Origin of the sequence: Flavihumibacter rivuli (assembly GCF_018595685.2) — a bacterium.
Lineage (GTDB): Bacteria > Bacteroidota > Bacteroidia > Chitinophagales > Chitinophagaceae > Flavihumibacter > Flavihumibacter rivuli.
This window is the reverse complement of record NZ_CP092334.1, coordinates 3550290-3665632: the sequence shown is the minus strand read 5'-3', so window position 1 is coordinate 3665632 and position 115343 is coordinate 3550290. Positions and strand designations below refer to the sequence as shown.

The window sequence follows — 115343 nt, the reverse complement described above, 5'->3', positions numbered from 1 at the left end:
TACCGGTAACTTTCAGGTCTGTAGATAGCGACCTGGCCTTATTAATAATGGCCCGATCGATGGCCGGATAGCCCATGCCCAGTGATCTCACCATCATACTGGAAGCGTCCTTCTCTGTAACTTCAAGTTGTTCAAGAATTGCGTAGGTAGCGGTTGCTGACATTAATACCAGGGGTAAGGCAACCCATAAAAATAATTTCTTCATCGGTTAAGGTTTTGGTAAACGAAAGTATTGTAGCAAGATCTGCGGGAAAAGGTTGGCTGGTATGACATGTTGATTTCACTGTATGAACTGCTCATTAGTAAAACCTGCACCAAAAGTAAGGAAGCCCCCGCCGGATGGCAGGGGTTCCTTTTAACCAACCAAACCTCCAATTGAAATCAATAAAAATATATTCCGGTAATTATTGTGCTAAGGTTGCCATTCACTTCAATGCGGTTTGAACGCTCCAACGGATAGCCGTTCTCATCGTACTTGTAAGCAAACCGATTGAGGGTCTTGTCTGCAGAGCCTACACTTTCCGTCCTGATGATAAGAGGGTTATTGTATTGCAATACCAATCCAGGCAGGAAATGCTCGAGGATACTGGCTTTAACGGGATTAGGCTTATCATCATAGGTCTCATAATACTTGACCATACCCGGCTTAAAGGTAGTCTCGCCGGTCTTCCTGTACTGGTACTCCATTTGCTTCAGGTTGCCATTTCCATAATAACTCAACAGGATCTTTACCCCGCTCGCCCCATCCGGGTCGGGTTGTGCAATATCTTCCAAAACCTCTACCAGCCTTCCGCCGGTATTGTATTTAAAATAATGGGTAGCAAATTTCCGGTCATTATTGGTATAGATGACCGCTGAGGCTACATTGTTGCCTTCATAAGTATATACGACCCTGGTAGCCTGTGTGGCAGCCCTAACCAATTTGCCATTTACAAATTCATTTGAAAGTTGAAAACGACTTATCTCCCCTGATGGAGCAGATTGCCATTGGGATACATATTGGCTCACTTCCCTGGCATTGTTGAATTCAAACACCTGGAAATCCTTGTCGGAAACCTCAATGCGCTTCACCCATTTTCCGGGAAGGCTTGGTTCAGCAGGTGGTTCATTGTCTTCCGAACAGGAGGTAAAGGCAAGGGCCAGAAAGGAGAACAGCATCAAGCTGCGGAACATCTTTTTCATAAATAAGGTTAATGGTTTGATTTGCGAAATTCTGCAACCCTGACAAGCTACACAACCGCATCCTTATGTGATATTGATGAGTGGTAAAAGAAAGCGTCCCTGCGGAAAGGGATGTGAAAATCATTCACAATTATGCCATCCTTAAAGGCTTTAGTCCTCACATGAAGATGCGATGACCCATTATACAGAAATAAACTAGCTTGCACCCATGAAAAAGATCTTATCCACCACCTGCCTACTTCTTATGGTGATAGCAGGATTTACCCAGGAGATCAGGATCGCCACCTACCGGTATTCCACTAATGACCGGGTTGCTAACCTGGAGCCGTTCGCAAAGCTTGTTGAACAGAAAACAGGGTTCAGGACCACTGTAAAAAGTTATCCCACTGTACTGGCCTTTATCGAAGGCATACGCAACAATGAAGTTGACCTTGCCATGATCAACACTTTTGGTTACCTGTTGCTACAGACTTCAGCAAAACCTTATCCAATGGATCCGGCTGTTGCCCTGACGGTCCCTCCCTCCTCAAAGGACAACTACAAGACAGCGATCCTGACCAGAAGCAATAGCATGATCAAGGATATGGCCACATTAAATAGATCTGCGAAGGACCAAAGACTGGCACTGGTGGCTGTGGGATCCACTTCGGGCAACCTCGTACCAAGACTCGGCTTAACCGGCATAGGTATCGATAAGGCGGAGTCAGCATTCGATACGGTGGTCTACGCAGGCACCCATAAGGCTGCCATTGAATGGCTCTTGCAAGACAAGGCCGATATAGCAGCAATGGGCCATGATGCCTACCTCAAAATGGCACAAGAAGAGCCTGCAATCGAAGGCCAACTCAGGACCATCTGGTTATCACCCGAGATCCCCCTGGGGCCGGTACTCTTCCATAAATCCATAGATCCCAAACTGAAAGAAACATTATTACAGTTATTGTTAGGGCTGCATACAAGCCAGCCGGAGGCACTGACTTCGATTAAAAACGGTTGGACAGAAGCCAAGCAGGCAACCCATTATATTACCATTCAGGCCAATCATTACTTTCCGTTCCTTCAACAATTTGGTAAACCGGAAGCAGTGGCAGCCATCCTTGAGCAATTCGCCAATTAAGGACAGACAAGCACTTTACAGCATAAAAAAAGGGAAGTTTGATCATAAACTTCCCTTTTCTATTCCGCTAACTTCTTGCTCATAACGCAACATCAACCTGCTTCTCCCGGACTCCGGACTCAAGTCCCTGGCCAAGGCCATTGGTACTGATCTGGTTATTTACTTTATAGATCCGGTTAAAGGAGAAGTGGACAAATTCCTTACTCGCCAACACGCCATCAACTGTTTTGATGATCTCCATCGGCTTCTCCAATGATGGATAGGCAAGGATCGAACGCATACTAATGGTGGTGTCCCAAACCAGCTTCAGCGACCTTGTACTCAGGTCACTCTTCAATAGCGCCAGTTTAACTTCAGCATTCACATCCTTGTAGAAAGGGGAAGAATAGTCCTTGCCCTGGAAGATCCGGAAACTAACGGTCCGGGACACCGGCTCTTCCGGCGTTGGGGCGACGACGTCGTCGTCTTTGCTGCAGGCGGATAGCAGGATGCATCCTACCGCCACAGGGATAAAATACTTTTTCATCAGGAAAGGTTTGTAAAGGTTTAATTGTCTAATCTGACAATACCACAAAGCTATTCGTTGCTTTCCCATAATAATATAACCTCTTGGATGAATTGCCATTTTTGGCGGTTGAATGGCTATTTATCCTCGTATCCCAGATTGCAAGGGGCATTTGCTAAGGGAATGCTAAAAGGCCTTCATTCACATATTTATGTGAATGAAAAATCCTTTTAGTCAATATAGCTTTGCGTCATTCTTAAACCTTAATTCTATTGAGTATGCTGAACCTTATCCAAATTTCCAGGCAACTAGTGCTGTTGGCATCAGTTGCTTTTTTATTTACATCCTGCGACAAGGATGATCCCGCAAAACCCGCTAATGCACTTGAAACAATTGTTGTAGACCTGCAAGGGAGTATGATCGATGCCGAATCTATTGACTCAGCCAAGCTTGTCCTCCAAAAAACAGGCAGCAATACACCAAGGTATCAAAACCTGAACCTGGCTGGCAATAAACTTGAAGCCACTATCAATGGCTTAACCAACGGGGAATGGAAGGCCACTGTATATATCTATACTGACGAGGGTTCACATGAACTCAAAACCCTGCAGTATGTTGGCGAAAAGACCATCAACACCCCCTTTGCTGAAAAGCAAGTGGTATTAAAAGCCCCAACTGCCATACCGGCAACTGGCTGGAAGCGCAGGATCCAGTTCAACTTTTCCCCATTTGGTATGACCATCACCGTTGGGGAAGATGGCCGCGACCCCTATTTCAGCATGGTTCAGACCAATCCCAACTGGAATAGTTACAGGATCACCAGGACCATCATGAATACTACCGGGGAAGAAGTGGCAAAAGAACGTTATGAATGCATTGAGAACAATTGCCTGCCTGCAAGTGGTGTAATGGAAAATGATACATTCTTCAGGAACTACTCAACAATCGCTACCAATAATAGCTGGACAAGGTCCCATGTTGAAGTAAGATTCGGAAATCGTGCCCAACAGTCCTATGTCATTAGCGAACATGAGTGGACAAAATAAGACAAAGGCAATAGGAAAGGAACCCACCAGCCGAATACCATTCAAGAAGCAATCCGGTTACTTTCAGATAAAAAAGAACGGGCCCGTTAAGGGACCCGTTCTTTTTTATTAAGCAGTCATTTAATAATGTGCTAGGCTTATTACTCTATTAAGGAATCATTCCACAATCCTGAGTTTTGCGTAATTCAGCATGATCTTCTTCTCTCCATTCAGGTCAAACTGTACAGTTGCTACAGGGTTATGAGAACTGCCTTCCATTTTGGTCACCACCCCGAAACCGAATTTCTGGTGTTCTACCTTTTGGCCTGCCTGGAGATTGGATGTATCACTGGGAACGAAATCAGCAGAAGGCTTATGCTCCACCACCTTTGGCGCTGGCTTGGGAGGCACGTAGGATGGTACGGTATCTTTCCGCTTGGCAGGCGGCGGACCGTACATACGCTCTGCGGCTTCACTGGCGCCAAAACCCCGCATCCTGTCAAACGCCGATGTCCCTCCAAACTGGGTACCGCTATTGCGTGCACCACCGCCGGCATAACTCCTGTCAAGGTAATTCTGGGGGATCTCATCAATGAACCGGCTGGGTTCATTCTGCACCAATTGTCCAAAACGATAGCGGGTATTGGCATAGGTTATCCAAAGCCTTTGCTTGGCCCTGGTGATCACCACATAGAAAAGGCGACGTTCTTCTTCCAGCTCTTCCCTTGTGTTGATAGACATCGCATTGGGAAACAACATTTCTTCTAATCCAGCTGCGAAAACCACCGGGAACTCCAGGCCTTTAGCGGCGTGAATGGTCATCAATTTCACTGTATCAGCATTGGGGTCTTTCTCATCCGCATCAGTCAACAGGGTGATCTGCTGCAGGTAGGCCGCAAGCCCTTTGTCACCCACTTCCCCATCATCATTGCTGGGAGTTTCGGTAAACTCCTTGATACTGTTCAATAACTCCTGAACGTTCTCATACCGTTGCACCCCTTCAGCACTCTTATCATTGAAAAGCTCCTTCACCAGGTTCGTCTGCTTACCCACATGGAAGGCCACATCATAGGCATTCTTTATTTGCAACATGCTCTGGAAGCTCTTGATCATGGTAACGAAGTTCTCGATCGACTCCAGGGTACCGGCTTTGAACCCGGCTTCAGCAGCACGTTCCAATACCTCCCACATGGAGATATTGCTGTTGTTCGCGATCAGCAACACCTTATCGATAGTGGTCTTTCCGATACCCCTTACCGGGTAGTTGATGATCCGCTTCAATGCTTCTTCGTCACGGGGATTCACGATCACCCGCAGGTAAGCTACCATGTCCTTGATCTCCTTGCGGGAATAGAAACTCACACCCCCATACATAGTATAGGGAATAGCCATCCGGCGAAGACTTTCTTCAAAAGCCCGGCTCTGCGCATTGGTCCGGTAAAGGATCGCGAAGTCCTTGTTGTTGTAGTGGTTCCTTAGCTTCTGCTCCTGGATCGTATCCGCCACGAATTTTCCTTCATCGTTATCGGTCATGGTACGCACCAGCCTGATCTTCTCCCCTTCGCCATTATCGGTCCAGAGCTGCTTGGGTATCTGTCCCTTGTTATTGTTGATCACTTCATTGGCCACATGCAGGATACTCTTGGTACTGCGGTAATTCTGCTCCAGCTTGATCACCTTCACATCATCATAATCCTTCTGGAACTGCAGGATATTCTGGATGGTCGCCCCGCGGAAAGAGTAGATACTCTGGGCATCGTCGCCCACCACACAAACATTCTCATGTGCGGCACCCAATAATTTGATGATCTCGTACTGGGCCGGGTTGGTATCCTGGTACTCATCAATGAGGATATACCTGAACTTATGCTGGTACTTCACCAGCGCTTCCGGGAAATGCTTCAGCAATTCGTACATCTTGATCAGCAGGTCATCGAAATCCATTGCGCCATTCTTGAAACAGCGCTTGGCATAGTTCGCGTAGATCTGGGCGATCGCCGGACGGTTGCTGCGGGCATCCTCCTGCTGGATATAATAATCCTGCGCGTATTCAGCCGGACCAACCAAAGCGTTCTTTGCCGATGATATACGGTTATAAACGATATTCGGCTTATACAGCTTGTCGTCCAGGTTCATTTCGTTGATCACGGTCTTCACCACGCCCTTGGCATCATCAGTGTCGTAAATGGTAAAGGAGTTGGGATAACCCAGTCGATGGGCTTCGCTGCGCAGGATACGGGCGAAGACACTATGGAAGGTGCCCACATAAAGATTACGGGCATCGGAATTACCAAGGATCTTCTCGATACGCTCCTTCATTTCTTTGGCCGCCTTATTGGTGAACGTAAGCGCCAATATATTAAAGGCATCCACCTTATAGTGGGCCATCAGGTGGGCAATACGGGTGGTCAATACTTTTGTCTTTCCGCTCCCGGCACCGGCCACGATCATAATCGGGCCATCCTTGTGCAACACCGCCTCACGCTGCCGGTCATTCAATCCTTTCAGGTAATCTTGCATATGATGTTTTTCCAAAATCCGTGAACGGCAAATATCCTGAATTTTGGATTGCGGATGGCGGATTTCACACGGAATCTAAGGGCATTTAATTCTCAGCGACTTAGCCAACCCAATAGGGTTAGCCTCAATGCCGACCAGATCAACCTGGCGCCTTCCCATTAGGGAAGAAATCCAACCATTCCTGCTACCTATTGGAAGTAACCAAGGACCTAAGCATCAATCAGCCCCCCAAGGACTCTTCGAAGTATTCAACGGTATTGCTAGCGGGGATCTGCCGGCACCTTTGCTCCGGCCGCCAGCTCAGGATGCTTCTGGTTGAACAGGATGATCCCATCAATGGCCTTCTCCGGCTTTGAATACGTTTCCATATACCCCCCGGACCTGATCCTGTTGGCAACAAAAGTAGAACTGGCAGGCGGTGCAGCGACATATTGCTCCTTCCAGGTTGCCAACCGATGGAAGGACCAACGCCTATATTGGCTGTAATATTCATGATACCAATTGAAATGGTAGGCGTAGTACTGGTGCCAATAATAGGGTTTTGCCAGCGGCGCCCCCGTTGCCGCGGGTAAATCGGTTAATTCCTGCCCGAACAAGGCCTTTACAACTGGCCACTGTGCCACCCCGTAAGTGGAGGTGTACTGTTCATTCATGGCCTCCCCATTGCGGAGCGTGGTATTGGCCTTGTACTGTTTTTGAAGCTTGACGGAATCAGCATGATCATCCCCCGTTTCATAATTCGGCTCAATAATATATTCCTTTCCGTATAGGAGGGGATCACCGGCAACCTGCACCTGCGCCCTGTCCTTAGCAATCAGGCTCACCGTGATCACTGCGATATCCTGGGATTCATTGGCATTAATGGCCGTTCTCAACACCAACATGCGGGACATGCTGCCAGACAAAGGAATTACCCGAATGATATCAACAACGCCATCGTTGTTAAGGTCGAGATTATTGACCAGGCTGGACGGCCTATTCAGGGCATCCTGGAAAGCAACCGGGGAGGGGGCATTCCTGAAAAGCTTAAGAAGCGCATATAAGTTAAGGTTATCACCAGGTAAACCAAGATATTCCGGAGTACTCGATTGCTGGGAATAGCCTAAGATGGAGAAGGCCAAACAGCCTATTGTCAAAATTTTTTTCATGGTATGGATCAGATTCGCTTTTCCTAAAAGTAATACAGGTCAACTATTCAACGTCATCTTCCCACTCCAGCTTATAATCGCCGATGTGTTTTTCATTATCCTTCAACTTTCTTTTCTGCTGGCGGTACTTGTAGATACCGGCCAGCAGGATCAGGGTGGCCAATATCCCAAATAGCAACACCACCCATCCGCCAAAACGGTCGCGCATGAATCCATGAATGGTCATACCGGCAATGGCAAAATATAAGGCGGTCCGGATGAATGACAAAAGCGTCCTGTCGATGGCCATATCTGTACGCTCTATGGCCAGCCTTTCGCGCAGGATAAGGTCCTTATTGATTCTTTTCTGGGTTTCGTCCATGGTTATGGTTTTTCGGCTTTGAATCGTATATGCCAGGCACCACGCAGGTCGCCTTCCTTGGAGCCAAAAGCGGATTCTGCCGGTTACAAGGATTGAATAACAGTACAGGTATCTTGCCGGATATCCTTGCCGGCTTCACCCCGGCAGTTAAGGCACATGGCTTGTATAAAGATGGGCTTGAAATAATGATGATTCCGGTCATCACTTCCTTTGCAGTTTGATCAGGGTCTTGCGGCCATCCTTCAAAGACATGATATCCCCGTTCAATTCATAGCCATCAATATCGTACAAGGTCTGGAGGAATACGGCTTCAAAGGGAACATCCGGGCAGGATTCCTTCGGTGCCGGACCAGGCCGGAACTTTATAGAACGCTTTGAAACATCATAGTTGCCGCTGATGGGATGGCATCCGCCAAACCCCTTGTAGGTACGGGATGACGGGTAAAACTCAAGATGTGCATTCTTATCCTGGTTGCCACTGATCTGGACCGGCACTTCTTTTAATTCAACCAATAACCATCTTCCTTCCGCCCAATCCTTGTCAGGTCCGAGTTTAGGTGAACAAGCTACAGCCAAAAGGCTTATAAGGAGGGCAAGCCGGGAAAATCGCATAGCAGAAATATTTAATGCCACTAAAATAGTCGATCGCCGCCACCCATCAAAAGAATAGCCGCCGGGTCAATCCCGGCGGCTGGCAATATACCTGGATCAGGGATTAACCAATCGACTCCAGTATTTTAAGCACCAGCTATTCCAATTTCATTCCCTTCTTACCGATCTGCTCACGGATCATCTTTTCAATGGCCGTTTCCAGTGTGGATTCGTGATTACTTTTTATGTTCTTTGCCTTTTCCGCAGCTAGGAATGTATCCCGCTTTATGCTAAGTGCTGCAATTTGTTTTTGGATACTCCACCTTTCTTCAGATTGGGTTTTCACAAATTGCCTGATCTCTTTCTCAGATTTGTTCTTCAGGGTAACAGGCAGTTGGCTCTTGTCAAGTTTCCTTACCACCATGCTATCGGCTGCCATGGCATCGACAAGGTCCCAGCTCGAGTTATCATAAACTTCCTTCTTGCTTTTCACGCCAACCCTTTTCAGCGCGGCACTTTTATTGCTTTCGAAATTCAATCCATCCACTTCACTCATTTTGGCCATACTCTCCTCACCCTTAGTGCCGTAACTAATGTAAGTAGCATTCAGCCTGGTGTTCAACTGGAATAACTCATCATCATATGGGGTAGGGATATCCTCGATCCGGGCATCTGAATTGATATTGGTAAAGCTGCCATTGCCACATTCCGCACCCAGGTTCCAATGCTCTGCGATCCCCTGCTTGCGTTCCCCGCAATAGATAGTGTTCACCACCACCCCCTTTGCTTTGGCCTCTCTACAGGCAGTAGTAAAGGGCAGCCGCCCTTGTAAAAAATCCTCGTTGCCTGCTATAAAGATCACCTTATAATTATCCATGCTGTCATCCCACTTCAACTCCTTTAATGAGGTGTACATTACCTGGCCGCAATATTCATCGCCGCCATTGGTGGTCAACCGGAAAAGGTTCTTCGAAACCTCGTCCAGGTCGCGGGTGAAAGGGTTAACCTGCTCTACATAACCTTTGCTGACATCATTGGAACTTCTTCCATACTCATAAAGTGCGATCTCCACTTGCGGAACTTTACCATCGCACCTTACCCGTCCCAGTACACTCACCATATTCCAAAGCTGTGCCTTGGCTTGCTCAATCAACCCATCCATGCTGTTGGATACATCGAGGAGAACCGCTACCTGGATCTTCCTTGGGCTGAGGGCTACCGGATCCGTCACCAAGGGAGAAGCCGGCGGAAAAGGCCTGTTTAAACCTTCCTGAAATGCCAATGGCTTTTGCGGCCGGGAAGGGTCGGGAGCATCGGGAGGAGCCTCAAGTCCAGTTGTGCAGGGTTGCAAGATTTCATTACTGTCAACAAAATTGCAATTATTCTTTCCTGTTAGTTTGAGGTGGCGAATACCAATAAACGATGCAAGGGTAAGAGACGCGATCAATATGATCGCCAGGCTGGTGGTTCTGGTTGGTAATGGCATAATGGTTGGTTTTCGAATAGGATGCAGGCAGAAAATTTTTCCATGCCCCCAAAACCAATTTATAAAGTCCTTAACAATAAGGACTTTACCGCATTAAATCACAAACCAAAAAACAGGGAGGTAAAACCAGGCCGTATACGGCGTAAACATAAGGAAGGAGGATGTCCCTCCTTACAACTTGAAGCATTGTCCAGCATCTATGCCCTTTTAACCATCCAATCACCCATGTTATTATTCCATCCTTCCCTTCTCATTGATTCTTCCTGCCATTCCAGGAAAACACCAGCATCAATTCTTGGAAACATGATCACCAGGAACCAGGTTGCCCAACCGAGGAAAACTGTACCCAGTACCAGCATACCCTTAATAACCCAGTGCGCTTGCAATGGCTGGTCAATGAAAACAATAAAAGCCATGAGGGGTGGTAAAGTGAGACAAAGAACTGCCACTAAGAATATCAGGAACCGCATCAACCATAGCCCCTTTGGAAATTCAAACAAACTTATCCTTTGCTTCAAGGCCAGGTTAGTGGCAAAAAAAATCATAGCAACCATTACAGCCAGGAAGGGTTTGGAAAACTGTGACATACCATCCCCTAATAATTTGTGCAGTAACAACATGATGGCCATCACTAAAAGATTGAGGACAATGGAAAGTTTAATAAAGGGCTGGCAAAATAAAAGGCTACGGAATTCAGTCATAGTAGTTGGGAATACTGCCGGCAAGATAATTGTTGCCCGTTGACAAGGGGTCAGTGTTTTCACCGAAAAATCACCCATTTTCCATGCATTTTTCTTTTTCCTGGCTGGTTTCCCTCCATTTGGGAATTGTAATTGGCTTTCCCAGCCAGCAGGAACATCCAGAAACAAAAAGGCCAGCCGAATCAACAGGATTGGCTGGCCAAAATGGTTTTTTATGCTTATGGAATCAGACCCCTAATATTTTAGCATCTACGCGGTATTTTGATTGGATCCTTACCTTGATGTCTTCATTGATCACCTTGTCAGTAGTGATCTTCACCCGGATAGTATACTTACCCTTCTTGATATATTCTTCTAATTCGAGGTCTTCTACGTTGAGCCTAAGGACATTGGTAACTGTATCAGGGATATCGAAGGCAAAAGCGACCCTCCTTTCAGGCAAGCCATCGGCAGCGATGAACATTTCCATATCCTTCAGGAAATCGAAGGTCCGGTTTTGCGGGGAAAGGATGTTCAGGCGCATCTCTTCCATTTTCAGGGATTCGATCATGTCCATATTGCCGTTGCGCATGGTCAGTTCAGTCTCAGCATTGGAGGTGATCGGGGGGGTGGTGATATCAAATGGTAGCAGGGTTGCCACACCGGCCTTTACCGTTATTTCTGAATCATCAGAAATGGTAAAGCGGGTCAGTTCGTCAACCTTGTCACAGGAAAAAAGGGCAAAACATGCCAGGGTAAGCAGGAGGGTACGCATAGTTATTGGTTTAACTGGATTAATAACGGTTTTTACTGGATATTAGTATAGACCGGAAAGATAGCAAAATCCGGGAAATGACCTTCGCCTGCGGATGGTCACTGCCGGCGCCAAACCACCTTCCCTTCAAACATGGTCCACAAGACCCTGGTATCGCGCATGGACTCCGCATCTACGGAAAATACATCCCGGTCTACCAGTACCATATCGGCCCATTTTCCGGGTTCAAGCGAACCAATTTCCTTCTCGAGTAATAAGACCTTGGCCGCTTCAATGGTATAGCCATAGAACATGGCCATCCTGGGCATGCATTGGCTACTGTCCAATACCCCTTTGGGTCCTTTGCGCGTTTCGGCATGGTAAATAGCCTCGAATGGATTGGCACTGCTAACGGGCCAGTCACTGGCTCCGGCTACCACAGCACCCGCATCCAGCAAGGATTTCGCCGGATACTGCCACTTATACAACTCCTGGGCTATATAGGGTTGCACAATATCAATAGTGGTGACATCCCCAAAGGCCCATAGTAATTGCTGGGAGGTCAGGACGTTCAATTGGCGGAACCTGGAGAAATCGGTGGGCACCACCAATTGCATATGGGTAATACTATGCGGGATCCGTGTATTACCGTTCTGCTTCCGGACCCGTTCAAAGCCATTCAGGGTCTCGGTAACCGCACGGTCACCAATGGCATGGACATGCACCAGCATACCTGCCTTGTCCGCTGCTGTTGCAAAACGGGCAAAATTCCCGGGCTCGAACATAAATACCCCCTTATGGTTGGTGCCAGTATAGTTGGAAGACAAAGCAGCGGTCTGGGTGGGGTACTCCAGTACTCCGTCAGCAAAAACTTTAAAGCCCGCGACTTTCAGGTTAGGCCGTTCATATTTTTTCCTGATCGCCAAAACCGTGTCGATCTGTTTTTCCGGTGAACTATCGGCTTTGGCCACAATGGTTGCAACAACATGGGCAGATAAGGCATTCGCCCTGATCAAGCCATGGTAAGCATCCAGGATCTCACTTTCTGTGGTGGCGGTGGTGGTAGCAGAAGCTTCCAGCCAGGCAGTGAGGCCATAACCATTGGCATAGTCCATGGTCTTTTTTGCAGCCAGCGCATAATCCACCACGTTAGGTACAGCGGCATGTAGTATTTTGATCCCATCCTCAGTCACAAAACCGCTGGGTTGGCCATCTGGCAGGGTGGCATAATAAGACCTCATATCCCCAGAGAGGGTTTGGAGATAGGCTTTATCCACCCCTGCTTTCCGGAGCATGGCCTGGTTAGCGAAAACCGTATGGCCATCGGAACCCCTCAGGATGACAGGATGCCTGGCCAGTTCGCCGCTATTAAAAGCTTTTGAAAGTTCATCCAGGTGCGACCAGGTGCTGATGTTAAGGCCATACATATCCAACACATCCCCCGTCATTCCCTCTTGCTTCCGGATGGCCTCTTGGGCATAGGCGGCAATGGAAGGTACATCGGTGGGCACGTCCTTCAGGTTGGCCTTGGTCAGGGTTTTGCCGCCCTTGATAGCGTGGATATGGCTATCAACCATACCGGGCAACAGGGTCTGGCCCTTGAGGTCTGTTCTCAGTGCTGCTTTGCCCAGCTTCTTTTCAACATCCTTCAAAGAGCCCACGGCCAGCACCTTCCCATTCCGGATGGCGATGGCTTCCGCAAAAGGCTGATCGTAATTGCCGGTAAAGATCCTGGCGTTATAGAATAACTGGTCCTGGGAGAAGGTAAAAAGGGGAGAAAGCAGTAAAAGCAGCAGGATGCGCATGGGTGGGTGGTTATTGGTTAGAAAAAAGTAACCCCCATGAATTTCGGAAAACCAGCGCTTGAAGTGGAAATCGAAGGCAAAAAATCTCCAAAAAAATTACCCCCAATAATTTGTTAAATTCAATTGGAATCTCTTACCTTCACAACCGCCTAAAAAAAGAAGGTCCACTGTAGAAACAGTCGACCTCTAACGATTGCTTGCCATATAAAAAAGTCTTCTAGTATAACCTGGTGCTTACCCCGTAAGCTTGTTCAGGAATTTTGACCTCTACGATTCTTTGCTACTTAACGATTGCTTGCCGTATTTTTTTATTTCCTAAACTCTGATGTAAAAGTAGCACCAGGTTTTTCTGTTTTCAAATCAAATTTGCCTGGTTTTTATTACTCCAAAATGGGTACTTTTGCACCTAAACCTTTATCTATCAAGGTTTTCCGGAAAAATTATTAATGATGCCCAACCGATCTACAGATACCTTATTTCAATTGATAAAATCCCTTCATAAGTCGGAAAAGCGGCATTTTAAACTATACATCAAGAGAAGTTCTGCCAAGGAAGACCTGAAAATTGTAGAACTCTTCGATGCGCTGGACAAGCTACCGGAATATGATGAAAAGATCCTGCTGAAGAAACTGCCTTCCATCCAGAAGCCCCAGCTGAACAATATCAAAACCCACCTGTACAAGCAGGTGCTTGCCAGCCTGCGCGACCTGAAAAGCACGGATACACTGGAGCTCCAGTTATCGGAGCAACTCGATAACGCCCGTATCCTCTACAATAAGGGATTGAAGCACCAGGCCATGAAGATCCTGGAAAGGGCGAGGGAACAAGCCAAGGCCAATGGCAAGTTCAATTACCTGGCACAGGTGATCTCCCTGGAGAAGAAGATCGAAACCCTCCATATTACCCGCAGCCTGGGTGAGAAGACCGACAAGCTTACGCAGGAAGCCCTGGAGATCGCTACGCATATCGATAGGGTGACCAAGCTATCCAATCTGGCCCTTCGCCTTTACAGCTGGTATGTCAAAAATGGCCATGCCCGTAATGAAAAAGATGAGGAAGGGATCCGGAGGTATTTTAAGGAACAATTGCCAGCAGATGCCTATGAGCTGACCGACTTCTATGAACGGCTTTACCTCTATCAAAGCTATACCTGGTATGCCTTTATCCGCCAGGACTTCCTAATGTATTATCGCTACACCCAGAAATGGGTGGACCTTTTCTCGGAAAATGAGGTAATGAAGAAGGTGGAGATCGGTCACTATATCAAGGGACTGCATAACCTGCTGAATGCGCATTTCGACCTTCGAAACTTCCAGCAATTCGAGATCGTGCTGAAGGAATTCGAGGAATTTTCACAAACACCGATCGCACAACAACACGACAATTTCCGTATCCATACAGATATATATATCAACAGTGCCAGGCTGAACTGGCACCTCATGACAGGTACCTTCAAGGAAGGCCTGAAACTGGTCCCGCAGATTGCGGATAACCTGAAAGACTATGCGCTTTTTGTTGATCCCCACCGCATCGTTGTATTCAATTACAAGTTTGCAACACTGTATTTTGGAAGCGGCGACTTCAACACCAGTATCGACTACCTGCAGAAGATCATTTATGATACCTCGGCAGACCTGCGCATTGACCTGCAGAGCTATGCCCGCCTGATGCACATGCTGGCGCATTACGAATTGGGCAATGATGAGATCATTGAGTCATTGATCAAATCCGTTTACCGGTTCATGGCCAAAATGAAGAACCTGACCGTAGTAGAGGAGGAAATGTTCCGCTTTATCAGGCATTCCTTTGATGTCAGTCCACGTAAAATGAAACCCGAACTGGAAAAATTCCTCAACAAGATCAAGCACCTGGAGAAGAGCCGCTTTGAAACCCGGGCTTTCGCCTACCTCGATATCATATCCTGGGTGGAAAGCAAAGTGTATGAAAAGCCCATGAGTACCATCATCCACGATAAATACCTCGCGAGCAGGAAACGCAGGTATTAATAATTGTGTAAGCTGGAAGGATTCAAAAGTTAACCAGTTTAACTCAGGGCAGGCCCATGACAATCCAAGGGAAAAAGAGTCAATCAACCTTGAATTTCTTGCTCCAGATCCTGATGAAATACCTGATCAGGAAGAAGAGGCTGACCACAAACCAGCCATAGAAGATGTAATTCCCAAGTTTGGGAAAATGCTCGAAGAAGAACCAACCGAACATCAGCCCGAAGGTCGAATTCACCAGTAGCCAAAGGCAGCCCAAGCTAACGGTAATCAACACACGCTTTAGAAGGTCGCGGGCATCCTGTTCCATTCCACTCATACTTGTTCCGGTTTGGATATAAAATTACAACGCACAGCCTGAATTGTTGATCAATCGATCAGCAGATCTTCAAAATCCGAGGAATCACCGTTAAACACATTGAAATCCACCTTTCCCCTTATCCCGTTTACATTACCGGTTTCACTGTATTGCCAGAAAGCCCAGTTACGGGTGATCCTTGGGCGGTCTTTCTGGAGGTAATGCGCCACCCATAGCGGATATTGGTCAAAATCCCCTTTCAGGTATTTATTGTAAAAGTCAACATTCGTGTAAATGATCGGCCTGATTCCATAATGCGTTTCCACAGTTTCGAGGAAAGCCTTTACCTCAGCACGGAGCTTCTCAGCACTTACCCCGTAGGTCTGCTCCACATCCAATACGGGCGGCAGGTCGCCAGGCATCAGTTCTACGGTGCGAATGAAATTCTCGGCCTGGAGGGCCCCGTTCTTGGGAGCCAGGAAGAAATGGTAGGCCCCGCGGGTGATACCGGCATCCCGGCTCTTCTCCCAATTCCTGGCAAAATGGGCATCAACCCTTCCCAATCCTTCAGTAGCCTTGATAAACGCGAAGCCGATCTTCACATCCTCCACTTCCATTTCCTTCACTGCCCCCCAATTGATCCGCTGTTGGTACTTGGATACATCTATGCCATGGATGGAGAAGTTGGAAGGGATCTCGATACCAAATGCATCATACCGCACAAAATCAGGTTCGGACAATTTGTACCACCAATATCCCATCCCGAAGACCAGGAGGATGATCAATACGGCTATCAGGGACTTTGCACCGGGCAGTTTTTGTTTCTTCTTCTTGGCCATGCGGAAGCAAATTTAGAACTACGGCAATCAGGAAGAAGGAAATTTTTAAGACCGGACTATTCTAGCTTCCTGATCCCAAGCCTGGCGTTCTTTCCATATGGTTCTTAACCCATCTGTTCCTGGTAGGCTGAAATAGTAACCGGTCAATAAACCAGGGTTTCATTATTTTCGCCGGGTGCCAATGAACTGGAACGATAACATAAACCTTTTCCGGAAGATGACCTTTCGCCGTGCCTGGAATGCCGGCAAAGTGTTATTGAGTTATTATGTCAGCAAATGGTCGGGAAAGCCCATCCAGTGGGGATTGCCCATATCCATTTCCTTCGAGCCTACCACTTCCTGCAACCTGCGTTGCCCGGAATGCCCAAGCGGACTGAGGGCCTTTACCCGTCCCACCGGCATGTTACAGAAAGACTTCTTCAGGGAAACCATTGACCAGATCCATCGCGATCTCTTTTACCTGGTATTCTATTTCCAGGGAGAACCTTACCTGAATCCCGATTTCCTGGAGATGGTCAGTTATGCGAACAAACGACGGATCTATACAGCCACTTCTACCAATGCGCACTATTTAACGGACACGAATGCCCGGAAGACTGTGGAAAGCGGCCTGGACAGGCTAATCATATCCATTGACGGAACAACCCAGGAAGTGTACCAGCAATACAGGGTTGGCGGTAAACTGGAGAAAGTTCTGGAGGGCGCAAGGAATATCGTAAAATGGAAGAAGGAACTCAATAGCAAAACCCCATTCGTGGTATTCCAGTTCCTGGTGGTAAAACCCAATGAACACCAGATCGAAGAAGTGAAGGAACTGGCCAAAACAATTGGCGTGGATGATGTATGGCTGAAGACTGCCCAGGTCTATGATTATGAAAAAGACCCGAACCAACTGATCCCATCTATCGACAGGTACAGCCGTTACCGGAAGAACGCCGATGGCGCCTTCGAATTCAAGAACGCCCTGCATAACCATTGCTGGCGACTTTGGCAGGCTACCGTTATCAGTTGGGACGGCCTGGTGGTGCCCTGCTGCTTCGACAAAGATGCCCAACACCGTATGGGCGACCTGAAAAACCTGAGTTTCAGGGAAATATGGCAAAGTAAAACTTACCGGGACTTCCGTGGCAAGATCCTTCAAGGACGCGCCAATATTGATATTTGCGCCAATTGCTCGGAAGGGACCAAAGTGTGGGGATGACATATTGATTGGTGTCGCCACACAGATTTCCCTAATTTTAAACCAGAATGACCTTCTATGAGCATAGATAAAGATATCCACCAGCGGAAGTTCCGGAATGATTACCAGAGGTTGATGATCAATATGATCTATACCTATAACTGGCTGATGGAAAATACCAGGAACTTCATGGATCAATATGATCTTACCCCCCAACAGTTCAATATCCTGCGCATCCTGAGGGGAGCTGGGGAACCACTCTCTACCCTGCAGATCCGCCAGCGGATGCTCGATAAAATGAGTGATACCAGCAGGATCGTGGACAGGCTGGTGAAAAAGGAACTGGTCAGGAAGGTCACCTGTCCAACCGACAGGCGCTTAGTAGATTGTACCATAACTGAAAAAGGCCAGGAACTGCTTGCCCGCATGGATGCACACGAAGACGAATTCGATGCTATCCTCAACCAGCTCAGTCCCGAAGAGGCCAAGCAATTAAGCGGCCTCCTTGACAAGATGAGGCAGTCAGTAGATTAGGTCACTATCCTCACCCCAATGAAATCAGCAGTATGAAAAAGATATTGATCGCCCTCGCGATCCTTAACGGCCTTGCTCCTGCTAAAGGCCAGGAGCAGCAGCCAGAATTCAGGGCAGCATGGATTGCCACCGTTGACAATATAGACTGGCCAACCAAAGGCAATTTTGACAGCGAGAAACAAAAGGATGAATATATCCGCATGCTGGATATGCACGAGAAGAACGGCATGAACGCCGTGATTGTGCAGGTAAGGCCGGCAACCGATGCTTTTTACCCTTCCCAATACGAACCCTGGAGTGAATGGCTAACGGGCAAGCAAGGCAGGCCGCCTGTACCTTATTATGACCCTTTGCAGTTCATGATCAATGAAGCCAGGAAAAGGGGAATGGAGTTTCATGCCTGGCTCAACCCTTACAGGGCAGTATTCAATGTTAACCGTTCCAGCATCAGCCCCACCCATATTACCAGGCTCCATCCCGAATGGTTCCTAACCTACGGGGACAAACGCTATTTCGATCCTGGCAACAAGGCTGCCCAACAATATGTGGTCAATGTAGTTCGTGACCTGGTACAACGTTATGATTTGGATGCCATCCACTTCGATGATTATTTCTACCCCTACAGGATAGCAGGGAAAGAATTTCCTGACGACAAGACCTTCCAGCAATTTGGCAATGGCATGAACCGGGACGACTGGAGGAGAAGCAATGTCGACTCCATCATTGTGAAACTTTCAAGGGCCATCAAGGAAGAGAAACCCTATGTAAAGTTCGGCATCTCGCCATTTGGGGTTTGGCGCAACAAGGACAAGGATCCTGAAGGCAGTGAAACCAAAGCCGGCCAGACAAATTACGATGACCTCTATGCAGATATACTGCTATGGTTGAAGCAGGGCTGGATCGATTATGTAGCGCCACAACTATACTGGGAGTTTGGCCACAAGGCAGCGCCCTTCGAGGTTTTGCTCGACTGGTGGAGCAAACACAGCTATGGCAAACATTGCTATATAGGCTTGGGTATCTACAAGGCAGGAACCAGTGCCCCATGGAAAGACAAGAGCCTCTTACCCAAAATGATCCAGGCCATACGCAACACGCCTAATGTTCAGGGGGCGATCTATTTCAGCAGCAAATCATTTGTCAGCAATCCCAATGGCTGGAGCGATAGCCTTCAAAACAATTACTATAAATCGCGTGTACCCCTTCCGGTTATGGAGTGGCTGCCGGGCAAACCAACTGTAGAAACCAACTGATAATTCTTTTCTATCAACCATCAATAAAATCAATCAACCCCTGGAATGCTTTTCCATAAAGGATTCCAGGGGTTGATTTTTAGTTGTCCCATCCTGAATTCCCAGATTTAACATGTCGTGATTTTGATGACAATTGATCACGCCAGAACTTTGCGCCCCCAAAAGCAATCAAAAAGGAAAATCAGTATGAAGAATTTAGTGTTGTCAGTGGGATCGCAATTCCCCGAGTTCAAGAAAAAGTCAGTTGTGTCCATTGAGAAAGGAAAAGAGTTCTATGAGTTGAGCTACGAAGAGATCAGGAATGCAGGTAAGTGGATGGTGATGTTCTGGTGGCCAAAGGATTTCACCTTTGTTTGCCCGACCGAGATCGCAGAATTCAACAAGCATTACCAGGATTTCGCCGACCGAGATACCGTCCTGGTTGGTGCCTCTACCGATAGTGAGTTTGTCCACCTGGCCTGGAGGAACAACCACGAAGACCTGAAAGGCCTCCAGTTCCCCATGCTGGCCGACACCTCCAAAACCCTGGCAGAAGAGCTGGGTATCCTCGAAACTGAAGAGAAGATCGCCTACCGCGCCACTTTCATCGTGGACCCACAGGGTATCGTACGTTGGGTTAGCCTCTACGACTTGAGTGTTGGCCGCAATGTGAAGGAAGTATTGCGTGTACTGGATGCCTTGCAAACAGATGAACTCTGTCCATGTAACTGGCAGAAAGGTGAAGCTACCCTCACTGCCTAATCATTTCAATTGAATTCAATTCCCTTCGGCGTCCGGTCCAATGATCGGACGCTTTTATAAAATACCGGAAGATTATGATGTTTGGAGCTGCTGCCACAACAGTTAATAACGCTGTGGCGATATTGAATGACCTGGGACTGACCGAAGAACAGCTCAGTCCAAGCCTCAAGGCTTTGGCCAATGCTGATACCAGGTACCTGCGTGACCTGAAGATCAACATCAGCAATGCGCTTGGCGCCGCAACCCTGCAAAAGAAGGAAGCATACCTGATCGCATTGGCCGTAATGGTAAATGAAAAGAACAGCCTGCTACAGGAAGCCTTTACCAAAATGGCCATAGGTGAAGGGGCAAATGAAAAAGAGATCGCTGAAGTGATCAGTTGTGCCAGCCTGATGGCAACCAATAATGTGTATTACAGGTTCCGCCATTTTATGCACGAAGACTTTTACAATAATGCCCAGGCAGGTATCCGCATGAGCATTATGATGAACCCGCTGATCGGCAAGGAGTTCTTTGAACTGATCAGCCTGGTGGTTAGCTCCATCAACGGCTGTGAAATGTGCGTAACCAGCCACGAGAAGAACCTGGTGCAGCACGGCACAGAAAAACAACGCATCCACGATGCTGTCCGGCTGGGTGCCGTCCTCCGCAGCCTTACCGTTCTCTTATGATACCAAAGCCCGGACTTCTTGCCGGGCTTTTCCATTCAAGGTCGGACTCGAATCCGACCCGACTCCGACCCGTCTCCGACCCTCCGAAAACGACTATATATGTACCGATCTGTTTATCAATGCCGTATGGAACTTTTTTGAAATAGGGCCATTTTTAAGGGGTCTGCTATACCTGTCAGACTCCCTATCTTTGCGGGAATTGATTAACTATAAACCGAAAATATGCCTGGTTTTGAACTCTGGGGCGCTGAAGAGCGCAAAGAAGTAAACGATGTGCTTGAAACCGGAATCCTGATGCGTTACGGCTTCGATGGTCCGCGCAAGGGTATCTGGAAAGCTAAAGAACTGGAAGAAGCAATTACCCAAACATTTGGTTGTAAATATGCCCAGCTTACCTCAAGTGGCACGGCAGCACTAACCACCGCCATGGCCGCTCTCAATATTGGAGCAGGTGATGAAGTGATCATGCCCAGCTTCACATTTGTTGCCAGTTTCGAGGCTGTGTTAAGCGTAGGTGCTGTCCCTGTACTGGTTGATGTAGACGACAGCCTGACCCTTGACCCTGAAGCTGTACGCAAGGCCATTACCCCAAAGACCAAATGCATCATGCCCGTACACATGTGCGGAAGCATGGCAGACCTTGATGCACTGGCAAGCATTTGTAAGGAGCACAACCTGATCCTCCTCGAAGATGCCTGCCAGAGTATTGGCGGATCCTACAAAGGCAAGTCGCTGGGAACAATAGGCCATGCAGGCACTTTCTCCTTCGACTTCGTGAAGACCATTACCTGCGGTGAAGGAGGGGTAGTCATGACCAATAATGAAGAAGTGCTTATCAAGAGTGACGGATATACCGACCACGGCCACGACCATAAAGGCGTTGACCGTGGGGCCGACCTTCATCCGTTCATTGGCTATAATTTCCGCATTAGTGAATTGCATGCTGCAGTCGGATTAGCCCAGATCAAGAAATTGGACCGCATCCTGGCCATCCAGCGAGCTAATAACAAACTGCTTCGCTCTTACCTGGAGCAGATCCCGGAGATCAGTTTCAGGACCATCCCCGATCCTGCAGGTGATAACGCGTCCTTCCTGAGCTGGTTCCTGCCTACAGAAGAACTGACCAGGGCTGCCGTAGCGGAAATGAAGGCCCAGGGTATCCTGCCAGGCAATTTCTACTGGTACGATAACAACTGGCACTATATCCGTAAATGGGACCACCTGAAGCAGGCCACCTCACTCTACAACCTGAATGATGCCCAAAAAACGGCACTATTGAAACTGCAAACCCAGGACTTCAGTGCCAGTGACGCCATCATGGGCAGGTGCATCTCTACTGCCATCAGCTTAAGCTGGACAGAAGAGCAGATCCGCGAAAAAGGCGAAAAAATGGCGGCTGCCATCAGGAAAGTCCTGCAAGAGCAGACCTCAAATGCCTGATCACCAGCAACAAAATGATAAAAAACGGTCCTCCTGTCGGGGACCGTTTTTCATATCAGATAATCCTATTTACGCTTACCCTCCAGGTAGTCGGTGTGTTCAAGTGACCCCATCCTGATTCGCAGGGGTATTCCGGTCGCCTTTTCAAACTTCCATTCCCCAATACAAAACAGCCCCCACTGCCTGGTCACCCAATCTGCTGATATACTGGCATTTGGGAATGCTAATCCCCTTGGGGAAGGAAGGCTTGCTGGTTTTTTTACAAGATTTTCAGAATTTTTTTGCGTCACGGAATACACTTTCACCGAATCCTCCAAACGGTAGCGCAGGGGCAATGAAACACTTGCCTGTTGCGCATTTGAAGAGATTGCACAAAAGACCGGAAAGGCGACAACAATTATTTTAAGAATTCGTTGCATCCCTGTTTCATGATTAATTTAGTAAATTACGGCCTGATTTTTGTGGATAGGCGGCCTTCCTCCGGAAACCAGTCGCCACAAACCCCTAACGAATGGCACTGAGTCAAAGTTTACAACAAAAACTATTACAAAAGCTTTCCCCTCAACAAATCCAGTTGATGAAGCTGCTCCAGGTGCCAACAGCCAACCTGGAAGAGCGGATAAAGGAAGAACTGGAAGAGAACCCGGCACTGGAACTGAGCGAAGAGAACCATGATGAAAACTTTGAGGAACCGAGGGACGAATTCGAGAATGCTGATGACGATTATGAGACCGAAGGCAGCGAAGATGAGTATGAAAATATTGACATCAGCGAATATGTACAGGAAGGTGATGACGAAATAGCCGATTATAAGCTCAGGGATGATAATTATCCCGAATTGGAGGACAAGCAGGTAATGCCTTTTAAGATAGAAAACTCCCTCCATGACTCACTAGTTGACCAGCTGGGCATGCTTGACCTGGACGACCGCACCCAAAAGATCGCAGAACAAATTGTTGGAAGCATTGATGATGATGGATACCTGAGGCGGGAAACCACCTCCATCATGGACGACCTTGCCTTTCGCCAGAATATTATCGCCACTGAAGAGGAAATTGAAGGCCTCATACGCAAGATCCAGCATTTCGACCCTCCCGGTATTTGCGCCCGAGACCTGCAGGAGTGCCTGCTACTCCAGTTAGAAAGAAAGCTAAAGGAAGGAACAGAAGTAAAGCTGGCCATCGAAGTACTCAGCCGCTATTTCGATGAGTTCACCAAGAAGCACTACGACAAGATACAGCGTGGACTGAATATCGATGATGACCAACTCAAGAGTGTCATCAACCAGATCATTAAGCTGAACCCCAAGCCTGGGGGCAATGTCGGCGAAGTAAACAAGGCCGAAAGCTATGTGGTGCCGGACTTCTTCATCTATAACAATGGCGGCAAACTTGAACTGACCCTGAATAGCAAGAACGCACCCGACCTGCGCATTAGTGAAGGTTACCGCGATATGCTGAAAGAATATGATAAGGGCAGCAAGAAGGATAAGCGACAGAAGGAGGCGGTGCTTTTCATCAAGCAGAAAATTGATGCGGCCAAGTGGTTCATCGATGCCATCAAACAAAGGCAACAGACCCTGATGATGACCATGCAAACCATCATGGATTACCAAAAGGAGTTCTTCCTGACTGGCGACGAAACTACCTTGCGGCCAATGATCCTGAAGGATATCGCCGAAAGGACCGGACTGGATATTTCCACTGTCAGTCGTGTGGCCAATAGCAAGTTTGTACAGACAGAATTCGGCACCTACCGACTGAAATTCTTCTTCAGCGAAAGCCTGAGCACGGAAAGCGGGGAAGAAGTATCTACCAGGGAGGTTAAAAAGATCCTGAGTGACATGGTGGAAGGGGAAAATAAACGCAAGCCCCTTAGTGATGAACGGCTGACTGAACTTTTACAGGAAAAAGGTTATAACATTGCACGCAGAACAGTGGCCAAATACCGGGAACAACTGAATATACCGGTAGCCCGTTTGAGAAAGGAATTGTAAAATGGTTATAACTGAAGAACAGGAACTGTCAAAAGCCCCCCTGCCCCTGAGGCTGCTGGCTCACTTTTTTTCCTACCTGTTTCACCCCATATTCATCCCGGGATACATTACAGCCTACCTGCTGTACCTGCATCCTTTTGCCTTTGCCGGTGAAGACGACCGGTATAAATTGTTCAAGCTGGCATCAGTGGTTTTCAGCACCACCTTTTTCCCGGCTTTCACCGTGCTGCTCCTGAAACAATTGGGATTTGCTTCCAGTATGCAATTAAGGACCCAAAAAGAAAGGATCATCCCCATTGTGGCATCCATGATCTTCTATTTCTGGGCATTCTATGTTAGCAAGAACCAACCGGACAATCCGCCTGAGCTGGTTCAAATGCTTTGCGCTGTTTTTGTATCCAGTATCATCGCCCTCACTGCCAATAATTTCATGAAGATCAGCCTGCATGCCATTGCCATGGGAATACTGGTAGGTTTCTTTATCATGATGGCCTGGAGCAGCGTTGTGCCAATGGGTGTATTTGTCGCGATCTCCTTATTGATCGCGGGCATTACCGGCACATCAAGGATGCTGGTTAGCGATCATACCAACAGGGAAATGGGATGGGGCTTCCTGACAGGCCTCATCTCCATGCTGATAGGCATGCTCGTGTCCGGATAGGCAAGATTGTCAAGCCATTCCCTGATGGTTAAGCATAAAAAAAGCCCAATCTTCGATTGAGCTTTAGGGTTGTCCAAACCATCTGTAGTTAAAATCCAAGCGACTGTTCTACGTTTTCATTAGGGATAGTATGCTTTACAGCCAGTTCATCACTGGTTGACACAATAAATTTTGAACCATTCTAGCTATTCAGGATCCTCGATTGGGTGAGATACTTCCTGGATGGATGATAAATGAAAAGACAGGTCCCGCGCTTGATTGTATTGATCACCTTCTCCGATTGGGCTTTGGGAACTGCCGGGCAACCAAAGCTGCGTCCATTGAACTTGTTGTACCGGATAAATCCAGCCCCAACATAATCAGAACCATGCACTACAATGTTCCTGGCGTTAGCCAGGTCATTGAATCCCTTATCTACCCCATCGATCTTCAAAGCGAGACCGTGTTCGCCATAATAGGTATTCCTGGTGATATAGAATCCCAAACTGCTCTGGTGGGATTCAGGACGATTGGAGAATTTCTTCGCATACTCGCCCCCTGAATTGCGGCCATGGGCCACATAGGTATTCAGCAACACTTTCTTTTCCTCCACATCAATGATATACATGCGCTTCCTGCGGGAAGATTGACTGAAATCACAGATAGATAACACATCCTCCCTATTGAGCAATCCTTTTTCCCTCAACCGTGTATATCCTTTAAAAGCATATTGAAAAGCCTGTTCAGAGAGTCCGAACTTCTTAAGGTTCAATTCCTGGTAAAGGGATCGGGATACTTCCACCAGCAGCTCATCCTTAAGCTTAATTGCTTCTTTATGCGCAGGCTTTAGGGCCTCCATGACGGTGGATGAAAGGGGGGCTCTTTTGCCAGAACCCGTCATCCCAACCGGGGATGCCAACGAAGCAAGCAGGAACAGACCTGCAGATAAGGATCTTGCAACGTATTGCATGCGAAAAGGGGTTTTCTACGGTTTTTCAAAGGTTTGGATAGGAAAAACGCATAGAAATAAAAAATAGTATGCCAATAACCCCTGAATCAGAAAAGAACACTTTGACGCAATAGATCAGCCAGGGGAACCGTTACCTTCGCTTCCCTCCTGTTGTGGCCCTTGTTGTATTGGGGCGACCGGGGTAACAGGAGACTCATCCTCGCCACCGAATTCCAACCTGTATATCCTGACCAACAGTATGAAAATGCTGATGAGCAAAGGGCCAAATACAAGTCCGAAAAACCCTAATAATTTTAGTCCCAATACTACCCCAAACGCTGTGATCAAGGGGTGCACATCCCCGATCTTCTTTTGCAACCAGAACCTGAAAACATTATCAACAGTCCCGATAATACCGAAGCCGAAACCCAGCATGGCGACTCCCTTCCAGGTAACACCTTCAACAAAAAACACGATCGCCAATGGAACATAGGCAAGGGCTGCGCCTACTAGAGGTATCATGGCGGTAATACAGGTGATGGTAAACCAGAGGAATGGATCCTTAACGCCCAATATCAGGTAGCCAATCAATCCAACGACGCCTTGTAATACAGCTATCAAGGGAATTCCAACTGCATTGGATATAACCATGGTGCCTATTTCGTTCCTGACCTGGTCAATATGATCATCCCCAACGGGAAGTAAATCAAAGAAGGCCTTCTCCATCTTGTGCCCTTCCACCAACATGAAATAAAGAATGAAATACATTACCACAATGGTTGTTAAGGTATTAAGGGTGGCATTAAGCACTACCGGTACCTCTTTCGCCACGATACTGCTGATCTGGCCAAGGTTCTTTTCATTTAAGATATCCAGGCCGAAGCGGGCTTCTGTCTTTTCAATAAATACCTGTACCGATTGTAATGCCGCATTGATCTGGTCACCCGAAATACTCAGCCTGGAGACCAATAACTTGATGGCCGCCACGATAGGGAGCACAATAACGATGAAAGAAATCAACATCAGTAGCAATGCAGCACTGGAACGCTTATACCCTTTCCTTACAAGGGGCCTCATCCACTTATCAAGGATCACATATAAGGTGAGCGCGCCAAGGAAGCCAGGCAGGAAGCCATTCAATTCATAGAACAACAATGCTCCAAGCAGAATGATGATCACAAGGAAAAAGATCTGTCTTACCTTATTGGGGTTCAGCTGCTCCATACTTTGTATTTACCCTAAAATACTTAATTCGCGCTAATAGACGCCTTTACCGGAGCCCGAAATATCATGGCCTGACTAGTCCAGTAGCAAAAAATAGTGAAGCTTGCCTTCAGCCCATGCAATCCTCCATTGCCTTAAGGTATTCATTGATATAGTCTTGCTTCCTTGACCTTCTGTATTGCATAATGAACCTGGGATGTGGCAATGGAATGATTTTACTGAACAATTGATTCTCATTATTCAGCTGTTGAAGGAACCGAAAGTTCTTTTCTCCACCAATGCAGATCACCGTTTCCCTTTTTACGCCGAATGCGAACTCTTTTTCCAGGCATTGTAGCGCAAAAAGGTAAACGGCCTCCATTAAGCGCTGGTCATCGTAATAATTCAGGTTCTTGCCATCACGAGTATACCCCAATTGACTCATCGCAGCTATAAAAAAATCCCGGTAAAAATCGACCGGTCCGCCATAGGCATCGATGACCGCATAGATAAATTCTGCAGAAAGCTCTGACTGGTCCGGGAAAGGATGGTCGATACCGCAATCATTCCTGAGCTGCCTGGGTGCTGTAAAGTTGATGCCTGTGATGCCGGCACCATGCCTTCCCGGATTGATGCCTATCATCAAATGCCTGCTGGTCTTGTCATTGTAATACTTCATAAAGAAGGCGCGAATGACCTTCCGGACTGCAGGATCATTGAAAGGGAACAATACACCTATATCCCCCGGGATCGCAGGAGGAGGCTGGAGGGAATGAAAAAATCGTATGGCCTTGTTGGCAAAGGTGGACATGTCTCTTCGTTCAAAACCAATGAATGGAAACCGCAAGCACCTGAACTCCCTGACAAATAAAAAATCCCGGGTAACTTACCCGGGAATACCTATCAATACAAACTTGGATTACTATTAATAAAGTTCACAAGGGCTGCAGCATTCTTCAGTTTCAGCTTCTTCAGAATGTTATGTCGATGCACCTCAACTGTTTTTAAGGAAATATCCAATTCCTGGGCGATCTCTTTGGAAGAATGCCCATTCTTGATGAAGTGGATGATCTGGATCTCCCTATCCGTCAGGGATTGGATATCAGGACCATCTGATTGGGGATCGGTAAGTTGTTCAGATATGATGTTCTTGATTTCCTCGCAGATATACTTATTACCCTTTTCCACTTCAAGGATTGCCTTCACCATTTCTTCCCTGCTGCTATTCTTGGTCACATACCCCCTTGCACCCACTTGCAGCATTTTCCTTGCATATGCCGGCTGGCTATGCATCGAAACCCCTATTATCTTGGATTCGGGCGATACCTTTTTGATCTTTTCAGTGGCATCGAATCCGCTCATCGGAGCCATATTCACATCCATCAATACAATATCCGGATGATGCTTCGAAGCCATTTCAATTGCTTCATCGGGATCGCCGCAATCCGCGATCACTTCAAATCTCGGGTCACTGGCCAGGATAAAACTCCATGTTTCGCGGATCAACTTGTGATCATCCACAATCAATATAGAAAGCTTACTCATACCATTAAGTTTTTAGGGCATTGGGTAATTCAATAATCAATTCACAGCCTTTTCCGGGCGCAGTATTCACCTTCACCCTGGCATTGAACAGCGCGGCCCTGCTCATAATATTGGACAGTCCCACCCCGTTTTTCTTTTTTGCAGCTTCAAGGTCAAATCCGATACCATTATCTGCTATGACCAGTTTAATACTGTCTTTCTTGTTCCTGATCTCGATCAGGAGACTGCTTGCCATTGCGTGGCGAAGGATATTGTTGATCTGTTCCTGGATGATCCTGAACAAGGTGAGTTTTTGCTTAGGATCAAGGATCTTATCCAGGTTGGCGTCATATCGGAAATCAACCACAATTGACCTGGCAATGGAAATATTCTGGATAATATCATTGATGGAAGAGATCAGGCCAATATCACTAACACTGGCAGGCATTAGCGAACGGCTGATCTTCCTGATCTCATTAATAGCATTCATGATCGTATCCGAGCTCCTCTTGATCAGCTGCTGCTGGCCAATCGGATCCTGATAGGCTACTTCAAGGAAAAGCTTGGCGGTGGTGAGCAATTGGTTTACGTTATCATGCAATTCCTTGCCGATCTCCTCCCTTTCCGACTCCTGCACTTCCACTACTGCCTGGGCGATCTGTTTTTGCTTCTGGATCTCCTGCTCCAGCAGTTGCTCTTCCAGTTTCTTCCTTTCCGTGATGTCTTCCATTGAACCGATCATCCTGATCACCTTACCTTGCTCATCATACATGCAATAACCTTTATCCAGCACAATGGCATAATTTCCGTCTGCCTTCCTGAAACGGTACTCATCCATGAACAATCCCCTCTTCTTGCCGGTATCGTATTCACGAATATGTTTCAATACTCGTTCCTTGTCTTCCGGATGGATATTCTCCTCCCAGGTATGGTATTCCAAATTCTGTAATCCGCTGCTATAGCCAAAAAGGTTGGCGAATCCTTCTCCCCAGAACAACTGGTTGGCGATTGCATCCCAGTCCCAGATCGCTTCATTGGTAGCCCTTGTGGCCAGTACATACCGTTCGTTACTGATCCTTACCTTCTCCGCTGATAATTTATTCTCAATAATGATCCGGAGGATATTCGCAGCCTGGCTCAGCACATTTTTCTCCTCCTGGTTAGGCATGTTCAGCTGTTCATAGTAAGCGGTAAAGGTCCCCAGCAATTCGCCGGAAGAACTGATAATAGGTAGGGACCAACAAGAGCGCAGGCCTAAAAGCGCAGCGAAATCCCTGGTACCCACAGCGAGGTCGCTTTTCGAAATATCAGGGATGGAAACTGAGGACCTGGTGGCCATGGACCTGCCACAAACAGAAACATCCGGCCCGAGGGGCGCCCGTTCAATCTCAACCTTCAGGGAATCGGGCATACTTGGTGCGGACAAGCAGTTCACATAACCCTGGTTATTCCTGACCATACAAACCACACAATGCAAACCCGGGTTTATTCCTTCCAGTCCTTTTAATAATCGTTCCGTAATCTCCGCGATGGAGGAAGCCATACCGGTATTCATCTCCAGGACATCCTTTTCGAGTTCCAGTAATTTCTCCTGTCGCTTACGATCGGTTATATCCTTGAAATAAATAAAGATACCATCCTGGTAAGGATAGGCGCTACCATCGAACCACCTGTTCAATACCTGGATATATTGTTCGAAACGAACGGTCTTATTCTCAACTAAAACTTTTTGCAGGGCCTTATAGGAATCAGAGGTTTCTGAGTTCTCAAAAAGGCTCCATAAGGAACCGCCAAGCGCCTGCATGGATGACCTGCCCAGTAATTGCTCAGCCACCTTGTTCCACATAATGATCTTGAACTCCTTATTCACCGCAATAAAACCATCCGTCACACTATTCAGCATGCCGGTAATGCGGTCTGAATACTGCTTCAATGTTTTCTGTGCCTGGATATGTTCTGTAATATCGCGAAGACTAAGGATCACGCCATTGATATCCGGGTTACTCAACTTGTTCTGGCCCTTCATCTCCATCCAGATCCAATGTCCTGCCTTGTGTTTTACCCGCATGGGCATCATCAGGGAATGGTCGGGTCCGGAAATCAACTGCTTGAAACCAGCTTCTATCATTACCTTCTCTTCAGGGTGAATGTGCTGGAAGATCTTTTGGTTCAGCACTTCCTGCTCCTGGTATCCCAATATCTGGGTAAGGCTTGGTGTAACATAGGTTAGTTTACCTTCTGCATCCACCACATAAACAATGTCCAAAGAGTTCTGGAACAGGGAGCGGAAGCGCTCTTCACTTCGGCGCAATAACTCATCCCTGCTGGTCCTCTCGATCATATTGGCGATCACGGAAGCGAAGGTGGTCATGGTGTCCATGACCGCTATATTCCAGATCCTGAAACGGGTGGATTGTGCCAATCCCAGAACGCCCCAGGTGCCATAACTGGAAACTATTGGTACGAGCAGAAGTGATTTAATCCCTGATTTCGCCAGCCATATCTTACCCGGATTATTATTACCAATCCACTCCGCATCAAAAAATATCGGCACTCCCGGCTTACAGGATTCCGCTGGAAGCACCAGGGCACTGGAATCCTTGAGCAACCTGATGATATCAGGATTATTCTGGAAATGGGGAAGCCCCCATACCTGGACGAGATGGGAACTATTCTGGTCGTACTGAACCAGGAAGACACCGTCAGCTTCGGTCGCATTCCCTATAACAGGAAAGGACACACGAAGTGCTTCATCCAACGAAGCGCTGGAAAGGAAGGTCCTCGATGCATTTGAAAGTGCAGAGGAAAGCCTGTCTTTTTCTATCAGTAATTGCTCTGTATGCTTTCGCTCAGTAATATCACGGGTATTGGTCTGGATAAACACCACCTCCCCATCTTCAATGATGGGGTGGGACACGGACTCCATCCAAATATATTCACCGTTCTTTCTCCTGTAACGGTATTGCACCGAGTTGGACACTTCCCCATTCAGGATCTTCTCATGAGTGAGTCGGACGGTATTATCGGCCTCATCCGGATGGAAGAATTCATAAGGTGATTTCCCGATCAGCTCCGATGGGTCATAACCCAATAGCTGGCGGGAAGAAGGGGAAACATAGATGTATTCACCATTTGGCTTGTGCAGGCAGACCAGGTCGCGGGAATACTCTGAAAGGAACCTGAACTTGGCTTCGCTCTTCGCCAATTCGATCTGCGACATTTTCTGGCGGCTAATATCCCTGGCGGTTACATGGATACCGGATGGTTTACCATCCGAATAGATCAGCCTGGAACTGATCTCTACCGGGATCCTCCGGCCACTTTTGGTAGTATATTCAGATTCATAGATAGTGGCCTCGCTTTCCCCCTCGATCTTGATGCGCCGTTGTTCCATTGCATGGTCCAGCTTATCGGGGGAGAAAAAATCCCTGGCGTACTTACCCAATACCTCTTCTTCCTTTACCTCCAGTTTCTCGAGCGCTATCCTGTTGATGGAAAGGATGCGCCCTGCCATATCCAGGATATAAATGATGTCATTGGCATTCTCAAAAAGATCGCGGTACTTGGCTTCAGCCTTCTGGACCTCGATTTCCATCGACTTCTTCTTCGTGATATCAGAGATCACCTGAAGCATCCCCACCACATCATCCTTCCCATCCATAACCGGGGTGAACCGGCAACTGAACCATTTCTCATTATTGGCGGGGATCTGGTATTCAACCTCGTCAACCATATGGTTTTTCCTCGCCTTCTCGTAGGAGGTAATAAACAGGTCAGCCAATTCACTGATATGCTCCGAGAAAATATCATAAATATTCCTTCCCAGGAACAATGAAGGCTTGAGGTATAAACGCTGCGGATCGCGAACCCAATAATTAATGTAATTGCCATCTTTGTCAAGATGCAGCACCACATCATTCAGGGAGCCCACAACCAGTTCAAGTTCGCGCATCCGGCCCTCAGTAAACGCGGAAGGGGCAGCCGGAAATCCATACCAGCTGTATTGGCCATTTTCAGGCACTACCGTCCAGAGAATCTGGATGGCACCGCCTTCTGACTTGGGAATGGATGCGTGAAAGCAGACCGGTGCATTTAATTCAGGTAACTGGCGAAGCATGGTCCTCGCCGAGGAATCAAGGTGCAGCCTTTCAGTAAAGGGCCGCTGCATGAAATCAGGCCATCTTTCCGAAAGTTCCTGTACACGCACACAATTATCCTTTACAAACATGTCCTTGTCGGTGGTCAACCTAAAAGGCACCTGCTTGTTTCCGACTGTATTTAATGGCGTGATTTCAATCATACAACTCCATCAGGTATTCCTGCCTAAGGGTAAATGTACAATTAATTATCAAGTGAAACACCGTCCTGTAGCGGCCGGACAAGGAATCTTATCATGTTTTACAAGGCCATGACTGTGACATTTATCACCAAAAAAATGACCGGCATTTGTAATGCCGGTCACTGCTCTGCTGATTTCAATGGAATTGAATTATTGGTTCTTCAATAATGCGTTGCGGATCATTGATTCCTGGTAATATTCTTCATCCAGATACCCAGCTGGTCACAAGTGGTAAATTGGGGATCAATTACCAGGTAGTAAGTTGGTATCTTGGAGGTGAACCATTTTTCAATCGCTTCAAACTTCTTTTCCTCGAGGGCTTTCTGGGCCAACCTGTCGTAATCATCTTTCAGGTTCTCCCTGTGCGGCTCTGTCCTGTTCTTGAAGTAGACGATCCTAACCCCTTTCTTGCCACGCTCATCCTCATAAGGGATAGGCTTGGAAATATCACCGGGTTTAAGGTCGCGCAAAGCCACTACCATCGCCTTGTCCAACTGGTCAATGGCGCAGAAGGTACCATTGCCGCACTGCCTGATTCCACCGGTGAATTTCGATCCTTCATCATCGCTGAACTTGTTCACCGCCTCACCAAAGCCGATCTTGTTTTCAAGGATCATATTACGGATGGAGTCGAGTTTGTTCTTTACCAGGTCGATCTCAGTTTCTGTGATCTGGGGGATCTTGAGGATATGCCTCACGGTAGCATCATCACCGGCACGGTTAACCATTTGAATGATATGATAACCGAAGCGGGATTTAAATACAGGGGATATCTGGCCTTCCTTAAGACGGAATGCGTTGTTCAGGAAAGCGGGGTCCCATTGCTTCTCAGTACGGTTGACATTATACATGCCGCCACTGTTCTTGCTTCCGGGGTCATCAGTATAAAGGCTCGCAAGGGTCTCGAATTTCTTCTTGCCCTCTTCCACCTGGCGCTTCATATCCGTTAACTCTTCAATGGCATACAACTCCAGTTCCCTGCTGGCCTTTGGGTAAATGATGATCTCACCCACTTCCACTTCACTTTCATAAAAGGGAAGGCTGTCTTTGGGGATCTTATCGTAATAGGCTTTTACTTCTGTTGGGGTGATCTTGATATTCTCCACAATCTTGTTCCGCATCATTTCAGCCAGCTTACGCTCCTTGAAGGACTGGCGGAAATCTTCCTTGATCTGGTAAACAGTCCGGCCGGCGATCTGTTCCAGTGCGTCCTTTGATCCATACATATTCACGAAGCCGCGGATCTGGTTTTCCAGGAGGGCTTCGATCTCGTCTTCACTAACCACGAGGGAGTCTTTCTCGGCCTGCAGTACCAGGGCCTTTTGGGCCAGGGCCTGTTCCATGATAAAACATTCCGGGTTGGGAGGCAGGGCACCGCCCTGTCTTTGGGCGTCCAGAATGGCATTGTTGATATCCGACTGCAGGATGATCTTGTCTCCCACTACACCAATGATCTTATCAGCCACAACTTTCTTGGTCTGGGCAAAGGCCAGGCCGGTTCCCAGCAGGGTCAATATCAGGACACTTAACTTCTTCATATTTGCCAATAGCAAAGGCCAAGATAGGGCAGCTTAACCGCTTTACCTTTCCTGGCCCGGGGATTTAACAATATAATAGGGGTCCGTCTGGCAGTTGGTACTGCCAAACGGACCATTCCTTTTACAGGGTTCTTTTTACTTCTTCTTCCTCGAAGGCCACGATGGTATCGCCTACCTGGATATCGTTGAAGTTCTTGAGGGTAAGACCGCACTCCATGTTATTGGGCACTTCCTTCACATCGTCCTTGTAGCGCTTCAATGATCCCAGTTCAGCAAACGCACCTTCGGTACGTGGGTAGATCAATACACCGTCACGGAAGAGGCGGATCTTGCCATCACGCTTGAGTTTACCTTCGGTAACCAAACAACCGGCGACGGTAGCCTTGTCGAACTTGTACACCTCACGGATCTCAACGGTAGCCACTTCCTTCTCCTGAACCTTGGGCTCCAACATACCTTCCATGGCGCTCTTGATCTCTTCAATTGCGTTGTAGATGATGGAGTAGGTCTTGATCTGAACGCCTTCGTTATCAGCAAGACGGGCAGCCTGGTTGGAGGCACGTACGTTAAAGCCAACAATGATCGCATCGGAGGCTGTTGCCAGCAATACGTCACTTTCGGTGATGGCACCTACAGCCTTATGTACCACGCTAACAGCGATCTCTTCGGTTGACAACTTGATCAATGAGTCACTCAGCGCTTCTACGGAACCATCCACATCACCCTTGATGATGAGGTTCAGCTGCTTGAAGTTACCCAGTGCCAGACGACGACCAATTTCATCCAGGGTAATGTGCTTCTTCGTGCGGATACCTTGCTCACGCAGGATCTGTGCACGACGGTTGGCGACTTCCTTGGCTTCACTTTCGTCTTCAAATACACGGAAGGTTTCACCGGCTTGTGGCGCACCATTCAGGCCCAGGATCAATACCGGGGTTGATGGAGGTGCGTTTTCCATCTTCTTGTTGCGTTCGTTGAACATCGCTTTAACGCGACCGAAATATTGGCCTGAAACTACCAGGTCGCCCTGGTGAAGGGTACCATTCTGAACCAGTACTGTTGCCACATAACCACGACCCTTGTCCAGCGAGGCTTCGATGATGGTACCATTGGCTTCACGCTCCGGATTGGCTTTCAGTTCAAGCAGTTCCGCTTCAAGCAGGATCTTCTCGAGCAGCAGGTCAACATTGAGGCCCTTCTTGGCACTCAGTTCCTGGCTTTGGAACTTACCACCCCATTCTTCAACGAGGATGTTCATACCGGCCAGTTGCTCATATATCTTTTGCGGATTCGCTCCGTCCTTATCGATCTTGTTGATGGCAAAGATCATGGGAACACCTGCAGCCTGTGCGTGGCTGATGGCTTCCTTGGTCTGTGGCATCACCGCATCATCTGCGGCAACCACGATAACAGCGATATCGGTAACCTTGGCACCACGGGCACGCATCGCGGTAAACGCTTCGTGACCAGGTGTATCCAGGAAGGTGATCTTCTTGCCATTACCCACATCCACCGTGTAGGCACCAATGTGCTGGGTGATACCACCCGCCTCACCGGCCACTACGTTGGCGCTACGGATATAGTCGAGCAAGGAGGTCTTACCATGGTCAACGTGACCCATGATGGTAACAATCGGAGAGCGATGCTTCAGGTCCTCCGGATCGTCTACTGTTTCCTCTTCATCCATGGCTTCCGCATCTTCCAATCCGATGAACTCTACGGTAAAACCAAATTCACTGGCCACCAGTTCGATCACTTCGGCATCCAGGCGCTGGTTGATGCTTACCATCATACCCAGACCCATACACTTGCCGATCACTTCAGCATAGCTTACATCCATCAGGCTGGCCAGTTCGGCTACACTGATGAACTCAGTAACCTGCAGCGTGTTATCCTGCATTTCATCGCCCATCTGTTCAGCCATTTCCTGGCGCTTTTCCCTGCGGAGCTTAGCTTTCAGGCTCCTGCCCTTACCGGTTCCACCGGCAAGTTTGGCCTGGGTTTGCCTGATCTTCTCCTGGATCTCTTTCTGGTCGATCTCCTTCACTTCCCTGCGGTTATCACCACGCTGGCCACCATGTTGTCCACCGCGACGGTTATCGCCACGTTGGCCGCCACCCTGGCCGGGTCGCTGGAATCGTCCACCACCACCTTGCTGTCCTTGTTGAGGACCTCTTCTGTCGCCTTGCTGCTGACCACCACCCTGTTGACGGGGGATATTATCACCCTTCTTGTCAATGGGGATGCGCTTGCGCTTGCGTTTCTCATCAGCGGAAGAAGCGCCGGGTTTAGGACGGGTATCACTGTCAACAGGCAGTTCGATCTTACCAAGGATCTTAGGTCCGGTTAGGCGTTCTGCCTGGATATTTTCAATAACTGGCGGAGCTTCCTCTTCAGCCGGGGCTTCAGGCTTCACGGCTGTTACAGGCTCCGGTGCAGTCACAGGCTGCTCTTTTACCGGTTCAGGCTGGGCAACTTGTTGCGGCTCAGCAGGGGCTTTTGGCTCTTCCTGTTTCTTCACTACTTTCTTGGGACGGGTAGAGGAATCAATAGCCGACAGGTCGATCTTATCGATGATCTTGGGACCACCGACTACGACTGGCTCCGCAGGCTTCACTTCTGGCTCCTTCTCCTCTGCAACAGGGGATTGCGGAGCTTTCACCTCAACTACCGGAGCAGGTTCTGGCTCAGGTGCGGGCTGGGGAGCAGGGACTGGCTCAGGCGCAACAGTACTAACTGGCTCCACAACCGGCTCAGGTGCAGGTTGGGAGATGGCAGGAGCTTCTTTTTCTGGTTCAGCTGCTTTCTTTACATCGCGTTTTACCGCGAGTTCTTCTTCCTTCTTCTTCTTCTGGTCCTGCATACCACCCTTGGGCAGGTCGATCTGGTCGCTCTTGATCTTAGCAACCTTATCGCCTTGAAACTCCCGCTGGAGGGCATGATACATATCATCCGTCAGCTTGGAAGTTGGTTTAAGATCATCACGGTTAAAGCCTTTGCTTACCAAAAAGTCCACCAGCGTGTCCTTGCCGATGTTGAACTCCTTGGCTGCCGCCATCAATCTTGGTGTTGTAGATTCTGCCATTCTTACTATTTGCGTCTGCCCCTTGCAGACCTTGTTTTGTTTTTATGGTCACCACCACCGCTCAATGGAGCAGTGATGAAACAGGTTAATTATTCCTTGTCGAACTCTTCCTGGAGGACGCGCTGGATATCCACAATGGTTTCACGCTCCAGGTCGGTCCTTCTCTCTAATTCGTCAATTGTGAGGTCCAAAACGCTGCGTGCGGTATCACAACCCACACGTTTTAGTTCATCAATGATCCAGGTTTCGATCTCATCGCTGAATTCATCCAGGTCGATATCGAACTCTTCAGGTTCACCTTCGGTATCGCGGAATACGTCGATGGTAAAACCGGTCAGCTCCTGTGCCAGTTTGATGTTCACACCCTTACGGCCGATGGCCAGGGAAACCTGGTCAGGCTTCAGGAAGACATTCACATGGTGCTTTTCGTTGTCTATGTCCATGCTGGTGATCTTGGCAGGCGTGAGTGAACGCTGCAACAAGAGTTGGATATTATTGGTCCAGTTGATCACGTCAATATTCTCGTTCTTCAGTTCGCGAACGATACCGTGGATACGGCTACCTTTCATACCTACGCAAGCACCAACCGGGTCGATACGGTCATCGTAGGATTCTACGGCCACCTTGGCGCGCTCGCCTGGTTCACGAACGATCTTCTTGATCACGATAAGTCCGTCAAAGATCTCGGGCACCTCAATTTCCAGCAATTTAGCGAGGAAGAGCGGACTGGTACGGGAAAGAATGATTACCGGTGAGTTATTTTTCAATTCCACCTTCTTCACCACGGCACGGATGCTCTCACCCTTTTTGAAATAATCCTGTGGGATTTGCTCGCTCTTGGGGAGGATCAGTTCGTTACCTTCTTCATCCAGCAGGAGGATCTCCTTTTTCCAAACCTGGTAAACTTCGGCACTGATGATCTCGCCGATACGGTCACCGTATTTCTTTACCAGGACATTTTTCTTCAGGTCACTGATACGGCTGGCAAGGGTCTGCTTGGCGGCCAGGATGGCGCGGCGACCGAAGTCCATGATGTCCACTTCTTCGTAGAGTTCTTCACCTACTTCGAAGTCCGGCTCGATCTTGCGGGCTTCACTGTAAGCGATCTCGGCCAGCGGATCCATCACTTCTCCATCTTCCACGATCATGCGGCGACGCACGATTTCCAGGTCACCTTTCTCAGCGTTTACGATAACGTCGAAGTTCTCGTCACTGCCATACTTTTTCCGAAGAAGGGTTTTGAATACATCCTCCACCACTTTCATCATGGTTGGACGGTCAATGTTTTCCGCTTCTTTGAAATCCTGGAATGCTTCAATCAAATTGATACTTGCCATAGTAGTGTGTTTTAAAAACTCCACCACAGCCCTAGGGCCATGAATCAGAATACTACCTGAATTTTTGTTTGTTTGATGTTATCGAATAAGAGGGAATGCGCGATCAGTTCCTTCTTTTTATTCTTTCCTTTTGTTTCTTCTACAATAATGCCATCATCGGTCACTTCCAGCAACTTACCTTCCTTTTTTGTGGCGTCGTTGAGGGTCACTTCCACCTGCCGGCCGATATTCTTGCGGTATTGGCGCAGCATTTTCAGCGGCTCATCCAGTCCGGGCGATGATACTTCCAGGGAGAAATCCCCTTCCGGGAACCAAGCAGCCTCTTCGATCTTCTTGTAAAGGCCACGGTTGAAGGTAGCGCAACGCGCGATCGAAACGCCGGAATCCGCATCCAGGAACACTTTGATGTTATGGGTGGGCTTGATGCGCACATCTACCAAAAAATAGTCCGGGTCACCTGCCAGCAACTCATTGGCTAACTGGCTCACTTGCTGTATTATGGTCTCGTTGGTCATGGGAATAAAAGAAGGGAACGCTTCCGTTCCCTTCAGTTGAATCATTTTACCGGGGCAAAGGTAAGGTAATAGTAGTATACATTCCAAATAAGCATCCTTTCAACATTAACAAAAAGATCAGGTGAAAGCCGCTTACCTTTGTGAAGCTATGTTGAAGACTATTCTTTTACTGCTGCTGATCTATATTGCTTACCGTTTCATCTTTGGGTTCGTGATCCCTGTAACCCGCGCCACCCGCAATGTGCGCCAACAGTTCAAAGCTGCCCAGGAACAGATGGAGGCCCAGATGCGCGCGCAGCAGGAGTACTACCAGCAACAACAACAGGCCCAAACCGCCCAGGCCAGGGCAGAGCGTCCGGGTAGCCGCGGCAACACCCCCACCGATACAGGCGATTACATCGATTTCGAAGAGGTCAAATAATCCATCTATTTTTTGCCAACCATTGACGGATGGAACAATCCATTCCGGTACCAACATCATTCTTCCCCGTGATTACAACAGGGGAACAGGCGTTTTTTCACCTGGAAATTCCCTCGGGCTCCGACCCGTCTCCGACCCGTTTCCGACCCGGCTCCGACCCGTTTCCGACCCGGCTCCGACCCGGCTCCGACCTGGCTCCGACCTGGCTCCGACCCGGCTCCGACCTGAACCGTGAAAACACCCTGCGGAAAAGGAGTTTTTAGGGTAGGGGAATATCCAGGACGGTCAGGCCATTGGTAAGGTGAAAGCCATGAAAACCAGCTTTTTGTGCTCCTTCGATATTGACGAGGGTGTCGTCAATGAAGAGGGTTTCGGCAGGCTGGATGCCTGCATCGGCAGCGAGGGCGTGGTAAGATTCCACATAGGGTTTTCGATGGCCAAGGATATGGGAGTAATAGGCCTTATTGAAGTATTCATCGAAAGGCTTGCCCGGGTAATGCAGGCTGAATTTTTCCTGGAAGGCATCGTAATGGATGGCGTTGGTGTTGCTATACAGGTAGACCTGGTATTTTTCACCCAGGGTTGATAACCAATCGATCCTTTCGGCAGGAAAATCCAACAGCATGGCATTCCAGGCCACAAAAACCTCTTCCCTGCTTGCTGTAAGGCCTGTCTGTGACCGGAAATGATCCAGGAATTGCTGTTGGCTGATCCTGCCGGTCTCCAAGTCCTCGAATAGGGGTGAGGCTTTGAATTGGGAGAAATGATCATGGAAATTGGTCAGTCCCAGTTCGGCAAAAGCCGCTTCAGTTTTGGGATAACTTAAATTGAGCAGCACCCCGCCCAGGTCCAGTAGTATGTTCTTGATGCCTTGCATGCCGGCAAAGTTAGGGACCCAATGAAAAATGCAGGCAGAGAACCGGGCAAAAGAAAACGCAGGATCCAAGGACCAGGACCCTGCGTTGAGATTCAGAACCTTAACACTAGTTATTTCTGCCAATTCACCTGACCTGATTTCAGGTCCCTCGCGTTGCCGCCAATAAAGATGGTGAAATCACCAGCTTCCCAATCGTATTTCAATTCATGATTGTAGAACTTCAGGTCTTCCGGGGTAATGGTAAAGCTTACCTGCCTGGATTCACCCGGCTGGAGGGAGATTTTCTGGAATCCCTTGAGTTCTTTCAAGGGGCGCGTATTGGTTCCCACCACATCCCTGATATAAAGCTGCACTACTTCCTCACCTGCATATTTTCCCGTATTGGTCACGGTTATACTGGCAGTAAGACGCTGGTTCCCTTTGAGCGATTGGCTGCTCAGCTTGAGGTCACCATAGGTGAAGGTGGTATAGCTCAGTCCATAGCCAAAGGGATAGAGTGGTTCATTGGGAACGTCCAGGTAGTTGGAACGGAATTTCTGGAACCATTGTCCGTTCAAAGGACGACCGGTATTCTTGTGGCTATAGTAAATCGGCACCTGACCAACATTCATCGGGAAGGTGGCAGTGAGTTTACCGGAAGGGTTGATATCCCCAAACAGTACGTCGGCAATGGCATGGCCCGCCTCTGAACCACCGAACCACACATTCAGGATAGCCGGGGCGATCTTATCAACATCAGGTATGGCAAGGGGACGACCGGTGAACAGAACCACCACAACCGGCTTGCCTGTCTTAACCAATGCCTGGAGCAGGTTCACCTGGCTTTGAGGGAGTGTAAGGTCAGACCTGCTGGAAGCTTCACCCGTCATTTCGGCCAGCTCACCCAGGGCCGCCACTACCACATCAGCCTGTTCAGCAGCAGCAAGCGCTTCCCGGATCATTACATCAGCGGGGCGGTTATCCCTTTCAAAAGGTTTACCAAATATGCTGGTCCTGACTTCCAGTAGGGAATCTTCCGTAACATTGGCGCCTTTCGCGTAAAGCACCTTGCCATTTGCTCCCAGCACCTCCTTTAAACCTGCAAGGAGGGAAATGGGCTTGGTCACATCAGCAGCAACGCTCCAGGTACCCACCATATTCTCTTTGGCATTGGCCAGGGGTCCTACCAACGCAATGGTCCCTTTCTTCTGGAGTGGCAGCACCTGTTGCTGGTTCTTCAACAACACAAAGGATTTGGCAGCGATCTCCCTTGCTTTCCTGCGATTGGCTTCGTTAAATATCTCCGTGCGGGCACGATTCTCATCGCAATAGCGATAAGGGTCTTCGAACAAACCCAATTTATATTTGGCTTCCAGCACCATCCTGCAGGCGCGGTCTATATCCGCCACTGTCACTTTACCCTCGTTCAGGGACTTCTTCAGGGTAGTGAGGAAACCCTCGCCTACCATATCCATATCAAGTCCTGCTTTCAGGGCCAGGGCAGAAACCTGCTGGAGGTCGCCCATCCCATGGTCGATCATTTCGTTTACGGAAGTATAGTCGCTCACCACCATTCCCTTGAAACCCCATTGCTTTCGAAGCACATCTGTCAACAACCACTTATTCGCAGTTGCCGGGATGCCATCAATTTCATTGAAGGAACTCATCACGCTTCCCACGCCCGCATCGATCGCTGCTTTATAGGGAGGCAGGTAATCATTGTACATCCGAACCCGGCTCATGTCGGTGGTATTGTAATCACGGCCAGCCTCTGCGGCACCATAGAGGGCAAAATGTTTCACACAGGCCATGATGGTATTGTTATCGGCCAGGCTTTTGCCCTGGTAGCCCCTGACCATGGCTTTGGCGATCACTGAACCCAGGTAGGGGTCCTCCCCTGAGCCTTCAGAGATCCTTCCCCAACGAGGGTCGCGGGAAACGTCTACCATAGGCGAGAAGGTCCAGTTCAGCCCATCGGCACTCGCCTCCTGGGCAGCTATCCGGGCACTCTGCTCAATCAGGTTCATATCCCAGGTACTGGCCAGTCCCAGCGGGATCGGGAAGATGGTCTTATAGCCATGGATCACATCCAGGCCGAAAATGATCGGGATCTTCAGCCTGCTCTGGTTGACCGCCAGCTCCTGTATCTTCCGGATCCGGCCAGGTGAGGTCACACTGAATATCCCGCCTACCTGTCCCTTCCTGATCTTGGTATCAACATCCGTACTCACCACCGAGCCGGTTGTGGCTTCGCCGCCAACCACCAGGTTGAGCTGCCCGATCTTTTCATCGATGGTCATTTTTTTCATCAACCCATCGATAAAGGTTTTCATTTTCTGTTGTTCGCCCGTTTGCGCCTGGAGCACACCGGTACTGAACATGAACAGGGCTGCTGCCCCTACAATTCGAAAAGTCCTCATATCTGCTGTTTGTTTACTTGATCAATTTAGGTTCTATTTCTCTCTTCCAGATGGCATATCCTTTTGGGTTCATGTGAAGCCTGTCGTTCACAAACAGGTCTTCCATCGGAGCCCCATCAGCATTTAGCATCTTACTAAATACATCCACAAAGGAAGTCCATTTCTTCTTTTTCAGGAAGGCCTTTACCCCGGCATTCACTTCCATCATTTTAGGGAAAAGGTGTTGACGGCTTGGACTGGGTTTGAGGGAGACGAAGGTCACCTCTGCTAAAGGCAAGCGGGAACGGATGATGGAATACAGGGTTTGAAATCTTTCGATCACCGTGGCAGCGGAAACGGTATCTGAGGCGGCCAGGTCATTCTCGCCACAATAGATAACGATCTGCCTGGGTGAATAGGGAAAGATGATCTCATTGGCATACCTGATCAGGTCGGGAAGGGATGAACCCCCGAATCCCCTGTTGATGATCCTGTGCTTCGGGAAATAGTCCTGCACATCTTTCCAATAGGTAAAGGAAGAACTGCCAATGAAAAGGATCTGGTTGGCAGGCGGAGGCGCAATACTGTCCTGCCGCTTAAAAGCCTGGATATCCCTGAAGAAAGGCGGTTCCTGGGCGAACCCTGAAACCACCAATAGGGAAAAAACCACAAACAGGTATAAGCGTTTAACAAACATGGTCATTTGGATTCAATTGTTTTAAAGCGATTGGAAATGCCATTTTCATTAATGGCCTCAATAGTAAAATAATAGGTCTTCTCCCTATCCATTCCCTTGAAATAGTAATCATTGGCATCATGGACCATGATACAATTATAAAGTTTATCAGGATGGGTGCCATAATAAATGTTATAGGCATAAGCGTCATCCACGGGCTTCCACTTGATCCAGGCACTTCGCTTATCCTTCTCCGTGCGGAGGATAAAAAACTGCTCCACTTCCTCAGGTGCCTTGCCATTTCCCTTCCCGAATACCCTCAACCCACTTATTGCAAACTTCCCGGTAGGCATATGGACATTCTCCATCCGTATATACCTGGCCTTAACAGGATCCTTCAACTCAATATAATCATGGGGAACATCCTTTTGGTTGGTGGTTTTATCTGCCAGCACAGACCATTTCCGGCCATCAACGGAATACAACAACTTATACTGATGGAAAATATCCGTTTGCTTGCCCAGGAACTCCGCGTCCTGGTCGGCATAATTCACCTGCACAGCCTGCACAGTGCACAACTCACCCAAGTCAGACTCCACCCACTCCCCTTTATTGCCGGTGGCGGCACTCCAATAGGTTTTTATACTCTCATCATTGATATGGTTGGCCCTATAACCGCCAAGTGTAGACGAAACCCTCACGGGCTTCTTATAGTTCAGTAACATCCAGCCTGTAAACCTTGACTTCAGGTGATCGGTCTCACCATCAGGAAGGTAATGGGGATAATCGCCAAATGCCGTATTCGTATACATCACACCATCCCTGTCAAAGCCTGCCGGCCAGATACCATTGCGACGCTCGAAATTATTCTTAACGCTGATGACCATGGTGGATACATGCCAGTAGTTATTCCATTTGTCCTGGTAGGTTGCACCATGGCCGGCACCCCGCGCGAAACCACCAGGCTTAGAACTAACGGGATCAGATTGCGGAGTGAAGGGCCCTAAAGGGGAATCACCCACCACTACACCATCGGCATAACCACTGAACTCGGTTCCCGGCGCCGCATACTGTAAATAATATTTGCCATTATGCTTGGTCATCCAGGCACCCTCCATAAAAGGATCCAGGAAGGTATTGTCCTGGTATTCCCCGAACCTATGCCAGCCATACCGCCAATCTTCCAGCAGGTACAATTCCTTACGGGCGCCTTTGGGCTTAAAGGTCTTCCTGTCCATTTCAACCCCATACAAAGGATAACGGTTGCTGCTCCCATTGTACATATATAGTTTCCCGTCATCATCCACAAAGAATGCAGGATCCCAGCCTCCGATTTCCAGGGAATCAATGGCTTCCTTCCATTCATTGGCCTTGGGATTGGTACTCATCCAGATCGGGAAATTGGAAGCATAGGTTGAACCGAAGACCAGCAGGGTATCACCCTGCACCCAAACTGCCGGGGCGCACAACTCATCATATACCTTATGGTAGGGCTTGAGGAATTTCCTGGAAATAAAATTCCAGTTCACCATGTCCGGGCTCCACCAATACCCCCATTGGTTGGTAGAGAAGAGATAATAATCATCCTTGTACCGTACTATGACCGGGTCCGCCGTAGCCCGATGCCTGCCCCATTCAGAAAAATTTGGGATTGGGCAATACCCATAATCAATATTGATCGGATTGCAATAGGTCCGTTGCTGTGCCTTCACCTGCAATGCGCCTACTATCAGAAGTAGCATGGTCAAATACCTGAACCTGATCATCATCTGTTTGCAAATAATTTTTGGTCAAGACTATATTTCCCTGGCCCATAGAAAAAGAACAATAAGCCAAGCATTACAAAAAGAAATGGATGTTGCTCCCCATAAAAGATATTTCCTTTCCCCATACCGAAACAGATCACCAGCATGGTTAGGATCATGGGGAATATCGCGATCCTGGTGAACAAGCCCAGGGTAATCCCTATCCCCGCAACCAATTCTGCCGCCTTGCCCAGGTAGGCCATTGTTTCCGGCGCAGGGAAATGAAGATCGGTCAGCCATTTGGCATAATCCTGCATTTGCTTCGCCTGGAAGATCTCCCATCCATGGTAGACCATGAACATTCCCGTGAGTATGCGAAGTACTGCTATCCCCGGCTCCAACCAGATCCGTTTACCGGGAGAAAAGAAATCATTAATGGCCATAGATCAAAGATTTAATTTTTTCATTTCAGCAACCGCGCGGTCTACAGCCCTTGCTGTAAAAGCCATGTAAAGGATGGAAGGACTCTGGTTTCCGGTACTGGTCATGCAGGCCCCATCCGTAACAAAAACATTCTTACAGGCATGCATCTGGTTCCATTCATTCAGCATTGAGGTTTTAGGGTCCCTACCCATCCGCACCCCTCCCATCTCATGGATATCCAATCCGGGCGCCTGCCTGGAATCATGGGCAATGATATCATGACAACCGGCAGCCTCCAGCATGGCCTTCCCTTGCTCAAGGAAATCCTTCACCATCTTCTCATCATTCTCATCATAGCCAACTGAAGTAACCAACAAGGGGATACCCCATTGATCCTTCTCCGATTCACTCAGCCGAACATGATTGGCTTCCTTTGGAATCGTCTCACCCTGCATATACATGTACACCCGCCATGAACCCGGCTCTATGACTGCCTCCTTGAGTGATGTGCCGATCTCCACAGACTCGGTATCTGTTCGTTCCCGGTAGGCACCGCTGAAGATGACATAACCACCAATGAAATCAGTGTCCCGCTTACCAAGGTTACGGAAATTGGGGATGACGCATTCCGCCGGCTTTCGCGCATAGTAGTATTTGTCACGAAAACCATCAATCGCCCCATTCATGTAGCCGCGGTAATTGTGGAAGCAGATGTACTTACCCAATACGCCACTATCATTTCCCAACCCATTGGGAAATCGGGAGGAGGTGGAGTTCAGCAATATGAGGTTAGTGTTCAACGCAGATGCATTCACAAAAATGATCCGGGCGTAGTACTCGGTCATTTCCTTGCTAACGGCATCAACTACCCGAACACCGGTTGCCTTTCCCTGCTTCCCGTCATAAATTATGGAATGTACTACGGAGTGGGGACGAACAGTAAGGTTGCCCGTCTTAGCTGCCCAAGGCAGTGTAGAGGTAACCGAACTGAAATACCCACCGAAAGGACAACCCCGCATGCATAGGTTGCGGTTCTGGCACTGCGCCCTTCCCTGTTGCTGGTGCAACGCTGTTGGCTGGGTAATATGCGCCCACCTGCCAGAAATATAATGCCTGTTAAATTTTTCTTTCAGCACTTTCCGCATATGTTCTTCCACACAATTCAGCTGATAGGCCGGCAGGAACTCGCCATCCGGCATGGCCGGGATATTCTCCCTGTCGCCGCAAACCCCTACAAACTGTTCAACATGGCTATACCAGGGCGCAATATCCTTGTACCTGATGGGCCAGTCAACTGCGAACCCGTATTGTTTTGGCGCATTGAATTCGAAATCACTCCAGCGCTGGCAACTCCTTCCCCAGGTAAGGGATTTGCCCCCAACCTGGTAGCCCCTGATCCAGTCGAATGGCTTCTCCTGGATATAAGGATGATCCTTGTCCCTGATGAAGAAATGGGCAGTATCTTCCGCAAACCCGGCGGCCTTGCTGATCAATGGGTTCTCCTTCAGGAATTGAAGGGGCATATATCCCCTGTGCTGCATTTCCCAAGGATGCAGGTTCATGGTGGGATAATCCTTGAGGTGCTCAATATTCCTGCCCCTTTCCAATACCAGGGTTTTCAGCCCTTTCTCGCAAAGTTCCTTGGCTGCCCAACCACCACTGATACCACTGCCAATCACTATGGCATCATAGTGTTGCGGAGTGGCATTTGGTTGGTTTGTGGCAGAATTGCCGGGCATAGCCTGTTGGTTTTGGTTATAGAATGGTCAATACAGGATCGAACTAGCCGGGAAAATAGGGACTGGTGAATCCCAGCTTTCTTAAGCCACCCTGAATTTCGGGAATACTCATGAATAATTTCCACAAAAGACCGCTGCGATAGTTCTCGATCATCACAATGATGGGACCCTGGTCGATCGCCAGGTGGGATTGCGCATACCAATTCCTGGATTCACTGAAGGCATCAACAAAACCATACTCACCCCATATTTTATCGCCCAGATCAAAGTAAAAATGCTTCAGGGCCTGCATGGAGTATTCAGGGGTGTAGGGGAAAGCGGATAATGCAGCGGTAGGACTGATCACACCAAGGTCTTCCGTCGGGGAATGGGCCGCATAACCTACATAGCTGTCGCTGGCCGTGAGCCCCCAGCATTGCTCGCCATACCCTTTATATCCTTTAGGATTACGAATGCAATGTTCGCGATTGATGAGGGTGTGGTTGCGGTTCAGTTCCCAATAATTGGCATACCTGTCCTTCAATCCCCTGGGGTCCAGGCCAAGGAATGAATAATGGGTGAAGAATAGCGGTCCCCCATAGTCGAAACCGAGTTTCAAGGGGATGCCATAATATTCCCTTTCATTCCTGAAATGGTTGCTATTGGCCCAACATTTATGGTATACCGAAGCCGGTATGCTATGATTGGGGGAAGATGCTGCCAGCACATAGGTGATCAGGGCCTCGTTCCAGCCACGCAGGTCAAAGTCCATAGCCCAACCGTTATTGGGGCTCCAATGCCAATACAGCAGGTTTAGGCCACCCCTGGTATGCCAGTTCCATTCCACATCATTCCAGAGCCAGGTAATGCGGTTACGCAATTCCTGCTCCTGTTGGTTTCCACCATTGAAATATTGCCGGGCTGTCAACAATCCCTGGAAGAGAAAAGAAGTCTCCACGAGGTCGCCGCCATCATCCTTGGAACTGAAAGGAATGGTCCTGCCGGTAGCCCCGTTCAACCAATGCGGGAATACGCCATGGTAGCGGTCCGACTTGGCCAGGAACCTTACCATCTTCAGCAAATGCTTAACGGCAGTATCGCGACCGATCCAATTCCTTTCGGTTGCCACCACAATGGACATGATCCCAAAACCAGTTCCGCCGGTTGTCACCACTTCAGCACCATAATCGAATGCAACATTACTCCGCTCCCTGGCGAGGCCACTCACGGGGTGGGCAAAATCCCAGAAATACCGGAAGGTCTGCCGCTGCACCAGGTCTAACAATGCAGAATCAGAAAGTCCGGCAGGCCTGGCCACAACAGGCCTTACCGGTTCTTTCTTTTTTTGTGCATACAAATAACACCCGACTAAAACCAAAACAACTATCGTAACTAACTTTTTCATTTCAATTTCATTTAGAGGTATGGCGCGGAAAAGCCAAGGGTCTTCATACCCTGCTTCACCTCAGGGCAGCTGGTAAAGAGTTTCCACAACAAGCCTGAGCGGTAATTTTCCAGCATTACCACGATTGGGCCCTGGTCGATGGCCAGGAAGGAATTGGCATACCAGAGATCTTTAAGGGAGAAAGCATCTACAAAGCCATACTCCTTGAACAGCTTATCGCCCATCGTGTAGTAGAAGAACTTCAGCGCATTCATCGATTGCTCCGGGGTAAAGGGCATGGATGAAATAGCAGCAGTAGGAGCGATCACGCCAACATCATTGGTTGGCGAGCTCGCTGTATAGCCACCCTGGATATCACTGGCCGTGAGGCCCCAGCAAGTATTACTGTACCCATAATATCCTTTGGGGTTAGCTGCGCAATAACTAAAGTTGACCAGGGAATGATGTTTTACCTGGGTAGCATAATTCGCATAGGCATCACTGAGACCATTGGGATCAATACCCATGAAGGAATAATGCGACAGGAACAATGGGCCTCCATAGGCAGGCCCGAGCGGCAGGTTGATATTGTAATAATTGGAACCATTGATGAAGCCAGCGCCCCCATTGTTCGCCCAGCCATTCTGGTATACGGAAGCAGGGATGCCATAGCTGGAAGAAGATGCTGCCAGCACATAAGTGACCAGGCATTCATTCCAGCCCCTGACCGGCAGGTTCATTTCCCACCCATAGCCTGGGCTCCAGTGCCAGTACAGAACGTTCTCATTGTTTCTCCTGAACCAATTCCATTCCACTGCATTGCAGATCGCATTGATATCACTGCGTAATACAGTTTCCGCCGGATCCACCCCGTCAAAATATTGGCGGGAAGTCAGCAGGCCCATTACCAGGAAGGAAGTCTCCACCAGGTCCGCGCCATTATCCTTTGTGCTAAAGGGGACTACGGCACCGGTGATGCCATTCATCCAGTGTGGATAAGCGCCATGGAAACGCTGGGCGGTGTTCTTGAGAAAGCCTACGAGCTTTTGCATCCTGCCAAGCCCGTCGGTCCTGCTGATAAATCCACGGTTGATGCCCGTGACAATGGCCATGATCCCAAATCCGGTCCCACCCGTCGTCACCACATCACCAGAACTGTTGCGCTCCCTTGCCATACCACTTACGGGATGCCCAAAGTCCCAGAAATATTTGAAGGTCTGCTTTTGCACCAGGGTCAATAGACTATCATCGGCTATCAACGGGAACTTGGCCGTCGAATCCATCCTGGTCACCAGTAACTTATTGACGGAAGAAATAAAATTGCCTCCACTGGCCGACTTCAATTCACCTGATATCGTGAAATTATACCGGGTGAGAAAGCCCAGGTTTGAAGCGGGTTTCACAACCAGCACGGAATCTTTCTGTTCAAGCGTTGTAGTCAGGGCAGGCAAACTTCCATCACTGCTGCTAAGCTTAACAGCATTTGCCACTGTAGCTGGATTTACAGGCTCCGTGAATTTCACCCTGATAACAGGACGGTTACCGAGATTATATTCCAGGCCATCCCAGGGCTTCCCTTCCAGAAATACAGACTGGGTTTTGACCTGCCGCGGATTGACTGGCGCGGGAGGGTCCGCCTCATCCTTGCCACAACTTGTTAACAAGCATATGGAGGCCGCTAATAAGAATTGCAATTTATTCTTCATGGTCAATGGCAGAGGCAATTGATTCATATTGGTGATTAATTAGGCCCTTCAATAAGCACAGTTTACCAGACATAAGTAGCTACAGATGCAGGAGCCTGGCTGATGGACGCATATTTACCCTTGTAGCCAATGGATAATTCAGCACTCCTGGAGGACTCATTCAATACGATCATCACCTTCCTTCCATCCGGGGTTAAAAAGGCAACATTGGGCAATGTTCCGTTCAGGTCGCTCGCAATGCGCTTAGAACCCGCCGGAACAAATTTTGACGCGTGTGCAATGATGTAATAGGAGACATTGCGCGCAACGCCTGCAGGGGTAACGGTCAGGGCACCGCGACATTCGGTACAACCACCGGGGGTATGGGGACCGAATGTTGGATCATTGGCCAGGTTCCATTCCAAGGCTATCCTGCTCCAGTTGCGAACGGTCCCAATGATCACATTCTTGGTATGCCATTGAAGGTCACCATCAAATGTTCCCCTGGAACCGGTCCATTGCTCAGTGAAATAGAGGTTGCGGTCGGGATGGGCATTCCTTACTGTACTCATGGCACTCACGTCACCTGCGTACAAATGGAAGGCCGACCCATCAATAAATGGTTTTGCCTTGGAATCATTCAGAACGGTAATGGGATAATCGGGCCTATCCAGGTTATGGTCATAGATAATGATCTTAGTTGTAATTCCTGCCGCCTTGAATGCAGGCCCCAGGTGGTTGCCTATGAAGTCGGCCTGTTGAGCCGGTGTCATTACCAGGCTCGGGTTGTTCCCTCCATGAAGCGGCTCATTCTGAGGGGTGATGGCATGGATGGTAATGCCTTGTGCCTTCATGGCCTGGATATACTTCACAAAGTAATTGGCATAAGTGCCATAATACTGTGGCAGTAACCCTCCCCCAACTGATTTGCCATTGTCCTTCATCCAAACCGGTGGACTCCACGGAGAGGCCATCAGGGTAATATCCGGATTTATGGCCAGTATCTTTTTGAGCAGCGGAATGAGATCAACAGTATCCTGTGCAAGACTGAAATGCTTCAGTTCCGGATCTACCTGGCCGGCAGGCAGGTCATTGTAACTAAAGACCTCAGCACTCAGGTCTGATGCGCCAATACTGAGCCTGAGATAGCTGACACCAATACTGTTCCCGGCCTTTCCAAACAATTCCTGTAAAAGGCTATTCTTTTCAGCTTCCGGCATGCGATTGATCAGGTAGGCGCTTCCTCCCGTCAAGGTATAACCGAAACCATCGATACCCTGGAAGATGGTCGCACTATCCACATTGATCAATTGGCCACTACCCTTCTTGTCCGAGAAGGCAATGACTGGCTGTTGTTGCAGTAAGGCCGATTGGTCCGCCCTGGTCAGCCAGGAAGAAACCTTTACCGCATTGGGAAGAGGATCAGGTTCACCGGGGCTCCCGTCCTTTGAACATCCCGCATAACAGCTAAAGAAAACAGTGGATGAAAACAACAAAGCAGCTAATCTGTGTTTCATAAATTAGTTAGTTTTTTGTTCCAGGAATACGATAGGTGTATTGTTACGGGCCAGGGCCAGTGAGTGATGCCCTGCTTTCCCTCTTATCCATTTCAGGTCACGGGTTTCACCAGCTATACCTGGCAAGGTGCCATTGACCCGCCATTGCCTTGCCTTGGGGTCGTAGCTGAAAAAAGTCGGTTGCAACGCATCGTAGCGGCCTTCATAGGGTGTTACGTTAAAGAAATTTCCTGCCGCAAGAAACCCTGTTCCCCCTACAGGTGCCAAATTGGCGAAGCACATCAAGGGAGCCAATTGCAAAGCATCGGGCAAGGCCAGTTGCTGAAATCCTCCCTTCCCATCGTTCAGGAAGCAAGTGGAAGTTAGGGTTTCTGCTTTCAATTCCTTGTAGTCCTTGAAAAGGTCATAGAAAATATAATCGACTGTCTTGCCGGCCACCTCACCATAGGTCAGGTAGGCTTTCTTCAGGACAGGAAGGGCACGCTCCAGCTCATCCTTGGCCAGGAAGGGATATTCCTTCCCATCAATGGTATAGGCCATCACCTGCTCAATGGAGCCATTCTTATCAAAATCCTTTACATAGAGCTTCAAAGGGCCATTCTTTCCAGCCCAGAGTTTGGAATTCTTCCCCCAGTTACCTGCTAGAATATCCATGTAACCGTCACCATTCACGTCGGCGGGATACAAAGACTGCCAAAGACCAGTGGACCCCGTCACAGCCTGTTTCATGAATTTCCCTTTCCTGTTCATGTAGAGGGTGAGCTCCATCCATTCGCCGGCCGCTATAAGGTCGGGCCAGCCATCCTTGTCGAAGTCGGCCGAAGCCACTGTGGTCACCATACCCAACTGACCAGCATCGATCATAGAAATTGGCGCCAGACTAAAATTGCCTCTCCCGTCATTCAGCAAAAGCCATGAGGAAGAAGCGATCCCGTATTGCCGGGAGTTGGCTAACCCGCCAACAAATAAATCTATATCACCATCCTTATCTACATCGGCAGCTGTCACAGATGATTTATTGGTCAACTGGGTAGGAATAGGCGAAGCAGATAATTCAAAATGCCCATTCCCCTTATTGAGATAAAGCCGGTCTGCCAGCCTTGGGTCGCCATCCTCGTATTGGTTTCCACCACTCACTACATAGAGGTCCGGCTGCCCATCATTGTTGGCATCAAAAAAGAGGGCATCCACATCTTCCGAGAAAGCTGTTGGGTTGAATACTGCAGTATCTGCATTAACAAAACTTCCGTCAGGCCGCTGGATCAGCAAGGCCCCAGCCTGTTCAAGGGCGCCGCAGGCATACATATCTTCCAGCCCATCACCATTCACATCAGCCACTGCGATCCTGGGTCCGCGCGTCGACTGCCCATGTGGGATCAGGTACTGTACATTATGGTCAAAGAAATTATTCTCATGGTGAACCCATGAAGTGGATTGGCCATTTGGCACCAATGGCAAGGCAGTAGCAGGGAACCACTTATTGTAATCAAACTTATCCTTTGCTGCTGAATGGTCGATGACGAGAAACTGTGCAGGCTTTACTTGTTTAAGCAGTTGGCATCGCTGGTCGGGCCATACTACCAGTAAACTATCGATGACAGCATCTGAAGCGAGACCGAAATGCAGGCGAAGGTCGGAAGCCGATTGAAATCCCCTGGTGGGCATGAGCTGCTGGTATTGCAAGCCCTTTGAGGTGTAGAGATAAACCCTGGCCCCGATACCGGATCTATTCATGCCTGTTCCCTTAAAGGAAAGGTTTAAAAAGTTTTTATTGGCTGTGTTGTTGCGAAGCACAGTTGCCTTTGCATTCAGGGAATTGATCAGCAGGTCGAGGTCGCCATCATTGTCCAGGTCGGCATAAGCGGCCCCATTGAAATAGCCTTTCATTGAAGCCGTCCCCCATTCTTTACTTACCTCCCTGAAAGCCATCTGGCCATCTCCCGTGAAAAAGAAAGGATGGGAACTGCCATCCGGCATCGCTTCGATGGCCTGGTCGTCATAAGCATCTGTCCGGTTCATTCCCTTGTTCCTTTCCAAATCAGAAACAAAGCGGATATAATCCAGGTCAACTGGTCTTTTCACAATGCCACTTGAAATAAACAGGTCCTTATTGCCATCATTGTCAAAATCAGCCAGTAAGGGAGACCAACTCCAATCTGTAGCCGAAATTCCCGCAGCAAGGCCGAGGTCACTGAAACTTTCACCATTACCATTATTACGCTGCAGGCAGTTACGGGAGAACTGGTGCTGGTAGCCATTCATCTCCAGCTTAACTTTATATACATCCGGGTTCTCATCGCTGCCATAGGTCTTCAGGGTCTTCTCATCAGGAGGCAACATGTCTACGGTCACAATATCCGGCTGGCCATCGTTATTGTAATCGGCGATATCATTACCCATGCTAAAGCGACTATAGTGCCTGAAGTGTTTCGATCCGCTTTCAGTAAAGGTCCCGTTGCCATTGTTGACATAATAATAGTCGTTCTCATGGAAGTCGTTGCCCACATACACATCTTCCCAACCATCATTGTTGAGGTCGGAAATGGCTAAGCCCAATCCATAACCGAGTTTGCTCTGGTAAATGCCCGCCTCCCTGGAAACATCAGTGAACTTCTTCTGACCTGTATTCAATTCATTGCGGTAGAGCCGGTCACCAGACAAAGGATCGATCCCCCTCCTGTTGGAAGTATCGATAATATTCGCGTGGGGTTGTTTGGATTGGTTAAGCAGGTAGCAGTCCAGGTCACCATCATGGTCATAATCAAAAAAAGCCGCCTGGGTAGAAAGCCCGGAGAAGTCCAGGCCATATTCCGGGGCTCGTTCAGTGAAACTACCATTGCCATTATTGATGAAGAGTTCATTGCGACCGTTGAGGCCAAATGAATTGCCAATGGCACATACGTAAATATCATTGAAGCCATCGCCATTCACATCGGCAATGGTCACACCGGTATACCAATCTGAGTTACCAGCGACACCTGCCTTCCCTGTAATGTCTTCAAACTCGAAACCGCCCTTATTAAGATAGAGCTTATTGTTCCCACTGCTGTTGGCGGTAAAGAACACATCAGGTAGTCCATCATTATTTATGTCCCCGGTAGCCACTCCGCCACCATTATAGTAGTAGAGATAATACAGGATATTGAAGCGTTCCTTCTTTTCCAGGTTATTTTCAAAACTGATGTGGGTGGTAGAAGAAGGCATGCTCGTGAATAATCCTTCCTCCTTTCCGGAGCAGGAACTGACCAACAGGATGCCGCATAGCCATCCTGCGCAAACAATCGATGGAGTTTTTCCATGAAAGAACATGGGCGTGAATTTTCAGGAGCGTAAAATAAAGGGCTGATACACATTCATGATCAGCCCTTTTTTCTACTGCTACGCTTTGCTACTTAGCTATTTTGAAGTTGTTTACTTCTTGCCGTTGAACAGGGCCTGTACATCTGCCGCTGACAGTGGGGAGGCATATAACCTGAATTGATCCAGTGCGCCTTTCCAGGAAGCCGCCAGCCAATCGTCAGAATCGTAATTGGTGGAAGGACCTGCACCAATGCGCACCTCGGTGATCTTGGAATCATCGAAATTCAAAGCGCCATGAGGCTGGTCTCCTACCATCCATTTCCTGGTCTCCGGATTGGCTGCTCCATCAACATAAAGGGTTGTTTCGCTGCTACCCGCGTTATACACTACTGCAATATGGTGCCATTTGTTATCCATAATTCCAGGAATGGTTTTTCCTCCTTCCCAGGTGAACCATGCGTCCTTCATGTTCTTATCTACGAACATCACTTTTACCGCACAACCATCATTGTTTCCTTCCAGGAAAACCAACATGCTTGCACCGGACCAGTGGCCATTGGAAGATTTGAGGCAGATGACATGCCCCGGACCATTGCCGCCCTTGTTGTTCTTGGTTTGTCCATCATGCTTGTACCAGAAAGCAATGGTAGCGCTTTCTGCCAGCCTTGCCCAGTCATTGGGCTTGGCATACTTGATGAACTTCTGGTTTACACCTTTTACGGCCTTACCACTAATACCATCAACGGTCTCAAATGGATTGTCGGAAGCAAAGTTGGCCCTGATGCTATCCACCGCATTCATCAGCGGATTGCTGGTGGTGCCATCAAATGCCGTATAGAATTTCAAGGGACCCCCAGGAGGGTTGCTGTCCTGGGTGTAATCGCCTAATTCAGGCTTATCCATCTTCTGGCAGGAGAAGAGGGTCATAACCATTCCGGCAACCGCAATTGCCTTACCGGGAATAATCGATGCTATATTAAGTTTCATTGTTTAGGTTTTTGATGATGACGGATTCAGGATCAATAGTCTGGGTTCTGGATCAGGACACCACCTGAGAAGTCGATCGCAGCCTGGGGAATTGGATAGTATTTGTTCTTCGGCTGGTAACCCAGGGGTCCGAGCACCTGCTCTGCCAATCCCCAGCGCACCAGGTCAAAGAAACGCTCACCTTCCATAGCCAATTCTGCCCTGCGTTCGTTCTGGATCACTTTTATGAACTGGTCCTTATCAACATAAGTCACATCTGGCAAGGCAGTAGAAACACTACCACTATTACGTGCCCTTCTCCTCACCATGTTCACCCAATTCACGGCATCAGCAATATTCTGTGCCCCACCTACCTGCGTGGCAGCTTCAGCCCCCATCAACAGCACATCTGCATAACGGATGATGCGTTGGTTGATCCATCCACCCTGGCGATTTGCCGTATAGGTTTGCATGGATGGTTCCGGGTAAACTTTCTTGTTCCAGTATTTACGCGGGATCGATGGGTATTGAGGCAAGGTTTTGCCAAAATCATCCTGCTCGCCTGAATAAAGGATGGTAGCTTTTCTGCGGGGATCGTTACTGTCAAAGCTATTGTAGAAGTCAACCAGCGATTGCGTTGGCGTATTCCAACCCCAACCCAGGTCCCATTCGCCTGAACCACGGACACCCTGGGCAACGGCATACCAGGAGGTGTAAGAATCTGTACCATTGGCACCAATAGTAGCCTGGATCTCAAATATGGACTCCTTGCTGTTCTCGCCGGCTTCCAGCCAGATATTCTTGAAAGGTTCTACCAGTCCGTAACGAGGGTTGGCGATCACTTCGCGGCAAAGGTTCAATGCGGTGCCATAATGTCCCGGATTGGTTCCTGCCCTGAACAAGTGGGTCTTCGCAGCCAGTGCCTTAGCAGCAGCCCTTGTCAGCCTGCCCCTGAATTTCTCAGGCCATTCTTCCGGCAGGTAGGCAATGGCTGAATCAAGGTCGGCATCGATCAATGCATAGATCTCGGATTCAGGAGACTTGGGAACCTTGGAGTCTGCAGGACTGTACACGCGGAAGTCGATCTTAGGAACCTGGCCGAAAGTGCGCACCAGGTCGAAATAGGCAAATGCCCTGAAGAAACGGGCTTCGCCGATGTTCTTTTTGGAGGCCTCATCAACCAGTCCTAATGAGTCCGCCAATTGCAAAGCCGTATTGGCCTGCCCGATCAGTACATAGTGCTGGTCCCAATAGATGGTAGGCGCCCAGTGGTCCTTGGCATACTGGAACTGGTCGAAGATCACTCCCCAGTCAGCACCATCAGCAGGACTGCTTCCTTTTTCTGAGTCATCAGCGCGGAAGCCATGCATGGCCAGCCAGGGAATACCGCCGAAGGCCTGGCCTGCAACGTCACCATTCCTTATCGCACCATACAATCCATATACCTGTCCTTCCAGGCCTCCCTGGTTCAGGTCATCCAGCGTAGCCGTCAAGGGCTTTCTGTCCAAAAAGTCTGAGCAACCTGAAAGGAGCATTAAGAGCGGCAATGCCATTAGCATAGCCCTGATACTATTCTTAATTCTACTCATAGTTGTAAATATTTTAGTCAATTAAAAAGTCAGGTTGATACCACCGGTCAGCACGCGGGGAAGCGGACCGTTACCATTGTCAATTCCGAATGAAGTAGCTGTACCGCCAAACTCTGGTGTATAACCGGAGTTGTTCTTCCAGGTCTTCAGGTTCTGGGCGTTGAAGTAAACGCGCAGTGATTTAACCCTCAGCTTCTGCAGGGTAGCGGTACTGAAGTTGTAACCGATCTGCAGGTTCCTCAGGCGGAAATAGCTTCCATCCTCGATTCCATAGGTAGAGGGCAGGCGGTTGATGGTGTGGTTATCACCAAGGATCGGATCCCAGTTCGAAGTACCTTCACCATGCCAACGGTTCATCTTGAATTGGGGATAGTTGAATTTGGTGAAAGGCAGTTCTGAACTACCCCAGTAGCGATAGATCTCATTGCCATAAACACCGTTGAAATCCACACCAAAATCGAATCCCTTATAGCTGGCGGAAAGATTCAGGCCATAGCTGAAGTCAGGGGTCGGGTTACCGATCATGGTCCTGTCGCTCGCATCGATCTTGCCATCATTGTTGATGTCCTTGTATTTGAAATCACCGGGACCATACTCATAACCAACAACCGTTGGGGATTTCAGCTTATCGGCATAACTCTGGTAAAGACCCTCCACTACATACCCGTAGAAATAACCGATGGGGTAACCTGCTTCTGTCATGTTAGGACGCTCTTCGGATGGGGGGATCTTGTCGTTGCCCAGGAATAGCACCTTGTTATTGAACGTGGTGAAGTTACCACCGATGTTCACGGTCAGGTCCTTGGTCACCTGCTGGGTCCAGCTGGCTGCCAGTTCGATACCATTGTTCTTCACCTCGCCTACGTTATCCAGACGCTGACGGCCGGCACCCACATTGATGATGGTCATTACATCCTTGGTGAGCTTATCGTAGTAGGCAGCTTCCACATGCAGCCTGTTCTGGAGGGCATAGAATTCAACACCCACTTCCTTCGCATTCACCGTTTCCCAGGTAAGGTTACGGTTAGGCTCATACGCTAATGAATACGCCGGTACGATATTGTTTCCGAAAATGGCAGTGTTGCCTGTTTGCAGCGCGGGATAGAAAGGATAATCATATCCATAGGTGTTCTGAACACCCAGGATACCCCATGAGGCCTTCAGCTTCAGGAAGTCGAAGAACTTCTGGTTCTGCATGAAACCTTCCTGTGTCAATTCCCAAGCGGCGCCTAGTGAATAGAAATTCTTCCAGCGGTTATTGGGGGAGATCTGCGAAGAACCATCCCTCCTGAAAGAAGCATTTAACATGTACTTACCCTTGTAGTTGTACAGGGCACGCACCAGGTAGGACATGGTAGCTTTTTCCCACTGGGCTGATGAAGAACGCCTGGTGGTAGGATCGCCGAAACCATTGTCTACGTACCAGAAGCGGGGATCATCAGGAATGGAATCACCCGGATCGCGCTGGCGTACGCTGCCAAACAACCCTTCATAGTTCTGGTAGTAGGTAGTGAAACCACCACTGGCAGTAAGGCCATGGTCACCGAAATTATTCTTGTAGGTAAGGATATAATCCTGCTGGTACTTGTTCCAGCGCTGGGTATTCTGGTCTACGGATGTCAACCTGTTATTGGGATCCTTGAACACCTGGCCAGTTTGCCCATTAGCCGGGTTGTACATATAGATGATCGGGTTGTACCTATTCGTGGACAAAACAGACTTATCAGCATACCAGGTAGAGCGGAAGCTGAATCGCTTGGCGAAATTGATCTCGGCAAAAACACTTCCTACAAACCTGTCTTCAATGCGCTTCTCCTTGTCCCACTTGTTTTCCAGGTTCATCAGGGGGTTACCCATCTGGCCAGCCTGGATAGCGAGCTGGTTGTACACCCCGAACTGGTCATTGAAGGGTTCAGTGATGGGAAGTACGCGACGGGCATCAAAGAGCAATCCGTCAGCCTGGCTGAAAGGCAGCTTCTGGCGGATACCATTAAAGGTGAATCCTACCTTGAAAACCTTATTGAACTTGTATTCATCATTGATGGCAATATTGAACTTCTCCAGCTTCTCATGCAATACCACACCTTCATCGGAGAGGTAGCCAACACCCATATAGAACTTGTTCTTTTCTGAGCTGGCGCTAACGCTAAGGTTGTTATTGGTAAAGAATGCGGTCCGGGTCATTACATCGATCCAGTCGGTATTGCCGGTCCAGTTGGTATAATCAAAGCGCTGTTCAGCGGGAACACCAATATTCGCCTGCTCTTCGTCGAAGAGCAACTTGAATTCTTCAGCATTCACCATGTCGATCTTGTCCACCAGCTGCTTGGTACCAAAACTGGTATTGAAGTTCACGAGGGTTTGACCAGCCTTGGCCTTCCTGGTAGTGATGGCGATCACACCGGAAGCACCACGGATACCGAAGATGGCGAGGGAGGAAGGATCCTTCAGCACTTCAATGGATTCGATATCGGCAGGGTTGAGGTAATCGATATTGTCGTTGAAGATACCATCCACCACATAGAGAGGTTTTACCGCACCGATACTAACAGTACCACGTATGCGAATATCTGGCTCCTTGCCCGGGGTACCGCTGTTCACCACACTAAGTCCTGCTACCTTGCCCTGGAGGGAGGAAACGGGGTTGGCGTTGGGCTTGTCGGCCACTTCCTTTCCGGCGATCTTGGTAATGGAACCGGTGAGGTCGCGCTTACTGGCTGCACCATAACCGATCACCACCACTTCATCACTGATCTTTACAGACTGCTGCAGGGTTACATTGATAATGGTCTTACCGGCAACAGGTACATCTACCGCATCATAGCCAACAAAGGAGATCACCAGTACAGCATCATCGGGAACAGTGATAGCGAAATTTCCGGAAGCATCGGCATAGGTGCCCACATTGGCACTTCCTTTTACCCGGACAGAAGCGCCCGCGAGCGGCTCACCGGCAGCGTTCACTACGCGACCGGTCACACGCGCCTGCTGGATCTCGAACCCTGCGGTCCTGATCACCACGAGGTTGTTCTCGAGGACCTCGTAACCCAGGCCGGTGTTGGTAAGGATCTTATCCAACAGCTTTACCACTTCTTCATCTTTAGCGTCGACATCGATCTTCGCGGATTCACTTAGCAAGGCCTGGTTGTATAAGAATCGGTAACTGGATTTCCTTTCGATCACCGAAAGGGCTTTTTTAAGGTTCACTCCTTCCAGTTTCAGGCTAACCTTGGTCTGGGAGAACACTCCGGCGGACACCTGCATCAGGCCAAGTAGCATCAAGAGTGCGGTTAATTTCATGATTCTGGCAAACTTTAACATCATGGGATGGCGCAGCAATACCTTCCCATTTGAGGGTTTTTTCATACCTTCAGCAATTAGGGTTAAACAAATAGGTTTATCAACTTTTGCACGGGTTGATCTAAAGCCTTTCCCGGCGGGTGATGTTGGCGCATCACTCGCTTTTTATTTGGGACATTATGTACTGTTTGTAATCATGGCAATCGTTTTAGGCGGTTTTGGTTATCGTTTTGGTTTATCTGGAAATGATCACAAGATCCTTCTCTATTCTATAGTTAAAGTTTGCTGTAATATGTAATGCCCTGAGGGCCTGTTGCAGGTTTTCTGTCACAAAGATCCCGGAGAAACGCAACTGCCTGATCTCCTCATCCTCGAAGCGGAAGGTCACACCGTACCACCTTTCCATCTTACTGGCCAGTTCCTCGAATGATTCATCGCGGAAGATCAGTTTGTTCTCCATCCAGGCGGTTTCCACCACTGCATTCTCCAGGGAGTCGAAATGGATCTGGTCCACCACAATCTTGGGCACAGGGTTTTTATTGATGTTGATGGCGCGGGTTGCCGGCTGGGCGGATGGCACATCTTCCGAAGCCACTACGAGCTTTTCATTAGGCTTGAGGATGATCTTCTCTTTCGGGCGGTTATGGATACTTACCTCAATGCTACCCCTGATCAGGCTGGTTTCGGTGGTTTTGTCACCGGGATAGGACTTCACATTGAAGGCGGTACCCAAAACCCGGATATCAATATTGCGGGCGTGGATCAGGAATGGTTTTTCCTTGTTCTTCACCACATCGAAATAGGCTTCCCCGGTAAGGGTAACCTCCCTTAGGGTGGCGCCGAAATCCTTGCCATAGGTGAGCTTGGAGCCGGCATTCAGCCAAACCTGGGTGCCATCGGGCAGCGTGATCTTGGATTTGGAACCATTCCTGGTGGATACCTCACTGGGCAGTTCGGCAAGGGGTTCGCCGATCTTGGCAGCCTGTTTAAATTGGAAATAACCCCAGGTACCCAGTAGTCCGATAAATAGCAACCCAACCCAGGCCATCACAGGCCTGCGGTACCATGGACGGCCAGACCCGGTCCCAAATGCATCTTCCGCATAGCTTTCGCTTGCAGCCGTTGGAAAATCGAACCCCAACTCCTGCATCCGGGCAATATGGCGGTCGTAGGCAGCAGAGGAGTCTTCACTATTTTGGTGGTGGTGGAACCAGAGGTCGGTGACGGTTTGCGTAGGATAATGCCATTCAGGGTTGCGGCGAAGGATCTCGCGCAACTCCTCCAATTCAGGCACGGTGGCTTCGCCGGAAAGCTTCTTAGCCAATAATTCCCAAAGCCTGTTTTCTGTCATGCAATCAAGTTGTACCCTTAATAGACACAAGAATGCATCGACACCCCTAAAGAAGGTTAACATTTTTTTATTTTTTCCGGGAGGGACCTACAGAGAGGGTCTTGCTGGGGTCGAAGCGCACGGCTTCGCCGATCTTCCGCAGTGCGATGGTCATCTGGGCTTCCACCGTTTTCACCGAGATCTTGAGGATCTCGGCCACTTCGCGGTACTTGAGGTCGTCCTCCTTTACCAGCTTGAAGATGAGCTTGCAGCGGGCAGGCAGTTGCTGGATGGCTTCGGCGATCATTTTCTTCATCTCTGCGGTGATCATCAGCCGCTCGGGATCAATATGGATGGCGCTGGGCTCCACGGGCAACTCGCTGAGGTCCGTTATAGACACTTTGTTCTGGCGGGTAATATAATTGAGGGCCGCATTGCGGATGGAAGTATAGAGGTAAAGCTTGAGATTGCTGATATCTTCCAGCCTGGTACGCTTCTCCCATAGACTGATGAACACATCGGAGACGATCTCCTCAGCAGATTGCCGGTTACGGGTAAAGCCCATGGCAAATTGGAAAAGTGGCGTGTAGTAGGACTGGAACAGCTCTTTATAAGCCATTTGATCGTCGTGGCGGGCGATCCTTTCTTTCAGGAACTGTATCCGGGCAGGTGCAATCATTGAGCTGTAATAATCAGAGCTAATGCCATCACAAGTTAGGCATAATCAGGGTTTGGTTGAATATTTTTCTTCCGGCTGTTCAGAATGCGACAGCTTTTTATATTTTTGCGCTCCCGCCAATCCAATTGGCACGGGCCCTTAGCTCAGTTGGTTAGAGCATCTGACTCATAATCAGAGGGTCGCTGGTTCGAGCCCGGCAGGGCCCACAAAAAGGTCGCTTTCAGCGACCTTTTTTAATGTGGAAACCCGCCTACGCTAAAGCTTCGGCGGGCAAGGTGTGGAGATGCGACTTTACGCCAACCGAGGGGAAATGTGAGCATGTGAATATGTGGAAATGTGGAGATGTGACTTTACGCCAACCATAGGAGAGGGATATACGCCAACCAATAGAAGGTGGATTTACTGGGATGAAGGGTAGGAGGCGCCATTCCATTCTCCATAATCGTGGTTATCAGACGAGCATCCTAAATAAAGGAATAATCCCTTCCTATTCCAAGCACCCAATGGATCATCAATAAAAAAGGGATTGCCGAATGATATCGACAATCCCTGAAAGCAAAAGCCATCCTTCACACTCAATAATAGAACAGTGTCTTTTCCCGGAACAGGAATTCACCGGTACGGACATTTCTATAATCCTTCACCACGGAAACGGGATAGCCCTGCGCATCATAGGTAAAGTCAACATAGTACACTTCCTGTTCAGGATAAGAGCCGTTATATACTTTCTCCATGGAGGTGCGGTTATGGCGGGAGTTGTTGGCCAGGAACAGGTCAGGCAGGTTCAGGTGCGCATAAGGGTTGATGTTAAAATCATAACCATAGTTACCTGTCTCGGTACTACTGCCGCGAAGGGCTTCATCGCGAACGGCGTTACCGCCCTGGAACAATACCTTGTAGGACATGGCGGGTGCATTGTTGGAATAGGTCATCTGCAGGCTGGCCTCGTAATTCCCGGAAGTACCAGGCAGATCGGCCCTGCCGGTATAGCCAACGTTAACAATGGTTTCCACACCGTTGCTTGACGCCTCCATCCGGCGAACAAAGCCTTCATTATTGTACTCTACGGCAAGCCTGGAAGTCAGCTGGTTGTTGCGGTCGAATTGCTTAACGAAACTGGCTTTGCTGCCACTACCATACTCCAGCACCTTTTTGGCATCGAGGTACGCTACATTATTGGCATCCTTGCGCAGGTAATTGATATTGGTCAGTCGACCTGCCTGGTCATAACTGTATTCATTCTTGGCGACAGCAATATATTGCCTTCCATCCCAGCGTTGAACCACTTCATTCTTCAGTTTCCTTGCCTCTACAGCACCGCCCAATACATACACTGTACCTTCCAATAGGTTCTTGGGATCCAGCACGATCTTATCAGTCACCCCAAACCTGGTCACAGACAATTCATACTTTACCATGGAAGTGGCTAGCGTCAACTGGTTGCGACCGGGCATCAATTCACCGGTCTGGCCATCGGTCTGGTTATTGGGGTACCAGCCAATAAGGGAATACTTCACCGGAATGCTGTCATATACAATATCACCTACCTTGATCTTAGCATGTACGCTGATCTCTACATAGGGAGGCAGGGGTTCATTATTGAAACTACCGGCAGGATAACCGAAATCAGAGGCACGGTCGGATTTCTCCACTTTAGCAACCTGCAAGGGGTGGGTGGTTTCAGACTTCTTAGCAACGCCAAATACGAAAGGCAGTGGCGTTGACACCAGGGCCGCCTTGGGTGAATTGGCGATCGGCACCACAAAAAGCACCTTTCCGGTTTCGTCCACCACCAGGAAGCGGGTTACACTATAGTTACCTTCCTCGAGTTTCAGGGTATCGGTACGGTAACCATTTTCGGCCACCAGCGGCATCCTGCGGGCGTTCACCACCTCCCTGCCCTGGCCATCGGTCAGGCTGATCACAGCAGCGAGGTTGGTCAGGGATTGGGTTACACCAGGCAAGGCTGCCAGGGAAAAACGAATAACGCCCTTGGTGTCCTGTCCACCGGGCGTACCAGGACGGGGATCAACATTTGGCTCCTTATTGCAAGACATGGCTGCAATGATCAATAGGAGGAGGGGCAAAAACTTTAAAGCGAATAACTGTTTCATAAAAAAATTGATTTAGGATTGGTTTACATCATCAATACCCCCGTTGGAGAAAAAAGGGTTGGGTAGGAAAATGCGTGTTAACAATACTTTAGGAAATGGTCAGAAAAAAGAAGAACAGGAAAAGCCCGATCAAGGAAAGTTCAATTAGGAGAAGGGCCTGTTGAAGCAAACCGGGAGGAATCCCAAATCATTATTGATATAGAAAAAGCAGTTGCAGTTTTACCCCAGTTGTTTAAATAAGTCCAGACCTGACCCAGGTTACGCAATGACCTATTGCCTGAAGAAGTCTGCCCATTCAACCCAACACCGGTAAACCAATCAACCACCTGGAACACCAGGTGGACCAAAGTAATCCAGTCAGCGCCATTCATGCCCTCAATAAACCGAATACACCCTTTGCGCAGCGATCAAGGACCACCGATAATCAATTACTAAAAAACATGCGCAACCTCATCTTCCTATCCCTATGCATGATCGCCTTTACAGCATGCAACAAATCATCCGAACGCATCGACAGCAATGTATGTCCACCCGAACTCGCCGGGAAATGGATAAGGGGCGAATTTGACATGACTGGTTTTGACACCTATACAGGTGACACTATTGTAAATGCTGCTTATACAACCGGTGCCATGGAATTCTTCGACGATGGTACATTCAACAGTTACAGCGCATTCTTTCCCACCGATCCAAAAGAGGGATGCAATGCCCAGGTCTTCTCCCAATACTCCGGTAGCGCAGATCATAGCCAGTCTGGCAGGGCTGTCCTTACCTACACCTCAGGTAAGGTGAGAAAATTCTACCAGCAATGCCCAGGTAAAACCAATACCCAGATGACCCTTACGGCAAATGATGTCACCGGACCATTAACCATTTATTGGAATATCGAAACACAATCCGGCAAAACATTGCTGGCCATTCGCTACGAACAACCTACCAATCCCAAATTGTATTTCGAAAAGGCGGACTGGTAAATAGAAAGCATTGCGGCAATAGCAAATAATGATGTGCCCTCATCTTCACCCATCAGGGCCTCCTGCAGGGGCTACATTGTAGCCACATCTTCACCTCATCAGGGTCTCTCACAGGGGCTACCTTGTAGCCACGTCTTCACCTCATCAGGGTCTCCCGCAGGGGACCCTGATGAATGTAGGATGGAGATCAATCGGGGACTCTCGAAGAGAAGTCCTATGTGGTGATAATATGTAATAGCCTCCGTCGCCCCCGTTCTGTCTTATGACCAACGGTTAGTTGGAAGATGAGATAAGATGTTGGATGCATAAATTATTTCGCCTTTTATACATCGGGGTCCCCTTCGGGAGACCCCGCTGGGGGTATAAAATATTCATCAGGGTCCCTTTCAGGAGTTACCGTGTACCCACATCTATACCCCAGCAGGGTCTCCCGCAGGGGACCCTGATGAGACTAAAAGGTATATTAGCAATTCTATCGTACATTAGAAAAGCCTTCTGCAGATTTTTGGCATAAACAGAAATGGCCAATAATCTCCCACCCATTTGAACGAATAGATTGTAACCCTACTTTTTTCACTGACGAAAAGAAACCAACACAACGTGAGAAAAACCCTCCTGGTCATTTTCCTCTTTTGCAGCATCATCCGGGTGTTCGCACAAAATACCCCATCACTCAATACACCCTATTTCTGGCTAAGGGATGCCCGCAACAAGGTAGTTGCCAGGGATACGAGCGGGGCACTGCAATCAATAGACAATGCCCTGAATGCGGGCCTTTTTGACCTACAGGCCTTTACCAATAGCCAAACGCTGACAGGCGCATTTTCGAGCGAACAGCATGACCATATCAGGAATAGGATCCTTGCCAACAGATCAGCTATTGAAAAGCCTTCTGCCATTAAGGTCTACACCGAGGACATTGACAGGTTCTGGAATCTATTCCCTTCCATTAACCATCCCGATGCTGAAAAAATTTTCCTGGAAGAATATATTCTCAAGGGTAGTAAAGGCTTGCAAACCTTTTACCAGATCAGGATGAACAGCAGCCTGAAACAATTCATCGAAAAGATCAGGTCGATCCCCTCCTACTACACCAGTATCAGGAATGCGTCCACCCAGTTCAAAACCATGCTTCCCCAGTTCATGGCAGGAGCAGGCAAACTGGAAGAACTCTATCCCGCTTCCATCTTCCCTCCCATTTATTTCCTGATCGGGAACCTGAACAATGTAGGGACGGCAGATGGGTTCGCAGGTTTGCTGATCGGCACAGAACACCTTTGCAGGCATTCCGGGGTAGACAGTTCAGAATTAACCCCAATTGATAAAATGGTCTTATTTGACAGCTCAATTGCCGTACCACTCATCCTGCATGAATATGTTCACTTCCAGCAGAAAAACAAACCCGAAAAAACCCTGCTCGATCTTTGCATTATGGAAGGAGTGGCAGACTTTATCACCTACCTGATCACCGGCAGGTATACCAACCCTGAAGTTTACCAATACGGCTTTGCGAACGAAGCGGCAATATGGAAGAATTTTACTACTGAAATGACAGGCGAAAACACTGATAACTGGCTGTTCAACACGTATAACGCCCAAACCGGTTACCCTGGCAATCTTGGATATTTTGTTGGATTCAGGATCTGCGAAAGTTATTACCAGCAATCCGCCGATAAAAAGCAGGCGATCAGGGAACTCATGGAAATTCAGGACTTTAATAGCATACTCAGACTAAGTAAATATCCGGGTGGTAGAATTGCCCATTGAGCAATACTCACTCTTATAATATCTGTGAATCATTATAAACCTTCTATCCGACAGATGCCAAGCAGGGAAACCATTATCAAGAACTACATCTCCGCCTATAACCAATCGGATGTCACCGGAATGCTGACGGACCTGGCTGATGATATTGTATTCGAAAACATCCAGAATGGGGAAACCACCCTGCTGCAGAATGGCATTGAAGCCTTCAGGGCACAAGCAGAACAGGCCTTAGCTTATTTCACTGAACGCCGACAGACCATCACGGCGATCAGGCATGAGGGGGATAGAACTGAAATTGATATCAGCTACCATGCGGTATTGGCCATGGATTTTCCCAATGGCCTGCGTAAAGGGCAGGCCATCGAACTGTCCGGAAAATCCATTTTTGCATTCAAGGGGGATAAGGTCATCAGGTTGACAGATATCAGCTAGTTCCCGTCAAAGGGGCTTTGTCTACAACTCCACCAATTTCACCCCGGCAACATAGGCATGGCCCCCGGCAAAGAGGCGCCTGATCTTGCCATCAGCCAGGTCCAGGTGGACGCGGATCAGGCTGGGTGAAGCAGGCTGCATGTAACGCCCTTGCTCTATGAGTATCTCCTCCTGTTCGGTTATTCCTAACCGGTACAACATCCCCGCCAATGGCCCTGCCGCCATGCCGGTGGCTGATTCTTCCTCAATACCATAATAGGGAGCAAACATCCGGGTTGTTGCCTGTAACGAACCATCAAAGGTTGGCGTATACACATAGTAGCCAATAAGGCCGGCTTTTGAAGACACCGAAGCGATCACGTCATAGTCGGGCCTGAGCCCGGCCAGGACTTTACTATCCTTTACCGGCACGATCAAAAAGGAATTGCCGGTATTCACGATCATGGGCAACTGACCGGGGATGAGGTCTGCTTCGGTGATACCTAATGATTGCAGGATAAGATCCATTGGTATTTCCAACGGAAGGAATTCAGGAGCTTTCTGCTCCATGTAGGCATTACCATCTTTGAAAAAGATGGACCTGTTGCCATCGATTGTTTCCTTCGAAGAAAGATCATTCAATATCCTGCCTGCTTGTTTTAAATAAGTGAAAGTGGCAATGGTGGCATGGCCACAATGCGCAATCTGCCGGGTCGGAGTGAAGAAGTCCAGTTTGACATCGGCCTGGCGGGATGCGGAAACAAAAGCGGTCTCCGACAGCCCAACCCTGGCTGCCACCTGCTGCTTCTGTTCTCTGGATAAATTGTCGGCATCTACTACCACACCTGCAGGGTTACCGCCTGAATGCCCTATACTAAAGGCTTTGATGATCTTTACTTCAACTTTCATGACTGACTGTTTAATTGTAATTTTATAAAAGTAGTAACCCCTTTTGTTACCATCCTTACCACCCGGCACTTAGGGGTTACTCATAATTTTAGGAGTATGGCAGAAAGAAAAATCAACTCCAGCAATTCCCTGAATGAGTCCTGGCTGGAGGAAAGATGTGTGCTCAACAAAGTGCTGAAACTTACAGGTAAACGCTGGGTGCCGGAAATCCTTTTGCTGGTGGAAAATGGACAAAACCGTTTCTCTTCCCTAAAGGACAACCTGCCAGGCATTTCCGATAATGTGCTATCGACCAGCCTGACCGAACTAACGAGCCAGGGGCTTATCCATAAAGAGATCTTTGCAGAAGTTCCGTTAAGGGTGGAGTACGAGTTGACAGATAGTGGGAAGGAATTGGCCCGGCACTTGCACGCACTTTGTCAATGGGGTAAATTACATATCGAATCCTGACAGGATGAGCAGGCTCCTTATAATCCGAACCTGTATTGCAATCCCGCCAATACTTGTGTCCGGGTTCCCAGGAAGCCCACTTCTGCACGGAACATCCAGCTTTTATTGATCTGGTATTGGGCACCGGTAATAAAATTCCAGGGATTCTTGGGGCGCTTATCCATGCTATATTGTACAGAAGAGCCTACCACGTTATTGATGGCATTATCGATTCCATAAAGCAGTTCCCCTGCCCTGCCCAATAAATCATTAGCCCGCTCGTATTTGGCCTGGTTGATGGGATTGGATTGTTCAGCCTGGCTGAGTCCAGACCACCAGGCATCCACCTGCTGCTGCGCATCTGCTACCCTTTGGAAGCCTTCGTCCACTTTCTGGCCCAATTCATCAACCGGCAATACATCTGACAGGTTTACAGAGCCATTGGTACCAGAACTCAGGGCCACCCGGAAGGCGCCTACCCACACGGCCACAGACTGGTCTGGCTTCTTCAGTTTAAAGTTCTTTCCAAAACGGGGTCCAAACACAAAGGTGAAAGCCGGTTTATCGAGTTGCGGAACATCAGTCCAGGCAAAATTCATGTCAAGGGCCAGGAACCCGCCACCAATTCCTATAGTTGGCGTAATACCTAAACCCACCGTCGTTGCATTAAAATCAACCTTTGACCCGGCCGATACTATTTGTTGGTCCGTATTGCTGGAATCTGGTATCCAAACCCCAAAACCTACTTCCGTGGAAGCCCTGGTCCGACCAAGGATACCATAGACATTCAGGAAGGGGAACAGCCAGATATCGGGACGGACCGTAATGGCACTGGCGGTCGCAACTGCTTTATCAAAACGCACCAATTCATCCATGTTGCGCATCGGCCCATTGTTGAAGCCGACCATCAGGTTATCGATGATCAGGTCTGACTGCTGCCAGAAGCCCATGGTGCTTACCCCTGCAGACAAGGGAAGGTTATAGCCGGCACTGGTAGCCTTCTGCCCCCAGATCGGCAAGGTATAAGGATAGTCAGCTTTCTTCAGGCTATCGATCAACTCAACATTCTTCTTTCCCACTTCCTTATTGGTAAAAACCTGCCCCTTTACCTTAGCGGCAATTAAAAAAATGGCCATCGATAAGCACAAAAATGATCGCATAAACAGGGATTAATGAATTGACCTGGTATGAAGGTAGAACGATTCAACCCGGGGAAGAAGATTTAACGGTTAATGCAATCCAGCCAAAACTGATTTCCGGAAAGTCAAAAGGCAACCATCAAAGGCTTCCTGACGGATCGTGAATTCAGGATGTTCACTTTTAACCAGGCCTTATCTTTACTTATCAACCCTTCTACCCCTAAGTACGATGAAAAAACTACTGATTGCCTTGCTTTTCCTACTGGCTATTGTTGCCGGTGCTTATGTATTCATCCGGTTCAAGACCGCACCCGACTATAGCGGCAGCAGGACGCTTCCCGGACTACAAGCCAATGTTGACGTGCATTACGACAATTATGGCGTTCCGCATATCTATGCTTCCAATGCGGAAGACGCGTATGCGGCCCTGGGTTACGTCCATGCGCAGGACCGCCTCTTCCAGATGGAAATGATGCGCCGTGTGGGCACCGGCACCCTGGCCGAATTCCTCGGGCCCGATCTGGTGAAGGCCGATAAATTCTTCCGCACCCTGGGAATACCCAAACATGCTGCCATGAGTGCGGAGACCTTCCTGAAGGCCGACAGCAGCGGGCAGGTACCTGAATGGAAGAAGGCAGTGCTGTCCTATATCCGTGGGGTCAACCAGTTCATCAGGGAAGACCACCTGCCTGTTGAATATATGCTGCTGGGTTCAAAGCCAAGGGAATTCTCCTTATACGATATGCATGCCATTCTGGGATATATGAGCTTTACCTTCGCCATGACCCTCAAGACCGATCCGCTCGTGACCAAGATCGCACGCGAATTGGGACCGGACTATTTGAAGGTGCTATCCGTAAATACCCTTCCTGAACACAAGAAGATACCCGTTCACTATCCGCAGCGTGATAACCAGGGCAATATCCTTAGTCCTGCAGCCAGCACCGACTCTACCGTTTCGGCCATGCTCAGCAAATTGCCAGTACCCCAGATCATGGGCAGCAATGCATGGGTGGTAGCCCCCAGCCGTACCGCATCGGGCAAGGTATTGTTCTGCAACGATACCCATATCGGTTTCGCCCAGCCATCGGTTTGGTTTGAAGCCCACCTCGAATATCCCGGCTACAGCTTCTATGGTAACCACCTGGCCGGTATCCCCTTCGGATTGCTGGGGCATACCCGGGACCATGCCTATGGACTGACCATGTTCCTGAACGACGATATGGACCTCTATGAAGAAAGCTTCGATCCCGCCAACCCCAACCAGACGATCAGCGGGGAAAAGCGCTTGCCTGTCACCGTTAGAATTGATACCATAAAGGTAAAAGGCGCTGAACCCATCTATTATACTATTAAGGAAACCCATCATGGCGGCATCATGAACGATGTGATGCCGGAATTGGCCAGTGTCACTAAAAAGCCAGTGGCCGTTTGGTGGGTCTACCTGAAAGAGCCTTCCAGGGCTTTGGAAGCCACCTATACACTCAGCCATGCCCGCTCCATGCAGGAAGCAGAGCAAGGCGCAAGGCTTATCCATGCACCCGGACTGAACGTGATGTATGGCGACAGCAAGGGCAATATCGCCTGGTGGGCATCGGCCAGGTTACCGATCCGTCCCGGGCATGTGAACCCCAAGCTCATCCTCGATGGCGCTTCCGGTAAGGATGAACCCCTTGGCTGGTATCCTTTTGAGGAGAACCCCATGAGCATCAATCCGCCTTCAGGATTTGTGGCCTCCGCCAATAACCAGCCGGATACCATGCACAAAAAGGTATTCTTCCCGGGATATTATTACCCGGGCGACCGCTACGACCGCATAGCGCTCACCCTGGCCGCCAGGAAGGACTGGAACCAGGAAAACATCAAAGCGCTGCAACTGGAATCGATCAATACCAACCATCCCAAAAATGCACAGGTATTATTGGCGGCCATCGATCCGGCAAAATTCAGGGAAGACCAGGCCATCCTTGATGCACTGAAGAACTGGAAAGGAACCCATCAACTCGATGATATTGCGCCAACCCTCTATTACAAGTGGAGCTACCATGTATTGAAGGGCATGATGGAGGACGAACTGGGAGAAGCCTATTTCAATACATTCCTGGAAACATTCATGAAGATCAGGAGCCTTTCCTTACTGTTACGCACAACCGATTCGAAATGGTGGGATAAGAAGGGAACCCCTGAAGTGGAAACCAACAAGCAGGTTGTGGAAGAAGCATTGGCCATCTCGCTGAAAGAACTAAAGGAACAATTGGGGAAAGACAGCAAGGATTGGCAATGGCGTAAGGCCGTGGTGTCGGTTCACCCCCATCCATTAGGCGCGAAGAAACCGCTGGATAAAATTTTCAACGTGCGTACCACACCCGTGGAAGCCAATGGGGAGGCAGTCAACAAGCTGGCCTTCAAATTGAACGGGGAAGGCAAATACACCGTGACCAGCGGGCCCGCATTGCGCTGCATCATCGATTTTGCGGATGTTGACGCTTCGGAAAGCATCCTTCCGACCGGCCAGAGCGGCAATCTGTTCAGCCCCCATTATGCCGACCAGGCAGAAATGTATGCGAAAGGGCAGTACCGTCCACAGCTGATGAATAAGGAAACCATCCTGAATTCAGCCGCATCAAGCATCAGTTTCAAACCAACCAAACCATAATTCAATTACATACTTCAGTCCATGCGAACATCCCTATCCATCATTTTAGCCAGCCTGCTACTGGTATCCTGCAATTCCGAAAACCCCAAAACACCCAATGGGAAAAGTAGCGAATCAGGGAAAGAAATCTCGCCGCTCATCGGCACCTGGAAGCTGCTCAAAGGCACGACCATCAAAGGCAAAGACACCACAGTAACCGACTATACCATTGGGCAGGAAATGATCAAGATCATTACGCCAACCCACTTCTCTTTTTTAAGGCATGACCTGAACAAGGGAAAAGATTCCTCAGCGGTGTATATGGCAGGAGGGGGAAGGGTGAAGATAGAGGGGAACAAATACACGGAATACCTGGATTTCTTTAGTGTCAGGGAATGGGAAGGCAATTCCTTCGAACAGGAATTCTCCATAAATGGCGACACGCTGGTCACGAAGGGAATAGAGAAAGTGGAAGCAGCAGGAGTTGACCATATCAATTTGGAAACACTAGTGCGGGTGAAGGCCAACTGATCAATGCTAAAGAGCCAATGCAAATATGGATAAGGTTTCCCTGGTGGAAGGTGGCGGAAATTGACGTAAATTAACCAGTACTATCCTCTACTAAACTTTATCACCATGGAAAAAGCCGACTTCACTATCACCATCCTACTGGATCCAAATGGCTATGAAGGAAATATTGCTGTCAATTCCAACAGTACGTCAGATATGTGTTACTATCCTTCCCCAACCCGGATCACTGTAAAGACGGGGGAGAACTACCTGAATACCGGGGCAAGTATTGGTTTCAAGGACGGTCCAGCAACCTCGTACATATATTTCACCATTGGGGAAGATGGCTTGATCCAAGACTTGTCTAATTCTGGTGCCGCTGCCGTAAACGGAAACAGGGACACCATCATCCTTAAGACCGATACCCTTTCCATTCAACCAGATGGTAAAGATGTATCCTACTATATCACCGCAATGAAAGGCCAGCTCCTGACAGGCAGGAAAGATATCAGGCTGGTTAAGTCACAAATTTATACGATCGATTCGGGCTCACACCTGGAATACCAGTGTTTTACCGGGAGGTCCTCCTTCCTGGTAACCATGCATGAGGATGGCGCCATCACTACCAATAACCGGATCGCCTCCGCTGGCGGACAGGGCAAACTGCTGTTAAAGTCGACAGCAGTTGAGATTGACCCTGACGAACTCAATGATGGCCAAGCCGTTCTGCTGCCTGATAATACCATCATCGCTAAAAAATCAAAGCATAGATTCATCAGGGGACTTTTAACCGTCCTCCTTTCAGCCACCAACCATGATAAACTATTGACTGAATTCATTCCTTTATAACATGGCAACCTGATTCATCATTGTTAACCTTTTTTCCTACAGTATCTATTCAGTGATGCAAGCAAACCCAACATTGGAAGTAAACGTGGAAGGCAAACTTTTCAGGATGAACCCTGTTCCATCAGGAAGTTTCGAAATGGGCGGCATCGAGTCTGAAGAACCCCATCGCAACAGAAAGCAGCGATATGACAGGCACCGTCATACCGTTCACCTTACCCAAGACTTCTACCTGGGGGAAACAGTAGTCACCCAGGAATTATGGGAAGCCGTCATGGGGTCCAATCCCTCCCATTTCAGGGGGCCCAAGCGGCCGGTGGAAATGGTCAGTTGGGATGACACTTCCCTTTTCATCCAGAAACTTAACCAACAAACCGGGCTGCCATTCCGGTTGCCAACAGAAGCGGAATGGGAATATGCCTGCAAGGCTGGGGATAATACACCCAACAGCAAACAGCCAGGTAGCATTGCCTGGTATGCCGACAACAGTGAAGGCAGGACACATGAAGTAATGACGAAAGAACCCAACATGTTTGGACTCTGGGACCTGTTGGGAAATGTTTACCAATGGTGCCAGGATTATTATGACAGCTATCCTTCCAGTGAACAGGTTGATCCCATCGGACCGGTTACAGGCCAGCAACGGGTGTACAGGGGCGCCTCATGGGCGACACAGGGTTTATGGGTCAATGCCAGTTTCAGGATGAAAAACAAGCCCGATTACCGGAGCAATACCATTGGCTTCAGGCTGGCACTTTCGCGGATATAATGCATCACTTTTTAGCCTTTTGGGATTTGGGTTTAACCATCACCTTCCTGCCGGCGTTGATCTGTTTGATCCGAATATCTGAATTAAAACTGGTATGCAGAAGCAAATGAACCCGCTTGGCATCAGTTTGGATATCACAGGAGTGCACCTTGAATTCACCAAGGTTCACATCGATGGCTTTCCCTGTCTTGCCTTTTGCCACTGCCCCTTCTATAAGGGCGGGCACTTTCATGATCAGGGAATCCATGTCCATGACCAATTGCTTCTGGACCCCCGCCTGGATTTCATCATGTAACAATGCATTCCCCATATTGAGTAATGTATTTGAAGAAACAACATCAAACTGGAAGTCCCTAAGGTGAAAATGCTGGTTGATCGAATCATACTCAGGCCTTACACTCGCCACTAGTTCTGATTCAAGATCACCCCGAACCACCGCATTTATTGCCAGGCCTGAATCGACTGAATATATCCTAATGTCAGCAATGGAAGCAGTCATACCCTTGGCTGAAAATGATTTCCCAACCAATTTATCCTTCAACACTGGATTTATTTTATTCAATTCTGCAAAACCATAGACATTGACATCTGAATGAACCGACCGGATCCTCTTTCTTTGGTACCCTGGCAAGGGGGTTGATCTGCCACGCAAATCCGTTTCTGATACTATTGCCACATAAGCTTTGATCTCGGTGAAACAAATGATGTCCTTTTTATTCAACTCAAGGTCCCCGGCAATAGCCTGGCAATTGAATTTAAGAAAAGCTCGAGGTTGCTTTTTATTAATGACCATCACTTTTTGCATATCCATCCAGATCTTTTCAACCGGTTTTCTCAGGGAAACAGCCTTGTTGATCTCCTTATTTAGCAGCTTACACAAATCCTCTTTCTTCGACTGAAGGGCATCATCGATCTTTTTCGTAAGATCAAAATTGATGCCTGCAATACGCAATACCGGAGGCTTTATCCATTCAACCTTATCAAGGGAAAACCTGGTCAACAACTGCCATTGTGCATCCAGGTCTACAGTAGTAGAAAGATTCAAGTTGACTTCAGCCTGAACCGGTTTGATGCCTTTGGTCGCAAAATTCAATCGGCTATGCACAACTGATGCCTCTACTGAAAGGGGGAAACGCAATACCAAGCGATCCCCGTTTGAGGCTATTTCAATCCTTCCAGTCTTAGACAACTCCACTTTCACCTTATCCTTGTCATTTTGCGTTGGCATAACAACAGTTTCCAAAAACTTCCCACGGAATTTTTTATTAATGAAATCCTCAAACTCGTTAATGGAATAAACAATTGGAATGTGGAAGGTTGAAATAGGGGCCGTTACCGGAATGGTATCACTAACCACTGCAGGAATATTCGCCTTTTGCTTATTCCTGCATCCACCCCCAGTCAGCGCCAAGGCTGCTATCAGTACTGTTAGGGAAATGAAAGTTCGCATTGAATGAAATTTGGTCCTTCTTCAGCCGAAAGCTAACCAAAGCACCCGAAAACCCATTAATCCACCAAAGATTAACGGTTACATCGGCCAATATGGGTAAATTGTATAAAAACCTCTATGGCAAGGCCAGCCAAAAGTAATGAAGCCCAGGTGAGCGACTATATACAGGGGCTAAACCATCCCCTCAAACCGCTTGTGTTGGCCATCAGGGATACCGTTTTAGAAACTGATCCCTCCATTGGTGAACAGGTTAAATGGAACTCCCTGAGCTATTACTACACTGGGGAAATGAAAGCATTTGACCCCAAGACATTCCAGCGCGATCTACTGGTCATCAATGTACATAAGGCCGATAAGGTCTTACTGGTATTCCCAACCGGGGCAAGGATACCCAATGGGGAAGGCCTGCTGGAGGGAAATTACACTGATGGCAGGAGAATGATCACCTATCATTCGCTCGAAGAGTTACAGGCCACCCGTTCAGACTTGCAATCCGTCATCCGGCAATGGTTGGACAGGTTGGAAAAATGATCATCTCTTAAACCCGACAATTGAATGCGGCGATTGTTCAATTCAATCACCAGGACCAACCAACTAACTACAATTACTATAATTTCAGGCCATCATCCATTCATCAACCTTATCTATGAAAGCAGTCATTTTAAAAGCATTGGGCGGAACAGAAAATTTTGAACTGGCAGCATACCCCCAACCCCAATGCAAGGAGAACGAGATCCTGGTCGCCATCAAGGCGACTGCCTTCAACCCGATCGATTACCAGATGCGAAGGGGGGATACGGAAAGCAAATTGTTGAAATCGCCTATCCTTGGCCGTGAGTTGGCAGGTGAAGTGGAGGAAGTCGGCAGTAAGGTCACCCGATTCCGCAAAGGCGACCGGATCAGCGCCTATGTAGGCAGCCTGGGTTCCAATGGCACTTATGCTGAATACATCAGTTTCCCATCCGAATTGGCTGCTATCATTCCTTCCGGCGTTGATTATGCACAGGCAGCTGCCTTGCCCCTGGTAGGCATGACCGCGCTCCAGGTAGCAGATCGCATCACACTTGATCCCTCATTACCACTATTCATTAGTGGTGGCGCCGGAGGTGTGGGCACCATCCTGATCCAATTATTAAAGGCAAAGGGATACGACCATATCATCACCACAGCCGGCAATGCCATCAGTATCGAACACCTGCATAGGCTGGGCCTGGCCCACGACCATATTCTACACTACAAAACCGGGAACCTTGCAGAGGAGATAACCCGGCTGCTGAATGGCCGGCCCCTGGAGTATGCCATTGACCTGGTAGGCGGCAGTATGGCGGAGCTTTGCGCCTCCCTGCTTTCCGTTCACGGCACCTATGTCAATGTCACCAACCTGGTGCCGGCAAACGCAATGGAAACCTTATTCGACAAAGCCACCACCATGTTCCATGTTGCCAACTACACCTACATGCTGGGACCGCATCCCGAAGGAACAGCCATCTATGGCAAATTGCTCGAAAGGTTATTCAGGATGATCGAAAGCCAGGTCATCAGTCCTGCGCCAGTGAATATCGTGGGGCCGCTATCCAGGGAAACCGTCCAGGAAGCGCATCGGTTGCTGGAAGGCAATCTCAGCCAGGGAAAGAAACTGGTGATGGTCAACGAATGACAATCGAGCCAGCAGCAGCGGATGTTGGAGAGAATAGCCCGCAAAAAGATGAAGCAATTTGCCCGGTTAGGCTTTCCTCCTTAAACAAAGTGCAACTACATGAGCTTTAAGTTAAATTAGCGCTACAACTACTACTTATGAGGCTCTCATTACCAGCAGCAGTATGCGCTACACTATTGTGCACGTCCCTGCATACAGGGCTAATGGCACAGGAGAAGAACCAGGCAGCCAAGACCATCACCTGCCCGGGAAGGCAACTTCCCTATCCCCGGATTGAACCGAACTATAATGGCAAGATCAAAAGGGACCTTAGTCCCTTTGAGCAGGAGCTGGCAAAATTTGCCACCCGGAAAGCGGATGTTGCCGCATTGGTTGAAGGACAAACCATTCCCGGGCTGCAAGCACTGATGAATGCAGGCAAACTCCATTCAACCGACCTGGTTTTGTATTACCTCGACCGCATCAGGCAAGTGGATATAGGCCAGTTGAATTCCGTATTGGAGGTCAATCCCGATGTCCTGGACATTGCCCGCAAGATGGACAAGGAGCGCAAGCGAAAGGCAGGGAACAAGGCCATGTACGGCATTCCTGTTTTGTTGAAGGATAATATTGCCACTGCAGATAAACTGCATACCGCTGCGGGTACGGCGGCCATGCTGGCCTGGAAACCTTCCAGGGATGCCTTCCTGGTAAAGCAACTGCGGGAAGCCGGCGCCATCATCCTGGGCAAGGCCAATATGTCGGAGTGGGCCAACTATATGGACCAATGCATGCCCAGCGGGTTCTCCGTGAATGGCGGCCAGACCCGCAATCCTTATGGACCATTCGATACCTGGGGTTCCAGCAGCGGCTCAGCCGTTGCGGTTGCAGCAGACCTTGTAACTGTAAGTGTAGGCAGTGAGACCCAGGGATCCATCATCATGCCAGCCAGGATCAACAGTGTGGTGGGATTGAAAACGAGTATGGGACTCGTGAGCCGGAGCAATATCATCCCGCTGCTGGAATACCAGGATGTGCCCGGCCCCATGGGTAAGACAGTAACCGACGTTGCCATCATGCTAAGCGCCATGACCGGCGTTGACCCCCTGGATACCGCTACCACCCGCGCAGGCAAACTGGCAGGGGTAGACTTCTCCGCTTACCTGAAACCAGGTGCCGCCAATGGTTTACGCATAGGCGTTCCTGTTACTGAGGAAGTAGATATCACCAAAGCCTTAGAGCGCATGGGCAATGCGAGTGATGAAGCCAAACAGAATACCCGGAATTTCCTGGAAAAGAGAAGGGCAACCGCTTTAGCCGCCGCAAAAGTATTCACCGATGCTGGCCTGAAAGTGGTGTTCATTCCCGATTCCCTGATGCCCAGGCGACAGAATGATATTGGCCAGGCCCTGACCTATGGCTTCAAGCAGGACCTCAACCATTTCCTGGCAGGATTGGGGAAAGAAGCACCATTCAAGTCTATGGAAGAGATCATTGCCTTCAACAAGCAGGATATGGCCAACCGTGCCCCCTATGGGCATGGACTGGTAGAAGGAGCACAGAACAACAAGATCAGTGAGGCTTCCTTCAATGAGATCAAGACCAGGAATATTGCCATCGCAAGAAGGGCCATAGACAGCGTATTGAACGCCTTCCAGGTTGACCTTCTGGTATCGGATGTCAACCAGGTCTATGCACCGGCAGGCTACCCAGCCATCAGCATCCCGAGTGGTTATGATGAGAAAGGCACCCCAGAGGCCTTGATCCTGGTGGGTACCTATCTGTCGGAGCCCCAGTTGATCGCAGCAGGATTTGTGTATGAGCAGGCCACCAAGGCCAGGAAAGTACCTCCGCTGGCAGAAACATTAGCCACCATCAAGGCATTGAAGTAAACAGGTAAACACAGACTTTTTAGAACCAGGGCTGTCCCTTTAAAAGGGGCAGCCCTTTTTATGTACCACCATCGTCCTGCGCCAATTAGTAGAATTTTATCCAATTCTTAATCATAATTGGCTATAAGGACAGTGCAGGATAAAGGAACATTAAAATCCTTTTAAATTGAAGCAATATCGTTCCAATAGACGATAAGCATTGATCATGCAAAGACGAACTGTCATCAAACATTTTTTCTGGATGGGTGCTGGCATGGCATTCCTGCCTTCCTGTGTTTTCCAACAGGACAAACTATCCATCCAGCTCAAGAACCTTTCCATTACCCCGAAGGATGAGGCTTTCCTGAAGACCTTTGCGGCGACCCTGATACCGGCCAATGAAGGTCCGGGTGCAGCGGAACTGGGCATCCACCTTTTCGCGCTGAAAATGGCGGATGATTGCCTGGGTAAGGAAGAACAGGCCGCCTTCACCAAGGGCCTGAAAGACCTGCAGGTCCTCGCGGATAAAGAACTGGGAGCAAGCTTTGATGCCGCAGACCCGGCGAAGCGACTGGCCTTCCTCCAGAAGACCGCGGAAGGAAAGGATGATCTTTCTTCTTTCGTCAACCAATTAAGGGGACAAATCATCAGGGGCTATACCCAATCGGAACATTACCTCACCAAGGTAAGGCCCTACAAGCTGGTTCCCGGCAAATACAAATCCTGCATACCTGTTAACCCTTCAGCCACTAAATCATAACCATGGGAAATCTCAATACTAAAGGCACCGCCGAAAACACTTTCGATGCTATCGTTATTGGCTCAGGCATCAGCGGAGGCTGGGCAGCCAAGGAATTTACCGGGAAGGGCCTGAAAACCCTGGTACTGGAGCGGGGAAAGGATGTGAAGCATATCAAGGATTATCCCACTACCAACATGAACCCCTGGGAATTTGAACACCGGGGACAGCTCACTGCCGAGATCAGGGATGCCAATCCCATCATCAGCAAGTGTTATGCCTTCCGCGAAGATGCCCTGCACTTCTTTGTAAAGGACAAGGAACATCCCTATGTGCAGGACAAGCCCTTCGACTGGATCAGGGGTTACCAGGTGGGCGGCAAGTCGCTGATGTGGGCACGTCAAACCCAGCGCTGGAGCGAGTTTGACTTCGAAGGACCGGCAAGGGATGGATTTGCCGTTGACTGGCCGATCCGTTACAAGGACATTGCCCCCTGGTACAGCCATGTAGAAAAGTTCGCCGGCATCTCCGGCAACAAGGATGGCATTCCCCAACTGCCAGATGGTGAGTTCCTGCCCCCAATGGAAATGAACTGTGTAGAGAAATATTTCTCTGAGAAAGTGGCTTCCAACTACCGCGACAGGCAGGTGATCATCGGCCGTGCAGCCCACCTTACGGCACCACAGCCCATCCACCTGGAGCAAGGCAGGGCACAGTGCCAGAACCGCGACCTTTGCCAGCGCGGATGCCCATTTGGCGGCTACTTCAGCAGCAATTCCTCCACCATACCCTGGGCGATGAAGACCGGTAACATGACCCTGAAGACCAACGCTGTGGTGCACTCCATCATCTATGATGAGCAGCAACAAAAAGCTACCGGGGTTCGGGTGATAGACGCCGTTACCAAACAGGCGACAGAATATTTCGCGCCGGTGATCTTTGTAAATGCCGCCGCGCTCAATACCAACCTGATCCTGTTGAACTCCACCTCCTCCCGCTTCCCGAATGGACTGGGCAATGATTCAGGGCTGCTGGGCAAATACGTTGCCTTCCATAACTACCGGGCAAGGGTAAGCGCCAGTTATGAAGGCTTTGCCGACTTCACCACAGAAGGCCGCCGTCCCAATAGTGGTTATATCCCCCGCTTCAGGAATGTGAGCAAACAGGAGACCGACTTCCTGCGCGGATATGCAGCAGGCTTCGGCGCCTATCGGGTGAATGAACCAGCTAACGGCTGGGGGGAAGAGCTGAAACGCAAGCTCGATAACCCGAAGCCGGGACTATGGCAGGTAGGCTCCCACATGATGGGGGAAACCATCCCGAAGGAAAGCAACAGGGTATTCCTGGACAAGGACCAGAAGGACGAATGGGGCATCCCGCTCTTGCATACGGATATCGCCTATGACGATAATGATGAGAAGATGGTGAAGGATTATATCGAGCAGCTGACCGAGATGTTCACAAAGGCAGGATTCTCGGATATCAAAGCGGCTGACTCCAGGCAAGCGCCGGGACTGGATATCCATGAAATGGGCGGGGTGAGAATGGGCAAGGATCCCAGGACCTCACTGCTCAATGAATGGAACCAGCTGCACCATTGCAAGAATGTTTTCGTTACCGATGGCGCCTGCATGACCTCCACCGCTACCCAGAACCCCTCATTGACCTATATGGCCCTCACTGCCAGGGCGGTGGACCATGCCGTAAACGAACTGAAAAAGAAGAATTTATAATAATTTCCTCCTGGCTGCGTTATTAAATCCTTACCCTTACCAGGTAAGGATTTTTTTATTCCCAGGCTATGAAACAGTATAACCGTAGGTCATTTGTACGCAATACGCTATTGACCGTCGCAGCCATGCCCGTCCTGAAAGGCTTTCCCGGGACGAACGAAGAACAGCCGGCAGGCGCCTATGCTTCCAGGCTTCCCATGAAATATGCCTTGTCCCAATGGGCATTGAACCGGATGCAGTTCGGCGCCAGCAGGAACGACATGAACAGTTTCATGAAACTCTTATCATCCGATCCCGACAAGCTCCTGCAGGGATCACTGAAGCCAATGGACTTCCCTGCATTCACCAGGAAAACATTCAACCTGGAAGCAGTGGAATACGTGAATACCTTTTTCTATGGTCATGGTGATGATACGGCTTTCATGAAGCAACTGAAGAAACGCAGTGAAGATGCCGGCATCCGCAACCTGCTGATCATGGTAGATGCAGAAGGTTACCTGGGCCATGCCGATAAAAAAGAAAGGGCCGATGCCATCGAGCGCCATAAGAAATGGTTGGAATCCGCCGCTATCCTGGGCTGCCATTCCATCAGGGTGAATGCCCATGGGACAGGCGGGAAGGAAGACCAGAAATTCCAGGCAGCAGATAGCCTGGCCAAACTCTGTGACCTGGCACAAAAATACCAGCTGAATATCCTGGTGGAAAACCATGGCGGCATGTCGAGCCACCCGATATGGTTGCTGGAAACCCTGAAGGAAGCGGGCAAGTCCAACCTCGGCACTTGTGTCGACTTCGACAATTTCGACTATTCCGAAACGAAGATCTATGACGGGGAGTTGAGGTATAACCGTTATGTCGGGGTTGACTTGTTGATGCCATTGGCCAAATCAGTAAGCGCCAAGGCGCATCGGTTTGATGACCAGGGATTCGAGACCAGCATCGATTTTGAACGCATGGTGAAGATCATCGGCGACCATAACTATACCGGGTATATCAGCCTGGAATACGAGGGTAATCACCAATCCGAAGTGGATGGCATCAAATCCCTCCGCGCCTTACTCGATCGATATCAACCGAAGATATAGGATGTAGTTTTTTTGCCACGAAGGCTCGAAGACACTAAGCATTCACGAAGGTCATTAAGCCTTTGTGTGTACTTCGTGTCTTTGAGCCTTCGTGGCAGTTTAAAGCATCTGCCTACCACCCTTCTACATAACCATCATTCAATTCCTGCTCCAGCACTTCCGCCACTTCGTAGGCCGGACCATCAGGGGTCTGGATACGGTTGTACAAGACATTATTGTACTCTTCATAAAACCTTCCATCATAACGCACCCTGCGGGATTCACCCGGCAGGTCATACACGATGACTCCATAAGGCGGCGCCACTACTTCATACCCCCTGCCCATTGGCAGCTGGGAATAGAACACTCCCTGGAAATAGAAATAGGTCCTCGGTCCCCAAACAATCCTGCTGCAATTGGCCGGCAGGAAATTGATATGGATACCGACCGGCGGCATCACAATGCGGAAACCGGTTCCCCAGGGACGATAATAATATCCATTACCATAATAGTAATGGTGCCTGCCGTAGGTGACCGGCCGGCATCCATAAGGCATGGAGGAATAATACCTGGGCTGGTAACGGTTCACTACCATCACGCGGTGGCGGGGAATGGGACGATAGTAATCGTGCCGCGGGTAACGGTCATAGGGCCTGCGGTGTCCATAGTCGGGATAATGCATGGGGTCATAATGCCTGGAAGGTGCAGGGTAGCGGCGGTCACGATCCCAATCACGATCCCGGTCACGGTTCCCATCACGGTCGCGACCCCTTTCATAACTGCGGCCACGGTCATCATCCCGATCCCGTTCATTCCTTCTTTCTTCCCGGTATTCGCCATCATTCCTTTCCGGCCGGCTATCGTGGTGGCGCGGCTGGGCAAAGGAACTACCAGTCACCAGCAAGAGGGAGAGCAATCCAACAACAGAAGTAATCTTGCTTTTCATAAACATGTTTATCCCCTTAGGACTAGTGGAGGGTTGATGGGTTTAGTCGTTAGGAAAACTTTAACTGGAGAGAAGATGTGGGAATGTGGAGATGTGGAGATGTGACACTTCTCTAACTATCCTTTGGGAATTCATGCCTATTTACCAATATCATCCCAGAGATGAAACCTCATTTAAACCTATCCACCGTGCTCAAAAGCTTTCTAGTAGAATTTGAGAGCACCCCACATCTCCATATCTTCACATCCTCTCATTTCCACATTCTGCCTCTTCCTTACATTTGCCCTTCAACCTACACCATGGACATCATCAAAACCGGCATTTGCTCCTATGGCATGAGTGGCAAGCTCTTCCATGCCCCTTTTATCCAGAGCCATCCAGGCTTTGAACTCACGGCCATCGTTGAGCGCCATAAGAACGATTCAAGGGAACGCTATCCCGACTCCAAACTCTACCGGTCTTTTGAGGAACTGATCGCGGACGAGAGCATTCGCCTGGTAGTGGTGAACACCCCCGTGCAGCTGCACCACGAGCAGGTCAGCAAGGCCCTGCTGGCGGGAAAGGATGTAGTGGCGGAGAAACCCTTTACGGTCAATGCCAGGGAAGCGATGGAGCTGGAAGATCTAGCAGCCAAAACCGGCCGCACCCTAACGGTGTACCAGAACCGAAGGTATGACGGCGACTACAAGGCCATCAGGGAAGTGGTGGAGGACAACTTACTCGGACGCCTATGCGAAGTAGAGTTCCGGTATGACCGCTACCGCATCACCAGCAGCGGCAAGGACCATAAGGAGGGTGACCAGCCGGGAGCGGGCATCCTGCATGACCTGGGGGCTCACCTGATAGACCAGAGCATCCAGTTGTTCGGTTTCCCCGAAGCTGTATTCGCGGATGCCATGACCCTTCGCGATGGGGTGGCAGCCAATGATTATTTCGAACTGCTGCTCTTCTACCCCAGGATGAGGGTCAGGCTCAAGGGAACGGTGGTGGCCCGGGAAACTACCACGCCCTTTATCCTTCATGGCATCAACGGCAGCTTCCTGCAGGAACGGTCGGATATGCAGGAGCAGGAATTGCTGAAGGGAGCCATCCCGACCATCAAGAGCTGGTGTCCCGGACCGGCGGCACCGGACGGGCTGCTGCATACCACGGTAAATGGGGTGGAGGTCAATAAGGCAACCACTTCCAGCCCGGGTAATTATATGGGGTTCTATGATGATGTGTACAAGGCGCTCACCGGACAGGCGGATAATCCGGTACCGGCATCGGACGCGGTGAAGACCATGCGGGTGATCGATGCGGCCATGGAGAGTATTGCGACGGGTGTGAAGGTGAGGCTTTAAGTTTTTGGGCCACAAAGACTCTAAGACACGAAGGGACACGAAGGCGTAGGCGAGCGACTGGGTTGGAATTGGGCCTGTGAATCTGGGTCAAAGCCCCTATTTTTGCGGTCGCCACGGCTAGTGGCAATTTTTCTTAACATTAACAAGTGGGGGGTGGCAGCATTAGGCACCTACCAATAGTTTTGTCCTTTATTCATATTTATGAGAAAATTAGTTGTTGCCCTGGCAGCATTGTTTGTAGTGGCTGGAGCACAGGCGCAAACCGAACCAACCGACAAAAAGAAGAAGAAAGACTGGAGCAAGGTTAACCTTGGCAACCGTGCCAACGACCATTTCATGTTCCAGTTTGGCTATGATGGCTGGGCCCAGAAGCCGGATTCTATCCGCACAACCGGCATCGGCCGCCACCTGAATATCTATTTCATGTTCGATTTCCCTGTAAAAGTGGATCCCCGTTTCAGCATAGGAATCGGTGCTGGTATCGGGAGCAGTAATATCTTCCTGGATAAGCAGGAAGCGGATATCACTGGCCGGACCAATGACCTGAGGTTCCCTGACGTATCTGATACCACCCATTTCAAGAAGTACAAGCTGGCCAATGCCTGGGCTGAATTGCCGATCGAATTGCGCTTCGTGGCCAACCCCATGAACAGCAATAAGAGCTGGAAGATCGCGATTGGAGTGAAAGTGGGAACCATGCTGGATGCCCATACCAAGGGAAAAACCCTCCAGAACAGCAAAGGAAGCACTATCAGCAACCACATCGAAAAGGAAAAGTCGAAGACCTATTTCAACAATACCCGGTTTTCCGGTACCGTCAGGTTTGGCTATGGCAATTTCACCCTGCATGGGGCATACCAGATCAACAGCCTGATCAAGGACAATCGTGGTCCGCAGGTAAGGCCCTTCAGCATCGGCCTGACCATCAGCGGTCTTTAATCCACCACTGCCAGAAGATTTTGAAGCGGGTCCCTTGCGGCCCGCTTTTTCGTTTATTTTTGCAGGTCTATACATTCATTTAAGATTCATACGTGCTAGAAAGAAAACAGATAACAGCAGAGGAGAAGGCAGTGCTGGTGGGCCTGGTGCAGAAAGACCAGACGGAGATGCAGGTGAAGGAATACCTGGAGGAGCTGGCCTTCCTGGCGGAAACGGCCGGTGCCCAAACGGTGAAACGCTTCATGCAGAAGCTCTCGCACCCCGATAGCCGCACTTTTGTGGGAAAGGGCAAGCTGGAAGAGATCAAGGACTATATTACCGGTAGGGACATCAACCTGGTGATCTTCGATGACGAGCTGACCGGCTCGCAGATCACCAATATTGAGAAGGAACTGGGGGTGAAGACCATCGACCGCTCCGACCTCATCCTCGATATTTTCGCGCGCCGCGCCAAGACCGCCCAGGCCAAGACCCAGGTGGAACTGGCGCAGTACCAATACCTGCTGCCCCGACTGAAAGGGATGTGGAAACACCTGGAACGCCAGGGGGGTGGTATCGGTACCAGGGGTCCGGGTGAAACCGAGATCGAAACCGACCGCCGTATCGTAAAAGACAAGATCGCCCTGCTGCGCAAACGCCTGGCGGAGATTGACAAGCAGTCCTTTACCCAGCGCAAGGACCGCGGGGAATTCATCCGCGTGGCGCTGGTGGGCTATACCAACGTAGGCAAGAGCACCATCATGAACCTGCTCAGCAAGAGCGAGGTCTTTGCCGAGAACAAGCTATTCGCCACCCTGGATACCACTACCAGGAAAGTGGTCTTCGATACGACCCCCTTCCTGCTGAGTGATACGGTAGGGTTCATCCGGAAACTGCCCCACCACCTGGTAGAAAGTTTCAAGAGCACCCTGGATGAAGTCCGTGAGGCCGACATCCTGTTGCATGTGGTAGACCTCTCCCACCCTAACTACGAGGACCAGTTCAATGTGGTGAACAAGACCCTGCAGGAGCTGAACGTGGTGGACAAGCCCATGATCACCATCTTCAACAAGCTGGACCAGTACGAGAAGAACACCTTCGACCCCTGGCTGGAAAAGGAGATCAAGGACCAGATCCTGGAGGAAGTGCGGGAGCGCTGGGAGAATGTGACCCAGGGCAACTGCGTGTTCATCTCCGCCATCGAAAAGCGGAACCTCGAAGGGCTGAGGGCTACCATCATGAACAAAGTGCGGGAACTGTACCGCATCCGCTATCCCTACAAAACCGATTTCTACTATTAATGAGCGGGAAAGTCTACAAATGGCATAAGATCGCGGAGGGTATGGAAGACCTGTCCTTCGCGCCCAATAATATTGCCCTGGCCGACCTGGATGGCAAGAAGATCTGTATTGGGAAGTTCCAGGATAAGTTGTTTGCTTTCGCGTATAAATGTCCCCATGCCGGCGGCATCATGGCCGATGGCTGGATTGATGCATTGGGCAATGTGGTTTGTCCCTTGCACCGCTACAAGTTCAGCATGCTGAACGGCAGGAATGTGAGTGGCGAAGGATACTATCTGAAGCACTGGCCGATAGAGGTCCGCGAAGACGGTATCTATGCCGGTGTGGATGATAAGGGGTTGTTTTCGTGGTTGTGATTGTTTAGGCCACTAAGACTCCCACAACAATACTGTTGGGGCAGGCAAGACACTAAGGCTTCACTAAGCTTTTAAGACCTTCGTGCCTGCTTTGAGCCTTCGTGCCTTAGTGGCCAATCACATTATTTTATTACTCATATAACCTCCCCTCAAACCCTTATCCCAAGCCATTTTTCAGAAAATAAATCCTGAAATTTTTTGTTCGTTTTCAAAAATTCCTATTTTTGCACTCCCCAAAAGGGAAACCGGTCCGGTTCAAAGGACAAGAAACTCCTCCTTAGCTCAGTTGGTTAGAGCATCTGACTGTTAATCAGAGGGTCGCTGGTTCAAGTCCAGCAGGGGGAGCAGAAAAAGCCTGGTAAATACCAGGCTTTTTTTATTGCATCCTAAGGTGACTATTATTAGTTTGGATCAACTGCTAACTTGAACAAAACAAGGCCTGAGTAATTATACTATTTAGCTTCAAAGGATATCATTCATAATTAAGGCAACCCAACTTTTTCAACCTGGATAGAATAGCTCCCTTGTTACGACCAAAATGTTCAGCGAGTTTTGCCAACTGCACTCCCTTGTAGTACATATCTTTTAACTCCGTATCCAATTCCGTGGTCCAGCGCTCATAAGCATTCTTATGCATGCGTCTTTTTTCAAGGACGGTATATGTCTTGTCCGGTGGTGGCATGGCCGGAATGATTTGATTTGACTTATTCCTAACAGGCACACGACCGACTGATCCCAGAGCTTCTCGCAAAGGATCCTGCTTTTTTGCCTTGATCACCTGGATATCCGCGGAATTGGGAAAATTAATAGGAAGCAGGCTTTCCGGTATCCGCAGCAGCCCCTTTGTTCGGGTAACCGCTACATAAAGCAGGTTAATCTCTTCGTTCAACTTAGCCATGTCCAGTAAAGCATCTTCCTCAACACCTTCCATTAAACGCTCCAACTTTGCTTCACTGATAAAATCCTCTGCCAGTTCCACATCGTCGTATTCCATACCTTTCGCACGATGAACAGTTGAAAATATCATTTCAGACTTTTCCTTCTCCTCATCACTCACATGCGCATTCTTTAAAGATTGAAGGAGTGACGGGATCGAATCACCGAATTCTCTAACAATCTCTACCATCATTCCCAACTGCACATCATCTGTCTTTTCAATATAATCATCCAGCTCTTCCAGGTTCGTCATGGACCTTATTAGTTTATCCCTAATCCGATCATGATTGTCATTGTGCAGGTTGAGGACATCATAAAGGGATGCGCCATCATCCGCATAGGTATAGGAATTCAAATTCCCTTCAAAGTAGAGGCGTTTTGCGTCTTTATGTTCTTTTATATACAGGATGGCCTTTAGCAGCAAGCCCAGGTTTGTCCTGGCAATTGTAGCCTTTGTCTTTACCCTGGCTGGTTTGCCTTTACCTGTAATAACAACCGGTTCCACTTCCCCCAAATGTCTTTTCCATGAAAGAATTTCGGCAGACAGGCGAGCTATGGACGGACTGAACCGGAAACTTGTGGTTAGGCTGTAGTTGGGGAAATCAACTTTACCCAGCGAGTTCACCGCATGACGCCAGGAATAGATCTGCTGATGGGTATCGCCTACCATAACCTTTGTTGCTTCCTGCTTCAAAAAGACATCCAGCATAGCTGGAGATGCATCCTGGCCCTCATCAAAGAGAATATAATCAAAGGGCAAGCGGGGTTTCGACAACTGGAACATCTTTAAATAAAAATCATGAGTGATCTCTATTTCCTTATTGTACATCTTGCCAAGTAGCAGACGAGTGCCCTGTTCTATCTGGGAGTAAAAGTTGGTAACAAATATTCTTGCCTTTTCTTCAGTAACCAAATCAAGATAATTCAGGTCCTGCACCCTTTCCGCACTGCTATTGCAGAAGTAAGCAATGAATTTGCTGATATGGTTAGCCAGGATGTACTCCCCATGCTTTTCACCATTTCCCTGCAACCCTAACATTTCTGCAATTTCATAGGTCTTGTAGTCTTTCTGGCAAACTGTATATCCTTTACCCTTTACAATATGCCTAAAGGCAAGGGAATGCGCAGTCTCTACCTGTACATTACTTAGTCCCAATTCACTAAAACGCTTTTGGGCTTCCAATCGCACCGATTTGTTGAAGGCCAGGTAAAGGATACGGGACCCTTTTGGCCGGCTGGCGGCATATTGAATAATAGTAGTTGTTTTGCCAGAACCGGCCACGGCATTGATCTTGATATTGCCTGTAGAGCTGATAATAGCTTTTTGTTCATCGGTAAGGTTGGTAGTCTCTTTCTGCACGCTGTAAGTACTTTCGTTAATTGATTTTCAATGGATGCTTCTGGCAACGATTGGACAAACAAAGATCATTACCCCAACCCCATCCTTCTCACTTTCTCTTCCATCAATCTCAAATACTGCTCCTTGAGTGGTTCAGATAGAAAGCTTCTTTGTACGAGGGGAGCTACCTTCGGGATGCGCTGCATCATTTGGTCAATGACCCTGGCCGATCGATTGGATGGGATGCCTAACTTACCTGCAAACTCCATAAAGCTTTCACGGGTATAGGTACCATAACGGAGATAGGCTGGATTATTGGTATCCCCTTCATAAAGACCATCCTGCAAACCGAAGTCGCTATCATCAATATGCAACCTGGTACACATCAGGTCATAGGCGGGAGCCAGGATATAATCCCCATCAGGGCTTTCGATAACAGCAAAATTCTTCAGGTGCGCATCACCGTTGGAAAAAAGATAGTTGAAGAGCACCAGCCGAAAGTATTTCTCCATGGCCAGCGCAGAGGCGGGAACATATCTTTTGATCATCCGGCCGATGTCTTCATAACTGGCGTTATACTTGTAATTCGTCCCTTCCCGCTCTTCTGTCTTACCAAGTAATGTGGCAAAATCCTCTACCTGGTATTTGGTTCCATCCGGCTTGTAATCGAATCGCCTGGTAAGGTAGGCCGGGGCGCCATCATTAAAAAAGATCATGGCATTGGCTGCCGTTTCCAGTCCAAATACCTGCCGCGCTATTTGCATGGTCAGGTGCTCGTTGGCAGGCATATATTCCCGATGCAGCAGATCGCCCGGAACAGGCTTCAACAGGTACTGGCCCTTCCGATCCACCAGTTCAAGTTGGTTCCCAACGAGGGCCAGTGAATATTTCTCCTGCACGCCCGAAATGGAAATACGCTGGCGGTTGCCCTGGAACAGTTTGCCAAACTCCGGATCCTTGTTGGGGGACGGAAAAGGAAGGATATGGCTTACCTTTTTCGTTCTTGAGCCAAACAGCTCCGCCTTGCAGCGGGGACTGTAAGTATCATAACCCGGTTCGAGGGTACCCGGACAACGATCAAGTATCGGCAGCATTATTCGGTAATGGGTTTTACGGTTATGGCCCCAATGGTTTCCTCTTGTGCTATCTGCAGCAGCAGGCTAAAATAGTCCTGCTCATCGATCTTCCATTTCAGGCATTGCAATCGCTTGTTAACGCCTTCGGACAGCAGGTTGGCAAAAAATGGGAACAGGTGGACACTTCTGTATTCCGCAGCCTGCAGCGGCAAGGTAATGCTCACCGGACGTGCCCCTGGCGTTGAAAGGTAGGCCGACAGGTACCGGAAAATATAGGTCCCATCCCGCTTCTCGAGCACAGCCGCCTCGACCCCGTTATAATATACAAGCCCCTTTGTGAGCATACCCTTATTTTACCTGCCTGATGGATAGCTGGACAACCAGGCCAAGCGCATCCGTCACCCTGATCAGGATGGGCAGGCTCTTCCCCTTGCCCCGTTCAATTTCCCTTATCGTGCGCAAGCCTACCCCTGATAATTCCGCCAGATGCTCCTGGGTTATTCCCAGTGTCGCCCGACGCTGCCGGATGATATTGCCAATATGACCTAATTCCTTTTCAGGCATATTTATGCCGGTTTTTATTAAAAATAAATCTTTTACCCGAATAGAACAAGAAAACAGGCATAAATACGCCCATTTTAACGTAAAACCATTCTCAAGCATGATCCAACAATGAAACCGGCAATTTCATGCCCACTTCTATATAAAGTATGCCACTGCCATTGTCTGGAACCGGATAAAAGTTAGCCGGGAAGATCTGAGGGTTTCCATTGACAGTATACCTACCTGAGCCTACAGCTACAGCACGCTTCCAGGCCGGCATTTCCCTGCGTGCAGGATAGACGGATTGACTGCCATTCCCCTCCCTTTATTCCCCTAAGGATAAAAAAACAGAGGGCTATTGACCCTTGAGAAAGCTAATATTCTACGGTATACCTTCCATTTATGCCGGCCATATTGCTTAAATACCAGCAATAAACTGCTAAAAGCAGCAGATATATATTATTTTCCTGCATAAACCAGAACAATTCTGCTATATGAAAAAACATCTACTCCTTTGGCTGGTGTTGGCAATCTGCTGCTCCAGCCTTTCGGCACAGTCTCCCAAAAGGGAATTGCGCGGTGCATGGATCGCCAGCTACCTGGGCATCGACTGGCCCAACCGTAACCAGACGCCAGAAGCCCAGCGGGCTGCCCTGGTCGCCATCCTCGACCACCACAAAGCCACCGGTCTCAATGCCATTTACCTGCAGGTGAGAAGCCAGTGCGATGCGCTCTATCCCAGCACTATCGACCCCTGGTCCAGCGACCTGACCGGCACACAGGGCAAGGCCCCCAACCCCTTGTGGGATCCCCTGCAATTCGCCATCGACGAGTGCCACAAACGCGGCATGGAACTCCATGCCTGGCTCAATCCCTACCGCGCCGTGGGCAATAGCAATAACCTGCCCGGCTTCGCCAGCAACCATATCGCTAAGCTCCATCCCGAATGGCTGATCAGCACGGGCAACCTGCGGACCCTTGATCCCGGTATCCCCGGCGTGAGGGATTATATCAACAGCGTTATTTCGGATATAGTTACCCGTTATGACGTGGATGGCATCCATTTCGATGATTACTTCTATCCTAATGCCAGCTTCAATGACGATGCAACCTATGCGGCTGACCCAAGGGACATCAGCGATCGCGGTGACTGGCGCAGGGATAATGTCAACCTGATGGTGAGCAGGGTAAGCGCCACCATCAAGCAGATCAAGCCCTGGGTGGAATTCGGTATCTCCCCCTCCGGCATCTACCGAAACAGCACCGATCCCGCCGTTGGCTCAGCCACTTCCGGCCTGCAGCACTATTCGCAACTCTATGCCGACAGCCGCAAATGGTTACAGGAAGGCTGGATCGATTACCTCGCCCCGCAGGTGTATTGGTATATCGATCAGCCCGGTGCCAACTACGGCATTGTAACCCCCTGGTGGAACAACAACTCCTATGGAAGGCTGCTCTATATCGGGCTGGCAGGGTATAAAGTGAACGATCCTGCACAGGGAAGCTTCTGGGCCAATCCTTCGCAGATCCCCAACCAGGTAAGGCTAAATCGCTCATTGCCCAATATCTCCGGCCAGGCCGTGTACAATACCAGCAGCCTGCGCAGCACCACCAGGCTGGGTTTCAGGGATTCCCTGCGCCTGGACCTTTACAAGAAACCGGCACTGCATCCAGCCATGCCCTGGATCGACAATACCGCACCTGCTGCTGCTGCCTCCCTGAAAGTGATCAGCTTCGGCACACAATACAATCTGCTGAAATGGAAACAACCAATAGAAGGCAGCGATGAAATGGACAAGGTTCGCCAGTATGCCATCTATCGTTCTACCTCACCTGAGATGGACATCAACAACAGCGAACTGCTCCTTGCCATCACGAACACCAACACTACGAGTTTTGAAGACCGCAGCATAGAACCCGGCACAACCTATTATTACCAGGTTACCGCACTCGACAGGCTCCACAATGAAAGTTCCCCGACCAATGCGGCGAGCTTCCAGCCACCAACCATTCAATGCCCCGACAACCAGGTGATCGAACTCAATGCCAGCTGCAGTGCGGTCGTGCCTGATTTTCTGGCCACCCTGGCGAAAGAAGAGGATGTCACCTATAGCCAGTCGCCCGCCGCAGGGTCAACCATCAATGGCCCGGGTGCTACCACCATCACCCTAACCGCAACAGACCTGGGTGGCAACAGCATCTCGTGCACCTTCCAGCTCACCACTGTTGATGTAACGGCACCGGTGATCAGCGGCCTGCGGCCGAACATTACCGAACTGGCTGTCCCCAACCACCAGCTGCGCACCATCAAGCTCTTCTATGAGGTAACCGATAATTGCGGACATGCTGCCGTGAAGGTTGAGGTCACCAGTAATGAAGAACAGAATGGCCTGGGCGATGGGGATACGGATATTGACTGGGAGATCATTAGCAATGATGAAGTGAAGCTTAGGGCGGAACGTTCAGGAACGGGGACCGGCCGCGTGTATACCATCAGCGTAACCACTACGGATGCATCAGGAAATTCCAGTACCGCCAGCACAACCGTTACGGTTCCATTGTCCGCGGGCATTGCGACAGCGGAAGCACATAAGACAGTTGCCGCACCATTGGCAAACAATAATGTGCCCAACTGGATCAAGGTATTGCCTAACCCATCTTCAACCGAATTCACCCTTCAACTGACCGGAAATGGTAACCAAAGAGTGGATATCCGCATGGTGGATAACCTTGGAAGGGTAATGGAAAAGAGAAATGGCCTCAGCGACAATACCCAGATCAGGTTTGGCGCCGCTTATCGCCCCGGCATCTATTACCTAGAACTGCAAAGAGGAAAGGAAAAGCAGGTGATCAAACTCATCAAACAATAAAAAATATAAGGGGCTGGTTTCAGCCCCTTATATTTTCCTTCACTGCTCGCAATACATTATTGCAATGGCTTTTGATGATCCAAATGCTGGCAGGTAGCTTATTCAGCTAACAGGCTTTGATACAAAGCATTTACCGCCTCCCTGATCACCGCATTATAGCCCTCCGCATATGTGGGATCACAGCCATTGCTGATCACCACGATCCCGGACTTCTTTTTGGGGTCAAAGAACATGGCACTGAAGAGTCCATAGGCCGAACCCGTATGGCCCACCAATTCCACGCCCGGTACCAGGTTATTGGCCTTATGCAAGGCGAGTCCATATTCTTCATCCGCAGAAAGCGGTGTTTGCATCAGGACCGAGCTCTTCTTCTTCATGATCCGCTTCCCATTGCCCTTGCCCCAGTTCATGTGCATCATCATGTAGCGGGCAAGATCCGGCGCAGAGATCTTCATTCCACCTGTAGGTGAAAAGACAGGGGTACTATAGCCCATCACATAGTTGGCGATCTCTTCCCGCCTGGGCGCATAGGCCCCGGGGGAGGGAATGAATCTTGCCGAATCGACCCTGTACTCATAGATCGTAGCAAATCGGGAAGCATCGAGGGAATCCACACAATAGCCGCCATATAACCCAAGTGGGTCAAGGATATGATGCTTAACATATTGGTCGAAACGTTCCCCTGAGAACTTTTCAATAATGGTCCCCACCATATTGAAGTTCAGGTTGCAGTACTGGTAACCATTGCCCGGTGCATAGTCATTGTAACACTTCGCCCAATTGGGGTTCTTCGCGGGGTTGATGGCATCGAGTGTAAAATACCCCTGGCTGTCGTTGATGGAAGAACGGTGCGACAAGGCATGGCGAAGGGTGATCACCACATCGGGATACTTCGGGTTACGCACCGTGAATCCCACCAGTTTGCTGAGGTCATCATCCAATGAAAGCCTGCCCTTCTCTACCAGCTGCATGATGGCTGTTGCGGAAAAGGATTTGGAGATGGAAGCGATCCGGAAAATACAATCATCTGTCAGGGGTGTTTGCGCCTCCAGGTTCTTGTAGCCAACAGAATTCGTATAGACCAGCTGGTTATGCCTGACCACCGCTACGGACAGACCGGCTACCTTGCGCTGCCGGAGGATGGCCTGCAAGGCCGAATCCGCCCGGTCTTTCTGGGCGATGGAAGAAATGGCGATGGGTAAGGAAAGAACTAGCAGTACCAATCCTTTGAATAAGCTTGCTTTCATGTTGGGGTCAAGTAATTTATTGACCAATCTACTTAATCTGTACGAACTGTGTTCAGTCCATTCATCCACTTCCTTGCGGGGAAAGTCCTGGATGGCTCACCTATCCTCTATCACCATGCCGCCTTCCCACCCTATCTGAACCCGACTACGCTTCGTTAGGCCAGGCGGACTTTTAAAGAGGAATTATTTTCCTTACTCTCCAAAAATCACTTTCTTCGACCCATGAAGAAGGGAATTGCCCATACTACCGAGGAAGCCATTCAACCCGTAGCAACGGAAGCCTACCTGCCGGGCTTGTCCGTGGACAATGTGATCTTTGGTTTTCATGCCGACCAGCTGAAGGTATTGCTGCTGGAGTGCAGGAACCGGAAGGACTGGATGCTGCCCGGAGGCTATATCCGCAAGGACGAATCGGTGGATGATGCCGCCAAGCGGGTATTGCAGGACCGCAGCGGTCTGAAGAATGTTTACCTGCAGCAGTTCAGCGTCTTTGGCGAAACCCGCCGCACGAAGGAATCGGTGATGCGCAGTGCCATGAAATCGCTGGACATCACCTTTAAGGACGGCGACTGGTTCAACCAGCGGTATGTAACGATCGGCTATTATGCACTGGTAGAATTTGAAAAGGTAAAACCCACACCTGATACTTTCTCTGTGTCCTGTGCCTGGTTCGACCTGAACGCCCTTCCGACCATGATCTTCGACCATAAGGAGATCGTGGAGCAGGCCCTTGTGGCATTGCGCCAGCACCTGCATTACAAGCCTATCGGCTACAGCCTCCTTCCTTCCACCTTTACGATGAAGAGCCTGCAGGCCATTTACGAGACCATCCTGCAGCGCAAGCTCGACCGCTCCAATTTCAACCGCAAAATGCTCTCGCTGGGCATCCTGGAAAAAAAGGAAAAGCTCTTTACCGGCGCGGCACACAAGGCCCCCTACCAATACAGTTTCAATAAGAAGGAATATTTCAGGTTGCTGAAGGAAGGCTTCGGTATGCCGTTCTGATCCTGCGACTGGATGGAAAGTTGCAGCTTGGTGTTCATTGGTGCGCTCTTCGACTATCATTTTAACCCCATCAGGGTCTCCTGAAAGGGCTACCGTGTACCCACATCTTTTCACTAACTTTATACCCCCAGCGGGGTCTCCCGAAGGGGACCCCGATGTATAAAAGGCGAAATATTAATGCATCCAACAGTTAAGCTAATCTTTCAACTACCCGTTGGTCATCAAACACAACGGGGGCGACGGGAGGTGTTAAATCTTTCAATCCCATACTGGTATTCTTAAAGCGTCACCGATGAATTTTCAACCTACTATTCATCAGGGTCCCCTGCGGGAGACCCTGATGAGGTTAGAGAATAACCCACAACTTCACATCTCCACACCTGCCCTTTTAACCCCAGCGGGGTCTCCCGAAGGGGACCCCGATGTATAAAAGACGAAATATTTCTAACAGCTAAGCTCATCTTCCAACAACCCGTTGGTCATCAAACACAACGGGGGCGACGGGAGGTGTTAAATCTTTCAACCCCATACTGGTATTCTTAAAGAGTCACCGATGAATTTTCAACCTACTATTCATCAGGGTCCCCTGCGGGAGACCCTGCTGAGGTTAGATGAATAGTAGGGTGGAAGAGCATCGGGGTCCCCTCCGGCCGCGCCCGCTGAGGTTAGAGAATAATCCACATTTCCACATCTCCACACCTGCCCTCGTAGCGAAGCGAAGGGGGTCTCCACATCTCCACACCTTCCCTCGTAGCGAAGCGAAGGGGGTCTCCACATCTCCACACCTTCCCTCGTAGCGAAGCGGAGAGGGTCTTCACACCTTCTTTCCTTATGGCTTCGGCTCCACTCCAACCTGTAAGGTAAAACTGGCCTTCTCCTTGCGCCGGGCCGCACTCCGCATCATATAGACCCTGATGGTGTATTCGCCGGATTCCGTAAGCTCCCCTGAATACTGCAACCCATTGATGGACGCATTATAGATCGCCACATCCTGCGAACCGGGCGGCAGGATATTGTAATACGTGCTGGTATGTTTGGTCACCATGGAAACCGTCAATTGCTGGCCCTTCTCCGCCTTGAGCGTATAATCGATATACTGGTATCCCTTGATGCTGCCGGAAAGGGTTATGGCCGACTTTCCCGGCTCAAACCGGATAACATTGACCTGTCGGTCAGTATCGGACTGCGCCAGGACAGTCCTTCCCAAACCCAGGAGCAAACAAATACAAAGCAGGAGGCGGGCAAAAGGTTTCATGGTGGTTGTTTTACCGTATTAAGCTACGAAACCGGGCAGGTTCTATAAAATATTTTTATCATATATGAAGGCTTCCAGCCTGACTCATTCCCAGGATGCAGGACAATTCCCTGTCCGGACAAGCATTAGCTGGTTACTTTTGCGGCATGGAATATTTCGCCCGGCTGCAACAGTTATTGAACAAGGAAAAGGAAGAAGACAAACGTTCCTATGAAGCCATTACCCTGAACATGCCCGTTACGGAAAGAAGGGAGAATGGCATGTGCTGGTACCCCATCGCCATCCGCGAATCGGAGATCGGCAAGGGCGATTACCTCACCATTGAAGTGGAACGCACTACCAACCAGGAGATCCTGCACCAATTTCGGTTTGGCATGACCGTGGCATTGTTCTCCCAGCATGATAGCCGCAACAACCGCTTGGAAGGAACCCTGACCCATACCAGCGGCAACCGGATGAAGATCGCACTCAGGGTGGATGACCTGCCCGACTGGAGCCGCGATGGCAAACTGGGAGTGGATGTGGTCTTCGATGAGAACAGCTATACCGAAATGGAGCTGGCCCTGAAGCACGCGCCCTCCCTTGCTGAAAAATCCGATACCGGCAAACTGATCCGCATCCTGACCGGTACAGCCCAACCTACCTTCCATGAGTTGCGGGAAGAAGAGCGGGGCTTGCTGAATGCCGCCAGGGACTTGAATCCATCACAACTGGATGCCATCCGGAAGATCCTTTCCGCGCAGGAACTGGCCATCGTGCATGGCCCTCCCGGCACAGGTAAGACGACCACGCTGGTGCAGGCCATCAAACTATTGGTCAGGCAGAAGGGCGGACCGGTACTGGTATGCGCTCCCAGCAATGCTGCCGTTGACCTGTTGAGTGAGCGGCTCGACAGGGAGGGATTGAATGTAGTCAGGGTAGGCAACCCGGCCAGGGTGAACGAGAAGCAGGAAGCCCTCACCCTCGACCACCGGATCACACAGCATCCTTCGAGCAAGGAGATCAAAAGACTGAAAAAGCAGTCGGCCGAATATGTTGACCTCGCGCACAGGTATAAACGAAGTTTCGGTGCGGCCGAAAGGGAACAGCGCAAAGCCTTGTTTGCAGAAGCACGGAAGCTGAGGCAGGAGATCGAACAGACAGAAAAATACATTACCGATGCCATCATCGGGAAGGCAGAAGTGATTACGGCCACACTGGTAGGGGCCGCGCATTATTCGATCCGTCACCTGAAATACCAAACCGTTGTTATAGATGAGGCTGCACAGGCCTTGGAGCCTGCCTGCTGGATTCCCATCCTGAAGGCCCAACGACTGGTGATGGCAGGTGACCATTGCCAACTACCGCCCACCATCCGTTCAGAAGAAGCGGCCAGGGGCGGTCTAGCCGAAACCCTGATGGAGAAAGCCGTGAAGCTTTACCCGGAAGCCGTAACAATGCTGGATACGCAATACCGCATGAACGAAAAGATCGCCGCCTTCCCTTCGCGCGAGTTCTACGCTGGGAAACTGCATGCAGATCCCTCCGTGGCCAACTGGCAATTGGCAGACGGGGATGCGCCCTTATTGTTCATTGATACCGCGGGTTGTGGCTTTGAAGAAAGCAGGGAAGGCAATGGCATAGCCAATCCGGAAGAAGCCCAGTTCACCAACAAACAGGTAGCGCGACTGCAGGAACAACTACATGATCAATTTGACCAGGAAGCCCTACCCACCATCGGCGTGATCTCTCCCTATCGCCACCAGGTGGAATTGTTGAAAGAGCTGATCAGTCCTGCCCCCAATATCACGGTGAATACCATCGATAGTTTCCAGGGCCAGGAAAGGGATATCATTTTTATCAGCCTTACCAGGAGCAATGCCGAAAGCACCATCGGCTTCCTCTCGGAAGTGCGGCGGATGAATGTGGCCATGACCAGGGCCCGCAAAAGGCTGGTGATGATCGGCGACAGTGCCACCTTATCGGGGTTCCCCTTCTATGCAGACCTGATCGCCTATGCGCAGGAAGAGGAAGGCTACAAGAGTGCCTGGGAATTCATGATCGATTAAGGCAGGAAGTCCTGCTTCCTGATCTCATACACGAAGTTGGTCCGCGAGGGTTCGTTGTAATAGGCCACTTCGATCCTATCGATTTGTCTGGCCCCGATCTTCTCGATGGATTTCTGCGACCGGAAATTATTGACCCCGATATGGAAGAGCACACGGTCAACATAACGGAAGGCATGTTCCAGCATCAAGTGTTTCAGCTGTTTGTTGTATTGCTTTCCCCACCAGTCGCGACCGATAAAGGTATACCCGATCAACACCGTACCATTGGTTTCATCGAGGTCATAAAAGCGGCTGCAGCCAATGACGGCATTTGTTTGGCGGTCCAGTACCAGCAAGGCCCCGCCCGATTCCATGGCGCCTTTGAAATAGCCCCTGAACACCGGTTCCTGCCAGCGATCGGGATTGGGGTGTTGCTCCCAGAGCAGGGGATCGGAGGCCACCGCATAGAGGGCCTCGAAATCAGTTTCCTTCAAGGGGACCAAACGCAGGAATTCATTCTCCAGAACGGGTTGCAAATCAAAAGGCATGTGGCAATGGTATTGAGCAGGCCAAATTAACCAATTCTGCCAGAATCGGGTAAAAGCTAAATGGCTACCAGTTGGTAGCAGGCTTCCACTCCGGAGCCATAAAAGTCCTTCCTGAACCACGATTACTTGAAGATATGAAGTAGATTCGTAATACATCATCGGACCATGCCCCGTCCTGCTTTAACCATCTCCCTTTGCCTGGCCATAAGCCTGGTGAGCCTGTGTACCCTTGCGCAGCCTGCTGTAACGGATACGGCTAGCCGATCCCACAGGTTGGGCAAGATCGAATACATGAGCCATTACATCATCCTGAAGCTATCCCAGAACACCGACCTCGAGACCTTTGCGGTCAAGTCGAACCAACAGGATATTAACCTGAGTCCGAATGCCAACAGCGTAACCCGACTGAGTGTCAACTATCGCTGGCTATCCTTCAGTTATGGGTTCATCGCCAAGTTCCTGCCGGGCAATGATGATGACGCCATCCGGGGGAAGACCAAGGGCAAAAGCTTTGGCCTGAACATGAATTTCAAGCGGTGGTTGCAGGAGTTCTCCTATTCCCGGACCCAGGGCTATTACCTGGAGAACACGAAGGACTTTGATCCCGGCTGGCAGGAAGGGGATCCCTATTTACAAGCCCCCGAGCTGGTGTATAAGAACTTCCAGGGCATCACGGCCTACAAGTTCAATCCGGACTTTTCCATCAATGCGTTGGCCACGCAAACCGAAAGGCAAACCCAGAGTGCCGGGAGCTTTATCCCCCAGCTGCTCTACCGGTACTATATAACCGATAACAAGGTAGAATTGGGTCCAGGTGGTTCCTCACAGAGGGCCCAAAACCTGGAATTGGTATTGGGGGCAGGGTATTACCACAGTTTTGTGCTAAAGGAAAAGTTTTACCTGGCGGCCGGCCTCACGCCGGGCATAGGTTATGTGCATACCTGGCTCACCACCCGATTCTATGATGAGGACTCCCAACAATCGGCCCAGGACAATTTCATCTTCCGGCTGGATGGTAGGGCCGGGATAGGCTACAATGGCAGGAGGTTATTTGCCGGCCTGTATGGCAGGTTATCGGCCGCTTCCTTTAAACAGCAGAACACCACGGTGATCACGGAGAATGCCAGGAGTTCAGTACAGCTCTTCCTCGGATACCGACTGCATTCCCCCAAATGGCTGAAGGAAGAAGTGGATAAGGCAGAAAAGCTCATGCCCATCAAATAGGTGGTGATCCGGTACCATATTTCATTACAATAGGACAGCGATCTTGGGTCTATTCAATCGGAAAGATGGACGATAAAAAAGGCATACCATACTCAGCACTTCCTTGCCCTCCACTATACCATTCCTGCTTCACACAACCACCTACCCAAAACCACTCCCGTGTTTTCACGGAAAATAGTGATGAGGGTAAAATAGAAGTATTCAATCCTTGCACCAAACCAAAGCCCTGATTAAATTAGAGTCACCTTAATGCTCCATCCCTTGGGACTGAGCAGGCGAAGCCATGCCAGCAATTATTATCCTGAGACATTTCGGGAGGCTGCGGCATATAACATGGGTATTTATGCCATGGCGGGCTTTCGATCAAGGGCTCAGCATTCAGAAATATAATTAACATTAGAATAAATCATCAACCAGAGTAACACGGGGACCGCCCCGGCACCAATCCCTTAACGTTAGTGCACATCATAAACAGTCACCTTGAAAGGAAAAAAAATCAGAGGACTCGCAAGAAGAAGGAAAGCTATTATTAAATGGTTCGAATCAAACGAGCTAATAAATTTTAATGTTTTAGAAAAGCACAATTACTATTATACAAAGGCCAAGATTGCTCCTTGGTCAGACTTATACAATCATCAACAATACCCTGCTGGTTATCGAATAATGCTGTTCTCAATGCTACTAAACCTCTTATCTACATGGAAAGCACAGTTGGACCAGAAAGATTATGAGTACAGGTTAGAAGTTTGGCTGTTTTGGCCAAATTTTATTGAATCGCAAGTCGTAGCATCAATAGGCGAAAGACAACTTCATTATAAGAATCTTTTTAAACCAACTGACAAACAAAAGCAGTTCCCTTTTAATTTATTTGCAAGTGAAGCAAAAAACATCAATTCAATTGAGTGGTTCCATAGTGAAAATTACGATTACTTCTGGGAAAGTGATTTTGAGGAATCAGAAAGAAATGGCAGGTTTTATAATAGATTAATTCAGAATAATCAATTCAACTTGGTTGCTAATTCAGAAGGAGAACCAGAAAAGCTGCTTTATATAAAAAGGGGAGATGTGTGGGTAGGACAACTCAAATGACGTGCGCTAACATAGGCTTCATGCAATACAGGCTGAAGTATTAAATTCAACAACAAATCACTATTTTATTGCAGAATATAGGCTAGGCAGCTGGATCCAAAATTACTGTACTGCATAAAGCCTTTTAACGTTAGTGCACATCATAAACAGTCACCTTGAAAGGAAAAAAAATCAGAGGACTCGCAAGAAGAAGGAAAGCTATTATTAAATGGTTCGAATCAAACGAGCTAATAAATTTTAATGTTTTAGAAAAGCACAATTACTATTATACAAAGGCCAAGATTGCTCCTTGGTCAAACTTATACAATCATCAACAATACCCTGCTGGTTATCGAATAATGCTGTTCTCAATGCTACTAAACCTCTTATCTTCATGGAAAGCACAGTTGGACCAGAAAGATTATGAGTACAGGTTAGAAGTTTGGCTGCTTTGGCCAAATTTTATTGAATCGCAAGTCGTAGCATCAATAGGCGAAAGACAACTTCATTATAAGAATCTTTTTAAACCAACTGACAAACAAAAGCAGTTCCCTCTTAATTTATTTGCAAGTGAAGCAAAAAACATCAATTCAATTGAGTGGTTCCATAGTGAAAATTACGATTACTTCTGGGAAAGTGATTTTGAGGAATCAGAAAGAAATGGCAGGTTTTATAATAGATTAATTCAGAATAATCAATTCAACTTGGTTGCTAATTCAGAAGGAGAACCAGAAAAGATGCTTTATATAAAAAGGGGAGATGTGTGGGTAGGACAACTCAAATGACGTGCGCTAACATAGGCTTCATGCAATACAGGCTGAAGTATTAAATTCAACAACAAATCACTATTTTATTGCAGAATATAGGCTAGGCAGCTGGATCCAGAATTCATGTACTGCATAAAACCTTTTAACGTGGTGGTAATTTTTTTCGGACACCGTATGTAATTTGACGAGCCGTATCATCTTGACAAAAAATCATGACTAAGTATATTTCAGTTTGTTTCTTTTTGTTGACACTTTGCTCATTCAGACTTTTCGCCAGTCCTCAAATGCCAGACTACATTATTTTCAAGGGCGACACTATTGCGACTTACAACTTGATTTTAGAGCAGTATTTACAAAGACATGAGACTACAAAAACTGAACAGTTATTTGATTTAAGCTTTAGAAATAGCCCAGACGGAAATTTTTCATTCAATTGCTGGAGAGGTTATCAGGCAATATATAAAATTGACAATGACAGCCTTTTTCTTGTGGAAATAATAAATTGTGGGGAGCGAAGAAACGGCAGTATAGATAAAGTGGCTTCAAAAAAAAAGATGAAGGAAGTTTTTGGTACCAACCTCATTAATGATAGAGTATACATCAACTGGTTTTCAGGCGACATAAATTTTCCATTGACCAATAAAGTATTAAGGTGGGACGGAGTTTTTTATAAAATTTACGAAAAAGAAACAGTTATAAATATTGCTTTCGGCAAGATTTTAAACACAGAAGATGTTGAGAATTACGTTGACAATCCAAGAGCTATTGACAGAAAAGATAAGGACAAAGTATCAGACATTTTGTTCAAGAAAATTTCAAAAGCAAAATGGATTAACATTGACAGCATTAATTGCTCTGAAAAATATTTAGTAACAATTGGCAGTGATGGAAAGGTTTCAAAAGTAACAATGCTTGGATACCAATCACAAGACACAATTGACAAATACTGGGAAAGGAATGAATATGACTATTGTCTTAGCCCCTTAGAAGCCTGGACAAAAATTGTAAATCAATTTAGTCACAGTAAATTTAAGGAACATGGCAAAAACAAAACGTCAATTTACACCTGAAGAGAAGTATAGCATTCTTCAAGAAGCTGAACGGGAAGGTGTAACAGAAACAGCCCGCAAATACAATCTTGCGCATTCGGTACTTAACTATTGGAAGAGGAAGTACCTGGTAAAAGGCAAAGACGGCTTAAAGCCGGGATACAAAAAGGTTGATCCACTGGTACGCTCCCTGGAGGAAGAGAATGCACGTTTAAAAAAGATCATTGCTAACCAGGCACTCGAACTGGAATTTAAAACCGAGCTTTTAAAAAAAAGCGATGCCCATTACCGGAAAGCAGGCAAATGATAGCACGTTACAAAAACAGGGTAAGTATTGAGCAGCTTTGTCAATGGGCCTGCGTAGCCAGGAGCAGCTTGTATTATCAGTCCCATCCCGGAGAAAGGGGCATGAAGCCCAGCAGCCATACCATCGTAGGAAATAATAGCCTGGTTGAAAACAGCCTGGTGGTAGAGCAGATCCGGGCAGTTGTTTCGATGGACTACTGCGTGTATGGGTACCGGAAAGTGACCGAGAGCCTGCGCGATATGGAATACCTGATCAATCATAAGAAGGTGTATCGCTTAATGAAAGAACATCATTTGCTATGTGGTGCTCGAATAAAAGTGCAGGGCAAAAGAAAATGGGTACAGCATAGACGTATTGAAGCCAGGTACCCAATGGAATATTTGTGCCTGGATATCAAATACGTTTGGGTACAGGGTGAAAACCGGTGGTATTACCAACTGGCTATTATGGATGTTTTCAGTCGCCGGATCCTGTGCTGGATTTTTCAACGAAGTGTTCGCCAGACGGATGTCATTGCCCTGATGCGCTGGCTGGACCTTCGATTCGGACTGAAGGGCGTCATCATACGAAATGATAACGGTTCCCAATTTGTTGCAAATAAGGTTCGAGCCGCACTAAAAGCACTGGAAGCACAGCAAGAGTTTACACATGTTGCCACTCCGGAGGAAAATGCTTACATCGAAGCGTTTCATTCCATTCAGCAAAGCGAGCTGATTGACCGGCATTCCTTTTCCAGTTTTTATGATGCAAAGCAGCACATAGAGAAGTACATGCACTGGTATAACGTTAAGCGCAAACACGGGGCTATCGGCTTCCTCACACCAATGCAAAAATGGGCACAAGGTATGTCCTTGTCAGCTGTTAGGCCACAACTTGCGCCGGGGACGGTGGGCTTGTCAAGGCCGGACAGCGAGGGTATGCGGACGGCGTCCGCTTTGTATAGCCTTGACCAGCACACCGAACCGGCCTATCTTTGCCTTACGGATGACCAGGACATCAACGAATCAGTAGCAAACCATTTTGAAAAATCTGTCCAGTTTATAGGGGGTTAAGACAATAGAATTCCTTCCGCCCGGAACAACTGCCTGGCTTTTTGATAAAGTTAAATATTAAGAACTAAAGCTGGGCTTTAGTCGTAAAGCCCCGAACCATCGCACAGCAGAATTACCGCTGAGGATTGCTCCAATGTCAAGCCCCAATATTGGCAATAACCATGTTGTATGCCGTATATCCTATCATGATGGCTTTGTTTTTACCTGTCCTTTGAAGCGTTTTGCAGTGATAATTACGATATAGCGTTTGGGATATGCATTGTCCATTAGAAACTTGCCGTCTTCTTTATCAATCATGTCTAATGACTTAAAGTTTTTGTCAGTTAATAGAAACAACGTCCCGGTCGCAGAACTGTCAGATAAAGCTTGTCCATTTAAAATATATTGTACTGTAGTATCAGCAATCGGTGTCGGAATTAGTTGTTTATACTTCTCTGATTTTGTGCTCAAGAAATTCCAGTAACTCTGTTTTGCTGATTTAATTGTAGTCACATAAATACCTCCGTCAACTCCTTTGTCACCAAGCAGCTTCTTTGCTTTTTTAGGTTTAACAATGCTAATATTTGAAATGTCAAACTGATTGAGAGCTTGAAATGCAGTCATATCAACTTCAGTGCTGTCAATAAATAGAACAGGGTTTTGTCCCATTTTTTTCATTGCATTTTTTGGAAGTTGTCCAAAAAAAGTCGCTGTCAATAAAAGGAGTATGATAATTGTGAAAGCTGTTCGCATTGATGGTTTGTTATGGCATACAACGTTAAGGGATTGGTGCCGGGGCGGTTCCCGTGTTACCCTGGCTGATGATTTATGCTGTTGTCAAATATAGTTCCGAATGCTGAGCTTTTGATAGAAAGCCCGCCATGGCACCAATACCCCTGTTATGTGCCGCTATTCTTTCGCTTTCGGTCAAACAATACTTTAGTGGAGTCCCAATTCACTTTGTCTGGATAATAGAACTTTTGCTTTCTTTTATAGTCAAGTACAACGTTCTCTTCAAAAGTCGTTTTTCTCACCAAATAAGCAATGTCGTTTAATGTGTCGGTCAAAATGTTCATTAGTGGTATAAGACTTTTTGACTTAATTGTATCTGTCAGGCCAATTACTGTTACACTTCTAAAAGCCGCATCTGCTTTTAGCACGTTTTGTTCAACAAAGCTTTTAACACCGTCCGCTGGTATACTTATTATTTTGTCAGGATTTAGATTAATAAAAATCGGAGCATTACTGTCAAAGTCAATAACTCTTATTGGCTTTTTATCTCTGTCGTAGAAATGCTGATAAAAATAAATTGCGCCAGTTGAATCAAAAATAAAATTGAAGCATCCGTAATAAGCATAAGGACTTAACGGCGGTGGCGGCGGCTCTTTTGGGTCTGTAGCCTTGCCTATCTCTGGTATAGCTAAACTTATTTCTTTATCGTTTGTCCTGCATGAACATCCCAAACAAATTATTAGGCATAAAAGCCATATTCTTTCCACTGTCATTTTTATATAGGATGCACAGTTAGTAGGTTTCCATATAGTGGCACATAACGAGCTGGGCTTTATGCAGGTTGGGAATTGTTATTCGTCCGCCCACAACCGCTGCTGATTGAAAATATAAAGTTGAATTTAATAATTAAAGTTGAATGTTGTTTGTCCTGCCCGAACCACAGCCTGGATTTGCAATTAGCTGATGTTTGCTGGTCACGCGCAACTTGCATAAAACCCAATGTTACCTGCATGGGCAATTATTCTGTCAGCCGTTTCAAATTTGTCAACTCTTTTTCGTTTGAGTCTTGTGTCAATCTACAAATGTCCGTATAGAACTTGTTTGCAATTGTAACTTCAGTCAGTTTACGTTTTACTTTTCTTTTTTTGTTTCGAAGTTTTATGATTTTCTCTTTCCATGCTTCAGCAAAAACAATATAATCTTTACCAACTTCAAATTCATAGCCACAGTCACCTCCGCCAAAACCTGTCACAATTTGAATTGTGTCGCTTGTGATTTTTGTTGCCTTGAATTTTGTGTCAACAACAAGAGTGAAAACTTTGTATTTGCGAATTAAATAACCTGATTGCTTTGGGTCAAACTTTAGTCCTGCTACAGAATAAGCTGTAGTGTCATAATAGTCAAAGTTTGTCACGGAAATAATTTTCCCTTTAACTGCAATGTCTGCAAAGTTTAACACGTTTTCTGTTGTCTGTTTGTCTTTGCCAATACAAGTACAAGCAAAAGTTGGTGTCGTTAAGTGTGTCAAAATAACAACTGAAAGTATTGCAAATGTATGTTTGAAGTTTAGTGTCATGCCTTGCAGGTAACGGCCAGGTATTGCTTTGCAGGTGGGGAAATAGGATTCCGTCTGCCCATAACTGCTGCCGATTGAAATTATTTAGCTGAAGTTATTAACTAAAGTTAATAGTTGCTGTGTCTGCCCGGAACCGAAGATGAATAGCGCACAACCGCCTATTAAGCGTTCGTCCGCCCCACTTGCAGCAATACGAATGTTGTACGCCGCTTTTAGTTAATTTGATTTAGAACTGCTAACATTTTATTTAACTTCAATTCCCGTTCAATTTTATATGTGTCACCCCAAAGCGAAAGTATTTCCGGCATGAGTTGACGCTTGATTGCAATGATAGCCGTTTCCTTAAAACTAGAATAAATAGTTCCTTCTAAATAAAATTGTCCAAAAGCGATTGAAATAATTGCTGCGTCAATGCCCGACATATAACGACTACTTAACTCACTTTCCTTTAAATATGGAGTCAATTTATTTATATCTGTTTCATAAATGTCAAATTTTGGATATCCCCATTTATTTATTTGATCAAATAAGAAATCTGCTGGGTCATCATTTATGTGATTTGTTCTCCAGTCTTTAAAGCCGGCATATGTATCTGCTCCATCGTCATTACCAAAAGGTCCGGTTTCGTCAATAGGGCTGAAATAAAAATCTTCTTTCAATAATACTTTGGCTTTTGGATGAGCTTTGTCAAAAGTGGGTGAATAGTCTGACATATTTTTTGTTTGCTTTTGGGTAGTGGTAATTTTAGGAATGCCAGTACCTTTTTGCGACTTGTCTTTTGTCTGTCCGCAAGCAGTTAAAGTAAAAAGTAAGTATGCTAAAATTTGAGGTCTCATAAAGTGGCGTACAACGTACATGCATTGGTGTAGGCGCGGCATTTATTCTATGCTGCTTGACCAAATGCTGATCGTCTATAAATAGCTGATTAATTAATTCAAATTTTCAGTAGGACCACTGTCGCCGCAACTACAGCTGATCAGTGAAATTATCGCCAAAGCGTATTACGTCCGCCGTGCTTACACTAATGCAATTGTTGTAGGCAGTATTTGAATTTAAATGAATAATTCAATTAAAAATGTCCAGATAAAATAGGTCATAATTAATAGGCCATTGGAAAACAACTTATCAATTGTCCGAGTATGACTAATCAATGACTTCTCATATATTTCTCGAGCAAGTACTTTATCATAGTATATAAATACTAAATAGTCTGGATTAATATAACCATCCCTGAAACTTTTAGAATATCTCCACAAAAATATTTTATCGAATAAATATGCCAATACTAACCAAATGAAAGAAGGAAGGAGAAGTACTAATTTGAGTTTATTTTCAATTTGATCAGTAAAATAATATAAAATTCCAGTTAGTGATAATAGAATAAACAACCACATAGAGTAATTACGTTTCTTCCAAATTTCTTGAGTTCGAAAAAAATATAAATAAATTGGAAACAATGAAAGAACTAATATCACTATCGTCTTCAAAGTCATTATTTGCTTATTTATAGTGTCTTGGTGCCGAACAGAGGGTATTAATATTGCCTACAACGCGTTTATTTATGTAATTAAGCGCTGGGTTTGGACTAAAATTATTGCTTGGAAATCAAATTGTTATGGTTATACAAAACACATTTACCTAGCATCAATACACAATGATCATTTAAAATTAATTAAGCAGAATGATCAGGGATAAATACCCTCTTTTCAATTAACGACCCAATGTACACGCCTTCTAATGAAGCAAAACACGGTTCATAAAACTAATGTTAACACCACCAAAAGACCTCAAATAACCTGGTTTAGGCCTGTAGCGGGGAAAAATTGGATACATACACAGTCCATAAAAAACATTCAAAAAAAACCTCCCCCTAACCACCATTACCCAAAGCTTCGCCCCCTCACCCCCAGAAGGATAAGTTTAACAGCCCACTTAAAATAACAAGCGGCCCTCAATATTGCAAGTGGAAAAATCCAAGTTCTGGCTCTTTTAACATTTGGCAGGATCCCATACTTACGGATTTGCTCAACCCGGGGAAACCTTAATGGAAAAGGGTAATGGGATGAAGTAGGCTTATGCCGGGGGATAGGTGCCGGGGGAATCCATGTGTTTCCCCGCATGATGAATTATCCTCTTGTCCAGTATAGTTCCCAATACTGGGACTTGACTCTAAATCCCGCCTTGGTACCAATAAAATAAGCCCCCCATAAATCAGACAGCATTTTGGCAGATTAAATGCCTATTTTTTGTCATTATTCCCCATTCTACCGGAGTAATATTATTCCAGGATACATGCGGTCTTCGATTATTATATTCGTCCACCTATTCACCTGTAAAGTCCCGGATCTGATCCAGGTCAAAGAAGATAAATGCATCCAGTATTGCTTCCCGGTAAAGTCGGTTGAAGCGTTCAATATAACGAAAAGGGCTTTATGCAGTCCAGGATTTCCGTGTTAATGTAGTCCGCCTCGTCCTGAAACACTTTATGAAACTTTGAGAATAGTTCTATTTTAGGCTTTTCTTCTTTCATGTCTTTTCAGCATTGCCACTAACGTGGAGGGCTTGCCGATGTACCGGACTTGCCATTCCTATAAATTCCGCTGATATTGACCCCCGTATTCCGGGGCAAACTGACCCCACCCTTGATAGTTAGCTGAGGTACTGTAAGACAAAGAGCGGTGGGTTGCTATTCAAATTTAAATAGGCTATAGTTTTTCCGGTTATTTTTTTCTCCTCAGTGATTCCCCTTTCAGGTCTATGCGATGTGCGCTGGCTGTCAATCTGTCCATTATGGCATCCGCTACGGTAGGTTCATTGATGTATTCATACCAGGCGCTTACAGGTAGCTGTGAGGTAACAATAGTGGATCTTCTCCCATGGCGTTCTTCCAGGATTTGTAAAAGGGCCAGCTTGATGTCCTGCTGCATGGGTTGTAAGCCAAAGTCATCGAGTATGATCAGCGACTGGCGTTCCAGGTGGTTCAATAGTTTCAAGTAAGTACCGTCCAGTTTGGACAGGGTTATTTTCTCTATAAAACGATTCATGCTCAGGTAAATGGTCTTGTGTCCCTGTAAACATGCCTGGTGGCCGAGAGCGCAGGCGAGGTAGGATTTTCCACAGCCTGTCGCCCCTGTTACCAGGATATTGTCCCCGTTTTTCAGGTACTGCCCTTCGAGCAGTGTAGTGAGCTGCTGCTTGGTCAGGTTCCTTGCTGCGGAGCAGTTGATCTGTTCCGGTATGGCCTGCAGCCTTAGCTTAGCCAGTTTAAGATAGTAGGCTGTCTTTTCCTGGCGGCGGTAGAGCTGTTCATGCTGGAGCAGGTGTGCCACCAGTTCATGTGATTCCAGTTGCTGATGCAAGGGCAGCTCCAGTTGTTGCTGGTAAGTTTGGGCCATACCCATTAAACGGAGCTCTTTCATCTGTTCCAATGTGGATGTTGTGTTCATTGCTAATGATAGGTTTTAATGTGCTTATTGATATTGTTGGGGACCTCGGATATTGGTATGGGATGGCAGTGGGGTGTCATTGGGTATGCGGACCTGTTTATCCTTACCGCAATGCAGGATGTTCTTGATCATCGTGTAATTAATGCGCATACCCGTCAGTGCCAGTTGGCAGGCTGCTTCCAGGCGTTGCGACCCGTACCGTTTTTCCAGCATCAGCATGCCATAACAGGACTTGTAGTTCTGCTCCATGTAAACACTGTTGCCTAGTATTTTCTCTGCCACACTGCCCACACAGGGGCCTATACGGTAAGCCTTACTTAGCAAGCCTTCCTGCGTCCAGCCCTTCCTGGCTGCCATGGCCTGGTGGTTGGGTGGCATGTGTTCCCCAAGGGTGGTGTATCCCCTGCCGTTGACACTGCGTGGATGCCAGGCAATGCGTTGGTGGTCATGGTAGATCTCTACGGAGCGGTGGTCATACCAGACCTTGACCTTCTGGCCTGCATATTGCCAGGGCACGCTGTAGTACAAGCCGTCTTCCCGCAGTTGTATATGGTAGTTGCGCTGTACGGTCAGTACGGTTCCTTTTTTAAGGCAAAGGGGGGCTGAAGGAAGGGTTTTTAGAAGGGGCTGCTCTTCTGCCAGGAAGAGATCCTGTCTGCTGAAAGAGGATCCCTTGTAAGGAAGTTTGTTCAGGCGCTCCAACTGCTGAAGAAAATGATGATTGAGCTCGGCAAGGGAGTGGAAGGTATGTTTGCGCAAGGGGGCATATACATTCTGGTATACAATACGCACCGCCTTCTCCACCATGGCCTTGTCCCGCGGCTCATAGGGTCGCGTAGCACTAAAAGTGGTGCCATAATGCTCGCTCAGTTGGTAACAGAGATCCGTAAAGACAGGCTCGTATTTATCGGAACGGGTAACAGCAGTGCTGAGGTTATCACAGAGAATGGTCTGGGGGCTGCCACCAAAATACCGCAGCATCTGGTTGCAGCACTCCAAAAAATCGGCCGTCTTCTGGCTGGGAACGGCATAACAGAAGATCAGTCCGCTGAAGGGCAGCGTAGCTACAAATACTTCACAGCTGATCCGCTCTTTAGATGTGCTATCAATGTAATACTGCTTCTTGCCGGCGAAGTCGATCATGATCTGTTCGGCCGCCCGGTATTCCAGGTGCATGGAGACATCCTTATTGCGCAAAAATGCCTTCAGGTAGTAGCAGTACTGGCTGTACTCATAACCATCCGGGTGTTGTTCGCGATACTCCCGCCACAGCAGCAGGCGGGTAACGCCCGGCCTCGCCAGTTCCTGCTCAATGCCTTCAAAATGCAACAGCAGGCACTGGTAGGCTTTGCTTTTATAGGTAGAACTATCCTGGTTATACAGGGCTGCGGCAAGTTCTTTATCGTTATCCAACAGGGGATTGCACTCATTGGCTTGCCCGCGGCGCAGGTATCCCCTGATGGTATTACGGGCAATCCCGGTAAGCCGGGCAATCGCCTTGATGGATTTGCCTTGCTGATGAAGGGATAATACTTGTTTTAACTGGTCCATTTTTATCGGATTGGCTGCCATCCCGTTCTATTTTAGGGGGGCAATGCTACAACAGCAACCAACAACCGATCTTGTAACAGTAGCTCAGCTATGCAAAAGGGGGGTCAACATGTGCCGGAATGACAGTGGAAAAATCATGTTGTAAACAGGGCGGGCAAACCGGAATTGACCCAAAAAGGGGGTCAATTTGCCCCGGAATCCCCATCAACTAAACACCAGGAAGGGGGTCAGCTTGGTCCGGAATCTACAATCTTGGAGTTTCCTACCCAAATGCCGCTGACTTGAATAATGCACGACAACTTGGCAAGAGTGCTGGCGGAGAGATTAAAATTCATGGTTTGCCCAACGGCAAGGCGTTTATAGGGCGCTTTCATAGATTTTATGACTGGACAAATGGCTGTATTGCGCTTACTAACGAAGAAGTCTGCCAACTGTATGATAGAGTCTTAATTGGTACACCTATTGAGATTTTTGAGTAATAAACTTGCAAATAACATGAAGCTTGGCATAAAGCGGGACCACTGGGTTTGGTTTAATTCAACGGCTGGCTTAAATTGGCTGAAAAGGAAAAATAGCCAATTTCGCCAGCCTGGTTCGTGCCGGGCCCGGACTGAGTCAAGCCCGGTACGTTGTAGGCAA

At 48.4% G+C, this 115343-nt stretch carries 95 protein-coding genes and 2 tRNA genes (1 of these 97 only partly in view); 42 read left to right on the top strand and 55 right to left on the bottom strand.

The annotated features are described in order from the left end of the window. Together KJS94_RS15550 and KJS94_RS15545 are read right to left on the bottom strand one after the other, a co-directional pair. Positions 1–205: the 5' portion of a hypothetical protein gene (locus KJS94_RS15550; RefSeq protein ID WP_214448517.1), read on the bottom strand. The gene continues 404 nt to the left of window position 1, outside the view; the window shows 205 of its 609 coding nt (coding positions 1–205); the start codon lies at positions 203–205; the stop codon falls past the left edge of the window. A gap of 176 nt (positions 206–381) precedes the next feature. Further along, complete coding sequence (locus KJS94_RS15545; protein WP_214448518.1) at positions 382–1182, bottom strand: hypothetical protein; 801 nt, start codon at positions 1180–1182, stop codon at positions 382–384. Between the two features lie 208 nt (positions 1183–1390). Between KJS94_RS15545 and KJS94_RS15540 the strand changes: the two genes are divergently transcribed. Next, positions 1391–2299 carry a phosphate/phosphite/phosphonate ABC transporter substrate-binding protein gene (locus KJS94_RS15540; protein ID WP_214448519.1) on the top strand — a complete coding sequence of 303 codons (909 nt, stop codon included), beginning with the start codon at positions 1391–1393 and terminating at the stop codon, positions 2297–2299. A gap of 79 nt (positions 2300–2378) precedes the next feature. On the opposite strand, the gene KJS94_RS15535 is transcribed toward KJS94_RS15540, so the two are convergent. Beyond that, a complete protein-coding gene (locus KJS94_RS15535) occupies positions 2379–2825 on the bottom strand; it encodes a hypothetical protein (protein ID WP_214448520.1) in 447 nt (148 codons plus the stop codon). 257 nt (positions 2826–3082) lie between these two features. On the opposite strand from KJS94_RS15535, the gene KJS94_RS15530 reads away from it, so the two are divergent. Then, complete coding sequence (locus KJS94_RS15530) at positions 3083–3850, top strand: hypothetical protein (protein ID WP_214448521.1); 768 nt, start codon at positions 3083–3085, stop codon at positions 3848–3850. A gap of 156 nt (positions 3851–4006) precedes the next feature. Here KJS94_RS15530 and KJS94_RS15525 read toward each other — a convergent pair whose 3' ends face one another. From KJS94_RS15525 to KJS94_RS15490, 8 genes are all read right to left on the bottom strand, one after another. Then, positions 4007–6349, bottom strand: a complete 2343-nt coding sequence (locus KJS94_RS15525) for an ATP-dependent helicase (protein WP_214448522.1) — start codon at positions 6347–6349, stop codon at positions 4007–4009. A 260-nt stretch (positions 6350–6609) separates the two neighbouring features. Next, positions 6610–7497 carry a hypothetical protein gene (locus KJS94_RS15520; RefSeq protein ID WP_214448523.1) on the bottom strand — a complete coding sequence of 296 codons (888 nt, stop codon included), beginning with the start codon at positions 7495–7497 and terminating at the stop codon, positions 6610–6612. 43 nt (positions 7498–7540) lie between these two features. Then, complete coding sequence (locus tag KJS94_RS15515) at positions 7541–7858, bottom strand: DUF202 domain-containing protein (protein ID WP_214448524.1); 318 nt, start codon at positions 7856–7858, stop codon at positions 7541–7543. Between the two features lie 201 nt (positions 7859–8059). Next, the gene (locus KJS94_RS15510) at positions 8060–8470 is read right to left on the bottom strand and encodes an META domain-containing protein (protein ID WP_214448525.1); all 411 of its coding nucleotides are present in this window, start codon (positions 8468–8470) and stop codon (positions 8060–8062) included. A gap of 136 nt (positions 8471–8606) precedes the next feature. Further along, the gene (locus KJS94_RS15505) at positions 8607–9935 is read right to left on the bottom strand and encodes a vWA domain-containing protein (protein WP_214448526.1); all 1329 of its coding nucleotides are present in this window, start codon (positions 9933–9935) and stop codon (positions 8607–8609) included. A 197-nt stretch (positions 9936–10132) separates the two neighbouring features. Continuing rightward, positions 10133–10351 (bottom strand): hypothetical protein, encoded by a 219-nt coding sequence (locus tag KJS94_RS15500; protein ID WP_214448527.1) that lies wholly within the window; start codon positions 10349–10351, stop codon positions 10133–10135. Between the two features lie 511 nt (positions 10352–10862). Continuing rightward, entirely contained in the window at positions 10863–11390 is a 528-nt protein-coding gene (locus KJS94_RS15495) for a hypothetical protein (RefSeq protein ID WP_214448528.1), read from the bottom strand. Positions 11391–11488: 98 nt separating this feature from the next. Continuing rightward, complete coding sequence (locus tag KJS94_RS15490; RefSeq protein WP_214448529.1) at positions 11489–13174, bottom strand: amidohydrolase; 1686 nt, start codon at positions 13172–13174, stop codon at positions 11489–11491. 446 nt (positions 13175–13620) lie between these two features. Between KJS94_RS15490 and KJS94_RS15485 the strand changes: the two genes are divergently transcribed. Next, positions 13621–15180: a hypothetical protein gene (locus KJS94_RS15485; protein WP_239804190.1), complete on the top strand. Its 1560-nt coding sequence runs from the start codon at positions 13621–13623 to the stop codon at positions 15178–15180. A 79-nt stretch (positions 15181–15259) separates the two neighbouring features. Here the strand turns inward: KJS94_RS15485 and KJS94_RS15480 are convergent, their stop codons facing one another. Continuing rightward, positions 15260–15496, bottom strand: a complete 237-nt coding sequence (locus tag KJS94_RS15480; protein ID WP_214448530.1) for a hypothetical protein — start codon at positions 15494–15496, stop codon at positions 15260–15262. Between the two features lie 50 nt (positions 15497–15546). Beyond that, positions 15547–16314: a glycoside hydrolase family 25 protein gene (locus KJS94_RS15475; RefSeq protein ID WP_214448531.1), complete on the bottom strand. Its 768-nt coding sequence runs from the start codon at positions 16312–16314 to the stop codon at positions 15547–15549. A gap of 217 nt (positions 16315–16531) precedes the next feature. Between KJS94_RS15475 and KJS94_RS15470 the strand changes: the two genes are divergently transcribed. The 8 genes from KJS94_RS15470 to KJS94_RS15435 all read left to right on the top strand — a co-directional run bounded on the left by KJS94_RS15470 (position 16532) and on the right by KJS94_RS15435 (position 24790). Then, on the top strand, positions 16532–17515 hold the full coding sequence (locus KJS94_RS15470) for a radical SAM/SPASM domain-containing protein (RefSeq protein ID WP_239804189.1): 984 nt from the start codon (positions 16532–16534) through the stop codon (positions 17513–17515). A gap of 57 nt (positions 17516–17572) precedes the next feature. Then, positions 17573–18028, top strand: coding sequence for a MarR family winged helix-turn-helix transcriptional regulator (locus tag KJS94_RS15465; protein ID WP_214448533.1), 456 nt, complete (start codon positions 17573–17575; stop codon positions 18026–18028). 32 nt (positions 18029–18060) lie between these two features. Next, on the top strand, positions 18061–19281 hold the full coding sequence (locus tag KJS94_RS15460; protein WP_214448534.1) for a glycoside hydrolase family 10-like protein: 1221 nt from the start codon (positions 18061–18063) through the stop codon (positions 19279–19281). Positions 19282–19467: 186 nt separating this feature from the next. After that, a complete protein-coding gene (locus tag KJS94_RS15455) occupies positions 19468–20022 on the top strand; it encodes a peroxiredoxin (protein WP_214448535.1) in 555 nt (184 codons plus the stop codon). A 74-nt stretch (positions 20023–20096) separates the two neighbouring features. Further along, positions 20097–20693, top strand: a complete 597-nt coding sequence (locus tag KJS94_RS15450) for a carboxymuconolactone decarboxylase family protein (RefSeq protein ID WP_239804188.1) — start codon at positions 20097–20099, stop codon at positions 20691–20693. 222 nt (positions 20694–20915) lie between these two features. After that, positions 20916–22133, top strand: coding sequence for a DegT/DnrJ/EryC1/StrS family aminotransferase (locus tag KJS94_RS15445; protein WP_214448536.1), 1218 nt, complete (start codon positions 20916–20918; stop codon positions 22131–22133). 511 nt (positions 22134–22644) lie between these two features. After that, the gene (gene rpoN / locus KJS94_RS15440; RefSeq protein WP_214448537.1) at positions 22645–24129 is read left to right on the top strand and encodes an RNA polymerase factor sigma-54; all 1485 of its coding nucleotides are present in this window, start codon (positions 22645–22647) and stop codon (positions 24127–24129) included. 1 nt (position 24130) lies between these two features. Continuing rightward, a complete protein-coding gene (locus KJS94_RS15435; RefSeq protein WP_214448538.1) occupies positions 24131–24790 on the top strand; it encodes a hypothetical protein in 660 nt (219 codons plus the stop codon). A gap of 181 nt (positions 24791–24971) precedes the next feature. On the opposite strand, the gene KJS94_RS15430 is transcribed toward KJS94_RS15435, so the two are convergent. From KJS94_RS15430 to KJS94_RS15390, 9 genes are all read right to left on the bottom strand, one after another. After that, on the bottom strand, positions 24972–25739 hold the full coding sequence (locus KJS94_RS15430; RefSeq protein ID WP_239804187.1) for a murein L,D-transpeptidase catalytic domain family protein: 768 nt from the start codon (positions 25737–25739) through the stop codon (positions 24972–24974). A 114-nt stretch (positions 25740–25853) separates the two neighbouring features. After that, positions 25854–26942, bottom strand: a complete 1089-nt coding sequence (locus tag KJS94_RS15425) for an AI-2E family transporter (protein ID WP_214448539.1) — start codon at positions 26940–26942, stop codon at positions 25854–25856. Between the two features lie 109 nt (positions 26943–27051). After that, complete coding sequence (locus tag KJS94_RS15420; RefSeq protein WP_214448540.1) at positions 27052–27732, bottom strand: uracil-DNA glycosylase family protein; 681 nt, start codon at positions 27730–27732, stop codon at positions 27052–27054. A gap of 92 nt (positions 27733–27824) precedes the next feature. Then, positions 27825–28466, bottom strand: coding sequence for a response regulator (locus tag KJS94_RS15415; RefSeq protein WP_214448541.1), 642 nt, complete (start codon positions 28464–28466; stop codon positions 27825–27827). Between the two features lie 4 nt (positions 28467–28470). Next, entirely contained in the window at positions 28471–32745 is a 4275-nt protein-coding gene (locus KJS94_RS15410; protein ID WP_214448542.1) for a PAS domain S-box protein, read from the bottom strand. 218 nt (positions 32746–32963) lie between these two features. Beyond that, entirely contained in the window at positions 32964–34322 is a 1359-nt protein-coding gene (locus KJS94_RS15405) for a peptidylprolyl isomerase (protein ID WP_214448543.1), read from the bottom strand. Between the two features lie 121 nt (positions 34323–34443). Beyond that, on the bottom strand, positions 34444–37407 hold the full coding sequence (infB, locus tag KJS94_RS15400) for a translation initiation factor IF-2 (RefSeq protein WP_214448544.1): 2964 nt from the start codon (positions 37405–37407) through the stop codon (positions 34444–34446). 89 nt (positions 37408–37496) lie between these two features. After that, positions 37497–38744: a transcription termination factor NusA gene (gene nusA, locus KJS94_RS15395; RefSeq protein ID WP_214448545.1), complete on the bottom strand. Its 1248-nt coding sequence runs from the start codon at positions 38742–38744 to the stop codon at positions 37497–37499. Between the two features lie 44 nt (positions 38745–38788). Then, positions 38789–39304: an LSm family protein gene (locus tag KJS94_RS15390; RefSeq protein WP_239804186.1), complete on the bottom strand. Its 516-nt coding sequence runs from the start codon at positions 39302–39304 to the stop codon at positions 38789–38791. 103 nt (positions 39305–39407) lie between these two features. Between KJS94_RS15390 and KJS94_RS15385 the strand changes: the two genes are divergently transcribed. Beyond that, positions 39408–39680 carry a DUF4834 family protein gene (locus tag KJS94_RS15385; protein WP_214448546.1) on the top strand — a complete coding sequence of 91 codons (273 nt, stop codon included), beginning with the start codon at positions 39408–39410 and terminating at the stop codon, positions 39678–39680. Positions 39681–39939: 259 nt separating this feature from the next. Here the strand turns inward: KJS94_RS15385 and KJS94_RS15380 are convergent, their stop codons facing one another. The 15 genes from KJS94_RS15380 to KJS94_RS15310 form a co-directional block, all read right to left on the bottom strand. Then, the gene (locus KJS94_RS15380) at positions 39940–40557 is read right to left on the bottom strand and encodes an HAD family hydrolase (RefSeq protein ID WP_214448547.1); all 618 of its coding nucleotides are present in this window, start codon (positions 40555–40557) and stop codon (positions 39940–39942) included. A gap of 110 nt (positions 40558–40667) precedes the next feature. Beyond that, positions 40668–42956, bottom strand: a complete 2289-nt coding sequence (bglX, locus tag KJS94_RS15375; protein WP_214448548.1) for a beta-glucosidase BglX — start codon at positions 42954–42956, stop codon at positions 40668–40670. A 13-nt stretch (positions 42957–42969) separates the two neighbouring features. After that, a complete protein-coding gene (locus KJS94_RS15370; RefSeq protein WP_239804185.1) occupies positions 42970–43638 on the bottom strand; it encodes a GDSL-type esterase/lipase family protein in 669 nt (222 codons plus the stop codon). Then, positions 43635–45353, bottom strand: a complete 1719-nt coding sequence (locus KJS94_RS15365; protein ID WP_239804184.1) for a family 43 glycosylhydrolase — start codon at positions 45351–45353, stop codon at positions 43635–43637. Before KJS94_RS15365 ends, KJS94_RS15370 begins: the two co-directional genes overlap by 4 nt. Before the next feature lie 23 nt (positions 45354–45376). After that, entirely contained in the window at positions 45377–45799 is a 423-nt protein-coding gene (locus tag KJS94_RS15360; protein ID WP_214448550.1) for a DoxX family protein, read from the bottom strand. A gap of 3 nt (positions 45800–45802) precedes the next feature. After that, positions 45803–47518 (bottom strand): GMC oxidoreductase, encoded by a 1716-nt coding sequence (locus KJS94_RS15355; protein WP_214448551.1) that lies wholly within the window; start codon positions 47516–47518, stop codon positions 45803–45805. Between the two features lie 43 nt (positions 47519–47561). After that, positions 47562–48902: a glucoamylase family protein gene (locus KJS94_RS15350; RefSeq protein WP_214448552.1), complete on the bottom strand. Its 1341-nt coding sequence runs from the start codon at positions 48900–48902 to the stop codon at positions 47562–47564. 11 nt (positions 48903–48913) lie between these two features. Then, positions 48914–50614, bottom strand: a complete 1701-nt coding sequence (locus KJS94_RS15345) for a glucoamylase family protein (RefSeq protein ID WP_239804183.1) — start codon at positions 50612–50614, stop codon at positions 48914–48916. Between the two features lie 35 nt (positions 50615–50649). Next, positions 50650–52083, bottom strand: a complete 1434-nt coding sequence (locus KJS94_RS15340; protein WP_214448553.1) for a glycoside hydrolase family 30 protein — start codon at positions 52081–52083, stop codon at positions 50650–50652. 3 nt (positions 52084–52086) lie between these two features. Further along, a complete protein-coding gene (locus tag KJS94_RS15335) occupies positions 52087–55392 on the bottom strand; it encodes a VCBS repeat-containing protein (protein ID WP_214448554.1) in 3306 nt (1101 codons plus the stop codon). A 102-nt stretch (positions 55393–55494) separates the two neighbouring features. Further along, positions 55495–56370, bottom strand: a complete 876-nt coding sequence (locus tag KJS94_RS15330; RefSeq protein WP_214448555.1) for a LamG domain-containing protein — start codon at positions 56368–56370, stop codon at positions 55495–55497. 32 nt (positions 56371–56402) lie between these two features. Then, the gene (locus KJS94_RS15325) at positions 56403–57938 is read right to left on the bottom strand and encodes a RagB/SusD family nutrient uptake outer membrane protein (RefSeq protein WP_214448556.1); all 1536 of its coding nucleotides are present in this window, start codon (positions 57936–57938) and stop codon (positions 56403–56405) included. 21 nt (positions 57939–57959) lie between these two features. Continuing rightward, positions 57960–61304: a TonB-dependent receptor gene (locus tag KJS94_RS15320; RefSeq protein ID WP_214448557.1), complete on the bottom strand. Its 3345-nt coding sequence runs from the start codon at positions 61302–61304 to the stop codon at positions 57960–57962. 169 nt (positions 61305–61473) lie between these two features. Next, positions 61474–62589 carry a FecR family protein gene (locus KJS94_RS15315; RefSeq protein ID WP_214448558.1) on the bottom strand — a complete coding sequence of 372 codons (1116 nt, stop codon included), beginning with the start codon at positions 62587–62589 and terminating at the stop codon, positions 61474–61476. Positions 62590–62656: 67 nt separating this feature from the next. Continuing rightward, positions 62657–63247 carry an RNA polymerase sigma-70 factor gene (locus tag KJS94_RS15310; protein WP_214448559.1) on the bottom strand — a complete coding sequence of 197 codons (591 nt, stop codon included), beginning with the start codon at positions 63245–63247 and terminating at the stop codon, positions 62657–62659. A 132-nt stretch (positions 63248–63379) separates the two neighbouring features. On the opposite strand from KJS94_RS15310, the gene KJS94_RS15305 reads away from it, so the two are divergent. Continuing rightward, a tRNA-Ile gene (locus KJS94_RS15305) sits at positions 63380–63453 on the top strand. Positions 63454–63822: 369 nt separating this feature from the next. Here the strand turns inward: KJS94_RS15305 and KJS94_RS15300 are convergent. Beyond that, on the bottom strand, positions 63823–65361 hold the full coding sequence (locus KJS94_RS15300) for a hypothetical protein (protein WP_214448560.1): 1539 nt from the start codon (positions 65359–65361) through the stop codon (positions 63823–63825). A gap of 440 nt (positions 65362–65801) precedes the next feature. Between KJS94_RS15300 and KJS94_RS15295 the strand changes: the two genes are divergently transcribed. From KJS94_RS15295 to KJS94_RS15285, 3 genes are all read left to right on the top strand, one after another. Next, positions 65802–66335: a hypothetical protein gene (locus KJS94_RS15295; RefSeq protein ID WP_214448561.1), complete on the top strand. Its 534-nt coding sequence runs from the start codon at positions 65802–65804 to the stop codon at positions 66333–66335. A gap of 600 nt (positions 66336–66935) precedes the next feature. Then, positions 66936–68102, top strand: coding sequence for a gliding motility protein GldB-related protein (locus KJS94_RS15290; protein WP_214448562.1), 1167 nt, complete (start codon positions 66936–66938; stop codon positions 68100–68102). A 54-nt stretch (positions 68103–68156) separates the two neighbouring features. Continuing rightward, positions 68157–68534 carry a nuclear transport factor 2 family protein gene (locus KJS94_RS15285; protein ID WP_214448563.1) on the top strand — a complete coding sequence of 126 codons (378 nt, stop codon included), beginning with the start codon at positions 68157–68159 and terminating at the stop codon, positions 68532–68534. A 21-nt stretch (positions 68535–68555) separates the two neighbouring features. Here the strand turns inward: KJS94_RS15285 and KJS94_RS15280 are convergent, their stop codons facing one another. Beyond that, positions 68556–69422 (bottom strand): PhzF family phenazine biosynthesis protein, encoded by an 867-nt coding sequence (locus KJS94_RS15280; RefSeq protein ID WP_214448564.1) that lies wholly within the window; start codon positions 69420–69422, stop codon positions 68556–68558. Between the two features lie 96 nt (positions 69423–69518). Between KJS94_RS15280 and KJS94_RS15275 the strand changes: the two genes are divergently transcribed. Next, complete coding sequence (locus KJS94_RS15275) at positions 69519–69872, top strand: winged helix-turn-helix transcriptional regulator (protein ID WP_214448565.1); 354 nt, start codon at positions 69519–69521, stop codon at positions 69870–69872. 17 nt (positions 69873–69889) lie between these two features. Here the strand turns inward: KJS94_RS15275 and KJS94_RS15270 are convergent, their stop codons facing one another. Next, a complete protein-coding gene (locus tag KJS94_RS15270) occupies positions 69890–71011 on the bottom strand; it encodes a hypothetical protein (protein WP_214448566.1) in 1122 nt (373 codons plus the stop codon). A 208-nt stretch (positions 71012–71219) separates the two neighbouring features. Here KJS94_RS15270 and KJS94_RS15265 point away from each other — a divergent pair, with 208 nt between their 5' ends. The 4 genes from KJS94_RS15265 (at position 71220) to KJS94_RS15250 (ending at position 75750) form a co-directional block, all read left to right on the top strand. Beyond that, a complete protein-coding gene (locus KJS94_RS15265; protein WP_214448567.1) occupies positions 71220–73646 on the top strand; it encodes a penicillin acylase family protein in 2427 nt (808 codons plus the stop codon). A gap of 21 nt (positions 73647–73667) precedes the next feature. Continuing rightward, positions 73668–74156, top strand: coding sequence for a hypothetical protein (locus tag KJS94_RS15260; RefSeq protein WP_214448568.1), 489 nt, complete (start codon positions 73668–73670; stop codon positions 74154–74156). A 105-nt stretch (positions 74157–74261) separates the two neighbouring features. Then, a complete protein-coding gene (locus KJS94_RS15255) occupies positions 74262–74984 on the top strand; it encodes a hypothetical protein (RefSeq protein WP_214448569.1) in 723 nt (240 codons plus the stop codon). A 55-nt stretch (positions 74985–75039) separates the two neighbouring features. After that, positions 75040–75750, top strand: a complete 711-nt coding sequence (locus KJS94_RS15250; RefSeq protein WP_214448570.1) for a formylglycine-generating enzyme family protein — start codon at positions 75040–75042, stop codon at positions 75748–75750. Between the two features lie 4 nt (positions 75751–75754). Here KJS94_RS15250 and KJS94_RS15245 read toward each other — a convergent pair whose 3' ends face one another. Beyond that, a complete protein-coding gene (locus KJS94_RS15245; RefSeq protein WP_214448571.1) occupies positions 75755–77200 on the bottom strand; it encodes a DUF4403 family protein in 1446 nt (481 codons plus the stop codon). A 117-nt stretch (positions 77201–77317) separates the two neighbouring features. Between KJS94_RS15245 and KJS94_RS15240 the strand changes: the two genes are divergently transcribed. The 6 genes from KJS94_RS15240 to KJS94_RS15215 all read left to right on the top strand — a co-directional run bounded on the left by KJS94_RS15240 (position 77318) and on the right by KJS94_RS15215 (position 84264). Then, complete coding sequence (locus KJS94_RS15240) at positions 77318–77731, top strand: DUF1801 domain-containing protein (protein WP_214448572.1); 414 nt, start codon at positions 77318–77320, stop codon at positions 77729–77731. Between the two features lie 115 nt (positions 77732–77846). Further along, positions 77847–78857, top strand: a complete 1011-nt coding sequence (locus KJS94_RS15235; protein WP_214448573.1) for a quinone oxidoreductase family protein — start codon at positions 77847–77849, stop codon at positions 78855–78857. A 137-nt stretch (positions 78858–78994) separates the two neighbouring features. Beyond that, positions 78995–80728, top strand: coding sequence for an amidase family protein (locus KJS94_RS15230; protein ID WP_214448574.1), 1734 nt, complete (start codon positions 78995–78997; stop codon positions 80726–80728). Between the two features lie 205 nt (positions 80729–80933). Further along, complete coding sequence (locus tag KJS94_RS15225) at positions 80934–81467, top strand: gluconate 2-dehydrogenase subunit 3 family protein (RefSeq protein ID WP_214448575.1); 534 nt, start codon at positions 80934–80936, stop codon at positions 81465–81467. A 2-nt stretch (positions 81468–81469) separates the two neighbouring features. Continuing rightward, positions 81470–83179, top strand: a complete 1710-nt coding sequence (locus tag KJS94_RS15220) for a GMC oxidoreductase (RefSeq protein ID WP_214448576.1) — start codon at positions 81470–81472, stop codon at positions 83177–83179. 68 nt (positions 83180–83247) lie between these two features. Then, on the top strand, positions 83248–84264 hold the full coding sequence (locus KJS94_RS15215) for a sugar phosphate isomerase/epimerase family protein (RefSeq protein ID WP_214448577.1): 1017 nt from the start codon (positions 83248–83250) through the stop codon (positions 84262–84264). A gap of 112 nt (positions 84265–84376) precedes the next feature. Here KJS94_RS15215 and KJS94_RS15210 read toward each other — a convergent pair whose 3' ends face one another. Beyond that, positions 84377–85189, bottom strand: coding sequence for a DUF6515 family protein (locus KJS94_RS15210; protein ID WP_214448578.1), 813 nt, complete (start codon positions 85187–85189; stop codon positions 84377–84379). Positions 85190–85488: 299 nt separating this feature from the next. On the opposite strand from KJS94_RS15210, the gene KJS94_RS15205 reads away from it, so the two are divergent. The 5 genes from KJS94_RS15205 (at position 85489) to KJS94_RS15185 (ending at position 89452) form a co-directional block, all read left to right on the top strand. Beyond that, complete coding sequence (locus KJS94_RS15205; protein ID WP_214448579.1) at positions 85489–86532, top strand: Gfo/Idh/MocA family oxidoreductase; 1044 nt, start codon at positions 85489–85491, stop codon at positions 86530–86532. A 201-nt stretch (positions 86533–86733) separates the two neighbouring features. After that, positions 86734–87471, top strand: coding sequence for an outer membrane beta-barrel protein (locus tag KJS94_RS15200; protein WP_214448580.1), 738 nt, complete (start codon positions 86734–86736; stop codon positions 87469–87471). A gap of 92 nt (positions 87472–87563) precedes the next feature. Then, positions 87564–88751, top strand: a complete 1188-nt coding sequence (gene hflX / locus KJS94_RS15195) for a GTPase HflX (protein WP_214448581.1) — start codon at positions 87564–87566, stop codon at positions 88749–88751. Continuing rightward, positions 88751–89107 (top strand): Rieske (2Fe-2S) protein, encoded by a 357-nt coding sequence (locus KJS94_RS15190; protein WP_214448582.1) that lies wholly within the window; start codon positions 88751–88753, stop codon positions 89105–89107. Before hflX ends, KJS94_RS15190 begins: the two co-directional genes overlap by 1 nt. 271 nt (positions 89108–89378) lie before the next feature. Next, a tRNA-Asn gene (locus KJS94_RS15185) sits at positions 89379–89452 on the top strand. A gap of 127 nt (positions 89453–89579) precedes the next feature. On the opposite strand, the gene KJS94_RS15180 is transcribed toward KJS94_RS15185, so the two are convergent. From KJS94_RS15180 to KJS94_RS15165, 4 genes are all read right to left on the bottom strand, one after another. Further along, positions 89580–91403 (bottom strand): UvrD-helicase domain-containing protein, encoded by a 1824-nt coding sequence (locus tag KJS94_RS15180; protein WP_214448583.1) that lies wholly within the window; start codon positions 91401–91403, stop codon positions 89580–89582. A gap of 68 nt (positions 91404–91471) precedes the next feature. Beyond that, positions 91472–92476, bottom strand: a complete 1005-nt coding sequence (locus KJS94_RS15175) for a type II toxin-antitoxin system HipA family toxin (protein ID WP_214448584.1) — start codon at positions 92474–92476, stop codon at positions 91472–91474. Next, positions 92476–92802, bottom strand: coding sequence for a HipA N-terminal domain-containing protein (locus KJS94_RS15170; protein ID WP_214448585.1), 327 nt, complete (start codon positions 92800–92802; stop codon positions 92476–92478). Before KJS94_RS15170 ends, KJS94_RS15175 begins: the two co-directional genes overlap by 1 nt. 4 nt (positions 92803–92806) lie before the next feature. Next, a complete protein-coding gene (locus tag KJS94_RS15165; RefSeq protein ID WP_214448586.1) occupies positions 92807–93022 on the bottom strand; it encodes a helix-turn-helix domain-containing protein in 216 nt (71 codons plus the stop codon). Positions 93023–93495: 473 nt separating this feature from the next. On the opposite strand from KJS94_RS15165, the gene KJS94_RS15160 reads away from it, so the two are divergent. After that, positions 93496–95871 carry a family 10 glycosylhydrolase gene (locus KJS94_RS15160; protein ID WP_214448587.1) on the top strand — a complete coding sequence of 792 codons (2376 nt, stop codon included), beginning with the start codon at positions 93496–93498 and terminating at the stop codon, positions 95869–95871. 98 nt (positions 95872–95969) lie between these two features. On the opposite strand, the gene KJS94_RS15155 is transcribed toward KJS94_RS15160, so the two are convergent. Then, the gene (locus KJS94_RS15155) at positions 95970–97118 is read right to left on the bottom strand and encodes a serine hydrolase domain-containing protein (protein ID WP_214448588.1); all 1149 of its coding nucleotides are present in this window, start codon (positions 97116–97118) and stop codon (positions 95970–95972) included. Between the two features lie 222 nt (positions 97119–97340). Here KJS94_RS15155 and KJS94_RS15150 point away from each other — a divergent pair, with 222 nt between their 5' ends. Further along, positions 97341–98123: an NUDIX hydrolase gene (locus tag KJS94_RS15150; protein WP_214448589.1), complete on the top strand. Its 783-nt coding sequence runs from the start codon at positions 97341–97343 to the stop codon at positions 98121–98123. Positions 98124–98952: 829 nt separating this feature from the next. Here KJS94_RS15150 and KJS94_RS15145 read toward each other — a convergent pair. Next, the gene (locus KJS94_RS15145) at positions 98953–99378 is read right to left on the bottom strand and encodes a hypothetical protein (RefSeq protein ID WP_214448590.1); all 426 of its coding nucleotides are present in this window, start codon (positions 99376–99378) and stop codon (positions 98953–98955) included. Between the two features lie 146 nt (positions 99379–99524). Between KJS94_RS15145 and KJS94_RS15140 the strand changes: the two genes are divergently transcribed. After that, entirely contained in the window at positions 99525–101426 is a 1902-nt protein-coding gene (locus tag KJS94_RS15140) for an AAA domain-containing protein (protein ID WP_214448591.1), read from the top strand. Here KJS94_RS15140 and KJS94_RS15135 read toward each other — a convergent pair. Further along, on the bottom strand, positions 101423–101953 hold the full coding sequence (locus KJS94_RS15135; protein ID WP_214448592.1) for a GNAT family N-acetyltransferase: 531 nt from the start codon (positions 101951–101953) through the stop codon (positions 101423–101425). The genes KJS94_RS15140 and KJS94_RS15135 overlap by 4 nt on opposite strands. A gap of 165 nt (positions 101954–102118) precedes the next feature. On the opposite strand from KJS94_RS15135, the gene KJS94_RS15130 reads away from it, so the two are divergent. The 6 genes from KJS94_RS15130 (at position 102119) to KJS94_RS15105 (ending at position 107420) form a co-directional block, all read left to right on the top strand. Then, positions 102119–103177, top strand: a complete 1059-nt coding sequence (locus tag KJS94_RS15130; RefSeq protein ID WP_214448593.1) for a DUF4421 family protein — start codon at positions 102119–102121, stop codon at positions 103175–103177. A 480-nt stretch (positions 103178–103657) separates the two neighbouring features. Beyond that, positions 103658–104266, top strand: coding sequence for a hypothetical protein (locus KJS94_RS15125; protein WP_214448594.1), 609 nt, complete (start codon positions 103658–103660; stop codon positions 104264–104266). A gap of 155 nt (positions 104267–104421) precedes the next feature. Beyond that, positions 104422–105030 (top strand): hypothetical protein, encoded by a 609-nt coding sequence (locus KJS94_RS15120; RefSeq protein WP_214448595.1) that lies wholly within the window; start codon positions 104422–104424, stop codon positions 105028–105030. Between the two features lie 266 nt (positions 105031–105296). Then, entirely contained in the window at positions 105297–106082 is a 786-nt protein-coding gene (locus KJS94_RS15115) for a hypothetical protein (RefSeq protein ID WP_214448596.1), read from the top strand. After that, on the top strand, positions 106051–106368 hold the full coding sequence (locus KJS94_RS15110) for a transposase (RefSeq protein WP_214449558.1): 318 nt from the start codon (positions 106051–106053) through the stop codon (positions 106366–106368). Before KJS94_RS15115 ends, KJS94_RS15110 begins: the two co-directional genes overlap by 32 nt. After that, positions 106365–107420, top strand: a complete 1056-nt coding sequence (locus tag KJS94_RS15105; protein WP_214449559.1) for an IS3 family transposase — start codon at positions 106365–106367, stop codon at positions 107418–107420. The genes KJS94_RS15110 and KJS94_RS15105 overlap by 4 nt, the downstream gene beginning before the upstream one ends. A 183-nt stretch (positions 107421–107603) precedes the next feature. Here KJS94_RS15105 and KJS94_RS15100 read toward each other — a convergent pair whose 3' ends face one another. The 6 genes from KJS94_RS15100 to istA form a co-directional block, all read right to left on the bottom strand. Next, a complete protein-coding gene (locus tag KJS94_RS15100) occupies positions 107604–108152 on the bottom strand; it encodes a hypothetical protein (RefSeq protein WP_214449554.1) in 549 nt (182 codons plus the stop codon). Between the two features lie 146 nt (positions 108153–108298). Further along, positions 108299–108904 carry a hypothetical protein gene (locus KJS94_RS15095; RefSeq protein WP_214449555.1) on the bottom strand — a complete coding sequence of 202 codons (606 nt, stop codon included), beginning with the start codon at positions 108902–108904 and terminating at the stop codon, positions 108299–108301. 245 nt (positions 108905–109149) lie between these two features. Continuing rightward, the gene (locus KJS94_RS15090) at positions 109150–109707 is read right to left on the bottom strand and encodes a hypothetical protein (protein ID WP_214449556.1); all 558 of its coding nucleotides are present in this window, start codon (positions 109705–109707) and stop codon (positions 109150–109152) included. 212 nt (positions 109708–109919) lie between these two features. Continuing rightward, entirely contained in the window at positions 109920–110564 is a 645-nt protein-coding gene (locus KJS94_RS15085; RefSeq protein WP_239804182.1) for a hypothetical protein, read from the bottom strand. Positions 110565–112427: 1863 nt separating this feature from the next. Then, positions 112428–113153 (bottom strand): IS21-like element helper ATPase IstB, encoded by a 726-nt coding sequence (gene istB / locus KJS94_RS15075; protein WP_214449553.1) that lies wholly within the window; start codon positions 113151–113153, stop codon positions 112428–112430. Between the two features lie 24 nt (positions 113154–113177). Beyond that, on the bottom strand, positions 113178–114725 hold the full coding sequence (gene istA, locus KJS94_RS15070; protein ID WP_214449552.1) for an IS21 family transposase: 1548 nt from the start codon (positions 114723–114725) through the stop codon (positions 113178–113180). Positions 114726–114946: 221 nt separating this feature from the next. Between istA and KJS94_RS18255 the strand changes: the two genes are divergently transcribed. Further along, the gene (locus KJS94_RS18255; protein WP_440136705.1) at positions 114947–115183 is read left to right on the top strand and encodes a L,D-transpeptidase family protein; all 237 of its coding nucleotides are present in this window, start codon (positions 114947–114949) and stop codon (positions 115181–115183) included. The last annotated feature ends 160 nt before the right edge of the window (positions 115184–115343 follow it).

Coding starts and splice junctions, on each gene's coding strand:
- KJS94_RS15545 (WP_214448518.1), bottom strand. CDS start 1,182: ATGAAAAAGATGTTCCGCAGCTTGATGCTGTTCTCCTTTCTGGCCCTT.
- KJS94_RS15540 (WP_214448519.1), top strand. CDS start 1,391: ATGAAAAAGATCTTATCCACCACCTGCCTACTTCTTATGGTGATAGCA.
- KJS94_RS15535 (WP_214448520.1), bottom strand. CDS start 2,825: ATGAAAAAGTATTTTATCCCTGTGGCGGTAGGATGCATCCTGCTATCC.
- KJS94_RS15530 (WP_214448521.1), top strand. CDS start 3,083: ATGCTGAACCTTATCCAAATTTCCAGGCAACTAGTGCTGTTGGCATCA.
- KJS94_RS15525 (WP_214448522.1), bottom strand. CDS start 6,349: ATGCAAGATTACCTGAAAGGATTGAATGACCGGCAGCGTGAGGCGGTG.
- KJS94_RS15520 (WP_214448523.1), bottom strand. CDS start 7,497: ATGAAAAAAATTTTGACAATAGGCTGTTTGGCCTTCTCCATCTTAGGC.
- KJS94_RS15515 (WP_214448524.1), bottom strand. CDS start 7,858: ATGGACGAAACCCAGAAAAGAATCAATAAGGACCTTATCCTGCGCGAA.
- KJS94_RS15510 (WP_214448525.1), bottom strand. CDS start 8,470: ATGCGATTTTCCCGGCTTGCCCTCCTTATAAGCCTTTTGGCTGTAGCT.
- KJS94_RS15505 (WP_214448526.1), bottom strand. CDS start 9,935: ATGCCATTACCAACCAGAACCACCAGCCTGGCGATCATATTGATCGCG.
- KJS94_RS15500 (WP_214448527.1), bottom strand. CDS start 10,351: ATGGCTTTTATTGTTTTCATTGACCAGCCATTGCAAGCGCACTGGGTT.
- KJS94_RS15495 (WP_214448528.1), bottom strand. CDS start 11,390: ATGCGTACCCTCCTGCTTACCCTGGCATGTTTTGCCCTTTTTTCCTGT.
- KJS94_RS15490 (WP_214448529.1), bottom strand. CDS start 13,174: ATGCGCATCCTGCTGCTTTTACTGCTTTCTCCCCTTTTTACCTTCTCC.
- KJS94_RS15485 (WP_239804190.1), top strand. CDS start 13,621: ATGATGCCCAACCGATCTACAGATACCTTATTTCAATTGATAAAATCC.
- KJS94_RS15480 (WP_214448530.1), bottom strand. CDS start 15,496: ATGAGTGGAATGGAACAGGATGCCCGCGACCTTCTAAAGCGTGTGTTG.
- KJS94_RS15475 (WP_214448531.1), bottom strand. CDS start 16,314: ATGGCCAAGAAGAAGAAACAAAAACTGCCCGGTGCAAAGTCCCTGATA.
- KJS94_RS15470 (WP_239804189.1), top strand. CDS start 16,532: ATGACCTTTCGCCGTGCCTGGAATGCCGGCAAAGTGTTATTGAGTTAT.
- KJS94_RS15465 (WP_214448533.1), top strand. CDS start 17,573: ATGAGCATAGATAAAGATATCCACCAGCGGAAGTTCCGGAATGATTAC.
- KJS94_RS15460 (WP_214448534.1), top strand. CDS start 18,061: ATGAAAAAGATATTGATCGCCCTCGCGATCCTTAACGGCCTTGCTCCT.
- KJS94_RS15455 (WP_214448535.1), top strand. CDS start 19,468: ATGAAGAATTTAGTGTTGTCAGTGGGATCGCAATTCCCCGAGTTCAAG.
- KJS94_RS15450 (WP_239804188.1), top strand. CDS start 20,097: ATGATGTTTGGAGCTGCTGCCACAACAGTTAATAACGCTGTGGCGATA.
- KJS94_RS15445 (WP_214448536.1), top strand. CDS start 20,916: ATGCCTGGTTTTGAACTCTGGGGCGCTGAAGAGCGCAAAGAAGTAAAC.
- rpoN (WP_214448537.1), top strand. CDS start 22,645: ATGGCACTGAGTCAAAGTTTACAACAAAAACTATTACAAAAGCTTTCC.
- KJS94_RS15435 (WP_214448538.1), top strand. CDS start 24,131: ATGGTTATAACTGAAGAACAGGAACTGTCAAAAGCCCCCCTGCCCCTG.
- KJS94_RS15430 (WP_239804187.1), bottom strand. CDS start 25,739: ATGCAATACGTTGCAAGATCCTTATCTGCAGGTCTGTTCCTGCTTGCT.
- KJS94_RS15425 (WP_214448539.1), bottom strand. CDS start 26,942: ATGGAGCAGCTGAACCCCAATAAGGTAAGACAGATCTTTTTCCTTGTG.
- KJS94_RS15420 (WP_214448540.1), bottom strand. CDS start 27,732: ATGTCCACCTTTGCCAACAAGGCCATACGATTTTTTCATTCCCTCCAG.
- KJS94_RS15415 (WP_214448541.1), bottom strand. CDS start 28,466: ATGAGTAAGCTTTCTATATTGATTGTGGATGATCACAAGTTGATCCGC.
- KJS94_RS15410 (WP_214448542.1), bottom strand. CDS start 32,745: ATGATTGAAATCACGCCATTAAATACAGTCGGAAACAAGCAGGTGCCT.
- KJS94_RS15405 (WP_214448543.1), bottom strand. CDS start 34,322: ATGAAGAAGTTAAGTGTCCTGATATTGACCCTGCTGGGAACCGGCCTG.
- infB (WP_214448544.1), bottom strand. CDS start 37,407: ATGGCAGAATCTACAACACCAAGATTGATGGCGGCAGCCAAGGAGTTC.
- nusA (WP_214448545.1), bottom strand. CDS start 38,744: ATGGCAAGTATCAATTTGATTGAAGCATTCCAGGATTTCAAAGAAGCG.
- KJS94_RS15390 (WP_239804186.1), bottom strand. CDS start 39,304: ATGATTCAACTGAAGGGAACGGAAGCGTTCCCTTCTTTTATTCCCATG.
- KJS94_RS15385 (WP_214448546.1), top strand. CDS start 39,408: ATGTTGAAGACTATTCTTTTACTGCTGCTGATCTATATTGCTTACCGT.
- KJS94_RS15380 (WP_214448547.1), bottom strand. CDS start 40,557: ATGCAAGGCATCAAGAACATACTACTGGACCTGGGCGGGGTGCTGCTC.
- bglX (WP_214448548.1), bottom strand. CDS start 42,956: ATGAGGACTTTTCGAATTGTAGGGGCAGCAGCCCTGTTCATGTTCAGT.
- KJS94_RS15370 (WP_239804185.1), bottom strand. CDS start 43,638: ATGACCATGTTTGTTAAACGCTTATACCTGTTTGTGGTTTTTTCCCTA.
- KJS94_RS15365 (WP_239804184.1), bottom strand. CDS start 45,353: ATGCTACTTCTGATAGTAGGCGCATTGCAGGTGAAGGCACAGCAACGG.
- KJS94_RS15360 (WP_214448550.1), bottom strand. CDS start 45,799: ATGGCCATTAATGATTTCTTTTCTCCCGGTAAACGGATCTGGTTGGAG.
- KJS94_RS15355 (WP_214448551.1), bottom strand. CDS start 47,518: ATGCCCGGCAATTCTGCCACAAACCAACCAAATGCCACTCCGCAACAC.
- KJS94_RS15350 (WP_214448552.1), bottom strand. CDS start 48,902: ATGAAAAAGTTAGTTACGATAGTTGTTTTGGTTTTAGTCGGGTGTTAT.
- KJS94_RS15345 (WP_239804183.1), bottom strand. CDS start 50,614: ATGAATCAATTGCCTCTGCCATTGACCATGAAGAATAAATTGCAATTC.
- KJS94_RS15340 (WP_214448553.1), bottom strand. CDS start 52,083: ATGAAACACAGATTAGCTGCTTTGTTGTTTTCATCCACTGTTTTCTTT.
- KJS94_RS15335 (WP_214448554.1), bottom strand. CDS start 55,392: ATGTTCTTTCATGGAAAAACTCCATCGATTGTTTGCGCAGGATGGCTA.
- KJS94_RS15330 (WP_214448555.1), bottom strand. CDS start 56,370: ATGAAACTTAATATAGCATCGATTATTCCCGGTAAGGCAATTGCGGTT.
- KJS94_RS15325 (WP_214448556.1), bottom strand. CDS start 57,938: ATGAGTAGAATTAAGAATAGTATCAGGGCTATGCTAATGGCATTGCCG.
- KJS94_RS15320 (WP_214448557.1), bottom strand. CDS start 61,304: ATGAAAAAACCCTCAAATGGGAAGGTATTGCTGCGCCATCCCATGATG.
- KJS94_RS15315 (WP_214448558.1), bottom strand. CDS start 62,589: ATGACAGAAAACAGGCTTTGGGAATTATTGGCTAAGAAGCTTTCCGGC.
- KJS94_RS15310 (WP_214448559.1), bottom strand. CDS start 63,247: ATGATTGCACCTGCCCGGATACAGTTCCTGAAAGAAAGGATCGCCCGC.
- KJS94_RS15300 (WP_214448560.1), bottom strand. CDS start 65,361: ATGAAACAGTTATTCGCTTTAAAGTTTTTGCCCCTCCTCCTATTGATC.
- KJS94_RS15295 (WP_214448561.1), top strand. CDS start 65,802: ATGCGCAACCTCATCTTCCTATCCCTATGCATGATCGCCTTTACAGCA.
- KJS94_RS15285 (WP_214448563.1), top strand. CDS start 68,157: ATGCCAAGCAGGGAAACCATTATCAAGAACTACATCTCCGCCTATAAC.
- KJS94_RS15280 (WP_214448564.1), bottom strand. CDS start 69,422: ATGAAAGTTGAAGTAAAGATCATCAAAGCCTTTAGTATAGGGCATTCA.
- KJS94_RS15275 (WP_214448565.1), top strand. CDS start 69,519: ATGGCAGAAAGAAAAATCAACTCCAGCAATTCCCTGAATGAGTCCTGG.
- KJS94_RS15270 (WP_214448566.1), bottom strand. CDS start 71,011: ATGCGATCATTTTTGTGCTTATCGATGGCCATTTTTTTAATTGCCGCT.
- KJS94_RS15265 (WP_214448567.1), top strand. CDS start 71,220: ATGAAAAAACTACTGATTGCCTTGCTTTTCCTACTGGCTATTGTTGCC.
- KJS94_RS15260 (WP_214448568.1), top strand. CDS start 73,668: ATGCGAACATCCCTATCCATCATTTTAGCCAGCCTGCTACTGGTATCC.
- KJS94_RS15255 (WP_214448569.1), top strand. CDS start 74,262: ATGGAAAAAGCCGACTTCACTATCACCATCCTACTGGATCCAAATGGC.
- KJS94_RS15250 (WP_214448570.1), top strand. CDS start 75,040: ATGCAAGCAAACCCAACATTGGAAGTAAACGTGGAAGGCAAACTTTTC.
- KJS94_RS15245 (WP_214448571.1), bottom strand. CDS start 77,200: ATGCGAACTTTCATTTCCCTAACAGTACTGATAGCAGCCTTGGCGCTG.
- KJS94_RS15240 (WP_214448572.1), top strand. CDS start 77,318: ATGGCAAGGCCAGCCAAAAGTAATGAAGCCCAGGTGAGCGACTATATA.
- KJS94_RS15235 (WP_214448573.1), top strand. CDS start 77,847: ATGAAAGCAGTCATTTTAAAAGCATTGGGCGGAACAGAAAATTTTGAA.
- KJS94_RS15230 (WP_214448574.1), top strand. CDS start 78,995: ATGAGGCTCTCATTACCAGCAGCAGTATGCGCTACACTATTGTGCACG.
- KJS94_RS15225 (WP_214448575.1), top strand. CDS start 80,934: ATGCAAAGACGAACTGTCATCAAACATTTTTTCTGGATGGGTGCTGGC.
- KJS94_RS15220 (WP_214448576.1), top strand. CDS start 81,470: ATGGGAAATCTCAATACTAAAGGCACCGCCGAAAACACTTTCGATGCT.
- KJS94_RS15215 (WP_214448577.1), top strand. CDS start 83,248: ATGAAACAGTATAACCGTAGGTCATTTGTACGCAATACGCTATTGACC.
- KJS94_RS15210 (WP_214448578.1), bottom strand. CDS start 85,189: ATGAAAAGCAAGATTACTTCTGTTGTTGGATTGCTCTCCCTCTTGCTG.
- KJS94_RS15205 (WP_214448579.1), top strand. CDS start 85,489: ATGGACATCATCAAAACCGGCATTTGCTCCTATGGCATGAGTGGCAAG.
- KJS94_RS15200 (WP_214448580.1), top strand. CDS start 86,734: ATGAGAAAATTAGTTGTTGCCCTGGCAGCATTGTTTGTAGTGGCTGGA.
- KJS94_RS15190 (WP_214448582.1), top strand. CDS start 88,751: ATGAGCGGGAAAGTCTACAAATGGCATAAGATCGCGGAGGGTATGGAA.
- KJS94_RS15175 (WP_214448584.1), bottom strand. CDS start 92,476: ATGCTGCCGATACTTGATCGTTGTCCGGGTACCCTCGAACCGGGTTAT.
- KJS94_RS15170 (WP_214448585.1), bottom strand. CDS start 92,802: ATGCTCACAAAGGGGCTTGTATATTATAACGGGGTCGAGGCGGCTGTG.
- KJS94_RS15165 (WP_214448586.1), bottom strand. CDS start 93,022: ATGCCTGAAAAGGAATTAGGTCATATTGGCAATATCATCCGGCAGCGT.
- KJS94_RS15160 (WP_214448587.1), top strand. CDS start 93,496: ATGAAAAAACATCTACTCCTTTGGCTGGTGTTGGCAATCTGCTGCTCC.
- KJS94_RS15155 (WP_214448588.1), bottom strand. CDS start 97,118: ATGAAAGCAAGCTTATTCAAAGGATTGGTACTGCTAGTTCTTTCCTTA.
- KJS94_RS15150 (WP_214448589.1), top strand. CDS start 97,341: ATGAAGAAGGGAATTGCCCATACTACCGAGGAAGCCATTCAACCCGTA.
- KJS94_RS15145 (WP_214448590.1), bottom strand. CDS start 99,378: ATGAAACCTTTTGCCCGCCTCCTGCTTTGTATTTGTTTGCTCCTGGGT.
- KJS94_RS15140 (WP_214448591.1), top strand. CDS start 99,525: ATGGAATATTTCGCCCGGCTGCAACAGTTATTGAACAAGGAAAAGGAA.
- KJS94_RS15135 (WP_214448592.1), bottom strand. CDS start 101,953: ATGCCTTTTGATTTGCAACCCGTTCTGGAGAATGAATTCCTGCGTTTG.
- KJS94_RS15130 (WP_214448593.1), top strand. CDS start 102,119: ATGCCCCGTCCTGCTTTAACCATCTCCCTTTGCCTGGCCATAAGCCTG.
- KJS94_RS15115 (WP_214448596.1), top strand. CDS start 105,297: ATGCCAGACTACATTATTTTCAAGGGCGACACTATTGCGACTTACAAC.
- KJS94_RS15110 (WP_214449558.1), top strand. CDS start 106,051: ATGGCAAAAACAAAACGTCAATTTACACCTGAAGAGAAGTATAGCATT.
- KJS94_RS15105 (WP_214449559.1), top strand. CDS start 106,365: ATGATAGCACGTTACAAAAACAGGGTAAGTATTGAGCAGCTTTGTCAA.
- KJS94_RS15100 (WP_214449554.1), bottom strand. CDS start 108,152: ATGCGAACAGCTTTCACAATTATCATACTCCTTTTATTGACAGCGACT.
- KJS94_RS15095 (WP_214449555.1), bottom strand. CDS start 108,904: ATGACAGTGGAAAGAATATGGCTTTTATGCCTAATAATTTGTTTGGGA.
- KJS94_RS15090 (WP_214449556.1), bottom strand. CDS start 109,707: ATGACACTAAACTTCAAACATACATTTGCAATACTTTCAGTTGTTATT.
- KJS94_RS15085 (WP_239804182.1), bottom strand. CDS start 110,564: ATGTACGTTGTACGCCACTTTATGAGACCTCAAATTTTAGCATACTTA.
- istB (WP_214449553.1), bottom strand. CDS start 113,153: ATGAACACAACATCCACATTGGAACAGATGAAAGAGCTCCGTTTAATG.
- istA (WP_214449552.1), bottom strand. CDS start 114,725: ATGGCAGCCAATCCGATAAAAATGGACCAGTTAAAACAAGTATTATCC.